Below are 115,343 nucleotides of genomic sequence, written 5' to 3'. Positions count from 1 at the left end.
TTGGAAAACAGATCAATCAGACGCACATAAGTTAGCCCAAATAGCACCTTTTTTAAATGATTCCGATAGTTTAAATAATACAAATGATGATATTTACTTTGAATTACGTGAGCGTGCTCGATTTCATCTAGAATTCGAAAATGAACAAAATCGATTGAAAGTTGAAATTATTGAGATACTTCATCAAACATTTCCTGGCTTAGAAAAACTATTTAAAAATCGTTATTCAATGATTGCCTTAAATATCGCTGAAATATTTACTCATCCTGATTTTGTTCAACAAAATGATATGGAAAGTATCATTTCTACAATTTTAAAATCTACAGATAAAGGATTATCTCAACGAAAAGCAGAAAGTTATGGAGAAACACTTTTTAAATTAGCGAATGATAGTTACCCTAACGTCAATTCATCTTCGTTCCTAGTTAAAAAAGCACAATTATTAATTCAAAAATTGAAAAAGTCCATTGGACAATTATCACAATTAGATAAAGAAATGATTCAATTAGCTCAAGAACTTGACTGCTTTGAAATTATTTATTCTATACCAGGAATTGGAGATCTAACTGCAGCCATGATAATCGGTGAGCTTGGAGATATATCTCGATTCAAATCAAATAAACAGTTAAATGCTTTTGTAGGAATTGATATCAAACGATATCAATCTGGTGGGACACATTATAGAGATACCATCAATAAACGCGGTAATAAAAAGGCGAGACGCTTATTATTTTTGGTAATAATGAATATTATTCGTGGACAACATCGTTATAATAATCATATTGTAGATTATTACTATAAATTAAGAAAGCAGCCTAATGAGAAATCTCATAAGACTGCTGTTGTCGCATGTATTAATCGACTATTAAAAACATTTCATTATTTAATAATGAAACATAAACTATACGATTACGAAATGTCCCCACATTAAATCGTATAATCACATATAGTCTAACACCTTATTCAAAAAAATAAAATTGGACGGTCTTATTAAGTGATGATTATTTTAAACTTAAGCACTTGACTAATCGTAGGAATGAGTTCGGGACATTAACTATTGTCCCGAACTCTTAATTATTATTTTTCTTGATTAATTTTATCTATGTTTTTAATCATTTTTTGTAAAAGTATGTTTAATTGTTCTGTTTCTTCATCAGTTAATTGAGATACGTCTTGTATTAAATGAGAAGCTTGGTATAACTTTTCTTTCATTTCTAGACTTTTATCTGTTAAGTGGACGAAAACTTCACGTTGATCTAAATCCGATCTTTTACGTTTAATTAAATGGAGGTTTTCCATTCTTTTTAATAAAGGAGATACTGTACCTGTATCAAGTGCTAGACCTGTTACAAGTTTTTTGACATTGACCGGTGCTGTTTCCCACAAAATTGTTAGTACTAAATACTGTGGGTATGTAATGTTATATTCTTTGAAAATTTTATTAGAATAATAACGATTGACTTGTCTTTGTGCATTATACAAATTAAAACACAATTGATTCTGGATATTTAAATTATCCGGCATAATCTTTCCCCCAAACTACAAATGAAATAGCTTTTTATTTCCGAACTTCTAATCTATTATATAATGAATAATTTTAGTTTGTAAATATTTTTAATAATGATTCCGATTATCTATAGAAATAATAATGTTGTTTACTTTAAAACGCTTAAGACTTTGTAGTTTATATTGGAATATCATATAATGACAGAAAGGTGGTAGAAACATGAGTAGTGGCAAAAATATAAAAGATAAAATGAATATTACAGTGCTGACGGGCTTTTTAGGAAGCGGAAAAACAACTTTACTACAAAGGTTAATAATAGAAGCGAAAGAAGCAGGTAAAAAAGTTGCAATTGTTATGAATGAATTTGGTTCTTTTGATGTTGATAGCCAGCTTTTAGGTGAAGGTATTTCAAGTAAAAGCTTATTAAACGGCTGTATATGCTGTTCTTTAAAAGATGATATGGAGGTTGTACTTCATAACTTATACCATAGTGAGAAACCAGATTTAGTTATTATAGAAGCTACTGGGATAGCGCACCCGGTAGAAATAGTTGATGCATGTCAAAATCCTACTATTGTAGATAAAGTACATATGCCTTTTATTATTGGTGTTATGGATGGTAAAAGATACATAGAAAGAGATCGCTATTCTAATCAAACTAAACATTTAATGGAAGAACAAATGGCAAATGCACATGTAATAGTAGTTAACAAATCTGATGAACTGTCTAATGAAGAAAAAGGAATGCTTGAGGATCATCTAAACGAAATAAAACATCAACCAGATGTCTATTTTACAAATTACTCTAAAATAGACCAAATAATTGAACGTGATGATGCAATAATTAATATAGAAGGTAAACATAGTCATCATCATGGTATTCAATCCATTAATTATACGTTTGATGGACCTATAAAGATGGAACTTTTAATTCGTTTCTTACAACAGTTACCTGATTCTATATTGAGAATAAAAGGATTTGTAAAATTCCAAGAAGAACCAGATCAGACTTATTTATTCCAGTATGCGTTCGGAGTGCCTCAGTATGAACCAGAAATGATGAACATGCCGTTAACAATTGTTATTATAGGGGAAACAATAGATAAAGCATATTTACGTAATAAATTAGACATGTTGAACTTTACTTAGGAGATGATGGGATGGAGCGTATTCGAATAAATAAACACGTCAGTTATTCTAGAATCATTCATGGATTTTGGAGATTAAATGAATGGGGTTATAGTAACCAACAATTAAATGATTATATGCACGATATAGTTGATCGCGGTATTACAACAATGGATCATGCAGATATATATGGCAATTACACATGTGAAAGTTTATTCGGTGATGCTTTAGCGCTTACGCCGAACTTAAGAGAAAAATTAGAAATTGTAACAAAATGCGGAATAATTCTACCTAATCAAAGTAACCCTGAATTTAATGGGCATCGCTATGACCAAAGTTATGAACATATCATTCAATCTGTTGATCGTTCGTTGACGAATTTAAGAACGGATTATATCGATACGTTGCTTATTCATAGACCATCTCCACTGATGGATCCTGATGAAGTGACTAAAGCTGTCATGCACCTTGTAGAACAAGGGAAAATAAAAGCTTTTGGCGTTTCGAATTTTAAATGTAACCAATATGAACTATTGAATGAAAGCCTCAAAAAAGAAATGTCACATATTTCGGTTAACCAAGTTGAAGTATCGCCATATGAATTAGAAAATATTGAAGATTGTACACTGAATAGAATGTTACAACATGACGTAAAAGTTATGGCTTGGAGTCCATTGGCTGGTGGAGCGATTTTTAATGAAGATGATCCAAAAGCAAAACGTATATTAGATACAATTCAGCCAATAGCTGCTAAATACAACGTTAGTATAAGCACGATTATATACAGTTGGTTATTACGTTTACCATCAAAAGTTATGCCTATTGTTGGTTCAAGTAAAATTGAAAGAGTAGACGAAGCGGTTAAAGCAACTAAAACATCGTTAACAGACCAAGAATGGTTTGATATATATGTAGCGTCGCGTGGAGAAGATATATTATAGAAAAAAGCACTAAATCGTTAATGAAATTCAACGGTTTAGTGCTTTTTTCTATGTCACATAGATGTCTTTATGATTCTAAATCAAGTCGATTTAGCACAATTTCTCCTAAGGATTTACTTGCAACAGCCATGCAATCTTCATTCACTTCGAATTTAGGATGATGATTCATATAAGGTGTATCTGTATTTTCTGGTTTACTACCAACAATATAGAAAGTACCAGGAATCTTTTGTAAATAATAAGCAAAGTCTTCTGACCCTGATGCTTGTGGTATTTCTATCAAGTGATTGAAATAATCGCCTTTACTTTTCTCAATAATATCTACCATTTTATCCGTTTGTTCTTCATGGTTATAGAGTACTGGATAGCCATAATGATAGTCTAAATTACATTCAACATCGAAACCTAAAGCGATACTATCTGATATTTTCTTAATCTCTTCGTACATTTTTTCTTCATAATCAGGATTTAAATATCTTGCTGTTCCTTTAATCGTGACACTATCTTGAATCACGTTATATCCACCTGGAGCTTCAAATGCACCAATTGTAATAACGCCCATTTCAAGAGGATCAATTCTTCTTGATACAACTGTTTGGATTGTATTTACAAAGTTTGTGCCAGCTACTAAAGCATCGTGTGTTTTGTGTGGGCTTGCAGCATGTCCACCAAGTCCATTAATAGTTAATTTAAATGTTGAGCTACCTGAAAAAGCTTTTCCTTTATGATAGCCAATAAAGTCAGGGCTAGCTACAGGAACGATATGAATACCATAAATCTCATCAATATCATCTAAGGCTCCAGATTCAACGATAGCTTTAGCGCCACCTGGAGGTTTTTCTTCAGCGTGCTGGTGAATGATTTTAATTGTTCCTGGTAATTCTTCTTTTAATTCTATTAGTGCATCAGCTAGCCCCATTAGATAAGCAGTATGCACATCATGACCACATGCATGCATTACACCTTCATTTGTAGACTTAAATGGTACATCTGCTTCTTCTGTAATTGGTAATGCATCAAAATCAGCTCTTAATCCGATTGTGCGACCTTCTTTTCCACCGTTAATTTCTACAATAATTCCATGTTCATCTTTAACAGGTTGTGATATTTTAGCATTTTTATCTTGATAAAACGATTTGATATACTCTGCTGTATTTTCTTCTTCAAATGATAATTCAGGATATTGATGTAGATGTCTTCTAATCTCTATCATTTCGTTTTCTCTTTCTTCAATCAATTTAAATAATTTTTCTTTTAAATCATTCATATTTTGCCTCCTTAAATATACTAAAAAAGTATAACAATAATCTTTTTTTGTATGAAATATTTGCACTTATAAATACCAAAAAAATTTATGATTGTTTTTGAATGTTTTTGGTTGAATGTGATTGACTTTTTAATGAAAACGTTTTATCATATCAATGAACAGGGGTGATGTGATGTTAACTGAAGAAAGGCATCAACTCATAATTGAGACGATTAAACAACGGGAAACAGTATCTTTACAAGATTTAATTCAATTAACGCAATCAAGTACTTCAACTATTAGAAGAGATTTATCGCTACTTGAACAAAATGGCTTTTTAAAAAGAGTACATGGTGGCGCGACGCAAATAACGAAACGACATGAAGAAAGAGATATGTCAGATAAAGAAACGCGTTATCAAAATGAAAAGAGAGAAATAGCGAAAGTTGCAGCTAGACAAATTTCAGAGGGCGATACGATTTATTTAGATGCAGGAACAACAACTTTAGAAATGATACCTTATATTAATCAGCAAGATATAGTTGTCGTAACTAACGGTTTAACGCATGTAAAACCATTATTAGAAAAAGGTATAAAAGTTTATATGACAGGCGGAGAAATTAAATCTACAACATTAGCGAATATAGGTGTAAATGCCGTTAAATCTTTACAGAAATATCGATTTGATAAAGCCTTTATGGGTATGAACAGCATAGATTTAAAATATGGCTTAACGACACCCGATCCTGATGAATCTAAAATGAAAGAAACAGCAATTCATCTTGCTTCACACATTTATGTGCTATTAGATCATTCTAAGTTTAATGAAGTATCATTTGCAGAAGTGGAAATTGATAAAGGTTTTGAAATATTAACTTCTGAAAAAGCAATTAATGAAATAGAGAATATTACGCTTTATAAAGAAAAGTATGAAATTAGTGGAGGTTTAAAATGATTTATACAGTAACATTTAATCCATCTATAGACTATGTTATGTTTACAAATCAATTTGAAGTAGGTGGATTAAATAGAGCACATGAAACAAATAAGTTTCCTGGAGGAAAAGGTATTAACGTTTCAAGAGTGTTGAATACTTTAAAAGTTGAAAATACAGCAACAGGTTTTGTTGGAGGATTTCCTGGAGAATTTATTAAAGATAAATTAGAACAGTCCAATATTTTAACTGATTTTATTGAAGTAGAAGAAGATACAAGAATTAACGTGAAGTTAAAAACTGGTTCTGAGACTGAAATTAATGGTCCAGGTCCAAATATCGAATCACAACATTACGAATCATTTTTAAATAAAATGAAACAAACAACTTCGTCTGATACAGTCATAATCGCTGGAAGTGTACCAAGTACATTAAAGAAACCGGTATATAAAGAAGTTGCAGAAATATTAAAAGAAACCGGTGCTACGCTAATTGTTGATGCAGAGAAAGATTTAATGAAATCTATACTTTCTTTTGAACCGAAATTTGTGAAGCCAAATAAAACAGAATTAGAAGAAATTTTTGATAAAGAAATTAATACAGATCAAGAAGTAATTGATTGTGCTAAACAGTTAATAGAAGAAGGCGCTCAATCGGTCATCGTTTCACTAGGTGGTGAAGGTGCAATCTATGTGGATTCGAACATTCAACTTAAGGCAATTGTGCCTAACGGAGAAGTAGTTAACACTGTAGGTTCGGGTGACAGTACAGTGGCAGGTATGGTTGCTGGATTAACAACTGGTAAGGATATTGAAGAAGCATTCAAATTAGCTGTAAGTTGTGGAACAGCTACAGCTTTCAATGCAGATTTAGCTGAACATGAAGATATAGAAAGAATTCTATCTAAAGTAACGATTAAGCATTTGTAAAATAGGGAGGTTAATATTATGAGGATTACAGAACTCTTAACTAAGGAAACAATAGCAATGGATTTATCAGCAACGACTAAAGATCAAGTAATAGATGAACTTGTATCTCAATTAGATAAAGCTGGTAAATTAAGTGATGAAAAAACATTTAAAGAAGCAATTCATACAAGAGAGTCACAAAGCACAACTGGAATTGGTGAAGGTATTGCTATACCACATGCTAAAACAGATGCTGTTCAATCAGCAGCAATTGCATTTGGTAAATCGATTGAAGGCGTTGATTATCAATCGTTAGATATGCAACCAGCGCATTTATTCTTTATGATTGCTGCACCAGCTGGCGGAGCTCAAACTCACTTGGATGCGTTAGCTAAACTTTCGGGTATTTTAATGGATGAAGCAGTACGAGAAGAACTGTTACAAGCTAATAGTGAAGAAGAAATTTTAAACATTATTAACAAACATGATGATGAAGCGACAGATGATGAGTCTAACGAGGAATCAGAAGCAACTCCGATTCAATCTGAAAACGTTGAAGAAGAAGGATTAATTTTAGCAGTTACAGCTTGTCCAACAGGTATCGCGCATACTTATATGGCAGCTGACTCATTGAAAAATCAGGCTAAAAAAATGGGTGTACCAATTAAAGTAGAAACAAATGGTTCAGGCGGAATTAAAAACCATCTAACTGATGAAGACATTGAAAAAGCAACAGGAATCATTGTCGCTGCAGACGTACATGTTGAAACTGACCGTTTCGATGGTAAAAATGTTGTGCAAGTACCTGTAGCAGATGGTATAAAAAGACCAGAAGAATTAATCAATATGGCTCAAGATACTAGTCGTAAACCATTTGTAGCTAAAGGTGGCAAACAAAGCTCATCAACTTCGAATGAAAAACAAAGTGTATCTAAAACAATTTATAAACATTTAATGAACGGTGTTTCAAATATGTTACCACTTGTTATATCTGGTGGTATCTTAATGGCAATCGTGTTCTTATTTGGAGAAAACTCATTTGATGCTAAAAGTTCACAATATAATGAATTTGCAGCAAACTTATGGCAGATTGGTAGTGAAAGTGCCTTTAAACTAATTGTACCAATCTTAGCTGGTTTCATTGCACGTAGTATTGCAGATAAACCAGGTTTCGCGTCTGGTCTTGTCGGTGGTATGTTAGCAGTGGCAGGTGGTTCAGGATTCCTAGGTGGTATTATAGCAGGTTTCTTAGCGGGTTATTTAACTGAAGGTATTAAATATGTTTCTAGAAACTTACCTCAAATGTTTGAAGGTTTGAAACCGACATTAATATATCCAATTCTCTCAGTTTCCATTACTGGTTTACTAATGGTTTATGTGATTAACCCACCTACAGCGTGGTTAAATAATTTATTATTAAATGGATTAAATGATTTATCAGGTTCGAATATTGTATTACTAGGTTTAGTAATCGGTGCTATGATGGCAATTGACATGGGTGGTCCATTCAATAAAGCTGCATATGTATTTGCTACAGCAGCATTAACAGAAGGTAACGCAGCAGCTATTACAGCAGCAATGGTCGGTGGTATGATACCTCCAATCGCAATTGCTACAGCAATGTTACTGTTCAAAAATAAATTTACAAAAACTCAAAAAGGTTCTATTTTACCAAACTATGTTATGGGACTTTCCTTTATAACAGAAGGTGCCATCCCGTTTGCAGCAGCGGATCCATTACGTGTCATTCCATCAATGATGGTAGGTTCAGGAATTGGTGGTGCGATAGCTTTAGGTTTAGGTTCTAGCATTCAAGCACCACATGGTGGTATATTTGTAATATTAGCTACAGACTTTGGTCATGTATTACAAACTTTATTAGCAGTAATAATAGGTGCTTTAGTAAGTGCTATTATATACGGATTGCTTAAACCTAAATTAACACAAGATCAAATTGATATAGCTGAAGAAATAGAATAAAAAATTAAAAATTTATATAAAAAAACCGACATTGTAAAATTACGTTGTCGGTTTTTTATTGAAATCATTGATAAAATTTTATATGATGAATAAAAATATTGTAAGATTTCATAATATGGAAATTAAGAGGAAAGATGTAAAACATGTTATATTATAAGACGATTATAAAATCTGAAGAAGCAGAATGGGTTACCTTGTTACACGGGGCTGGAGGTAGCTCTTCTATTTGGTTTAAACAAATGAGATATTATAGAAAGCACTTTAATGTTTTACTTGTTGATTTAAGAGGTCACGGCAAATCTGCAAATAAAGAATGGAAGAAAAATGATTCATTCGAACATTTAGCTAAAGAAGTCATAGACGTACTCGATCACTTAAAAATTAAAAAGACGCATATTATTGGGATGAGTTTAGGCACAATTGTTGGGCAAACAATGGCAGATTCGTATCCTGAAAGAATTACAACGTTAGTTTTAGGTGGCGCAATTATTAATGTTAATTTAAGAACTAAATTCTTATTAGCTATTGGTAGGACTATTATGAACTTTGTGCCTTATATGTTACTTTATAAATTATTTGCTTATATCATTATGCCTAGAAAAGAACATGAAGAATCTCGATTGAGGTTTATAAACGAAGCTAAAAAAGTTTCACAAAAACAATTTATAAAATGGGTTAAGCTAACCAAATTAGTGAATCCATACTTAGCTCATTTGCAAGTGGCTACAAAGAATATCCCGACTTTATTTATTATGGGAGATGAAGATTATTTGTTTATGCCACCTGTAGAACGGTTAGTAAAAGACTATGAGAACTTTTATTTAGAAGTTATCGAACAAGCAGGGCATGTATGCAATATAGATAAGCCAGAAGAATTTAATAAAATTAGTTCACAGTTTATAATGAAACACAACGAACTATCTTTTTAATGGAAAATGTATGCGTAAAATAATATATGCATACATTTCTTCTTATTCATTTTAATTAGTAGTAAAATGTGTTAGACTTAACTCAATATGCTATAGTCGGGAGAGGTGACGCAAAATGGGGAGGATTTAGTTTTACACTTAAATTCAAGCATGTTTTCTTTAAAAATAGAACTAAAAAGGTGGCCCAAGCGTCACCGCAAAATATTTGGAGGTGAATCCCTAGAAATAGGGAACTAATTGGAAATTTCGACCATAATAAACTTTATTGTATTCTTTATATTAATTGCATTTACAATGGTATTCGTAGGTTCTGAATTCGCGCTTGTTAAAATACGTATGACGAGAATAGAACAACTTATATCTGAAGGAAGTAAGTCTGCTAAAATTGTATATAAAATGGTAAAAGAATTGGATTACTATTTATCTGCTTGTCAGCTTGGTATTACTGTGACTTCACTAGGATTAGGTTGGATTGGTGAACCAACATTTGAAGTTCTTATACATCCTGCATTAGACTTCTTTAATTTACCAGATGCACTTACTACTACATTTTCTATCGTTATCAGTTTTCTAATTGTTACATTTATTCACGTAGTAGTTGGTGAACTTGCACCTAAGACTGTTGCTATTCAACAAGCGGAAAAACTATCATTATTTTTTGCTAGACCGCTTTATTATTTCGGTATCGTTATGAAACCATTAATTTGGTCTATGAACGGAACAGCTAGAATACTTGTACGTACTATTGGTATTCAACCTACAAATGAAGAACAAGCAATGTCTGAAGAAGAATTAAAGCTTATCATGACTCAAAGCTATCAAAGTGGTGAAATTAACCATACAGAATTAGCTTATATGCAAAATATTTTCTCATTCGACGAAAGATTAGCAAAAGATATCATGGTACCTAGAACACAAATGGTTACATTAACTGAACCATTTAATATTGAAGAACTGCTCGAAATTATTAATGAACATCATTATACACGTTATCCAATTTCTGAAGACGGCGATAAAGACCACATAAAAGGCTTTATCAATGTAAAAGAATTTTTAACAGAGTATGCTTCAGGCAACAAAATTAAAATTAATGCCTACATTCATAATTTACCACTGATTCATGAAGTTACAAGAATCAGTGATGCATTAGTGAAAATGCAAAAAGATCATGTTCATATGGCATTAGTTATAGATGAATATGGTGGTACTGCTGGTATTATTACAATGGAAGATATACTAGAAGAGATTGTCGGAGAAATTAGAGATGAATTCGATGACGATGAAATAAATGATATTATCAAAACTGGTGAAGATACTTACCAAATAAATGGGCGTGTCACACTTTCTGAATTAGAAGACAAGTTTGGAATTGATTTTGAAGATTCAGATGATATAGATACAATTGGTGGTTGGCTACAAGCTCACAATCCTGAAATAGAGAAAGATGACTATGTCGATACAGAATATGACAAATGGGTTGTCATAGATGTAGAAAATCATCAAATTAGAACTGTAGCACTCCATAAAGAATTTATAAAAGAAAGAAAAAATCTCTTTGACGAAGATGAAGAAGACGAGGATTAAGACGTGAATAAAACAACTTTAACATCACTTTTTAGATTTACAGGCTATTTAGAAGGCGGTTCGTTGTTATTATTAATATTAATAGCGATGCCAATTAAATATATGTTAGATATTCCAACTGTAGTCTCTGTTATAGGTATGTTACATGGCGTTTTATTTTCTTTATATCTCATTATGATTTTAATAATGACGACCATAGTGCGCATTCATATAAAATGGCCAATAGTAGCTTTAATTTCAGCATTTATTCCTTTTGGTACTTTTATATTTGATCGCTTCTTTATTAACAGTAAGACTTACGATAATATAATAAAATAATTTTTAAAAGAGTCTGGGACATAATTAACTGTTCCAGACTCTTTTTTGTATTCTATTTTCTTTAATCTTTTTCTTCGTGTAGAATAATAATATAAGATGGATTAAGAGAGGAACCATAGGTATGAGAATTAATAAATTTTTAAGTGAAGCTGGTGTCTGTTCACGTCGTGGAGCAGATAAATGGATAGATGATAAACGTGTAAAGATAAATGATGAGTTAGCAACTTTAGGCTCACAAGTGGAAGATTCTGATGTCGTAAAAGTTGATAATAAAGTTATAACGATTGATAAAGGTTATGTATATATTGCTTTGAATAAACCGAGAGGCATTACTTCAACTACAGAAAAGCATATTAAAGGCAATGTAGTAGATTATGTGAACCACCCAGAAAGAATATTTCATATCGGTAGATTAGATAAAGATTCAGAAGGCTTATTGTTACTTACCAGTGATGGCGATATTGTAAATGAAATATTGCGTAGTGAAAACCATCATGAAAAAGAATATGTCGTGACAGTTGATAAACCTATCACGAAAGAATTTATTAAAAATATGTCTAATGGTGTTGTTATATTAAATCAAAAGACATTGCCGGCGAAATTAGAACAACTCAATGATAAAACTTTTAAAATTATTTTAACGCAAGGTTTAAATCGTCAAATTAGAAGAATGTGTGAAACATTAGGCTATAATGTTAAGAAGTTAAAACGTATACGTATAATGAACATTAAGTTAGATGGTATCAAATATGGAGAGTGGCGAGATTTAACAGCTGAGGAATTTAATACACTTACTCAAACACTTTCATATGAGCCGAAAAGAGAGCGTATGAAATCTAAATAAAGGGGATTTTAAAATGGTCAAGTTAAATAACAATGTAGAGATTCCAGAATTAGGATTAGGCATTTACAAAATAGAAGATCAAGATGTTGAAAGGGTAGTTCAAACGGCAGTAGATGCAGGATACCGTGCAATAGATACAGCTTGGTTCTATAAGAATGAAAAAGCGTTAGGAAAAGCATTGAAAAATTTAAATGTACCACGTGAAGAATTATTTATTACAACAAAGCTGTGGAATGATTTTCAAGGATATGATAGAACAATAAAAGCATTTGAACAATCAATGGAAAGTTTAGATTTAACATATTTAGATATGTATTTAATTCATTGGCCATGTCCAGAAGATGAATTATTTATAGAAACTTATAAAGCATTAGAACAACTATATAAAGATGGCAAAATTAAAGCTATTGGTGTATGTAATTTTAAAGAACATCATTTAGATGCTTTATTAGCAGAAACAGAAATAGTGCCAGCTGTTAATCAAATTGAGTTTCACCCTTTATTCAATCAAGATGCATTGCAAGCTTATTGCGAAAGTAAAGGTATAAAAGTTATGGCTTGGAGTCCACTTATGAGAGGCGGAGAATGGTTAAACAATGAAACGCTGAAAAGTATTGCCCAACAGTACGATAAAACCGTTGCTCAAGTTATTATTAAATGGCATTTACAACAAGGTAGACTTGTTATACCAAAATCCCAAAATAATAATAGAATAAAAGAGAATTTTGATGTCTTTGATTTTGAATTAAATGCTCAAGACATTCAAAAAATAGACGATTTGAATATTAATGAAAGACAATTTAGAGATCCAGACGAAGTTAAAATAGGCGATATGTAATAAATTAACCTTCACAAATTTGTTTGAAATAAGATGTATTTTATATATCTCTTTTAGTAGAATGAGTATGTGGAGGTGTTTTTATGTTTAAATTTAAAAAACCTAATCAACACGGTGTGTGGTCAATGATTGTACTTCCAATTGCTTTTGGTATTGCTGTTGGAGGATTCTCGTTTTTACATTTACTACTATATTTAGGTGTTTTAGCAGTTTATTTTATGAGTGATCAAGTATTTTTCTATTTAAAAAAGAGGAAAAAGCAGAAAGGGTATTTGTATACAGCGGGCATTTTCTTTATTGTTGTACTTATTTCGTTTATTCCTATCGTGATTTTACGACCTGAAACTTTTTACATATTTTTACTTATGATACCATTGTCACTAGTTAATGCTTATTTTGCTAAAAAGAAAAACGAAAGAGCATTTACAAATGATTTAATAGCTGTAATAATATTTTGTCTATTTGGTATAATTAGTACGTTGTTAAATCAATCATTATTAGATGTAAACAAATGGTTTACTGTCTTTATTATTAGTTTTCTATATTTCTTTGGTACCATTTTATATGTTAAGACGATGATTAGAGAGAAAAAATCTCAAAAGTATAAATGGAGCTCATGGCTTTATCATGCGTTTATTGTATTAATTGGATTATTAATACATCCAATTATCATGGTTATGTATATACCAAGTTTAGTAAGAGCTATTGTTCTTTACGGACGCAAAATTAAAATTATGCAAGTGGGGATGATTGAAATAGCTAATTCAGTGTTTGTACTAATCATGGGATCTATATATTTACATTAAGATATATTGTGAGCATAACATAAAAAATCACTGTGCCATTAGACAAATCTAATAGCACAGTGGTTTTTTATTTTTTCTTTATTTCAGAATTTCAATTATTTTCTAACCGCTTTTAAGATAAATGATAATACTAAGATTAATAAGATAGAGCCAATAAGAGCTGGAATAATTGCTACGCCGCCCCATACTGGGCCTATTTCTCCTAAAATTTTACCACCGATAGCTGAACCAATTAGACCAGCTATGATGTTACCAATGATACCACCTGGGATATCTTTACCTAAAATTGCTCCGGCTAGCCAACCGATTAAACCGCCTACGATTAACATAACTATAAAACTCAACATAGTATGTGCCTCCTTATATGTTTCTTGCTTACTTTCTATATTTACCCATTAATTTTCAGCTGAAACATAGTTCGTTGTTTTGAATAGTTTTTGCCATAAAATAAAGAAAATATAAATAAGAAATACAGGAATGAGTAAAAACCAATGAGGCGTTAGAACTATCATACATATATATGAAACGATTGTAACGATTTCACCTACTAATCTTGGATGAATAAAGTATTTATATATACCTTTTTGGTAAGTCTTCGCAAGACGTCTTCCATTTAATTCAGTTGGTTCGGTGAATAACGAAAGATAAGCAATTATTTGACCGAAGATAAATAAACTCACGCCAAAGTAAGGTAGTGATTGATAAATTGATTCGTCACTGTCTAAAAATACAATATTTAAAGACATACTAAAAATAATAATTATTATATAAAGAACGAAAAATTGATTTTGAATATAATTTGGTACGTATCTAATCTGAATCCATGTATGTAAAAATGCCCATATAAGTAACATAGCTGTTACAGCAATCGTGATGAAATTGATTTCTTTAATGATTATAAAAGATACTAATCCATTCAAAGCAATTGTTATAGAAATAGCATAATGATCGATGTGCTGTTTCTTATTCATTACTACAAAGTTATATGACATTAAGACGATACAGAGAATGATATTAATCATAACTAGGATTGCCATGTCTGTCTCCTGCCTTAAAATAGTCTCATCTTCGAATTATATCAATTTCTATTCATTTAATCACGAAATATAGTATGACAATTAAAATTCAATTACGATTTGACAAAAATATGAAAATTATAATAAGATAAATTTACGCTACTTTGTAATACAAAATAGATATAAAAGATTAGAGGTTATAAACATGTCAATTCGAACACAAATGAGAAAAGGTCTATTAGACGCATGTATATTATCAATCATCCAATCACAACCTGTGTATGGTTATGAATTATCTAAGAAATTGAATGATTTTCAATTCGCAGAAGTCTCTGAAGGAACGATTTATCCCATTCTTTTAAGGTTATTAAATAAGGAATTTATTTATAGTGAAGTTAAACCGAGCGAGCAAGGACCAAAGAGAAAATATTATTTCATTACAGAAAAAGGTAAAGAAGAACTAGAAATTGTTACAGGAGAATGGAATAAAATTAAAGGGCCAATCGATGAACTATTAACGAGGAGTGTAGATTATGACGCAAACAACAAAACAACTGATTGATTTGAACAATAAAAAGCGTGAACAATTAAATGAAGAAGATTTAGAAGTGTATGAAGATTTTTTATTATATGTGCGAACAGATTTAAGAGTAAGTGAACATGAGACAGAAGTAATATTAAATGATGTATTAGATCACTTACTAGAAGCGACATCTAACGGTAGATCAGCTATTGAATTCTTTGGTCATGACGTGAAAGGTCATGCAGATGAAATTTTAGAGGAATTACCTAATGAATCTAACAAAGCGATTATGAATATGGTTGTGATGGGAATGGTTTATTTCTATAGTATATACTTCATAACCTCAGGAATAGCGGGTATTTTTGCAGATTATAAAACATCACTATTATCGCTAATATCAATGTTAATAATAGTACCTATTGCGGGATTCTTTATCGTAAAAGCTTTATTTCGTATTATTCAAAAATATATTTTTGATAAATCTAAGTATAAAATGTTAAAAGAAAGCTTATATGGTGGAATTATAGTAGGGATAATACCAGCTATTATAATTATAGGACCAAACATAGCATTTGGAGATATGACTAAAGTATACATACCTTGGTGGTTATATATTATAGTGGGTATCGCAATTTTTGGGATTTATAAACTGGTTGGATCTAATAAAAAAGAGGGAGTGGGACAGAAATCTCATTTTAATAAATAGATTTCGTAGTCCCACCCCGGCAAGGATGACTAGGGTTGGAGACTTCTGGCTATACGCCTTTTTTATTGCTCCATAGTAATGTATGCAATTGTGGCAATACATATATATCGTTTAGTGTATCGTTCATGACTTTATCTATAAGTTCTTCGTATTTACTTAGTAATTTCTCTGTGTGATTTGAAACACTATCATCTAAATAAGGGTTTCCAACTTGTAAATAAAACGGAATGTCTGGGTATCGAGCGTGAATATCTTTAGCAAATTTATAATCTTCATCATCGAATATGACAACTTTTAAAGATAAACTCTCTTTAGTACATTTTGAAATCACGTCATCTAAAATAGGTAGACTTGGTTTCATACCAGAGCTTGGTGGTTTAGGACTGATTGTTAAGTCGTCTATATCCACCATCCATTCTTGAAATTTAGAACCTTGTGTTTCTAGAGCAGTTTGAATATTTCTTTCTTTAAATGCTTCAACAAGAGGGCCGATATTTTTAATTAAAGCTGGATTACCACCAGAAATAGTGACATGTTGATATTGGTTAGGAGCAAGTTGATCTAGTTCTGAAAGGATTTGTTCAGGTTCTAGTAATCGAATATCATCTTTAGCAGAACCATCCCAAGTAAAGCTTGAATCACACCAACTACATCTATAATCACAACCACTTGTTCTAACAAACATGGTTTTTCTTCCAATAACCGAGCCTTCTCCTTGTATAGTCGGACCAAATATTTCAAGTACAGGAATTTTAGGCATTATTTTCACCCTGTTTCACAGGACGATAAACGACATAACTTGTTGGTGTCTCTCTAACAAAGACTTGTACACATTTAGGTTTATTATCACGATTATCTAATGATTCTTGTACAATATTATATATTGTTTGAGCAACTTGCTCTGTTGAAGGGCTGTTGTCTTTAAACTCTTCGAAATCATTTAATAAACGATGGTCATATCTCTTGTGTATAAGTGATTTTAATTCACTGAAATTCACTAAAAATCCCATTTTGTCCAATTCATCGCCAGCGATTGTTAAATTAATGAAATATGTATGCCCATGAACATTATGGCATTTTCCAGCTTCTTCATAAGGGATGTAATGAGCACTAGAAAAATTAAAATCTTTATTCAGTTCAAAAGCATATGGATGCTGAACGCTAGGGTATATTTGTTGTAACATTATAGACTTCCTTTCGATTCAAGATACTGTGATAAACCTTGATTTCTTAATATGCATGCAGGACATTCACCACATCCGTCAGCAATAACACCGTTATAACAAGTTAAAGTACGTTCACGAACATAATCAAGTGCGCCTAATTCATCACTCAATGCCCATGTTTCTTGCTTGTTAAGCCACATAAGAGGTGTATGTATAACAAAGTCTTTATCCATTGATAAATTAAGAGATAAGTTCATAGATTTAATAAAACTATCTCTACAATCTGGATAACCGCTAAAGTCTGTTTCACAAACGCCAGTGATGATATGTTTAGCACCGATTTGGTAAGCAAGTGCACCAGCAAATGATAAGAATAATAAATTTCTAGCTGGTACGAAAGTGTTTGGTATACCATCTTCATTATTTTCGATTTCCATATTGTGATCTGTTAAAGCGTTTGGAGATAATTGTGAAAGTAGTGACATGTCCAGAATATGATGTTTCAAACCTTGTTCTTTAGCAATATTTTCTGCTACTTCTATTTCTAAATCATGTCTTTGTCCGTATTGAAAAGTAACGAGTTCTACTTCTTTAAAATTTTCTTTCGCATAAAACATACATGTCGTACTGTCTTGGCCACCGCTAAAAACGACAAGTGCTTTATCATTTTTTAATGTTTCTGACATAATCTTTCTCCTTTAAAAAGGCATAAAAAAAGCCTGCCTTTTATAAAAAAGGTAGACGAAGTGTCTAGTTTTTTATAGAGGGTATGAGCTAGGAACCTCTTAGTTTATTGAATATACAAATGATAATACAATCAAATTGTAAAAGCAAGTTTATGATATGGTATGATAGGTCTGAAAATAATAAACAAAGTGAAGGTATTTTTATGATTATTATGATAGACAACCATGATTCTTTTACATACAACATTAACGAATATTTAAAAATTATTACTATTAATGAAGAAATTAGAATTTATAAAAATGAAGATATCAATATAGATATGCTTAATAGTTTAAACCCTAAAGCTGTTATTGTTTCACCAGGTCCGGGACACCCTAACGATTATCCAAAGCTGATGGAAAATTTGTATCAAATACATAAACAAATACCTATTTTAGGTGTTTGCTTAGGGTTTCAGTTATTAATAGCTACGTTTAATGGAAAAATAGTAAACGGTCAAAAGCCTATTCATGGTCATATTGCTGCTATTAAACATGATGGTAAAGGAATATACCAAAACTTACCGTCTTCATTTAATGTAACGAGGTATCATTCATTAATAGCAGATGATACTTGTATTCCAGATGAATTTATTATTTCAGCATGGACGGTTGAGGGGAATATTCCGATGGCAATAAGACACAAAAGCTTACCAATTGAAGCGGTTCAATATCATCCTGAATCTATTTTGAGCGAATTTGGCAAAGAGCAAATTGCAAATTTTCTTACGAAGGTAGGTGTTGAAGTTGAAAGCACATATACAATTTAAATATATCAATGATAAAGATAATATAGAAAAATTAAATTTAAAGTTTGAAAAAACTATTTATTATATGGTTGCTAATACTATCGAAGAGGTCGAAAAATTAATAAATAAAGCAGAGTATTATCAGAGTAGTGGTTATTATGTAGTCTTAAGTTTACCTTATGAAAGTGCGCCAGCTTTCGATAAAGCATTGCAAGTATATAATGATCAAGAAAACTACGGATCGTTACAAGTTTATAAAAGTCCTGTTAATCAATTTGAAAATGAGTCTGCTTATGAAACATCTTTAAAAAATATAAATTGGCACCTAGTTGATAGTGAAGAAACGATACAATCTAATATACATTTCATACATAATGAAATTATTAAAGGAAACACTTATCAAGTGAACTATACGACGCGTTTAATAGGAAACCGTATAAAAAAACCTTATCATTATTTTAAATTATTAACTTATGAATCAAATGGTGATTATCAAGCATATATCGAGAACGATAATGAAAGCATTATTTCGGTATCACCCGAGCTATTCTTCCAAACTGGTCCATATCGTAATAAAAATAATTGCATTGTTACGAAACCAATGAAAGGTACAATTGCTAGAGGACAAAATAACGAAGAAGATAAAATTAATTTCGATGTTCTTAATCAATCTAATAAAGATAAAGCTGAGAATGTTATGATTGTGGATTTATTAAGAAATGATTTAAGTAAAATTTCTAAAACAGGTACAGTAAAAACAACCGATTTATTTATGATTGAGAAATATAAGACCGTATATCAAATGACGAGTACGATTTATAGCGAAATTTCCTCTAATCAAAGTTTATATCATATATTACAAGCTTTATTCCCGTGTGGATCTATAACTGGCGCTCCTAAAGAATCAACTATGAAAATTATTCATGAAATTGAAACATTACCGAGAGGTGTTTATTGTGGAACAATCGGTTTAATGTTACCTGATGGCAGAAATATTTTTAATGTTCCAATTCGTACAATACAAAACAAGAAAGATAAATCCATCTACGGTGTTGGGGCGGGTATAACAATTGATTCAAATCCTCACGCAGAAATAAAAGAATTTAAAATGAAAACAAAAATACTAGATAATCCAAATGTTCATTTAATAGAAACTATACGTATTGAAAATGGAAAAGTAAGCAGGCGTAAAGAACATACTCGAAGAATTGAAAAAAGCGCTGCTGAATTGAATATCCCTTTTAACCGTAATCAATGGGATGATGTACTGGATACCGCTTTAGAAAATCACTCAAATGGTACATATAAGTTAAGGATTGAATTGGACCGCTTAGGAGATTTTCAAGTGGAAATAAATGAATTGAGTAATACTAATAAACCATTTACAGCACAATTAATGCTTGCTAAAGAAGTTCCGACGTTATATACAATCAATAAGACTACTGCGCGAAAACATTTTGAACACTCACATGAAACGAATGTTGTATTATATTATAACGAAGAGAATCAAATAACCGAGTTTGATATTGGAAATGTCGTTATTTTTGAAGATGGTGATTATTTCACACCACCATTTAGTAATCAAATTTTAAATGGATGTATGAGACAATCTTTACTAAGAGATGAGATAATAAAAGAACGAATTATAAATAAGGATATGTTATTAGATGGTATTAAAAATCGTAAAATTAAACTGTTTATGATTAATAGTTTGAGAGAATGGATAGAGATAGATTTAAAATTTTGATGGCAATCTATGATGACAAATAGTAAAATAGATACCATCTTATAAGGACGGGTGAAAATAAATGTTCTTAGCATTATTATATTTAATAATTATCATTTTAGTTGTTTTTTACATGAAGAATATTGTGTTAACACATTTGAGAAGAAACAATAATAAGAAGAGTTTTGCTTTTCTATATATAGGATTTGCGATATCAATATTATTTGTAGGTTTATTTGTTAATCAAATTACGTCTGTTTTTATAGACTTAACAGATGTGTTTTATCGCAAGTAATGGTACATGATATAGCGAAACAGAATGAGGTGTCTTTATATGCGCATATATCCTAAAGGTGATTCTGCTCTAACTGTTATGAGTGATAGAGAACCTTCTAGACAATTAACGCACGAAATAAATGAATTTAGAATGGACATACTAAACAAAAATATGCCATTTATCGATGAGGTTATACCAAGTGAAAATAGTTTAATGGTTGTTTATCACCCATATAATATGATGATGAATCATGATATTTCTCAACCTTTCAATTATATGCATGAATTAATAGAAGGTATAATTAAGAAAAAGAAAGAAGACTTAAAGGATAGAGAAGTTCGTAAGACTGCTGTTGAAATCGATGTGGTTGTAGGCGGGATATATGGGCCTGATTTTGACGGTCTAACTGATTTGTCAGATGAAGAACAAATACAAGTTTTAGAATCAAGAACATACTTTGTTTCTATGATTGGCCACACACCAGGCTGTCCATACTTATCGGGGTTAAGCCACAGATTGCATTCTAAAAATTCGGGTTATAAACAATTTATTCCTAAAGGATCTTTATGTATTGAAAGAGATAAGCTTTTTATTACGACTACAGATACAAATGGTAGTTGGCCAGTTATAGGTTGGACAGAAGTTGAAATGTTTGATAGAGAAGAAAGTAAATGTAAATTAAACTTTGGTGACGATGTTGTTTTAAATGTTGTAGATAGAGAAACAATTGAGAGTGGAGGGTATAAACCATGTCACTAATTATGAGAGAACCTGGTCTATACACTTCAATTCAAGATTTAGGTAGACAAAAATTCCAACATATTGGTATCGTGAAAAATGGTTCCATTGATCAACTTAATCATAGATTAGCAAATATGTTAGTAGGTAATGATGAAGATGAAGCATTGTTAGAAATGACTTTTAAAATGCCGAGTATACAATTCACAGAACCAACATTAATTGCAATTACCGGTGCACATTTTCCTGCATATCGTGATGACAAGAAAATATTACCGTATAAAATTCATTTAATGAATAAAGGAGAAGTACTCAGTTTTGAGGATGCTCATAAAGGTACTAGGGTATATCTTGCAATAGCAGGGGGAATAGTGGCTGATGAATGGTTAGGTTCAAAATCTACTAGTATTAGATTAGGAATGGGTGGACATAAAGGACGTTTATTGCAACAAGGCGATGAAATAGAGCTTTTTAGAAATTATTCACCATTACAAAAGAAACTATTCGCCAATTTAGAAGAAACTAAAACGGCAGATTGGGGTATAGACCAATATACACTTGCTTTAAATTATTTCACGGACATCTTCCATATTATTTCAGGAGAAGGTATGTCACATTTCAAACAAGATGAAATAAAAAATCTAGAAAATAGAGTGTATAAGGTATCCAATCGTTTTAATAGAACAGGGTTAACGTTAGAGGGAGAATCAATCGTTAATAGAGAAATTAACGATCAATCATTCTTAAGCGTTAAAAAAGGTACAGTTTTATTAAATGAAGAAAATCAACTCGTTATTATGTTGAATGATCATCAATCCTTATCAAGCTATCCTCAACTAGGGACTATTGCCTCATATCACATAGATAAACTTGCACAGAAAAAACAAGGTTCCAAAATAATCTTTAAGACATTAAGTATTGAAGAAGCTGAAAAAAATATGAAAAAACATGCACAATTTGTAAAACAAATAAAGACAGGCATAAAATATAAATTACAAGAAGAAATGCAAAAACAAATCGAAACATAAAATGTGACGGTTATATGTACTTTTACACATTTTTTGTGGTAGATATAGGTTTTTAGTTGAATTTTTTTGTAAAGTAGTATAAATTATAATACTGAACATCTATTAATATTACAAGAATATTACAACGGTCAATAATTTGTAATGAATTTATAAAGGAAATTGATGTGAGTTGAGATACGGAGGAAAGGTATGAAATCAAAAAATAGGAAGATAGGCGTCTTTACGTTCTTCTTGCTAACCGTTTTAGCGATTGCGTTGAAGACTTATTTTGCCTATTATGTGGACTTGTCACTTGGGGTAAAGGGACTAGTACAAAATTTAATACTATTAATGAACCCATATAGCTTAGTTGCATTAATATTAAGTGTGTTTTTATTCTTTAAAGGGCGTAAATCTTATTGGTTTATTTTCATAGGAGGATTTATACTAACATTCCTGTTATATGCGAATGTTGTGTACTTTAGATTCTTCTCTGACTTTTTAACATTTAGTACATTGAACCAAGTAAGTAACGTTGAATCTATGTCTGGTGCTGTATATAGCTCATTCTCATGGTATGACTTTATTTACTTCACTGATACGATTATATTCTTATTTGTTCTTGTATTTAAGAGCAAGTGGCTTAATACAAAAGCATTTCCTAAGAAGTTCGTTCCAGTAGTAATGGGCGTTGCGGTAGCATTAGCATTTTTAAATTTGGCTTTTGCTGAAGCTGATAGACCAGAATTACTTACTAGAACATTCGATCATAAATATTTAGTTAAATATTTAGGTCCATATAATTTCACAGTATATGATGGTGTTAAAACAGTTCAAAATAACTCTCAAAAAGCGTTAGCTAGTGAAGATGATCTCACTGAAGTTAAAAATTATGCTAAGCAAAAATATCAAAAACCTAGTAAAGAAACATTTGGTATAGCCAAAGATAAAAACGTCATTAAAATTCATTTAGAAAGTTTCCAATCATTCTTAATTGATTTTAAAGTTAATGGGGAAGAAGTTACACCATTCTTGAACTCACTTGCTAAAGGTGATAAAGGATATAAATATTATCCAAACTTTTTCCATCAAACTGGACAAGGTAAGACTGCCGATTCAGAGTTAACGATGGATAATAGTATTTACGGGCTTCCGCAAGGTTCAGCTTTCTCATTAAAAGGAGATAACACTTATCAATCTCTACCAGCGATTTTAAACCAGAAACAAGGTTATGAAACATCTGTGATGCACGGTGACTACAAAACATTCTGGAATAGAGATCAAGTGTATAAACATTTTGGTGTTGATAAGTTTTATGATGCAACGTATTACGACATGAAACAAGAGAATCAAGAAAACTTAGGTCTTAAAGATAAAGTGTTCTTCGACGAGTCGATTGCACATCTTAAAGAGCAGAAAGAACCATTCTACTCTCATTTAATTACGTTAACTAACCATTATCCATTTACATTAAGTAAAGAAGATGCAACGATTGAAAAACCAAACACAGGTAGTGCGACGCTTGATGGTTACGTTCAAACAGCGCGTTATTTAGATGAGTCGTTAGAAGAATTTGTGAATCAACTTAAAAAAGAAGGTCTTTATGATGACTCTGTTATCATGATTTACGGTGACCATTATGGTATCTCTGAGAACCATAACAAAGCCATGGCAAACCTATTAGGTGAAGATGAGATTACACCTGCTAAATTTATGGACTTAAATAGAACACCGTTCTTTATGAAAGTTCCTGGATTAGAAGGTGGAGTTGATGAAACTTATGGTGGTCAAGTAGACGTTATGCCTACATTACTAGATGTATTAGGCATTGACGCTAGTAACTACATTATGTTTGGTACAGACTTATTATCAAAAGGTCACGATGAAACAGTAGCATTTAGAAATGGTGACTTCATTACACCTGAGTATAAATCAATAGGTAGCGCAGTTTATGATAATAAGACTAACAAACCGATGAAGACTAAACCGCAAGACTTACAAGAAAATAAAAATAAAGTAGAAAAAGAACTTGAATTGTCAGATCAGTTATTACATGGTGACTTATTCAGATTCTATGACAATCCAGACTTCAAGAAAATAAAACCATCAAGCTATGAATATAAATCTGGCAATGGCTATCAAGAAGAATAAGAAAAATAGTTTGAGACATAAGTCTTAATTTAAAATAAATAAGCATATCACTTAACTAATATATTAGTTAAAAAGTGATATGCTTATTTTTATTGTTCAATTCGCTGTTTATCCTAATGCAACATCTAATATCATCATAATCGTAAATCCACCCATTAATCCTAATGTTGCTAAATCTGTATTATTTCCTGATTGTGATTCTGGTATTAATTCTTCAACGACAACAAATATCATCGCACCTGCTGCAAAAGCTAATGCATACGGTAATATAGGCGTGGCAAGAACTACTAATAATGCGCCTAACATTGCAAATACTGGTTCAACTAGCGCTGAAGCTTGTCCATAGTTAAATGCTTTCCACCTTGAAAGACCAGAGGCACGTATAGGCATAGATAATGCTGCGCCTTCAGGTATGTTTTGTATACCAATACCAATCGCTAAACCAAGTGCACCTAATAAAGTAGCGCCTTCATTACCTGTAGCAACACCTCCAAAAGCTACACCTATTGCCATACCTTCAGGAATATTGTGTAGAGTGATGGCTAAGAATAATAATGTATTCTTTCCAAGTTTAGTGTCTGGTCCTTCAACTCTTTGGCTTTTATCAGGTGCATTTTGGTGCGCATGTGGAATGACAAAGTCTAATAATCTAATGAAAAACCCACCTAGTAAGAAACCAATTGCAGCTGGTAACCAAGGCATGGCTGAATCTGAACTTTGATCTATAGAAGGTTGTAATAAAGACCAAAAACTAGCAGCTATCATCACACCTGCTGCAAACCCTTGCATTGTATTTATAACTTTTGTATCTATGTTCTTAAATAAATAAACAAATGACGATCCAAAAGCTGTAAGTAGCCAAGTGATAATACCTGCTAATAATGCTTGTAAATATGGTGGAAGCGTTATAAAAAACTCTTGCATTGTTTGTGCTCCTTCGTATCTTTTATTGTAAAAAGAGTGTATAATATATTAATTGAAAACTGAGAAAACTAAAGGATGTTAAAACATGGAAGCATATAAAATTGAACACCTTAATAAACAATATGGTGATAAAGTTATATTTAATGATTTGGATTTATCCATTTCTTATAAAGAACGAATAGGACTTGTTGGCATTAACGGAACTGGTAAGAGTACTTTGCTAAAGGTCATCGCGAATATAGATGATGATTATGATGCAAAGACATCTTACCCTAATCAATATCAAATTGCATATGCTAGCCAAAAACCTGAATTAAATGGAACTTTATCTGTAATAGATGAAGTACTAAATAATGAAACAGAGATGACGAAGGTTATAGCAAATTATGAAAATGCATTGAATAAATATCAACAAACTGGTGAATCTAAAGACCTTGATTTAATGATGGAATATCAATCTCATATGGATAGATTGAACGCCTGGGATTACAGTGCAGAGGTCAAAACAATTTTATCAAAATTAGGTATAAATGACTACCACAAAAAAATATCTGAATTAAGTGGTGGTCAGAAGAAACGTGTAGCATTAGCTAAAGAATTAATACGTAAACCTGATTTGCTTTTATTAGATGAACCAACAAACCATTTAGATATAGAAGGTATAGAATGGCTTGTAAATTATATTAAACAATACCCACATACCATTATGTTCGTTACGCATGATCGTCACTTCTTAAATCAAGTTGCTTCACGTATCGTTGAGTTGTCTAATGGAAAACTGACAAGTTATCCTGGTAATTATGAAGCATATATTCAAGCAAGAGCAGAAAAAGAAGAAATAGAAGCTCAACAACATACAAAGAAAAAAGCGCTATATAGACAAGAATTACATTGGATGAGACAAGGCGCTAAAGCAAGATCTACTAAACAACAAGCTAGAATACAAAGATTTAATACTCTAGAAGAAGATTTATCTAATAAGAAAACTCAAGGTGAAGCAAGTCTTAACTTAGCTCATTCTCGATTAGGGAAACAAGTATTTGAGCTAGAAGACATTACAAAATCTATAGGTGATAAAACACTATTTGAAAACTTCACTACAATCATACAAAAAGGAGACCGAATAGGTATTGTCGGTGAAAATGGAGTGGGTAAAACGACTTTGCTTAACATTATTAGTGGTTTAGATCAGTCATATCAAGGCAACTTAATTACTGGTCAAACTGTTAAAATTGCTTATTTCAAACAACAAGATGATAGTTTGAGTTCTGATGAAAGAATGATTGATTACTTAAGAGCAGAAAGTGAAGTGGCAAAAGAAAAAGATGGTACTGTAGTATCTGTTACGCAGTTACTAGAACGTTTCTTATTCCCTAGTCAAACACATGGTACTCAAATTAATAAACTTTCAGGTGGAGAGCAAAAACGTTTATATTTATTAAAATTATTAGTCCATGAACCAAATGTTCTTATACTAGATGAACCGACTAATGATTTAGATACAGAAACACTTACAATTTTAGAAGCGTATATTACAGAATTTGGCGGAACTGTAATTACAGTTAGTCACGATAGATACTTCTTAAATAAAGTGGCTAATAAATATTGGTATATACATGATAAACAAGTAGAACCATTGTTAGGCACTTTTGAAGATTATTTAGCTTATAAACGTGAATTAGATAAAAAAGCTAATCAACAACATAAAGCTGAAGTTAAACAAGAAGAGAAACCAAAAGCGAACGCAAGGTTATCATTCAAAGAGAAAAGAGAACTAGAAGAATTAGAAAATAATATAGAATATATCGAAACAAGATTAGAAGAAATAGAACAAGAAATGATAGATAACGCTACAAACTATGAGAAATTAAACGAATTGACTCAAGAAAAGACATCGATTGAAACGCAATATGAAGAGGATTATATGCGTTGGTCATCCTTATCAGACAGATTATAAGCATATAGAGGTGTAATATAGATGCAAAATATTTTAAAAGAATACTTTGGGTATCAACAATTTAGAGATGGACAGAAAGAAATTATTGATAAAGTGATTGATCATCGACCAACATTAGGTGTTATGCCGACTGGCGGAGGTAAATCAATTTGTTATCAAGTACCAGGACTTTATTTAGATGGCGTAACAATTGTTATCAGTCCTTTAATCTCCTTAATGAAAGACCAAGTTGACAGCTTAAGGTCTATGGGGATTAAAGCTGAATTTTTAAATAGTACATTAACAAATAAAGAGAAGAATAGAGTAGAAAGAGAACTTGTTTCAGGACAAGTTAAATTCCTATATATTGCACCAGAGCGCTTTAATCAACCACAATTTGTACAATTAATAAATAAATGTAATATTCAACTTATAGCATTTGATGAAGCCCATTGTATATCTAAATGGGGACATGATTTTAGGCCGAGTTATCAAGAAGTGATAACTCATGTTATGAGTTTACCACATCATTTTAGATTAGTTGCATTAACTGCTACGGCTACTCAAGAAGTACAAGAAGATATTTCACAGAAACTAGGAATAGCAGAACAAGATATTGTTGAAACTTCTATTAAACGTGAAAATTTAACATTTAAAGTAAATAGTACGTACCAAAGATTGAACTTCGTCAAAGATTATGTAAAAAGTCATATTAATCAATCAGGCATCATTTATTGTTCAACAAGAAAACAAGTAGAACAACTTAGTGAGACTTTTGACGATTTAGATATAAAAAATGTTATGTATCACGCTGGTTTGCCGAAAGAAGAAAGAGAACGTGCACAAAGAAAATTTATAGATGATGATATAAAATTAGCAGTCGCTACCAATGCTTTCGGAATGGGAATAGATAAATCTAATGTGAGATTTGTGATTCATTATAATATGCCTCAAGACATCGAGTCTTATTATCAAGAAGCAGGTAGAGCAGGACGAGATCAATTAGACAGTGAATGTATATTGCTATTCTCTGATAGAGATATTGATTTACAAAAATTCTTTATTTCTTCTAGCCAAGCGGATGATGAATATAAAGAAAAACAAGGCGAGAAGTTAAGACAAATGATTCAATACACGAAGACAACGAAATGCCTTGAAGCGATGATGATTCATTATTTCAACCCTGATGAAAAACTTGAAGAGTGCGGAAGATGTTCAAGTTGTTTAGAAGCTAAAAAATCATACGATATGACTACTGAAGCACAGAAAATTTTAAGTTGCATTGCGAGATTAAAACAACAAGAAAAACGGAATATGATTATACAAGTACTTAGAGGTGAGAAATCAACTCAGATAACATCTTTAGGATATGAAGAGCTAAGTACTTATGGGATACTAAAAGATTATACTACAAACGAATGTCACCATTTATTAGACGAGTTGAGGTTTAAAGGATATTTAAATGAATATAAAGAAGTATTGAGTGTTGACCAATCAGCGATGGAAGTTTTAAGAGGTAATGTACAAATTATGACAACACCATTTAAATCTAAACCTAAAGAGATTGTAGATATACAAACAATAACAGATGTAGACCGCTCATTATTTAATCGTCTAGTTGAAGTTAGAAAAGACTTAAGTAAAGAGTTAGAAGTATCCCCGTTATCTATCTTTTCTGACCAAATTTTAGAACAATTTGCGAAACGCCTACCTGAATCTAAAAAAGAAATGATTATGATAGATGGAATAGGTAGTTATAAATTAAAACACTATTGTCCAATATTTATTGATACAATTAAAAAATATAAACAACCAATTTAAAAAACAATGAATTTTATTGTTTATTGAGGGTAAATGATTATAAAGATAAATCTAATTTTGAACAATAAAAGGAAATGTGGGGTATATTGGGATGATTAAATTTAAAAATGTTTCAAAATTATATGGTACTAAAAAAGCGGTTGATAACGTTAGTTTCAACGTAGATAAAGGGGAATTTTTTGTATTAATCGGACCGTCGGGGTGTGGGAAAACAACGACGCTTAAAATGATTAATCGCTTGATTCATTTATCAGATGGATATATTTATTTTAATGATAAACCAATTAGTGATTATGATGTTTCTGAAATGAGATGGGATATAGGTTATGTATTACAACAAATTGCTTTATTCCCACATATGACGATTAAAGAAAATATTTCACAAGTACCTGAAATGAAAAAGTGGAAAAAACAAGATATTGCAAAACGCGTTGATGAATTATTGAATATGGTAGGGTTAGACCCAGATACATTTAGAGATCGATACCCTAGTGAATTATCAGGTGGACAACAACAAAGAATCGGTGTTATAAGAGCCTTGGCTTCAGATCCACCGGTAGTACTTATGGATGAACCATTCAGCGCTTTAGATCCAATTAGTCGTAAAAATTTACAAGATGATGTACTGAAGTTGCAATCTGAAATTAACAAGACAATTATATTTGTCACACATGATATAGAAGAAGCGATGAAAATGGGAGACCGTATTTGCCTCTTAAATGAGGGACATGTTGAACAAATTGGCACAACAGAAGATTTTATTCACCATCCTAAAAATGAATTTGTTAAATCATTTATTGGTAATATGGATGCTCATGTACTAAAACAAGTACAGTTAGGAGATATCGCGCAACCTATTTCAGAAGTTCACCCAACTTCTATAGATGTTTATCCTAAAGTAACACCAACACAAACCATTGATGATATATATGGATTGTTAGCTGAACATGAAGCAATTGTAATGGATAAAGGCGAAGAGGAACCAAGCCATATTGTAACTAGGCAGTATGTTTTTAGTTACTTAGCTGATAAGAATAGAGGTGTTTCATAATGAATGTATTATTCGAAACATTATCTAGTAGAAAAGGACAATTGCTAGAAACGTTACTGGAACATATTCAATTATCGTTTATTGCTTTACTTATTGCAGTTGTTATCGCTGTTCCATTAGGTATTTTACTTACAAAAACAGATAAAATTGCTGAAGTTGTAATTAACATTGCGGCAGTTCTCCAAACAATCCCTTCGCTAGCCTTGCTAGGGTTGATGATTCCATTGTTTGGTATTGGTCGTATTCCAGCTATAATTGCATTGGTTATTTACGCATTATTACCAATCTTAAGAAATACATATACAGGAATCAAAGAAGTAGATCCTTCCCTTATTGAAGCGGCTAGAGGTATAGGAATGAAAACAGGTAGAAGACTTTCTAAAGTCGAATTACCACTCGCTATGCCAGTAATGATGGCTGGTATTAGAACAGCTATGGTATTAATTATTGGTACTGCTACGTTAGCAGCTTTAATTGGTGCAGGAGGACTAGGGGATTTAATATTACTTGGTATTGATCGTAATAATTCATCACTCATATTATTAGGTGCGATACCAGCTGCAATTCTTGCTATATTCTTCGACGTATTCTTAAGAATGTTAGAGAAAATTTCATACAAGAAATCGATTATTATTCTAGGCGCAATTTTACTTGTTTTCTTAATAACAATTATCGCTCCTTTATTTGGACAAAAAGGTGAAAAAATTACATTAGCAGGTAAATTAGGCTCTGAACCAGAAGTTATCACAAATATGTATAAAATTTTAATTGAAGATGAAACAGATAATACGGTAAATGTGAAGGCTGGAATGGGTAAGACTTCATTCTTATTTAATGCTTTAAAATCTAATGAGGTGGACGGATATCTTGAATTCACTGGTACTGTATTAGGAGAATTAACTAAAGAAACACCTAAATCAACAACAGAAAAAGATGTATATAATCAAGCAAATGATAGTTTAGAAAAGAAATTTGATATGCAATTGTTAGAACCTATGAAATACAACAACACGTATGCTTTAGCAGTTAAAGAAGAATATGCTAAAAAACATAATTTAAAAACTATTTCTGATTTGAAAAAAGTTGAAGATGATATTAGACCAGGCTTTACGCTAGAATTTAACGACCGTGAAGATGGCTATAAAGGCATTCAAAATAAATACAACTTGAAATTCAATGATGTAAAAACAATGGAACCTAAATTACGTTATCAAGCGATTGAAAGTAATGATATTGACTTAATAGATGCATATTCAACAGATGCTGAATTAAAAGAATATGGCATGGTTGTATTAGAAGATGACAAAAAGTTATTCCCACCATATCAAGGCGCACCAATGATGAAAAAAGAAACTGTTGAAAAGCATCCTGATGTAGTGAAAGCAATGAACAAATTAAAAGGTAAAATTAGTGACGAAGAAATGCAAGAAATGAATTATCGTGTTACGGTAAAAGATGAAGATGCATATCAAGTTGCAGAAGAATATTTAAAGAAGAATAATCTAATTGACTAAAGCCATTGATTTATGAAAATGGTTAGGTCTATAATATTATTTAATTGAGGCTGAGACATAAACAAATGACTCAGCCTTAAATGTTATATTTGCAATGGATATCTGGTTTGAAAATGTCCTTGTATCAAGTCTTTCAATCTAGTTATCTTTAACGGAGTGACACATAGAAATTTTATGAGGACGATTAGATTTCTATGTCACACTTATTTTTAAATATGGAGGTCATAGGATATGAAGCAACAATTAAAAGAGTTACAGGCTTATCAGCCTGGTTTATCACCAAGGCAACTAAAAGAAAAGTACGGCATTGAAGGGGATATGGTAAAGCTTGCTTCAAATGAAAATTTGTACGGCCCTTCTCCGAAAGTTAAAGATGCAATACAAGAAAGTCTAGATGAGTTATTTTATTATCCAGAAGTGAAACAATTTGATGTAAAAGATACTTTGAGTCAGTTTTTAAACGTAAAGAAAGAACAAATATTTTTTGGATCTGGTTTAGATGAAGTTATCATGATTATTTCTAGAACAGTATTAGAAGCAGATGATGAAATATTAACGAGTGATATGACGTTTGGACAATATAAACATCATGCCGTCATTGAACGTGCACAAGTTAAGACGACGCCACTTAATAATGGTTATTTTGATTTAGATGCAATGTACGAAGAAATTACTGATAAGACGAAATTAATATGGATTTGTAATCCTAACAATCCATCTGGAACATATTTACCACACGAGGAACTAGAATCGTTTATTAAAAAAGTTCCAGATAATATTATCGTGTTAATCGATGAAGCATACATAGAGTTCGCTGTTGCTGAAGATATGCCTAGAAGTTTAGAATTATTAGATAAATATAAACAAGTTGTTGTATTAAGAACATTTTCTAAAGCATATGGCTTAGCATCACAACGAATTGGATATGCGATTGCCGATGAATCATTACTCAACCAACTTGATATTGTTCGTCTACCTTTCAATGTAACGTCACTATCCGCAGTTGCAGCTAACGCAGCGTTACAAGATCAAGAATATTTAAAAGATATTACTAACAAGAATAGAACTGAAATTGAAAAATTCTTAAATTCTTCGTTTAAAGAACATTTATATGACAGTCAAACAAACTTTGTATTCGTAAACACAGATAAACCTCAAGAACTATACGATCAATTATTAAAAGAAGGTTTTATCACAAGGCCGTTTCCTAATGGAGTTCGTATTACAGTTGGTTTTAGTGAGCATAATGATAAAATGATTAAAGTATTAGAAACCTTTTTCGAAAAAGTGAATTCATAAAAAAGGAAAGTGAATAAGTTCTTTGTTATAATAGTATACATGAGATATAAAAGGAGAAGGTATAATGGCGAAACAAACAATCGGTATTGATATGGATGAAGTGTTAGTTGATACAATTAAAAAATTATTAATGCGTTATAATCAAGAAACTTCTTCAAATGTTACTATGGAAGAACTAAAAGGTAGTAAAATTAGAAATATGATGCCTGAACACCAAGGTATTTTAACTGATATTCTTAGGGAAGATGGATTTTTCAGAGATTTAGAAGTATTTGATGATGCTGTAGATGTTGTAAGAAAATTAAACGAATATTATGATGTTTTTATCGTTACAGCTGCAATGGACGTACCTACATCATTTGCTGATAAATATGCTTGGTTAAGAGAACACTTACCATTTATTGATCCACAACATTTTGTATTTTGCGGTGATAAAGGAATTGTAAATACAGATTACTTAATCGATGACAATCCTAGACAATTAGAAAGCTTTAATAATCATTCAATTATGTATGCAGCAGCACATAATATTGATTATGATAAGTGGCCAAAAGTATACAATTGGAAAGAAGTAGAAGAATACTTCTTAGGTGAAAATGGAGAATATAATAAACAGAAAAACTTATCCGAATCTATAAAGTAATTGTGGTATTTCATTATTTAATATCACAAGAATTAAGCTAACAAACTCAATATAAATGATAAAAGAAGCCCAATCTATTGATTGGGCTTCTTTTAATGTATACCTTGCATAAGTTTTTTGATTTTTGGTGTCATAGCAAGCACAATTAATGCTACAACAATTGCGATTGCACCAATAAGACCGAAGTAATTTTGGTGTCCTAATGGTTTTATTAATTTTACAAGTTGTCCGTTGATTCCTTGTGCAGTTGCGTTAGTTAAGAACCATAAGCTTAGCATTTGTGCAGAGAATGCTCTTGGTGCAAGTTTCACAGAAACACTTGATCCTGTAGGAGATAAACATAGCTCTCCAATTACACATAAGAAGAAACTTAAAATTAGCCATATAGGATTCATTAACTCAGTTTGTTGCATAGACATTGCAATCATCATCGCAATGAATGACACACCTGCAAAAGTAAGACCAATTACAAATTTAAGAGGTGTAGAAGGGTTATATTTACCTAATTTTTGCCATAGCATTGAAATAATTGGTGCAAATATTACGATGAAAAATGGGTTGATTGATTGGAACCAACCAGCTGGAATTTCGAAGTTAATACCATACACAGATAAATCTAATTGTGTTTTCTCTTGAGCAAATACACCTAGAACGTTTGAACCTTGTTCTTGTATACTCCAGAAAAGTACTGAAGCTAAGAATAGTGGTACATAAGCTAACAATCGAGATTTCTCGGTACTATCAATATCTGGACTTCGGTACATAATAGACCAGTAAATAAATGGTACTACTATTCCGACTATTAAGACAATTAAACTTATAGAATTAAATGTAAGTTGATCAACTAAGTATAAAATACCTAATAATATAAGAATACCTATCGTACTATATGTAAATATTTTAGAGTATTTAATTTTTTCTTTATGATTTAAAGGGTTTGAAGGGAAGTTCTCAACTTCACCAAGACTTTTTCTTTGGAATAGTACGTAAGCTATTAAAGCTAAGAACATACCAAATGCTGCAATAGAGAAACCTTGGTGGAAACCAACATTCAAACGTACTTTGTCAATAATAAGAGGTGATAATAAAGCCCCCATATTAACTGACATATAGAAAATAACAAATCCCGCATCTAATCTATTATCATTTTTGTGATATAGGCCACCTACAACATTAGAAATGTTTGGCTTCATTAAGCCTGACCCGATAATAATAAGAATCATAGAGATTAAAAATGCGCCCAATCCAAATGGTAAAGATAATACAACGTGACCGAACATAATCAATATAGAGCCTAAGAGTAAGGATCTTCTCGAACCAAGTAATCTATCTGCAACCCAACCACCTAGAATACCTGTCATAAATATCAGTGAGCCGTACATTGCCATAATTTGCTGAGCAGTAATTTTATCTAATCCTAGTCCGCCTTGACTTACGGAGAAGTATAAATAGTACAGCAAAATAGCACGCATACCGTAATAACTGAAACGTTCCCAAAATTCAACAAAAAACAGTATGCCTAAGCCGCGTGGATGCCCAAAAAATCCATGTTGAGGAACAGTTTCAACCATTTCCTCGCGCGTCATTTTGACCATAAAAATCGCTTCCTTTCTAAACTCTCCCCCAATTTTTAGGTAAGTTTAAAGAATAGTTTAAACCTCTAAAATAAAAAATTCAATAAAATTTGTATAAGTTCTAATATTATGAATATTCTAAAAAATATAATATAAAAAGAAGACCGAAACATAAATTTGTCTCGGTCTCCTTTATATTATTTAACACCAGCCATAAGTGTTTTGATTTTAGGACTTGCAACCATTAATAATGCTGCAATTACGATTGCTACTATACCAGAGTATAGGAAGTAATCGTTCGTACTTATGCTTGTATATAATTTAACCATTTGCGCGTTAATACCTTGAGCCATCGCGTTTGATAAGAACCAAACACTCATCATTTGAGCAGTGAAAGCTTTAGGTGCCAATTTAGTTGTAGTTGACAGTGCAATAGGTGAAAGACAAAGCTCACCTATAGTAACTAATAAGAAACTACCGAATAACCAAATTGGGTGAATGATTGAAGAATCACTTGATAATGGGATGACCATAATAATATATGATAATCCTGCGAATAGGACACCAATTGCGAATTTATAAACAGTTGGTGGATTAAATTTACCAAGTTTTACCCATAATACTGAGAATACAGGTGCAAGTAAAATAATGAAAAATGGATTAAGTGATTGGAACCATGCTGCTGGAATATTGAAATCAATAGCACCACCAGTTAGTTTCGCCATGCTTAATTCAGTTTTTGTATCAGCAAATTGAGCTAACACTGTAGATCCTTGTTCTTGAATCATCCAGAATGCAACAGCTGCAATAAATAACGGTATATAAGCATACACTCTTGAACGCTCATAGTCTTCAGTTTTCTTACTTGTTGTAATTTTAATAAAGTAATAAATAGGTAATAATACACCTAATACTGAAATGAAGTTTGCAAAGTTAGGTAAAGTTAATTGGTCGAATAAACTTAAAATGAGACAAACAATTGCGGCAATAATCACAACTATCGCTACGATTTTAGTTATTCTAGCTTTCTCTTCTTTATTAAGTGGATCTGGTACTTCAATACCAGCTAAACCTAAATATTTTTTATTCGTAATAAAGTAAATAACTAAACCAACGAACATACCTACAGCTGCCACTGCAAAGCCTGCGTGGAATCCGACATTTACTTGTAACCATCCAATGATTAATGGTGAAATTAATGCACCTAAGTTAATAGACATATAGAAAATTGTGAACGCTGAATCCAATCTTGGGTCATTTTTCTCATACAACAGACCAACTGTTGATGAAATATTCGGTTTTAATAAACCTGTACCAATGATTAAGAATAAAAGCGCGACAAGTAATAAAGTAAAGTTATTTGGTAATGATAGTAAGATGTGACCTATCATGATTAGAATACCACCATAGAATAGGGCATGACGAGTACCTGTAATTCTATCAGCAATCCAACCACCGATAACACCACTCATGTATACTAGTGCTCCGTAAATTGAGACAATTTGTAGTGCTAAACCTTGGTCTATACCAAATCCGCCTTTAGCTACTGAATAGTATATGTAGTAAGCAAGGATGGCTTTCATTCCATAATAACTGAATCTTTCCCAGAACTCAGTAAGGAACAAAGTTGATAAACCTTTAGGATGACCGAAAAAACCAGTACGTGGCGTACTTTGAATGATTTCCTCTTTTGAATAATGTTTGTTATCCATTTTTTAATTCCCCTCATTATAAACTATATTAAATTGTGTTGTACTTAAAAATAGCACATATTAAATTGTAATCGTTTGCTAATAAAAATACAAGGTAAATATTGATAATATTCATACAATAATGACTATTTAAAATAATTAAACCCTTTCATTTCAGGCTTTATAAAGAAAGTGAAAAAGTTAAAATAATTGTAAGCGTTTTCTTTATAACGTCTAAAAATATGTTGAATTGCATAGAAAGGTGAAAAAAGTGCATATTCATACTTGAGAGGCTATAGAAACACTCGTATTAAGCAAGTGCTATAAATTAAAATATAACAAACGCCCAATCCGTATTTAACTAGCGGATTGGGCGTTTGTTTTTGAGAAATTGAGGCTAATGTCTCAATTTCTACTATATATATTGGAATTATGGTCTGTTATCTATTATCGATGTTTTCAGGATATAAGTCATGATTCATCATACGATATTCAGCCATTTCTTCATACTTTGTACCTGGGCGACCATAATTAGTATATGGGTCAATTGAAATACCGCCTCTTGGTGTGAATTTACCTAAAACTTCTATATAATGTGGATCCATTAATTCAATCAAGTCATTCATGATAACATTCATACAATCTTCATGGAAATCTCCATGATTTCTAAAACTAAATAAGTAGAGTTTTAAAGATTTAGATTCTACCATTTTTACATTTGGTATATATGATATATAAATTGCTGCAAAATCAGGTTGTCCTGTAATAGGGCACAATGATGTGAACTCGGGACAGTTAAATTTAACAAAATAATCTCTGCCTTGGTGTTTATTATCAAACACTTCTAGAACTTCTGGATTATATTGATCATAATATTGATTGTTTTGGTTTCCTAATAATGTTATATCTTTTAAATCTTCTTTTTTTCTGCCTTCTGACATTGTTTATGATTCTCCTTTTTCTATTGATTCTTCCGGTTTCGGATTTCTTTGAGCTTTTTTGAACATATAATACCCAGCAAGGAATATAATGATATAGCCAAGGTAACTTAATAAGTCAGGTGACTCTTTGAAAATTATAAAACCTAGTAATGCACTAAATACAACTGACGCGTATACAAAGATTGAAATATCTTTAGCAGCAGCGTAACTATAAGCTATCGTTATTCCGAACTGACCAACAGTAGCAAAAACACCAGATAACAATAATATGATTACTTGTGTTATGCTCATTGGTTCATACGTGAAAATAACAAAAGGTATAAGTACTACTGTAGAGAAAAATGAAAAATAGAATACAGTTGTATAAGCTTTTTCACGTTTACCTAGAGGTCTCAGACAAGTATAGGCACCTGCTGCAAATAATCCTGATAATAGACCAATAATCGCTGGTGTCATATCTGAATTAAATGAAGGCTTGATAATGAAAATTGCACCTGCTATTGCGACAATCATTGCAATAACTTGGTATTTTCTAGCGCGTTCATTTAGAAATAGTGCACATAGAATAATAGTCCAAAATGGATTTAATTTCATTAACATGTCTGCGTCACTTAGTACCATATGGTCTATGGCATAAATATTTAGCAAAACACCAATGAGTCCTAAAGAGGATCTTAAAATTAACAATGGTTGGTTTTCTAATTTGCCGAAAAATGATACTCGTGCTTTATAAGCAATATATATTGGAACAAGCATGGCTACTAGATTTCTGAATAATGATTTTTGGAAAACCGGTAAATCACCAGACAATCTGAAGAAAACAGCCATTAAGCTAAATCCAATAGAAGATATAAGTATAGCAAGAATACCTTTTATTGTAGAATTCATTTTATACACCTTCCATTTTTTATCAATGAACATATATTATCATAACTCACTTTACAAAGTATATGGAATTCTAATTTTTTAAATTTATGAAAGTAAAATAAAGAAATTTTCAAATGTTGATATAACAACACTTGTGTGACATATCGATAAAGTCAACCCTATTTTTTATAAAAATTTAAGGTATTATGAGTGTTATGGCTCGTCGTTAATGTTATAATAAATCACATAATATAGTATGTACTAACAAAAGTTAACACTATATCTTGTGTTTTACGCATTTAGAATAAAAAGTTATAAACTATGTAAAAATTTATATTTTTAATTTATAAAAATTCGTAAACACAAAGTATATACATATGGCAGGTGATAGTGTATGAAGATAATTTATTTTTCTTTAACAGGTAATGTTAGACGATTTATTCAAAGAGCAGGATTATCGAATACGATGGCTCTCACTGAAGCAAACAAGACAGAAGAAATAAATGAACCATTTATAATTGTCACAGGTACAATTGGGTTTGGCCAAGTACCTGACCCCGTCCAAGCATTTTTAGATGTAAATCATAAAAATCTTAAAGCGGTAGCTGGCAGTGGAAATAGAAACTGGGGCAATAATTTTGCAAAAGCGAGTGAGGAAATTGCGAATAATTATAATGTCCCTTTATTAATGAAGTTTGAACTTCATGGTAATCAGGAAATAGCAGATGAATTTAGAGAAAAGGTGGTTAATCTTTATGAAAATGATAAACAAACAGAATTATAATCATATCGAATTAAATAATAAAGTGACTAAGCGTAGAGAAGATGGTTTCTTTGATATTGAGAAAGACCAAGAAGCATTAGAAGTTTATTTAGAAGAAGTAAAAGAAAAAACAATTCAATTTGGTACTCCAATTGAACGTTTACATGCTTTGGTTGATCAAGATTTCTATTATGATTTATTCAAAGAGTATAGTGAAGCGGATTTAGAAGAAATAAATGAATTTGCAGATTCTATTCCTTTTCAGTTTGCAAGTTACATGTCAGCAAGTAAATTCTTTAAAGATTATGCCTTAAAGACTAATGATAAATCTCAGTATTTAGAAACATATAAAGAACACGTTATTATTGTTTCATTGTATTTAGCTAAAGGAAATGTAGCACAAGCGAAACAATTTATTGAAGGAATGATTGAACAACGAATTCAACCAGCAACACCTACTTTCTTAAACGCGGGTAGAGCAAGACGTGGTGAATTAGTGAGTTGTTTCCTATTAGAAGTAGATGATAGCTTAAACTCTATTAACTTTATTGATTCAACAGCGAAACAATTAAGTAAAATTGGCGGAGGAGTTGCAATCAACTTATCGAAACTTCGTGCACGTGGCGAAGCGATTAAAGGTATTAAAGGTGTAGCTAAAGGCGTACTACCAGTTGCTAAATCATTAGAAGGTGGATTTAGTTATGCAGATCAACTTGGTCAAAGACCTGGCGCAGGCGCAGTATATTTAAACATTTTCCACTATGATGTTCTTGAATTCTTAGATACTAAAAAAGTAAACGCAGACGAAGATATTAGACTTTCAACTATCTCAACTGGATTGATTGTTCCTTCTAAATTCTTCGATTTAGCAAAAGAAGGTAAAGACTTTTACATGTTTGCACCACACACGGTTGAACGTGAGTACGGTAAAACATTAGATGATATCAACTTAGACGAGTATTACGATGAGCTAGTAGCAAACCCTAACATCATCAAGAAAGCTAAAGATGCACGTGAAATGTTAAATACAATTGCACAAACACAATTACAATCAGGTTATCCTTATTTAATGTTTAAAGACAATGCAAACAAAGTTCATCCGAACTCTGATATTGGCCAAATTAAAATGAGTAACCTATGTACTGAAATCTTCCAACTGCAAGAAACTTCAGTTATTAATGACTATGGAACAGAAGATGAAATTAAACGTGATATTTCTTGTAACTTAGGTTCATTGAATATTGTAAATGTTATGGAATCTAAAAAATTCAGAGATTCTGTTCATACAGGTATGGATGCATTAACAGTTGTGTCAGATGACACTGAAATCAAAAATGCTCCGGGTGTTAGAAAAGCAAATAATGAATTACACTCAGTTGGTTTAGGTGTAATGAACTTACATGGATATTTAGCAAAAAATAAAATCGGCTATGAATCAGAACAAGCTAAAGACTTTGCAAATGTATTCTTTATGATGATGAACTATTATTCTATAGAGCGTTCAATGGAAATAGCGAAAGAAAGACAAGAAACTTACGTTGATTTTGATAAATCAGATTACGCTTCAGGAAAATATTTCGAGAAGTATACACAAGAAGATATTAAACCGCAATTTGATAATGTAGCAGATTTATTTGAAGGATTAGATATTCCAACTGCAGAAGATTGGAAAGCTTTAGCTGAAAAAGTTAAAGAAAACGGTCTTTACCATGCATACAGACTTGCTATAGCACCAACACAAAGTATTTCTTATGTTCAAAATGCTACAAGTTCTGTTATGCCAATCGTTGACCAAATTGAAAGAAGAACATATGGTAACTCAGAAACATTTTACCCTATGCCATTCTTATCACCAGAAACAATGTGGTATTACAAATCAGCATTTAACATAGATCAAATGAAATTAATTGATTTAATTGCGACGATTCAACAACACGTAGACCAAGGTATTTCAACAATCTTATATGTAAATTCTGAAATTTCAACACGTGAACTTTCAAGACTATATGTATATGCACATCATAAAGGATTAAAATCACTTTATTATACTCGTAACAAATTATTAAGCGTTGAAGAATGTACAAGTTGTTCAATTTAATCATTTTAATAAGATAGGAGATCTAACATGAAGGCAGTAAATTGGAATACACAAGAAGATATGACAAACATGTTTTGGCGTCAAAATATTTCCCAAATGTGGGTAGAAACAGAATTTAAAGTTTCTAAAGATATTGCAAGCTGGGAAACTTTAACAGAACCTGAAAAGAATGCATTTAAGAAAGCATTGGCTGGATTAACAGGCTTAGATACACATCAAGCTGACGACGGCATGCCGCTTATTATGATGCACACTAAAGATTTACGTAAAAAAGCAGTTTACTCATTTATGGGTATGATGGAGCAAATTCATGCGAAAAGTTATTCTCATATTTTCACAACATTACTACCATCCAGTGAAACGAATGAATTACTAGATAAGTGGGTAGTAGAAGAACCACATTTAAAATATAAATCAGATATCATTCTGAGCAATTATCATAAATTATGGTCTAAAGACGCGTCAGTATATGATCAATATATGGCTCGCGTAGCGAGTGTGTTCCTTGAGACTTTCTTATTCTACTCAGGATTCTATTATCCATTATATTTAGCAGGACAAGGTCGCATGACAACTTCTGGAGAAATTATTCGTAAAATATTACTTGATGAATCTATTCATGGTGTATTTACTGGTTTAGATGCACAAAGTTTAAGAAACGAATTAACTGAAGATGAGAAATTAAAGGCTGATACAGAAATGTACCGCATGCTAGAGCTATTGTTCAAAAATGAGTATGAATATACAAAAATGCTTTATGATGAAATTGGGTTAACAGAGGACGTTATGAATTACGTTGCATATAATGCGAATAAAGCGTTAGCTAACTTAGGTTTCGAACCGTATTATGAAGAAAAATCATTCAACCCTATTATCGAAAATGCTTTAGATACAAGCACTAAGAACCATGACTTTTTCAGCGTTAAAGGTGATGGATATGTATTAGCACTAAATGTTGAACCTTTAACAGATGAAGATTTTATTTTCGATGAAAACTAAAAACAATAATTAAATAAAAGTAATTATTACTTTCTTAAAACTGTCGCAAAGTGCAAAACTTTAGTGACAGTTTTTTGTATCCTATACTTTATAAGACCTTTTTATTTAAGGTGAAAACATATAAAATGAAAGTATATAAAAGTGTTATTTTAGCTTTTGAATAGAAAAGTTAACATATTTTTCAATATTTGAGCATTTTACATTTACTTAATTAGATATAATGAGAATAGAATTAAAAAAAAGGTGGGTTACATATGAAAAGAGTTTTACTGGGTCTTTTATCGTTAATCATTATTTCAGTGTTAGCTGCTTGTGGTAATGATAATAAAGAAAAAGAAGATCATTCAGAACATAAGCAGTCAGATCATGATTCATCTGATAAACCTCAAGCTTTAGAAGTTAAGCTAGATGTACCAGAAGAAGCGAAAAAAGGGGAAGAAGTAGACTTATCTGCTGAAGTTACATTAGGGAAAGAAAAAGTAAAAGATGCTGATGAAGTAATGTTTGAAATCATAAAAGATGGCGACAAAAAGAATTCTGAAATGAAAAAAGTGAAAGAAAATAAAGACGGGAAATATACTTTAAAGTATAAATTCGATGAAGAAGGTACTTATAATATCACAAGTCATGTCACAGCACGTGATCAACATACAATGCCGAATAAAGATATTAATATAAAATAATTATAAAAGAGTAATGAAATTTAATTTCATTACTCTTTTTTTAAATAGCATTGCATTTTAACTGAATATTCATTACAATAAAGATAATGATAATCGTTATCAACTAAGAGAAGTAGGGTGTATCATGGGAAAGTTTTTAATGCGTTTAGATGTATTGATTGTATTATTAGTTATCGCAACATTCTTCTCAATATTTATTGGCGTTTCAGAAGTGAGACCTTTACAAATATTAAGTCTCACAGATGAACAGAAAAATATACTAGTATCTAGTAGAATTCCTAGAACGGTTAGTATTATTATTTCAGGAAGTTGTTTAGCAATATGCGGTCTGATTATGCAACAGTTAACGAGAAATAAATTTGTTTCTCCAACAACAGCAGGCACGATGGATTGGGCAAAGTTAGGTGTTTTAATTTCACTGATACTATTTCCAGACACGAATATATTATTTAAACTTTTATTCGCAACATTACTAAGTTTATTTGGAACAATGTTATTCATGCAAATCCTACAAAGAATTCAATTCAAAGATGTTATTTTTATACCACTTGTAGGGATAATGCTTGGTAACATTGTTTCTAGTTTTTCAACCTTTGTTGCTTTAAGAACAAACGCTGTTCAAAGCATAGGAAACTTTATGCAAGGTAACTTTTCTATCATTACTAGTGGGCGATACGAAATTTTATACATAAGTATTCCTTTATTGATAATTGCGTATATTTTTGCCAACAAATTTACGATTGCAGGTATGGGAAAGGACTTCAGTGTCAACTTAGGATTAAATTACCATAGAATAGTTAATATTGGTTTAATCATTGCATCTATCATTACAGCACTAGTTGTTGTAACAGTAGGAATGATGCCTTTCTTAGGATTAATTATACCGAACTTAATTTCAATATTCAGAGGTGATCATCTTAAAAATGCTTTACCGCACACTGCAATCTTAGGCGCATTGTTTGTTATGATATGCGACATTTTAGGAAGACTGATTATATTCCCATATGAAATTACAATTGGTTTAACAATTGGTGTAATTGGTAGCTTTATTTTCATAGTTTTATTGATGAAAGGACGTTCGAAAAATGCTTAAGAAATTAACACCAGTACAGAAACTCATCCTTTTATCCATTATAACTATTTTAATAGCAGCGTTGTATTTGTTCTATAACATCAATCCAAACATTTTAGAATACCAATTAACAAGTCGTGTAAGAAAGACAATCGCGATGTTATTAGTTGGTGCAAGTATTGCAGTATCAACAGTTATTTTCCAAACAATTACAAACAATAGAATTTTGACACCTTCTATTATTGGTTTAGATGCTGTTTATATGTTTATAAAAACTTCATTAATATTTTTCTTTGGTTCTACTTCAACAATTGTTTTGAATAACCATTTAAATTTCTTAGTGACTTTAGTCGGTATGATTATATTCAGTTTATTCTTATTCCAAATATTATTTAGGTCTAAAGATCAAAATGTATTTTTTATTTTATTATTAGGTATTGTATTTGGGACATTCTTCTCAAGTTTATCCAGTTTTATAGAGATGATGATAGATCCAGAAGAGTTCTTATCTATTCAAAGTGCAATGTTCGCAAGTTTTAATGCAATTAATGAAGGCATACTTTTAATATCCGGCGTTGTATTAATCATAATGATTATCATTGCGTTCTTTATTAAACCATATTTAGATGTACTTTCATTAGGTAGAGACCAAGCAATCAACCTAGGGGTCAATTATACACAAGTTACAAGATGGTTGATGGTAATGGTAGCATTACTTGTTACAGTTTCTACAGCATTAGTTGGACCTATTACATTTTTAGGTTTACTTGTAGTGAACTTGGCCCATGAATTTATAAAAAGGTTTGAACATAAATATATACTACCAACAGCTATTTTAATTAGTTGGATTAGTTTATTTTTAGGCCAATGGGTAGTTGAACATTTATTTGAAGGCAACACTGAAATTAGCATTATGATCAACTTTATAGGCGGCATTTACTTTATATTCTTAATATTAAAGGAGCGTAATGTAACATGATAAAAGTAGAAGGATTAACGAAAGCTTATCAAAACAATAAAGTCGTAGACGAAGTGGACATCGAAATAGAAACAGGAAAAATCACATCATTTATAGGACCTAATGGTGCAGGTAAAAGTACTGTATTAGCAATGGTTAGTAGATTAATTGAAAAAGATAACGGAAGTATAAAAATAGATAACCATGATATATCTTCAATGAAAAGTAATGATTTGGCGAAAAAACTATCTATTTTAAAACAAACGAACCATACAGAGTTGAAAATCACAGTTAGACAATTAGTAAGTTTCGGGCGTTTCCCATATTCAAAAGGAAAATTGAAAAAAGAAGATCATCAAATGATTGATAAAGCTTTAGAGTATTTAGGTTTAACAGAAATACAAGGCAAATATTTAGGTGAATTATCAGGCGGGCAAAGACAACGTGCTTATATAGCAATGACAATCGCTCAAGATACTGATTACATTTTACTTGATGAACCATTAAATAACCTAGATATGAAACATTCCGTTCAAATTATGAAGATATTAAGAAGACTTGTAAAAGAAATGAATAAAACGATTGTACTCGTGATTCACGATATCAATTTCGCTTCTTGTTATTCAGATAGAATCATTGCCATAAAAGAAGGTAAAGTAGAAATAGCAGGATCTAAAGATGATGTAATAGAAGAACCTGTTCTAAGTGGTATATATGATTTAGATATTAAAATCGAAGAGATCAATGGACAACGCATTTGTGTTTACTTTGATAATGAATATATTGAAGCAGAAGAAATTCAAACTTTAGCAATATAGTCTTTTTACATTGAAAGGAGTGATGCTTGATATTTGCAAGTAAGTAATTATTTATTTGTGCACTGTTTTTACATCATTATATATAAGAAGGAGAGTTTAGTTCATGAAGAAAGTATTTAGTTTTATGTTAATAGCAGTATTATCAATCGTATTAGTAGCATGCGGTAATGATTCAAGTAGTAAAGAGGAAAAGTCATCAAAAGACGATACTAAGAGTGATTCTAAAACAGTAGAAATCGAATCTAAATATCAAGTTCGTGGTAAAGAGAAAGATGGCAGTGATGCTAAGACAGTAGAAGAGAAAGTGAAAGTTCCAGTTAATCCTAAGAAAGTTGTTGTATTAGATTATGGTACTTTAGATACAGTTGAAGCATTAGGTGCAAAAGATGCAGTTAAAGGTGTACCTAAAGGTGAAGGCGGCGCTTCATTACCTGAATTCTTAGACACATTCAAAGGTGACGAATTTGTAAACACTGGCTCAGTTAAAGAAGTAAACTACGATAAAATTGCAGAAATTGACCCAGACTTAATTCTATTCTCTGGTCGTACTGCAGGAACTGAAGTACAAGATGAATTGAAAAAAGCAGCTCCAGACGCAGCAAGATTATACGTAGGTGCAGATGATAAAAATTACTTGAACTCAGTTGAAGAAAATACGAATAATTTAGGTAAAATTTTCGATAAAGAAGATAAAGCAAAAGAATTAAACAAGAGCTTAGAGAAGAAAATTAAAGATGTTAAAGCAAAAGCTGATAAATCAGATAAAAAAGCAATGTACTTATTAGCTAACGAAGGTGAGTTATCTACATATGGTCCAGGTGCAAGATTTGGTAGCTTAATCTTTGACGTATTGGATGTAAAACCAGTCGATAAAGACTTAAAAGCAAGCACACATGGCCAACCAGTAAGCTTCGAATATATTTCTGAAAAGAATCCTGACATCATCTATGCCATGGACAGAGGTAAAGCGATTGGCGGAAAAGAAAGTGCTAACAAAGCATTATCAAACGACGTTATCAAAGATGTTACAGCAATTAAAGAAGACAAAGTTGTAAACGTTGATCCACAATTATGGTACTTAGCTTCAGGTGGCGTAAGAACTACTGAAAAACAAGTAGACGAAGTTGCTAAAGGTTTAGAATAAGAAATAAGGCTGAGATATTTTAATGCCCCAGCTTAAAAAGAATACTCCTAATCCTAAGTTTATTTAACTAATGGATTAGGAGTATTTATATATCTGAAAAAGCAGCCAACAAGACAATATTTTGTCTTGTTGGCTGCTTATACGTTTCACTGAAGTGTTTGTTTTAATTTGTTAATTGATCTGTTGGTTCTCCAATAATGCGTACTTCACGTTTCAGCTCTACGTCAAACTTTTCTTTAACGACTTTTTGAACATGTTCAATAATCATTTCGTAATCAGTAGCTGTTCCGTTATCTACATTTACTATAAAACCAGCATGTTTAGTTGATACTTCTACACCGCCTATTCTATGGCCTTGTAGGTCAGCATCTTGTATCAATTTACCTGCAAAGTGGTTAGGAGGTCTTTGGAAAACACTGCCACACGATGGATACTCTAAAGGCTGTTTATCTTGTCTTCTTTGCGTCAAATCATCCATTGTAGCTTGTATTGTCTTTATATCTCCCGGCTGTAATTTGAAAGTTGCTTCAAGTACAACTAAATGTTGACGTTGAACAATACTTGTTCTGTAACCAAGTTCAAGTTCATCGCTTTGTATTGTATATAGCTTGCCTGTATCATCTATAGCTTTAATGTAATCAATGCAATCTTTAACTTCGCCACCATAAGCTCCTGCGTTCATATAGACTGCACCACCGACAGAACCGGGGATGCCACATGCAAATTCCAATCCTGATAAATGATGGTCTCTTGCACGTCTTGATACATCTATAATCGCTGCGCCGCTTCCGCATGTTATACAACCGTCACGAACGTGAATTTGATTGAATTGTAATAAACTGATTACAATACCACGTATACCCCCGTCTCTAATGATGATATTAGAACCATTCCCTAAAAACGTTAAAGGAATTTGATTAAGGTATGCATATTCTACTATTTTTTGAACTTCTGTATATGAAGTAGGGGATAAGTAAAAGTCTGCTTTTCCACCTGTTTTTGTGAAAGTATATTTTTTTAAAGGTTCATTCACCTTAATTAATGATTTAGGGAGAAATTTTGATAAATCCTCCAAAATTGTAGGGTTATTCACCGTTCGACGTCCTTTCTTTACTGTGCTCTTAAAAATATTATATCAAGATTTTCCAGTTTAAGCGAATAGCTTATGAGCAATGTTTTTCAATAAGTTGTTGAAACCATTGTTGCTTATTGTTCTCATATTCTCTTACACTTTTATTGTTATTTATAGTGTTTGTTTTAAAACTTTGAAATGAGTCTATAACTGAGTTGTCGTGATTTAAAAGTTCATCTACAGTTAAATAATCATATAACATTTGACTGTTTTGTTCAACAATATGTATACGCACAATTTGTCTTAATGTAATCATATCTTTAAATTGAGCCATCATAATTTTCTTCTTATAAGAGTGGTGTAATCTATATATGTTGTGATAGTTTAATCTCTTCTCATCTAAGCTAGTAATATCATGTAATGAACGCACGGTAACAAGTACATCTAAGATAGGTTCAGTTGTATAACGGGTTTGTTTCGTGCCACCTATATGATAAACATCTTGTATAGGTGTATTTAAAAGGCTAAACAATAGTTGTTGAATTTTTATATATTTTGCTTTAAAATTTTTTGTTGATTGTAATTGAATGAACGGTTGAGGTCTTTTTAACATAATAACACTTCCATTAATCAATAATAAGAATATAATATATAACATTTTAATTATCCATGATATTATGTATAATACAAGTGAAACAGAGGTGCAATGATGAAAATAAAATTACTCTACTTAATGTTATTTGTACTTGTATTAATTATTGCAGCTTGTAGTAATGAGGTAAATTCAGATCTTAAAAAGTATAAAAGAGATATGAAACCTATTTATAAAAAAGAAGACACAATTCTTGATAATATTAATCAATTAAATTTAGATAAATTAGATCAACTAGTAGGCACTGAAGTAACAGCTGAAAAACATAAAGAATTGAATAAGCTTCATAAAGAACTTGATAAAGAAGTCTTACCTGAAGTTAAGAGTCTTAAAAAACAAGCTGAGAATATCGAGCCGAGTACACAAGAAGTAAAAGATGCACATAATATTTACGTTAGCAATGTTAAAAAGAGAGAAGACTCTATTTCAGAGCTAAATGAATATATATCGCTATTCGAAAAATCTATCAGATCTAATGAGAAAATATTAGAATATACAGAGGTATTTGAGAAAAATAAAGCAGTAGCTGAAAAAAATGCTAGTAAAGCTAAAGATAGCTCTGAAGATAAAGATGATTATGAAGCGTTAGTATCAGTAATAGATAAAAATAGTGACGATTTAAATAATAAAGCTAAGTATTTAAATGAAGCGCATAGTGTGAAAGAGAAATCACAATATATCCATGATAAAATCATTCCGAGTATATCTAAGTATGTAAAAGCTCTTAATCAAACAAATATTAAATCCAATAGAGTGAATCAAATGAGGCAATCTCAGATTGAAATGTATTACACTTTAAGTGATTATTATAAGGAACGAAAAAAAGGTATTATTATTGAAGAAAAACTTCAAAAAATAAAAGCCCCTGATGACTTTAACAGTAAAGTTACGTACTTAGGAAAAGATGAGAAGTATGATAAAGCTATTGATAGATTAGAAAAATAAAACACACCGTATATTAGAATAAAAGTTTATTCTGTATCGGTGTGTTTCTTTTATTCTTCTTTTTTAACGGTGGATTCTTTCTTCTTAGTTTGAGATAAGTATATATTTTTACCTACTAAAGAGATAACCCAAATCGAAAATGCGATAATTAAGATATATGATAATGCAGGTTGGTTTTTAAAATCGAATAAAAACAGAATAGAAATAATAAGTAAACATGCATTAATCGTATCAATCATTCCCCATCTCTTAATGAGGGTAGGTGTTACATTTTTGGTCAAATAAAGCACCTCCTTATTGTAATTATAGTATATCAAAATTAACTAGTGGTTAATATCAAAGAATGCGGGTAAACATAATTAAGATAAAAATAGAATTTGCCATATAAAACGAATGATGTTATAGTGTTCAATTGTATTGGTTAAATTATGATAGAGGTGAATTAAAATGGTCGTGAAATTAACTTCCATCGATCAATTTGAAAAAGTACTCAATGATAACCCAAACGTATTTGTAATGAAACACAGCAGTACTTGTCCTATTTCGGCAAGTGCGTATGATCAATTTAATAAATTCTTATATGAAAGAGACATGGACGGTTATTATTTAATTGTTCAAGAAGAAAGAGAATTATCTGATTATATAGCTGACAAAACTGGCGTCAAACATGAATCACCACAGGCTTTTTATTTTATAAACGGGAATGCCGAGTGGGATGCAAGTCATGATAATATCACAGTAGCAAGTTTATCGAAAGCAGAAGAGTAATAATGATATAAGACAAACAGTCATATTGACTGTTTGTTTTTTTGTTAAATAGAGAAAAAAACAGTATAATGAATTATGATAAAAAGCATGAGGTGAAAAATATGAGAGTATTAGTTGCGATGGATGAATTTGATGGTATTTTATCAAGTTATCATGCAAATAGATTTGTAGAAGAAGCGATAAAGTCTCAATTTAATGAAGCGGATATAGTGCAAGTACCTTTATTTAATGGTCAAAGAGAAGTTATTGATTCAATATTATTATGGCAATCAGGCACGAAATATTCGGTAGATCATCATGATGCATATATGAACCCTAAGACATCAGTTTATGCAGTTACTGGTAATAACATAACGGTTATAGAAGCGGGTGAAGTGTTAACTTCAAATGAAGAAACAATTAGACCAAGTGAAACCACTTCTTACGGTTTAGGTGAAATGCTTAATGAAGCGCTTAAAGAAAATACTAATGAAATGATTATATCAGTAGGTAACGTTGCAAGTTATGATGGTGGTCTAGGCATGATTCAAGCACTTGGCGCAAAGTTTTATGATGCTGAAGGTGCTTTAGTAGATTTAAGCAAGGGCGCTAAATGGATTAAATATATTAGAACAATAGACTTATATGATTTAGATAAACGTTTGAAAGATAAAAAAATTAAAGTCATTACAGATTTTGAATCTAAATATTATGGTAAAAGTAGTCGAGTTATGAAAGAACGTGAATTAAATCATATCTCGTTAGAAGAGGCTACAGATATAGATAATGCTTTATGGTATATAAGTGAACTGTTTAAGAGTCAGCATAAAACATTATTAGGTAAAGAAGAAAGAGGCGGATCTGGTAGCGGTATAGCTGCTATGTTAAATTGTCTATGGGATGGCGAACTTGTAACTGGTGGAGATGTTGTTAACGAACTGACATACTTAGACCAATTAATTGAGCAAGCTGATTTTGTTGTGTTTGGGGAAGGTTTAAAACCGAACCAACAATTACTCGAGACGACTTCAGTAAGAATTGCAGAATTATGTCATAAACACAATAAAGTTAATATCGCAGTTTGTGCAACAGATGAAAAATTCGATAAATATATTGAACAAGAAGTCACAGCAATGTTTAAAGTACTAAACAAAGATCAATATACGATGACTGAATTAGAAATGGGCATAGCCTTAAGACATTTAACGACACAAGCATTAAGATTATTGAAAAGCAATTTATAATTAAGAGTCCGGAACATAACAAATGTTTCGGATTTTTGTTATGTAAGCGTGAGTATTTCATTATTTTTAATGAATAATAAGAGAGTGGGGCCTCTAACGTGCAAGAAATTTGAGACAAGCTCGTTACATTTTCTAACGGGCTAGTGCGTGTAAACAAGCCCGTTAGCGCAATGTTTTCTACGATTTTGTAAAGTGCTGACGCCTGAGGGAATCGTATGAGTGAGAGACTACAGGCTCGAACCATACCCTAGGCAAGAATGCACGAACAAAATCGTAGATCTTATAAAAAATAAGCATATCACTTACAAACTGAAATAATCAGTTAAGTGATATGCTTATTTATTTTGAATTAAGATTGTTTTTCAAATTCAGATAGGATACCTACAATTGTTTGCACTGCTTTTTCCATAACATCAATAGACGCATATTCAAATGGTCCATGGAAATTAGCGCCACCAGTAAATAAATTTGGTGTAGGTAAGCCCATATAAGAAAGTTGAGAACCATCAGTACCACCACGAATCGGCTCTATTACAGGTGTAATACCTAAAGATTTAATCACTTTCTCAGGTATATCGATTAGCTCAGGATGAGGTTTGATTTTTTCACCCATATTATAATATTGGTCATCGATTTGAACTTTAATCAGTTCTTCATCATAATGGTGGTTTAAATTTTTGGCGATATCTAACAAATGATTTTTTCTACGCTCAAATTGTGCTTTGTCATGGTCACGAATAATATATTGTAATGTTGCTTTTTCAACGTTACCTTCCATTTGCATTAAATGGTAAAAGCCTTCATATCCTTCAGTATGTTCAGGTACTTCATCAGCTGGTAACTGTTCATTAAAAGTCATTGCTAACGTGTTAGCATTGACCATAACATCTTTAGCTGAACCAGGATGAACATTGACACCATTAACTTCTACAACAGCCATAGCTGCATTAAAGCTTTCGTATTGTAGTTCGCCTTCTAAACTGCCATCCATTGTATAAGCAAAGTCAGCATTGAAACGTTCTACATCAAAGTTGTGTGGCCCTTTACCAATTTCTTCGTCAGGCGTAAAGCTAAATCGAATGTCACCGTGTTTGATTTCTGGATGATCAATTAAGTAAATAATAGCTTCCATAATTTCTACGACACCAGCTTTATCGTCTGCACCTAGCAATGATGTGCCATCAGTTGTCATTAATGTATGCCCGATAACATCTTTTAATTGTGGGAAAGTATTTGGGCTAAGCACTTTTTCTGTCTGACCTAACTGAATATCTTCCCCGTTATAATTTTCTACAATTACTGGATTAACGTTTGTAGCATTATAATCAGGTGATGTATCAATATGTGCTAATAAACCAACAGTAGGAACCTTTTTATCGGTATTAGATGGTAATGTAGCCATTAAATACCCTTTGTCATCTACTGTTACTTCAAGGTTAAGTGCTTTAATTTCTTCTTCAAGAAGTTTAATTAAATCCCATTGCTTTTCAGTAGAAGGTGTTGTTGTACTATTTGGATCCGCTTGTGTGTCTATCTTTACATATCTTTCTAATCGATCAATTAGACGTTGTTTCACATTATTCTCTCCCTTTTACTTCTATTTACTTTACTTATTATACGCTTTTTTGTTTCTTAGAAGCAAAAAATTGCTTAGTACGAATGTAAATTTGGAAGACAATTTCTGAACTTAAAATACCAAACGCAATAGCTCCAGATATTAGTGTAGCTTGTAATGACGTATTGATAGCTACATCATAATTATTAATAACTAAGTTTTTAGTGGCATCATAAGCTAAACCACCGGGAACTAAAGGAATAATACCAGCTACTATAAAAATAATCATAGGACGTTTATAGTAGCGGCTCATGATATGACTCATGATAGCTAAAGTGAAACTCCCGTAGAACGAAGCTTGAACTTTATCAATACCGAAGTCTAAAGAAACAGTATAAATCATCCAAGCTATGGCGCCAACAACACCACAAGCAATTAGAAGTCTTCTAGGTGCATTAAAAATGACAGAGAAGAATAATGTTGCAGTAAAACTTAATAGTATTTGATAAATATAATCTAACATTCATAGCACCTTCCTTAACTTAGTAATAATACAATTGCTACGCCAGCACCGATTGCAAATGCTGTTAAAGCCGCTTCTACACCTTTAGAAATACCAGCTAATAATTGACCAGCCATCAAATCTCTTATTGCATTTGTAATAAGAACACCTGGTACAAGTGGCATAACAGAGGCAATGGTAATTAAACTTAAATTATCTCCGTAAAAGAAATTGACACTTATTGTAGCTATTGTAGCTATAATTAATGAACTAATAAATTCAGTAAAAAATTTAATGCGTATCGTATTATGTACAATTGCCATTGTTAAATACCCAGTACCACCAGCTATAAATGAAGGGATAACATCAGGTTGTTTACCACCAAACATAGGTAAGAAACATGCTGATGCAATAGCTGCTGCCAAAACTTTTAACCAAAAAGGAAATTGTAATGCAGCATGATGTAAATGTATCAATTCAGATTTAGCTTCATCTATCGATAATTCGTTATTTGCAATCTTTCTGGAAATTTGATTCGTCAGAGATATTTTCTCTAAATCTGTCGATCTTTCATCTATTCTTATCAATCTAGTGTTAGTTCTATCATTTAATGAGAAAATAATTGCTGTGGAAGTTACAAAGCTATGTGTATTTTCTAAGCCATAACTCGTTGCGATTCTAGCCATTGTGTCTTCAACTCTATATGTTTCAGCACCGCTTTCCAAAAGGATGCGTCCTGCTGTCATAACGACATCGATTATTTTATTCTCATCTATTATTGTGAAGTCCTTTAATTCTTCCATAATAACCTCCATGTTCGCAATGAATAAAATATAATCCTTATATAACAACAATTCAACAAAAAACATAGAATTGCAATAGGCAATTCTATGTTTAGTTTATAATTTAATAATTGGATTGAACATTACTTTGTTTTGACCTTGTAATTTCGCTTCATGTAACATATCATCCGCGTCTTTAAATACACGTCTTTTAGATTTATTATCCTCTTCTGTTAAATAGCCGACCCCTATGGAGACAGAAAGTTTTATTGTGTCTTTGTTAGGTAAATGGAACGTTGATTGTTGCACACTATCTCTAATACTTTCGGCTAACTTAATCGCACTATCTAATGATTCATCAATCAATATAATAGAAAATTCTTCTCCTCCGTTACGGAATGCTTTTACGTCTTTAGGCAAGTAATTAATGAGTAATTGGGACATCTGTTTGAGTACTGCATCACCAGCCGTATGAGAATATTCATCATTTACATCTTTAAATCCATCTATATCAATTAACAACAATGCCATAGATTGTTGTTGTTCAGTAACGAGTTCAGTTGTTCTATTTAAATATCTATCGAATTCTTTTACGTTTCCTAATCCAGTTAAATAATCGACCGATTCTTCATTTTCATAACGGGAAATAAGATTTTTAAGAATCCATATATCGCGATAAACACTCGCACTAATAATACTAAGGATAAAGGAAATTGGTACGAGAAACAACCATTCATTCAACCATGAATCAGGGTTTAAGAATATTAAAGTAATAACAATAATAAGGATACTGATTAAATATAATAATTGTATGCTAACAAAATCACTTTGTTTAAGAAATGGACCAATCATACCAACTACTACTGCTATTATGAGTAGATGTAAGTCATCTAAAAATGGTGTGTTGAATATAAACATATCTACTAGCAAAATGATGACTGCACTGAATGAGGTATAAAATAAATTTGTAAATCTACCTAAGAACAATAACGGGATAAAGCTTAACGTGATAACATAATCATGATATTGAATAGGGTTGGATATTAACAATATCGAAACACCAGTCATTAGAATGGTGATATAATTTTGTGAAAATTTTACGGTTCTAGTTTCACTATATTGGATGCGATGGTATAGATAAAAAGACGCAATAGTTACAGAAATATTAAATATAATTGCTTGTATCATATAGCACCATCCTTCATTTTATAAGCCATATGATATTGTAATCTATTAGATGACGTTTGTCACGATATAACAAGTATTTTCGGAAAAAAAGTTTCATTTTTCACAGCTTGTAGGAATTAAAAGCTGAATATTTACTACCGAAACAATTGGGAATATATGGGATGCAGTGGTTTTTATAGCATGTGAGCTGAAATTTTGATATTCTTAAAGAAATGTTTTATTAACATTATTCTTCAATTATAAGATGAAGGTGAATCCATGTTTACTTTGCAATTAATATTATTAACGATGATTGTGAGCTTAATACTTACACCTTTAGTAATTGTACTTTCTAAAAAAATAGGTGCTGTTGATATGCCTAATGTAAGAAAAGTACATACTAAACCAGTTTCAGTATTGGGCGGAACAGTTATTTTGCTATCTTTTCTTATCGGGTTATGGTGGGGCAAACCAGTTGAACATGAAATAATACCTATTATATTAGGCGCAATTGTTATTTATTTAATTGGTTTAGTCGATGATTTATACGATATGAAACCACTGGTGAAACTTGCAGGACAAATAGCAGTTTCACTTATAGTTGTATTAAATGGTGTTACATTAGACTTTATAACATTACCTTTTGGAATTGTTATAGAATTCGGCATATTTAGTATACCTATGACTATATTTTGGGTAGTCGCAGTTATGAATGCAATTAATTTAATAGATGGATTAGATGGTCTAGCTTCAGGTATTTCGTGTATTGCGCTTGTAACGATTGGATTTATTGCCATATTACAACAAAATATTTTCATAATGATGATATGTAGCGTGTTAATTGGTTCGTTATTAGGATTTTTAGTTTTCAATTCGCATCCAGCAAAAATATTCCTTGGAGATAGTGGTGCATTGTTGTTAGGTTATATTATTGGTGTTTTATCACTATTAGGTTTTAAAAACATTACATTAATATCACTATTTTTCCCGATGGTTATTTTAGCAGTACCATTTATAGACATGTTGTTTGCTATAATTCGAAGATTACATAATAAGCAATCCATAGTACAGGCAGATAAATCACATTTACATCATAAGTTATTGGATTTAGGCTATACACATAGACAGACAGTAGTATTAATCTATATGATTGCTATATTGTTTAGCATATCTAGTGTCATACTATACTTATCACCGCCATACGGTGTATTGATGATGTTTATTATGATTTTAATAACAATTGAATTAATCGTAGAATTTACAGGTTTAATACATCCTAATTACAGACCTATACTCAATTTATTAACACGGTCTAAATATAAAGAAGAACGCTAAATTTAGCGTTCTTCTTCTTTGTTATATGGAAACGGTAAGGCAATAGTTTCTTCTCTATTTAATTCGTATTTTCCTTGATTAATTTCATCTAAGAAATTCATAAAGTTTTCTTCTTCTGAGGCAATCACGTGTATCGTATATTTCACTTTATCAGTGTAGGCTGTATCAACAAGCATATATTCTGTTTGTTGTAATTCATATTCAAAACGGCCCGTTTGATCATAATCTAAAGTGACTTCGAACGGTATAGCTTCAAGTAAAATGATACGACCTATTTCATTAATCACTTGGCTTACTGCACTTCCGTAAGCTCTGATAAGTCCTCCGGCACCAAGTTTTATGCCACCAAAGTAACGGGTAACCACAACAACTACATTATGTAATTGTTGCTTTTTTAATACTTCGAGCATTGGTACACCAGCAGTTCCAGAAGGCTCTCCGTCATCATTGGCTTTTTGTGTGAGCATAGTTGGTCCGATGACGTAACTTGAGCAGTTATGAGTCGCTGAATGATGTTCTTTTTTCTTTTGCTGTATGAATGCTTTAGCTTCTTCTTCTGTTTCGGCCGGGTGAATACTCGCTATAAATCTAGATTTATTTATTATTATTTCAGTTTCATGTGGTGCTTTTATAGTAATTAGTCCTTCAGCCATGTTAAAACTTCTCCCTTTACATCGTTATCTGTTACGATATATTATATACTATTGAAATTAGACGGGAAAGGATTGTATCAATTGAAGAAGAATAAATTAATATTTTTATGCATAGCTTTGACTTTAATATTAGCGGCGTGTGGTTCTAAAGATGAACCTAAACAAGAAACGAAGGATAAAGACGATAGCCAAGGTGTATTATTAGATGATAAAGGCAATCCGAAAGAAACAATTGAGGTAGATAAAGATACAGAGAAGGCTGTTAAAGATGCGATTGAGAAAAATAGGAAATCTTTAAACGAAGGTAATGTAGATAAGTATATTGATACGATAGATCATGATTCAAAACAGTTAGATGTCAAAGAAGAAAAGTCAGTTCTACAAGATACGCTTAAAGATTATAAATTTGATAAAAAAATTTCTAATATTAAATTTTTAGAAAAAGATAAAGATAAAGTTGTTGTGTTTTATAATGTAGATACTACAGCTCACCCGAAAAGTGGTGGAGATGATGAAAAAAAATCATTTAATGAAGTCGTAACACTTGTTAAGAAAGATAACACTTATAAGTATTCTAAAATGGCACAAGCAGCAATTTAATAGATAAAGTACTTTTCAAATATCTGTTTATTAGATATGATGTTTATGGAAGAGAATCTAGGAGGAAAAATTTTATGAAAATTGCTGTAATAACGGATTCGACAGCATATTTAGATCAGGCTTATATTGATGAATATCAAATTAAAATAATCCCTTTAAATGTGATTTTTAAAGATGAAACATACAGAGAATTAATAGATTTAAATACGGAAGATTTTTATAAAAGAATGAGAAATGAAACACAACTACCAACTACTTCTCAACCTACAATTGGAGACTATGTAGCGTTATTAGAAGAATTGGAAAGAGAAGGATATACAGATGTGATTGCAATTCATCTATCCAGTGGTATTAGCGGTGCTTACCAAGGTGCTATTACTGCAAACTCTATGGTTGAAGGTATAAAAGTACATCCATTTGACTCAGAAATATCTTGTATGGTTCAAGGCTTTTACACGTTGAAAGCTAGTCAACTTATTCGAGAGAATGTGCCGCTTGAAAGCATTTTAAAGCAATTAGAAGAAATGAAGCAAGCAGCCAATGCATACTTTATAGTTGATGATTTAAACAACCTTAAAAAGGGCGGACGTCTTAATGGCGCTCAAGCTTTAGTAGGCACAATGTTACAGGTGAAACCTATACTTCATTTTGTTGATACTAAAATTGTCCCTTATGAGAAGGTTAGAACGAAAAAAAGAGCAATGAAACGAATCGAAGAACAAATTGCTAAAGAAATAGACCAGTCTTCGGAAGTTTCAATCTGTGTTATACATGCCAATGATGAAGAAGGCGCACTTGCTTGGAAGAAACAACTAGAAGAAAAGTTTCCAAAAGCAAATGTAATTATTAGTTACTTTGGTCCTGTCATCGGAACACATTTAGGAGAAGGCTCTTTAGGTGTAGGCTATACAACAACACCAATCGATTTAACAAAATAATATAATGTCAGCACAAAAAGCATATGCTTTTTGTGCTTTTTTATTGGAGGTAATATGAAATATTATGGCCGTATTTGTCATGATTTAAGTGACATTACTGATGAAAAAATTTTAAAAACTTTACCAGGGGTTACAATCGTTAATGATAAGTATAAATGTAATCAATGTACAAATACTGATCAAAGGATGTTCTATCATTATTATTGTTACCACTGTAATAAAGAAACTATTTATTGTAGAAGTTGTATTCAACTTGGTAAAGTTCAAAGTTGTAAAAATATATACGTGATAGAAAGTCACAGAGAAGAGACACCCGGATACTTTAAACTAGATTTTAAATTAAGTCCTCAACAAGAACTAGCTTCTCAAAAGGTTAGTGAAGCTATCTTGTCACATTCCCCATTGCTATTGCACGCAGTTACAGGTGCAGGAAAGACAGAAATGATTTTTGAAGGTATTTCTCAAGCAAGGCGTAAAGGTTATAACGTGGCTGTTGTCTCTCCAAGAGTAGATGTTGTTAAAGAAGTATATTTAAGGTTGAAACAGGCTTTTGTTGATGAACAAATAGATTTATTATATGAAGGACAAATTGCTAAATTTAACAGCACCTTTATTGTATCTACAGTTCATCAGTTGATGAGATATTATCAACATTTTGATGTGGTAATCGTTGACGAGGTTGATGCATTTCCTTTAGAAATGGACAATCAGTTAATGACAACGATAAGTAAAGCAACTCGTATACAATCTAGTCATATTTATTTAACTGCTACTCCTAACAAACAACTGCGTTCACTTTTCAAAGAACATCAAATAATAACTTTACCTGCACGCTATCACGGACACCCTCTACCTGTACCAGAATTTCATTATAATATTGTTAAGACAACAAAAATAAATCATAAATTACTAAAATTTTTAAAAAGACAAGTTAATGAAAATAGAAAAACATTTGTATTTTTCCACGATATTAATTATATGGAATCTGTATTCAAACTATATACGCAGTACTTTTCAAAGATTGAATGTGTATCGAGTCAAGATCCAGAAAGACATGAGAAAGTTAGTCGTTTAAGAAATAACGAAGTTGATATCATGTTTACAACGACTATTTTAGAGAGAGGTGTTACGTTACCAGCGTTAGATGTTGTAATTATTCGAACAGATATGTTTACTTCAAGTGCTATTATTCAAATTGCAGGAAGAGTCGGTAGAAAGACTTCTAATCCGACAGGAAACGTAATATGTTACAACAAAGGGATAACTAAAGAAATGGACTTAGCGAGAAAAGAAATTATGAGCATGAATAAACTTGCTAAAGAAAGAGGATGGTTAAAGTGAAAAAATGCTTAATCTGTCAAAATTCAATAAATGAATCGATAAATTTATTGAATTTATTTAATCAATCTCAAAATATATGCCAATCTTGCCAGTTAAATTTGACGTTCAATCATAATGTACGAAGATGTACAAAATGTTTGAAAATATTATCAGAAGATGAACATGAATGTTTAGATTGTATGTGGTTATCTCAAAGTTATAAGTTAATTAATCAACTACATACACTTTATGATTATCAAACTTTTATTAAAACATTGATGCATCAATATAAATTTTCTGGAGATTTAGCATTGTACGAAATATTTCAAATACCTAGAAAGATAATTAAAAATTACGATTTAATCGTGCCAGCACCTATTAATGATAATAAACTAAGAAATAGAACTTTCGATCATGTTGCGTACGTATTAGATAAACAAAACATACCTTATACACAACTATTTCAAACAGAAGAACGAAAAAAACAAGCTTGCTTGTCGAAAAAAGAAAGGTCAGAACAAAATAATCCATTTAAATTAATCGACGAAATAAACTTAGAAAATAAAAAAATATTACTAGTAGATGATATCTATACAACGGGTCTAACAATACATCAATTGGCCGAGCATTTACTTGTTAGAAAAATCAGAAAACTAGATGCCTTAACATTTGCAAGAGGATAAAATAATGGTAAAATAATAGTAGGAAGAAACACAAAGAGAATAGCGCATTAAAGGAGTCGGTGCTTTATGATCAGATTTGAAATTCATGGTGAAAACATCACAGTGACTGATCCGATAAGAAATTATATTGAGGACAAAGTAGGTAAATTAGAACGTTACTTTACAAATGTCCCGGAAGCGATAGCTCATGTTAAAATTAAAACTTATCAGGATTCAAGTAGTAAAGTTGAAGTAACAATTCCGTTGAAAGAAGTTACTTTAAGAGCTGAAGAAAAACATGATGATTTATATGCTGGAATCGACTTAATAACTAACAAATTAGAAAGACAAGTGCGTAAGTACAAAACAAAAGTAAACAGAAAGTATCGTGATAAAGGACGAGAAAAAGACATATTCGCTACTACTGAACCAGGTTATCCGGAGGAAAACGAAGAAAACGATAGTGAAATAGAAATTATTCGTTCTAAACAGTTCGCATTGAAACCTATGGATTCTGAAGAAGCTGTTTTACAAATGAATCTACTAGGTCATGATTTCTACATCTTCACAGATGCAGAAACAGATGGAACAAGTATAGTTTACAAACGTAAAGACGGTAAATATGGTTTAATTGAAACATCAATACAATAAATGAATAAACCGAAAACTGATGCAGAACTTCTGTGTCAGTTTTCTTTGTGTAATAATAGCTTTTCGTTAAAAGAGGTGGTAATCTTAAATAGTATAAAAATAAAAATAAAAGTGTTATGATATATTGTTGTAAGATTACTAGTTTCCTAGTTGAAGGAGAGAACAAAATGGGTTTTTTATCAAAATTAGCTGATGGTAATAAGCGAGTTGTAAAATCACTTGCAAAATTAGCAGATCAAGTCATCGGTTTTGAAGACGAAATTGCAAAACTAACAGATGACCAATTAAGAGAAAAGACAGTACAATACCAAAAAGAATTGGCAGAGATAGAAGATTATAAAAAACAAGAAAAGTATCTAGATAAAATACTTCCAGAAGCATATGCAATCGTAAGAGAAGCTTCTACACGTGTATTTAGCATGACACCATTTAAAGTACAAGTTATGGGTGGTATTGCAATTCATCGTGGTGATATATCAGAAATGAAAACTGGTGAAGGTAAAACGTTAACAGCAACAATGCCTGTATATTTAAATGCTCTGAGTGGCAGAGGGGTACATGTTGTTACAGTAAACGAATATTTATCTAGTTTCCAAAGTGAAGAAATGGCAAAACTATACAACTTCTTAGGTTTATCTGTAGGCTTGAATTTAAATTCTTTAAGTACAGAAGAAAAAAGAGCGGCATATGCTGCAGATATTACGTATAGTACGAATAATGAATTAGGCTTTGACTATTTAAGAGATAACATGGTCACATACAAAGATGACCGCGTAATGAGACCATTAAACTTTGCGATTATCGATGAAGTCGACTCTATTTTAATTGACGAAGCGAGAACACCGTTAATCATATCTGGTGAAGCAGAAAAATCTACGACACTTTATACTCAAGCAAATGTTTTCGTTAAAATGTTAAAAGATGAAGATGACTTTACGTATGATGAAAAGACAAAAGCGATTACGTTAACTGAACAAGGTATTGATAAAGCAGAACGCATGTTTAAAATAGATAACTTGTTCGATGTTAAAAATGTAAACTTAATGCATCATATCAACATTGCATTAAAAGCAAATCGTACGATGTTTAAAGACAAGGACTATGTTGTTGAAGACGGTGAAATAATGATTGTTGACCAATTTACTGGTCGTACAATGCCGGGCCGTCGTTTCTCAGATGGATTGCATCAAGCTATTGAAGCTAAGGAAGGATTAGAAATTCAAAATGAGTCTAAAACAATGGCTTCTATTACATTCCAAAACTTCTTTAGAATGTACAATAAATTATCTGGTATGACAGGTACTGCTAAGACGGAAGAAGAAGAATTTAGAAACATTTATAATATGACTGTAACTCAAATTCCTACTAATAGACCTATTCAACGTAAAGATGAAGCAGATATGATATTTGCGTCTCAAAAAGGTAAGTTTGATGCTGTAGTTAGAGATGTCATCGAATTATACAAAAAAGGTCAACCAGTACTATTAGGTACAGTAGCAGTTGAAACGAGTGAATATATCTCGAACTTACTGAAGAAAAAAGGCGTAAGACATGATGTTTTAAACGCGAAAAACCATGAACGTGAAGCGGAAATTATTCAAAGCGCTGGTGAAAAAGGTGCTGTTACAATCGCGACAAACATGGCTGGTCGTGGTACAGACATTAAACTAGGCGAAGGCGTTATAGAATTAGGTGGACTAGCAGTTATCGGTACAGAAAGACATGAATCTAGACGTATTGATGACCAATTAAGAGGTCGTTCTGGACGTCAAGGTGACGTTGGTAAAAGTAGATTCTATTTATCGTTACAAGATGAATTAATGGTGAGATTCGGCTCTGAACGCATGCAATCATTGATGGGCAGACTAGGTATGAATGATGATACACCTATTGAATCAAAAATGGTTTCAAGAGCGGTAGAGTCTGCTCAAAAACGTGTTGAAGGTAATAACTTTGATGCTCGTAAACGTCTATTAGAATATGATGATGTCTTAAGACAACAACGTGAAATTATATACGGTGAACGTAATGATATTATTGAAAATGATAATGTCGAAAATATCGTTAAAGGTATGATTAAATCTTCTCTTGAACGTGGTATAAACTATCATTTATCAGCTAATGAAGATGATATTGATTATGAAGCACTTGTTCAATATATCGAAGATTCTTATCTACAACCTGGTGTAATTAAAGCAGATGATATCCGTGGAAGAGACTATGAAGATATCCAAGAAATTGTACTTGAGAAAATTAAAGACCAATATAAACATCAACAAGAAGAATTCGGAGATCAAATGTCTGAATTTGAACGTATGATTGTATTAAGAACGATAGACCGTAAATGGACAGATCATATCGATACGATGGATCAATTACGTACAGGTATTCACTTGAGATCTTATGGTCAAATAAATCCATTGCGTGAATATCAAAATGAAGGTTTAGAATTATTTGAAACAATGTTAAGTGACATTGAAGACGAAGTAAGTAAGTATATTTTAAAAGCTACAATTGACCGCGGTGAACAAGTAGAACGTCAACAAGTTGAAATTGGTGAAGCTAAACACGTTGGAGCAAACGACGGTAAAGAAAAAGTAAAACCTAAACCGATTGTTAAAGATGAACAAGTAGGTCGAAATGACCCTTGTCCTTGTGGAAGCGGCAAAAAATATAAAAATTGTCACGGTAAAGCGTAAAGGAGTTAAATTATGGAATTAACGGAAATTAAACAGATTTTAAATAAGCATAATGAAAAATTATTAAACATCAGGGGGTCTCTTTGACTTAGAAAATAAAGAGACAAACATACAAGAATATGAAGAAATGATGGTTGATCCTTCTTTTTGGGATGATCAGAATAAAGCACAAGAAATTATTAATAAAAATAATGCACTCAAGTCAGTTGTAAATGATTTTTATAATTTAGAAAATCAAATTGAAGATTTGTATACAACGATTGAATTACTACAAGAAGAATATGACGAAGATATGCATAAAGCTTTAGAGTCTGACTTAAAAACAATTAATAAAGATATAGAACAATTTGAATTGAATCTATTATTAAATGGAGAGCATGACGAGAATAATGCGATATTAGAATTACATCCTGGTGCTGGCGGAACAGAATCTCAAGATTGGGGTTCTATGTTACTCAGAATGTATCAACGATTCGCTGAACATAAAGGCTTTAAAGTTGAGACATTAGATTACCAAAATGGTGATGAAGCAGGAATTAAAAGTGTAACTTTATTAATTAAAGGGCACAATGCTTATGGCTATTTAAGAGCTGAAAAAGGTGTTCATAGATTAGTACGTATTTCTCCATTTGATTCTTCGGGAAGAAGACATACATCATTTGTTTCTTGTGAAGTTACACCAGAATTTAATAATGAAAAAATTGAAATCGAAGTTAATTCTGAAGATATATCAGTAGACACTTATAGAGCATCCGGTGCAGGTGGACAGCACGTTAATACTACTGATTCAGCGGTGCGTATTACACACCAACCAACAGGCATCGTTGTTACTTGTCAAAATGAGCGTTCTCAAATTAAAAACAGAGAGCAAGCAATGAAAATGTTAAAAGCTAAACTTTATCAAAGAGAATTAGAAGAACAAGCTGCTGCTTTAAATGAAATAAGAGGCGAGCAGAAAGAAATTGGGTGGGGAAGTCAAATACGTTCTTACGTATTCCATCCATATGCGATGGTTAAAGATCATAGAACCAATGAAGAAACAGGAAATACAAGTGCAGTAATGGACGGAGAAATTGATCCGTTTATAGATGCATATTTACGTAGTCAATTAAACGAGCAATCATAAAATAAAGTAAACAAAAATCAGGTGAAATTCTTAAATAACAAGAAATTCACCTGATTTTTTTGATGAACATAATAGTTAAGGTTTTGTGAAAAAATACACAATATCGTTTTAAAATAAACACAATCATGGTAAAATATTAATGTGATTATATATTAATATGGGGTGTAAAACATGAGATTTAAAACGGGCATTATTTCAATCGTTGCGGCTTCTTCATTAGTGTTTGCTGGATGTGGAAATTCTTCATCGGACGAAAGTAAATCTGAAGAATATAGCTCTCAAGGGGAAAAGATTTTTAAAAATAATTCTTGTGTCGGCTGTCACGGTAAAGACTTAGAAGGTGCTTCTGGTCCATCATTGAAAAATGTAGGTTCTAAACTATCAGAACAAGATATAGAGAAAATTATCAATGAAGGTAAAGGTAGTATGCCGAGTAAAGTAGTTGATGAAAAAGAAGCTAAAGAAGTAGCAAAATGGTTAGCAGAACAAAAATAAAGTACAGAGTTATAAGTTACGAAAACTTATAACTCTGTATTTTTCTTTTTTTTATAATTGTTACATTGTATTTTAATGAAATAAGAATTGGTAAATGGTTTTTGGATAAATTCTCCATCGACAATGATTTTTTTTTGACGATATTATATTATGAATATTATTTAATACTAGCTATTAAGACTGTCATAATAATCTTTATAGATATTTTTAATTTAAATTATAGAAAGGTAACGTTTATATTACGAATATGTAACAAAGGAATTTGTGCGATGATTTTATGATATTATATTTCCAGTAATAGTTGAGGGAAACTCAAATTAATATAAATATAAATAAAAACATATAAATCTCAGGAGGATTTAACCATCATGAAGAAGACATTAGTTACGTTTGCATCTGTTACAGCTTTAACATCTTTAGTACAAACAACAGCTTTTGCTGCAGAGCATGAAGTTAAAGAAGGTGAAACATTAGCAACTATCGCACAGGAATATGGGACTTCTATTTCAAATCTTAAAGAATTAAATAAAATTTCTACTGAAGTTTCAGTAGGACAAAATATAAAAGTATTAAAAGATGACGTTTATGTTATACAAGAAGGCGATACACTCAATAAAATCTCTAAAAAATTTGACGTAACTGTATCAGAATTAAAAGAATGGAATAACTTGTCATCAGATATTATTTTAGTTGGTAAACCATTATTAGTATCAGCAGACGCTCAATTATCTGGCGATGAAGCTACTGCAGAACCAACTACTGTTTCAATTAACGCACCTGAAGCATCAGCTCAAGAAGAAAGCTTATTAAGATATGTTTTTGAGCAAACTTCAACTGGTAGTGAGTATAATACTGAAGACTACCAAGCATACGCTTTACCAACGTTTAATAATGAATCGCCAACTACTGCAGTATCGTATAGCAGACCATCAACAGGTGGCGGGGCTAATTTATATACTTCAGGTCAATGTACTTACTATGCATTTAGTAAACGCCCTGATATTGGAAGCACTTGGGGAAATGCTAACAACTGGGCTAATGCAGCTGCACAATCTGGTTATACAGTTAACAATACTCCTTCAGCAGGCGCTATATTACAATCTACAGCTGGTGGCTACGGTCATGTAGCATACGTTGAAAATGTTAACTCTGATGGTTCTCTACAAGTATCAGAGATGAACTATCAAGGTGTAGGAGTTGTTTCTTCACGAACAATTTCAGCTTCTGCAGCTAAAGCATACAACTATATACATTAGTCATTTTAGTTAAATATGTACAAGCAAGTAGTTAATTCAATTATGAATTTAAACTATTTGCTTTTTTTTATAACTTTAGTTGATATAATAAATGTAAATTAAGCTGAAGAGGTTTGAAGTAATGAAAAAATGGTTAAAAATCATACTAGTATTAATTTTAATGAGTATTATAGGAATAAGTATATATAAAGTGATAGACGTAAATAAGTTTCAAAATAAAGAACAATTTCAAGAACAACAGGGCGAACAAACTTTTCAAAATAGTCATCCTGCAACTGGTTTAAATGTTAATGATGAAAAAGTGAAAACTTTTGATAAACTTGAACCAACTGAATTAAAAAAAGTAACTTCTAAAAATGAAATTACAGTTATTAATTTATTTGCTTCATGGTGCGATCCTTGTAAGAGAGAAATGCCCGAGCTTGTTAAATACGCTAAGCATTCTAATAAAGATGTGGAACTGATAGGTTTAAATGTTAAAGATAAAAGAAAACCAGCACAACAACTTATTGATGACGTTCATGTAAATTATGATATATATGTAGCAGAAGAAGACTTTTTGAAAAAGTTTAAATCTTATAATATACCAACAACACTTTTCGTGAATAAAGAAGGGAAAGTAGAAAAAGTATATTTAGGAGAATTGTCCGAAAAAACACTAAATAACTTAGTCTTACAATTAAAGGAGGAACATTAATTTGGGGGTACACCAATATTTTAAAAGTTTAACAGATTTAGAGAAATTAGTAAGATGTCCTGGAAAATTCAAATTTCAAGACCATAATGTGGCAGCACATTCTTTTAAAGTAACTAAAATAGCACAATATTTAGCTACAGTTGAAGAAGCAAATGGCCAAGAAATTAATTGGAAGCTTGTATATGAGAAAGCATTAAACCACGATTATCCAGAAATATTCACTGGTGATATTAAAACACCTGTAAAATATGCTTCGTATGAATTGAAAAAATTATTTTCTCAAGTTGAAGAAGAAATGATAGAAAAGTTTATAACAGAAGAATTTCCTGAAGAATATCAAAGTATATATAGACATAGACTACAAGAGGGTAAAGATGATAGTATAGAAGGACAAATACTCAGTGTTGCTGATAAAATTGACTTGCTTTATGAATCTTTTGGAGAAATTCAAAAACGAAACCCTGAACCTTTGTTTTTTGAAATTTACGAAAGCTCATTAGAAACAATTATGCAATTCGATCATTTATCATCAGTACAAGATTTTATTCAAAATATTATACCGGAAATGTTACAAGAAAAATTTATTCCACGTTCTGAATTAAAAGAAACGACAATGACAATTCTTGAAAAACGTGAAACAAAAAGGAGTTAACGAATTGAATGATTTGGCCAATTCTAGCATTGTTCCTCCCTTGTTTACTGGTTATAGTTTTGACACAAATCACTCAAAATAAATGGATTGGATTACTGATTGCAACAGTTATTATCGGTGCATCAGTTTACAAAGGGTTCTTTCATGATGAGTTGATTATTGTGTTAGATGTTATCAGTCTAGTCGCTGGTTATTATATCGTGGACGCACTCAAAATAGATAAAATTGAATCAAGATAGATAAGAGGATAAATCAATGTGATTTTTCCTCTTATTTGTATTTTTATAAACTTAGAACGAACAAATGTTTGGTTATTTTTACAAAAATTTGTTAAAATATATTTATATATTTGAGAAAATTAGGAGGTTACTATGCAACATATTCCTTTTGAAATACATTCTGAATACTCTCCGCAAGGCGATCAACCTGAAGCAATTAAATCTCTTGTAAAGGGTATTAAAGACGGTAAAAGACACCAAACATTATTAGGTGCTACTGGTACTGGTAAGACATTTACGATGAGTAATGTAATTAAAGAAGTTGGTAAACCGACATTGATTATTGCTCATAATAAAACGTTAGCCGGGCAATTATATAGTGAATTTAAAGAGTTTTTCCCTGAAAATCGTGTTGAATACTTTGTAAGTTATTATGACTATTATCAACCTGAAGCGTATGTGCCTCAAACAGATACTTTCATAGAAAAAGATGCATCTATCAATGATGAAATAGATAAATTGCGCCATTCAGCTACAAGTTCATTGTTTGAACGTAATGACGTTATTGTTATTGCGAGTGTGAGTTGTATTTACGGTTTAGGAAATCCAGAAGAATATAAGGATTTAGTAGTGAGTGTACGTAAGGGCATGGAAATGGAAAGAAATGAATTATTAAGAAAATTAGTAGATAACCAATATGCTAGAAATGATATCGATTTTAGACGTGGTACATTTAGAGTTAGAGGGGATGTTGTTGAAATATTCCCAGCATCTCGTGATGAGCTATGTGTAAGAGTCGAATTTTTTGGTGATGAAATAGATAGAATTAGAGAAGTGAATTATCTAACTGGAGAAGTTATAGCAGAAAGAGAACATTTCCTATTTTATCCAGCTTCCCACTTCGTAACACGTGAAGAAAAAATGAAAGTTGCAATTGAACGAATTGAACAAGAATTAAAAGAACGTTTAGAAGAATTGCGTAAAGAAAATAAATTATTAGAAGCACAGCGTTTAGAACAAAGAACAAACTATGATTTAGAAATGATGAGAGAAATGGGATTTTGTTCAGGGATTGAGAACTACTCAGTTCACTTAACGTTACGTCCTAAAGGCTCTACTCCATATACATTATTAGATTATTTTGGTGATGATTGGTTAGTTATGGTTGATGAATCTCATGTTACATTACCACAAATTAGAGGTATGTATAATGGTGACCAAGCTAGAAAGAATGTTCTTGTTGAACATGGCTTTAGACTGCCAAGTGCTTTAGATAATAGACCTCTTAAATTTGAAGAATTTGAAGAGAAAACGAAACAACTTGTGTACGTTTCAGCTACGCCTGGTCCATTTGAAATTGAGCATACAGATGAAATGGTTGAACAAATTATACGACCAACTGGTTTGTTAGATCCAATCATAGAAGTAAGACCTAGTAAAAATCAAATCGATGATTTAATGTCAGAAATAAACGAACGTGTTGAACAAAATGAGCGTGTTCTTATCACAACGCTTACGAAAAAAATGAGTGAAGATTTAACAACTTATTTAAAAGAAGCAGGAGTCAAAGTAAACTACTTACATTCTGAAATTAAAACACTCGAAAGAATTGAAATTATTAGAGACTTAAGAATGGGTGTTTATGATGTGTTAGTGGGTATTAACTTACTAAGAGAAGGTTTAGATATCCCTGAAGTGTCGCTTGTTACAATTTTAGATGCTGATAAAGAAGGTTTCTTAAGATCAGAACGGTCACTCATCCAAACAGCAGGTCGTGCTGCACGTAACGATAAAGGTAAAGTCATTATGTATGCTGACAAAATTACTGATTCTATGAGAACAGCTATTGATGAAACAAATAGACGTAGAGAAACACAAGAAGCATATAACGAAAAATATAATATTACGCCACAAACAATTAATAAGAAAATACGCGATGTCATATCTGCTACAGTTGAAACAGATGAAGTTAACGAACAAGACAAGAAAAAAGCACCTAAGAAACTCACGAAGAAAGAAAGAGAGAAAACAATTGAGCGCGTAGAGAACGAAATGAAAGATGCTGCGAAAGATTTAGACTTCGAACGTGCATCTGAATTAAGAGACATATTGTTTGAATTAAAAGCAGAAAGGTGACTGAGATGAAAAATAAATCCATCATCGTAAAGGGTGCGAGAGCACATAACTTAAAAAATGTAGATATTGAAATACCTAAAGATCAATTAATAGTGATGACAGGTTTATCTGGGTCAGGTAAATCTTCATTAGCTTTTGATACTATTTATGCTGAAGGACAAAGAAGATATGTAGAATCTTTAAGTGCTTACGCAAGACAATTTTTAGGACAAATGGATAAACCGGACGTTGATTTAATTGAAGGGCTGTCACCAGCTATTTCGATTGACCAAAAAACAACGAGTAAAAATCCGCGTTCTACTGTTGCAACGGTAACTGAAATTTATGATTATTTAAGATTACTATATGCAAGGGTAGGAAGACCGATATGTCCAAACCATGGTATAGAAATAAAATCTCAAACCGTGCAGCAAATGGTCGATCAAGTAATGGAGTTAGAAGAAAGAACTAAAATTCAAATTCTATCTCCAATAATTTCTGGAAGAAAAGGTTCACATAAGAAATTAATCGACGATATTGCTAAAAAGGGTTATGCAAGATTGAAAGTTGACGGCCAAATTTTAGACGTAGACGATGTACCAGAATTAAATAAAAATCAAAACCATACAATTCATGTCGTAATAGACCGCTTAGTCGTTAAAGATGGCATAGAAGCACGTCTAGCTGATTCATTAGAGACTGCTTTAGAATTAGCTGATGGTACTGCAATTGCTGACGTTATTGATGGTGATGAAATTAAGTTTTCAGAGCACCATGCATGTCCAATTTGCGGATTCTCTGTTGATCATTTAGAACCTAGAATGTTCTCATTTAACAGTCCATTTGGTGCTTGTCCATCGTGTGATGGTTTAGGCAGTAAATTAACAGTTGATATAGATTTAGTTGTGCCAGACAAAACTTTAAGCCTTAAAGATGGCGCTATATTACCATGGCAACCTATTAGTTCTAATTATTATCCAACATTATTAGAACAAACATGTGAGCATTTTAAAATAGATATGGATAAGCCATTTAAAGATTTAACTAAAAAAGAAAAAAATATCATTTTACGTGGTCATGATGATGAAATTAAATTTGAATTTAATCAAGATTATGGTACAAAAGCAAAACGTACAAGAACGATGGCTTTTGAAGGTGTGTTGAATAACATCGAAAGAAGATACCATGATTCGCCATCTGAATATGTAAGAGAAGTTATGCAAAAATACATGGTCGAAAAAACATGTGAAACATGTAATGGTTATCGATTAAATGAAAAAGCTTTATGTGTTAAAGTAGACGGTCAACATATAGGTGAAGTTGTAAGATATTCTATAAGTGATTCATTAAAACACTTCGATAATTTAACGCTTGATGAAACTGAACGTCAAATTGCTAAGCTAATTTTGAAAGAAATACACGAAAGACTAACATTCTTAAATGATGTTGGTTTAGAATATTTAACATTAAACAGATCATCAGGTACTTTATCTGGTGGTGAAGCGCAACGTATAAGATTAGCAACGCAAATTGGTTCAAGGTTATCAGGTGTACTTTATGTTCTCGATGAGCCTTCTATAGGACTACACCAACGTGATAATGACCGATTAATTAATACTTTGAAATCTATGAGAGATATGGGCAACACTTTAATTGTTGTGGAACATGACGAAGATACGATGAAAGCAGCAGATTACCTAGTAGATATAGGGCCTAAAGCTGGTGTTCATGGCGGTGAAATAGTTGCGAGTGGTACACCAGAAGAAGTCATGGCTAATGAAGATTCTTTAACTGGTCAATATTTAAGTGGTAAAGAAAAAGTTGTCGTGCCGGCTAAGAGAAGAAAAATAACGAAACGCAAAATTTCTGTAAAAGGTGCAACGAGTAACAACTTGAAGAATGTAGATGTAGATTTTCCATTATCAGTATTGACTTGTGTAACGGGTGTTTCTGGTTCCGGCAAAAGTTCATTAGTTAACGAAGTATTATACAAAGGACTTCAAAAACAACTTTATAATACAAAAACAAGACCTGGTGCGCACAAATCTATTAAAGGTGTTAATGAAATAGAAAAAATTATTGATATAGATCAATCACCAATAGGTAGAACACCAAGATCTAACCCGGCGACATATACAGGTGTATTCGATGATATTCGCGATGTATTTAGTCAAACGAATGAAGCTAAAGTAAGAGGTTATCAAAAAGGTAGATTTAGTTTTAACGTTAAAGGTGGCCGTTGTGAAGCATGTAAAGGCGATGGAATCATCAAAATTGAAATGCATTTCTTACCTGATGTATACGTACCATGTGAAGTTTGTGATGGAAAAAGGTATAATAGAGAAACGTTAGAAGTAACATATAAAGGAAAAAATATTTCTGACGTATTAGAAATGACTGTAGAAGATGCGTATCATTTCTTTGAAAGCTTGCCAAAGATAAATAGAAAGCTTAAAACACTTGTTGATGTTGGCCTAGGTTATATTAAACTCGGTCAACCTGCTACTACTTTATCCGGTGGTGAAGCTCAACGTGTGAAGCTGGCATCTGAACTGCACAGACGTTCTAACGGTAAGTCGTTATATATTCTTGACGAACCAACAACTGGTTTACACGTTGATGATATAAAACGCTTGCTAAGTGTATTAAACAGACTTGTAGAAAATGGTGACTCTGTCATTATTATAGAACATAATTTAGATGTCATTAAAACAGCAGACTATATCGTTGATTTAGGTCCAGAAGGTGGAGATGGCGGTGGAGAAATCATCGCAACAGGAACACCAGAAGATATAGTAGAAGTAGATGCATCATATACTGGTAAATATTTAAAGCCGATCTTAGAAAGAGATCGAGCATAAAACGGGAGGCGAAAGTATGAACGAAGTACAGTTAAAGATTTTAGAATTAATCGAGAAAGACCATATTAATGTAGATGAAGCGGTGAAACTATTAGAAGCTACTTCAAATAATGGTCAAAAATCAACAGCATTCACAAGTAAATCTAGAGAAAATGTAGAAACATTATTTGAAGATTTATTTGAAAAAGTAAAATCAACAGCTAAAAACGGTAAAACTGAATTTGATAAACAATTTCAAAATAGAGAAAACAGCGATGTGGATCCAGTACAACAATTAGACGAATCATTAAGAACAATTATCCGCTCATTTAACAAAGGGAACAACGAGAATAACGATAATAATAACAACGATCAAAATAATAATTTATAAGTAGCTTAGAAAGTTACGTTTGGGAGCGGGAGAGAAATCTCATTTTAATAAAAAGATTTCGTAGTCCCACCTAGTCAGCTACTGCCTTTATAATGAGAGACTGAGACATGTATTTATGTCCAGTCTCTTTTTTATTAGAAATAATATAAATTCTGGTCATATAGAAATTTACGAGTCTCTAAAGTTGCTAGAGAAGTGTCACGTGCAACATTTCTATATTTAAAGTCAAATAATTTAAAATAACGAACTTTAATCTTCTAGTTTTTGCTTTATTGTCACTTTTCGTATATTTATAATGATTGCAGTTATCACTAAAGTTCATTAGAATTAACATATATTAACCTAGAGGTGAACCTATGATTACGAGTAGTAAATTAATAGAACAATTTAACATGGAAGTCATTGCTGGGAAGGCTGGACTCCATCGCAAAGTAACTGAAACTGATTTATCAAGACCTGGGCTCGAGATGGCAGGGTATTTTTCACATTATTCTTCAGACAGAATTCAAGTATTAGGTACGACAGAATTATCATTTTATAATTTGTTGCCGGATGAAGAAAAAGAAGGACGCATGGCTAAATTATGTAGACCGGAAACACCTGCTATTATTATAACGCGTGGACTAGAAGCGCCTGAAGAATTAAAAGAAAGTTGTAATAGAGAGAATACGCCACTACTTATCAGCGAATCATCAACTACAAAATTGATGGGACAAGTGACAAGCTATTTAGAAAGAGAATTAGCGCCTGAAACTTCGTTGCACGGTGTACTTGTTGACGTTTATGGTGTTGGTGTTCTTATTACTGGCGATAGTGGTGTTGGTAAGAGTGAAACAGCATTAGAACTTGTAAAAAGAGGTCATCGTCTTGTAGCGGATGATAACGTAGAGATAAAAGAAATTAATAAGAATGAATTAATCGGTAAAGCACCGAAAATCATTGAACATTTATTAGAAATAAGAGGTTTAGGTATCATTAACGTAATGACATTGTTTGGAGCCGGTTCGATTTTGATGGAAAAACGTATTAAATTAAATATCAATTTAGAGACATGGCACAAAGAAAAAATTTATGATCGTGTAGGATTAAATGAAGAAACATTAAAAATACTCGATTCTAAAATTACTAAGAAAACAATACCTGTTCGACCTGGTAGAAACTTAGCTGTCATTATTGAAGTAGCAGCGATGAACTATCGTCTAAACAATATGGGTATTAATACGGCAGAAGAATTTAATAATCGTCTAAATGCTGAAATATTAAAAAACGCTAGTAAGGAGAAAGAATGATGGAAGTGCTAGGGATAGATCCAGTCGCAATTCAATTAGGACCACTTTCAATTAGGTGGTATGGAATCATAATCGCATCTGGTATATTAATTGGTTATCTTATGGCACAAAGCACGGCTAAAAAGGTAGGAATTAAAGAAGAAACGTTAATTGATTTAATCATTTGGTGTGTGGTTATGGCCATCATTTGTGCGAGAATATATTATGTTGCATTTGAATGGGAATATTATAGTCAACACTTAGCAGAGATACCTTTAATTATGAACGGTGGAATTGCTATACACGGTGGATTAATTGGTGCATTTTTAACTGGGGCAATATTATGTCGAGTGAAAAACTTATCCTTCTTCCAAATGGTCGATATTGTGGCGCCAGGTATTATTTTAGCGCAAGCCATTGGGAGATGGGGTAATTTTATCAATCAAGAAGCACACGGTGGACCTGTTTCAAGAAGCTTCTTGGAAAACATACATATACCTGAATTTATCATTAACCAAATGCAAATTGACGGTGTATTTTATCAACCGACATTCCTATATGAATCGATATGGAATATCATTGGATTTATTATTTTATTATTAATAAGACCACATTTAAAAATTGGTGAAACATTCTTTGCATATTTAATTTATTACTCTATTGGTCGATACTTTATAGAAGGATTAAGAACAGATAGTTTAATGCTTACTGAATATTTAAGAATTGCTCAAGTAATATCTATTGTCATTATTATTGCATCAATCATCTTTATATTATATAGAAGGATACGTTATGATTTACCTAAATTCAGAGAAGTTAAAGGTTATTACCATAACTCGAATTGAAAGAAGTGTTAATTTTGAGAGCATTAAAAATAAAGAAAGTTTCTGGTGCGAATCCATTATGGAAAATGTATCAAACAATACGTTTTATAAAAGTATGTAAAAATGTTATTATCATTGAAATTAGTAGATATTTACCAAGTCTTAAATGGAAACATTGGTTATATCGAAAAGCTTTAAAAATGAAAGTAGGAAGGGAAACTGCTTTTGCATTTAAAGCAACGCCAGATATTTTATACCCGGAACTTATTACACTAGGTAGTAACTGTGTAATAGGATATAATGCGACAATATTATGCCACGAGTATTTAGTAGAAGAATATAGGGTTGGTCGCGTTAACATTGGAGATAATGTGTTAATCGGAGCAAATGCGACGATTTTAGCTGGCGTTAACATTGGAAATAATGCTATTGTAGCTAGCGGAACTATCGTTTCGAAAGATGTTCCTGAGGATATGATGGCATTTGGCAATCCAATGCAACTTAAGAAGAGGCGGTGAATAAATCATTGGGAGACAATTCGAATATTATACATGTTAGGTTTGATAAAGACTTCTATTACCATAAGGCTATGGAAAAAATGAGAGAACAAGATTATATATATGCTGAGTCTTTATTTAAAAAAGCACTTGAACTATCACCTGATGATTTTGTTATTATTCCGCCATACGCTGAATGTCTTGTAGAGCTTAATCAAAATACAAAAGCTGAAGAACTAATGTATGATCAAATAGCTAAGGGCAATTTTGTAACAGATTATTATTTTTATTTAAGTCAGATGTTCATAAAATCAAATGAACCGAACAAGGCATTTTTATTCGGTTTAAGGTATGTAACAGAGGAAGATGACCAAGATTATTTTGATGAAATGATACAAATGTTCGAAGTGAAATATGATGATCAAACAGTAGTTGAAGAAGAAGCAGAAAGATTTGTCATTCAGCATATCTTTCAATATTTATTTGGTAATGGTCGTTTAGATGAAGCATATCACTACCTTGAACGACAGCGTTTAACTATGCAAGAAGATGTGCATATCATGAATTTAAAAGCGATGGCGTTGCTGTATAACAGTAAATATGAAGAAGCAGAAGCATTATTACAAACAATCTTAGATGAGGACCCCTCAGATATTTATGCACTTTGCCATATGACATTACTCTTATATAACACTGAACAAATGGATAGATTTAACCATTATTTAAAACAATTAAGTAAGCTACATCCTATTAATGACGAAGAGTCATTTAAATTGGGTGTAGTGTTAAGTTATTTAGGTAAGCATAAATCTTCAAACCAATTGTTAGTGCCACTTTTAAAGAAACCTCAGGCGAGTACACCACAATTACATCATGCCTTAAGTTATAATTTTTATCATTTAGGTTATTTGGAAGAGGCTAAACGTCATTGGCTAAAGTTTGAAGATAGTGTACAATACCATAGTCAATTACCTCCATGGAAAATTGACGACCTTAAAGATATGCTAGATAAGCAAGTGTTACCTTTATTAAAAGATGAAGATTATAGATATCGTTTATATGGAATATTCTTATTGGGGCATATGAAGAATAAAGAATTAGTCATGTCCCATGAAACTTGGGAAGTTTTAGAGAATTTACCTGATTATGAACGACTATATATTACGTATATCTTTCAAGATTTACATCTTAATAAACTAGGTTTTATTGATGAAGGTATGAGATTAATAGAACAATCTGAATATCAACATTATGGTAAAGAATTATTCGTGTCATGGATAGAACATGCTGAAATGTTGATTGCAGAACATGAAAATATTGAAGAAGCAACACACTATGTTGCCGCGTCGATTTATATTTATTTAAAGACATTAAATAAAAAAATAACTAAAAAAGAGATACAAAATTCATTTAACATAACAGCTTATCGCTTAAATAAAGCGATAAAAGCATTAGTGAGCATATAAGTTTGCTTATGTGAATGATTGTTGTACAATTCTACTGAATTAATAAGAGGAGGCAGTTTATAAATGACTACACAAGTAGATTATGATGTAATTATTGTTGGGGCAGGTCCAGCTGGTATGACAGCAGCAGTATATGCTTCAAGAGCTAATTTATCAACTGTGATGATAGAACGTGGTATGCCAGGTGGACAAATGGCAAATACAGAAGATGTAGAGAACTTCCCTGGTTTTGATTTAATAACTGGACCAGATTTATCAACTAAAATGTTTACACACGCGCAAAAATTTGGTGCTAAATATGAATATGGTGATATAAAAGATATAGAAGATAAAGGTCATTATAAAGTTGTTAACATGGGAGATAAAACACTAACTGCACATGCAATTATCATTGCGACAGGTGCAGAATATAAGAAAATTGGTGTGCCTGGTGAACAAGAATTAGGTGGCCGTGGTGTAAGTTACTGTGCAGTTTGTGATGGTGCATTCTTTAAAGGTAAAAATATTTACGTTATTGGCGGAGGAGATTCTGCTGTAGAAGAAGGCATGTTCTTAACTAAATTTGCAGACAAAGTAACAGTTGTACACAGAAGAGATGAATTAAGAGCTCAAAAAATCATTCAAAATCGTGCATTTAAAAATGAAAAAATGGACTTCATTTGGAATTCAACATTGAAATCTATTAATGAAAAAGATGGAAAAGTTGGTTCAGTAACATTAGTATCAACTGAAGACGGTTCTGAAGTAGAACATGAAGCTGATGGTGTATTTATTTACATCGGTATGAAACCATTAACTAAACCATTTGAATCATTAGGTATTTTAAATGAAAATGGCTATATTGAAACAAATGATGAAATGGAAACGAACGTACCTGGTGTATACGCTGCAGGAGATGTACGTGAAAAAACATTACGTCAAATCGTTACAGCAACAGGTGATGGTAGTATAGCAGCTCAAAATGCTCAAGCATATATTGAAACACTAGAAGACGAAGAACAATTAATTTAATGAAATTTATAAACAGTCCGGGACATATATAAATGTCTCGGACTGTTTCATTACATAGGGAGTAGCTGACTGGACTGAAAATGAGCTTAGAACAATTTTTTATCATAGTAATCCTAGTTGGGACGGGACTACAAAATTTTTAAAAAAATATAATTTCTGTTCCGCTCTTTTAATAAATATCGATAGCTTCATATATTTAATGTATTTTATGATGTTATCATGTAATATAAAGGTATATTTGATAGTCAAAGGAGAATAGTTATGCAACTTGTCGACAAGAGCAATGTGAAGAATGAATTAATAGTCGTTACAGGTATGTCTGGTGCAGGTAAATCAGTAGCATTACAGGCGTTAGAAGATTTAGGATATTTTTGCGTAGATAACTTACCACCAATCCTATTACAAAAATTCGTAGATTTGATGGATCAAGGTAATCCTTCCTTATCAAAAGTAGCAATCGGAATTGATTTAAGAGGAAGAGATTTTTTTAATAACTTAAGAGAAGAATTAGATTATATACAAAGTGAAAAAAAGGTTATTGTGGATATACTATTTTTAGAAGCTAACGATAAAAGGTTAATTTCAAGATATAAAGAAACGAGAAGAACACATCCACTTAGTGAAAAAGGAAGCTTGTTAGCAGCTATTGAGCAAGAAAGAGTGTTGCTAAGTGACATTAAAGGTATTAGTAATTTTGTGATTGATACTACAGAAATGAAACCAAAATCATTAAAACAAGAATTAATTGAAACTTTCGAAAAAGATCCTTCTTCAACATTCGAAGTAAGGGTGTTGAGCTTTGGTTTTAAACATGGTATGCCTATAGATGCAGATATTGTATTTGATGTAAGATTTTTACCTAATCCATATTATGTAGACGAATTAAGGCCATTAACTGGGTTAGACGATGAAGTATACCAATATGTAATGAAATGGAAAGAGACTTCGACTTTTTATAAGAAGTTTAGTGATTTAATGATGTTTATGTTACCAGGATATAAAAAAGAAGGTAAATCACAATTAACAATTGCAATTGGTTGTACAGGTGGTCAACACCGCTCTGTAGCACTTGCTAAAAGACTAGGTGAAGATATTAAAGATAATTTTGATTATGTTGTGTATACGTCACATCGCGATGCACATATCGAAAGTAGAATAAAAAATGAAAAAAATTAAAGTTGTCCTAATTGGAGGCGGAACAGGTCTTTCTGTATTAGCAAGAGGACTGAAAGATTATCCAATTGATATAACTGCCATTGTTACAGTTGCTGATGATGGTGGTAGTACAGGTAAAATCCGTGATGTGATGGATATACCTGCACCTGGTGATATTAGAAATGTGTTAGCAGCATTAAGTGATACAGAACCAATGCTTGAAAAATTATTCCAATATCGTTTTGAAGAGGAAAAATTGGGTGGTCATTCAATAGGAAATCTATTATTAGCAGCAATGACTAACATAACGGATGATTTCGGACATGCCGTAAAAGAATTAAGTAAAATTTTAAATATTAAAGGACAAGTTATACCATCTACAACTAAAAGTATTGTGCTTAATGCGGTTATGTCTGATGGAGAAGTTGTTGTCGGTGAATCGAATATACCTAAAAAATCTAAAAAGATAGAAGAAGTATATTTAACACCTGAAGACATTGAGCCAATGCCTGAAGCAATACAAGCGATAGAAGAAGCAGACTTAATTGTTATGGGACCTGGTTCGTTGTATACTAGCATTTTACCAAATTTAATATTAAACAAGATGAGAGACGCGATTATTAATACGGAAGCTGAAAGATTATATGTATGTAATCTTATGACACAAAAAGGTGAAACGACTGGATATAGCGTGAGTGATCATGTTAAAGCAATTCACGATCACGTAGGAGCGTCGTTTATAGATTTTGTAATTTGTCAGAATGAACGTTTTAATAAAGAAATTTTATTGAGATATGAAGAAGAAGATGCAAAACAAGTAGATTTTGATCATGACAAATTAAAAGAAATGGGCGTTCAATGTATTCATGATAAAAACCTTGTGAGTATTACACCACATCAATATATTAGGCATAATAATAAAGTGCTTGCACGTATTATATATGAAGTTGTTCTTCAAGAAATTAGTACAATTCAATACAAAAAAGATAAATAAATTAGAGAAGCATAGTAATAATATTTATAATGTTATTACTATGCTTCTTTTAAAAATTGAAGTAGAATAAAAGTGTATTTGTAAGGGGTTACAAAATGGGGTGGTAGTTATGAAACGAGTACAAATTTTGATGGTACTTATTGGATGTATTTTATTGTTAACAGGGTTAGTTGTTCATCAATCTTTAGGGGTTATCTTTTTAATTATAGGCGTGACTATGATTTTGTTTGGTATTATCAAAGAAACAGCAAAAAAATAAAACTTAAGATGAATAACTTGATACGCCCGGCTGTTCCATGTAATATATAGTAGAAATGAAACGTATGATATGTCTTTCGGCATATCATTATTTTTATGTGTATAAATAAGAAAGGGTGATCTGCTGTGAGCTTTGCTTCAGAAATGAAAAATGAATTAACGCGAATAGAAGTTGACGATGATTGTGCAAAAGCAGAACTTTCAGCTTTGATTAGAATGAATGGAAACTTAAGCATTTCTAATCAACAATTTGTTATAAATGTTCAAACAGAAAACGCAGCCATAGCACGACGTATATTTTCACTAATAAAAAAATGCTTCGGTGTAGAAGTTGAATTATTAGTAAGAAAGAAAATGAAACTCAAGAAAAACAATATATATATTAGTAGAATTAAAGTTAAAGCAAAAGAAATACTAGATGAACTTGGTATACTGCAAGATGGTATGTTTAAACAAGAAATTGATAAAAGTATTTTGAAAAATGATATTTGTAAAAGAAGCTATTTGCGAGGTGCATTTTTAGCGGGCGGGTCAGTGAACAACCCGGAAACTTCATCATATCATTTAGAAATATTTTCATTATATGAGGAGCATTCAGCAGATTTAACAGCTTTAATGAATCAGTATGAATTAAATTCTAAACAGTTAGAGCGTAAAAAAGGTTACATTAGTTATTTAAAAGAAGCAGAAAAAATCTCAGATTTCTTAAGTTTAATAGGCGGGTATCAAGCGTTGCTTAAATTTGAAGATGTTCGAATTATTAGAGATATGCGTAATTCAGTGAATAGACTTGTAAATTGTGAAACAGCAAATTTAAATAAAACCGTAAGTGCAGCGATGAAACAAGTAGAGAGTATTCAATTAATCGATAAAGAGATTGGAATAGACAATTTACCGGATCGTTTAAGAGAAGTGGCAAGATTAAGGATTGATAACCAAGATGTTTCTATTAAAGAACTTGGAGAAATGGTAAGTACAGGTAAAATTTCTAAATCAGGTATTAATCATAGGTTACGTAAATTAAATGAAATGGCAGATAAAATAAGAAGCGGCGAAACAATTAATTAAGTATATAAATAAAAACGCCTTTCCAAAATAAATTGGAAAGGCGTTTTTTATTAAAAAATTATTTTATATCTTCAGGATGCATAACATCGTCGATTAAACCATAATCTTTAGCTTCATCAGCTGTTAAGAAGTTATCACGGTCAGTATCTCTTTCAATTTTATCAATTGGTTGACCTGTTCTTTCAGATAAGATGTTGTTTAATTTTTCACGTGTGCGTAAGATATGACGAGCAGCGATTTCAATTTCAGTTGCTTGTCCTTGTGCACCACCAAGTGGTTGGTGAATCATTACTTCACTGTTAGGTAGAGCAAAACGTTTACCTTTTGCACCAGCTGCTAATAGGAATGATCCCATTGAAGCTGCCATACCTATACAAATAGTTTGTACGTCTGGTTTGATGTGTTGGATTGTATCATAGATAGCAAAGCCAGCTGTTACACTACCACCAGGTGAGTTAATGTAAAGATATATGTCTTTTTCAGAGTCTTGAGCTTGTAAGAATAATAATTGTGATACGATTGAGTTCGCTACGTTATCGTCGATAGCAGAACCTAACATAATAATGCGGTCTTTCAATAAACGTGAGTAAATATCATAAGCGCGTTCACCGCGGTTTGTTGTTTCTATAACTGTTGGTATTAAATTCATCAGTTAATCCTCCTTTGAATATGTTAATGACCATATCATACAACACAAAGTCAAACATGGTCAAAATATATGACCTACTGATGAATATTATAACTTAAATAGCTGATTTATACACAGGAAATTTGCGACAATTATTGTCAATGGTTGCATAAATGATATAATAGTTTCCGTAATCAATAAGCTGAGTGCAATGTATAAGCGTGACATCCATATTAAAATATTCGCATCTTTTTTTAATAATGTTTTCTGCTTGGCTGTAAGTCATTATAATCACTCCCTATAATTGATAACTTTATTATATAATGAAGATGTTAAGGCATTATAAATAAACAATTAAGATTTAACTCTCCGTAGTGTAATGGATAACACGCAAGATTCCGGTTCTTGAAATGGGCGTTCAATTCGTCCCGGGGAGGCTATTTTAACTAAAGGATGAGAACATGAACATTAAATTTTACATCGGACGAAATTGTGGTTTGTGTGAAGATGCGAAATATCAACTAGAATTTTTCAAAGAAACTTTTGAAAAGCCTGTTAATATTGAAACAATACATATAGAAGATAATGATTATTTATTGAATGAATACATGCTTAGAATTCCAATTGTCATGTATCAAGATAAAATACTTCAAGAAGGAAATATTGATTTCGTAACATTATTAGAAGAAGTAGAAAAATTAAGCTAAATCAAATTGCTTTTACTTGCAATCAGTTTGCAGTGGGTGTATTATAATAACTGTAAACAGATATTATTTTTTTGACCCACATGGGACAAAAAATGTCTAACCCAGGTTAGAAATTGCCCATCTGTTAATTTGTGAGGAGGGACATGTTTATGGAAGATTTGTTAAAGATACAACATAGACTTGTGCCTGACCTAATTGACAAGATGTATCGACGTTTTAATATTTTATCAACGATTGAGAAGAAGCAACCTATTGGCAGAAGAACATTAAGTGATGTTATGAATATTACTGAACGGGTATTGAGAACAGAGATAGAAATTTTAAAACAGCAAGATTTAATCCGCGTTCAATCTACAGGTATGAAACTAACTGAGACTGGCGAGCACACGTTAGCATCGTTATCTCATTACCTCACATTATATTCAAGTTTTAATCACTTAGAAGATGAGATTTTCAATCAATATGGCGTGAAAGTTCATATCGTAAGAGGAAACTCTGATAAAGATGAAACAGTTAAGGCGGAGATGGGAAATGTAACGGGAGAATTACTTGAACAGTCTTTATATGATAAAGCATCTGTTTCAGTAACTGGTGGATCGACGATGGCTAAAGTTAGTGAGTCATTACATCCATTAGATAAAGACATTTTGTTCACACCAGCTCGTGGCGGCTTGGGAGAAAATGTAGTATTTCAAGCTAATACGATTTGTGCAAGCATGGCAAATAGAACTGGTGGGTCGTATAAGGTCTTGTATGTTCCAGACCAAGTAAGCGAAAGTTCATATGAGACTTTGCTGAAAGAACCAGCTGTTATAGAGGTTCTGGATGCAATTCGTCGCTCGGATTTTATTATTCACGGGATTGGTGATGCGCTGAAAATGGCTGAAAGAAGAAAGTCTTCAGATGAAGTCTTAAGTCAATTGAAACATCATCATGCAGTCGGAGAAGCTTTTGGTTATTATTTTAATGCCAAAGGCGAGGTCGTACATCGTGTCAAAACGATTGGCTTGCAACTAGAAGATTTAGCGACAAAAACAAATATTTTTGCAGTAGCGGGCGGTGCATCGAAAGCAGATGCGATTAAAGCATATCTTGAAATTGCACCGAAGAATACCATTTTGGTAACTGATGAAAGTGCTGCAAAAGCAATAATCAATGCGGAATAAAAGGTTAATAGCCTTTTTCAAATAACAAATTTAAAGGAGGCCATCATAATGGCAACTAAAGTAGCAATTAATGGATTTGGTAGAATAGGTCGTTTAGCATTTAGAAGATTACAAGAAGTAGAAAATATCGAAGTAGTAGCAATCAACGATTTAACAGATGACGCTATGTTAGCTCATTTATTAAAATACGATTCTACACAAGGTCGTTTCAAAGATGAAGTAGAAGTAATTGAAGGCGGATTCCGTGTAAACGGTAAAGAAATCAAAACTTTCGAAAATCCTAACCCTAAAGAATTACCTTGGGGAGACCTAGACATCGATGTAGTATTAGAATGTACTGGTTTCTTCGCTGATAAAGAAAAAGCTCATGCTCACATCGACGCAGGTGCTAAAAAAGTATTAATTTCAGCTCCAGCTTCAGGCGACTTGAAAACAATCGTATACAATGTTAACCATGATGAATTAGACGGTTCAGAAGAAATCGTATCTGGTGCATCTTGTACTACTAACTGTTTAGCTCCAATGGCTAAAGTATTAAATGATGAATTCGGTATCGTTGAAGGATTAATGATGACAATTCATGCTTATACTGGTGACCAAAATACACTAGATGCTCCACATGCTAAAGGTGACTTCCGTCGTGCTCGTGCAGCAGCTGAAAACATCGTACCTAACTCAACTGGTGCAGCTAAAGCAATTGGCTTAGTTATCCCAGAATTAAAAGGTAAATTAGATGGATCAGCTCAACGTGTTCCAGTAGCAACTGGTTCAGTAACTGAATTAACAGCAGTATTAGATAAAGAAGTATCTGTAGAAGAAATCAACGAAGCAATGAAAAATGCTACAAATGATTCATTCGGATACACTGAAGACGAAATCGTTTCTTCTGATGTTATTGGCATCACTTACGGTTCATTATTCGACGCAACTCAAACTCGTGTAATGACAGTTGGAGACCGTCAATTAGTTAAAACTGTTGCTTGGTATGACAACGAAATGTCTTACACTTCACAATTAGTTCGTACTTTAGAATATTTAGCTGCAGAAGCTAACAAATAATTTAATTAAATGAACTAAATAGGTTATGCTTATGAGTAAGCGGGGAGCACAACGCTTCTCCGCTTATTTTTAATCGTTAAGCATTTTCTATTATTCAGAGGAGGAAGACTAGTCATGGCAAAAAAGAATGTTAAAGATATTGACTTAAAAGGTAAAAAGGTACTTGTAAGAGCAGATTTTAATGTACCAATGAAAGACGGAGCAATTACAAATGACAACAGAATCGTTCAAGCGCTTCCTACTATAAAATATATTGCCGAACAAGGCGGTAAAGTTATTTTATTCTCACATTTAGGTAAAGTGAAAACAGAAGAAGATAAAAAAGAATTATCACTTAAACCAGTAGCAGAACGCTTAAGCGAATTATTAAATGAAAAAGTAACATTTGTTCCTGAAACTCGTGGCGAAAAACTAGAAAATGCTATCAATGATTTATCTGAAGGCGGCGTGTTATTATTTGAAAACACACGTTTCGAAGATGTAGATGGCAAGAAAGAATCTAAAAATGATCCTGAATTAGGTAAGTACTGGGCTTCTTTAGGCGATGTATTTATTAATGATGCATTTGGTACAGCACACCGTGAACATGCATCTAACGTTGGCATCGCATCTAATGTTGAAACAGCATCAGGATTCTTAATGGATAAAGAAATTAAATTTATCGGTGGCGTTGTAAATAACCCAGAACGTCCTTTAGTAGCTATTTTAGGTGGTGCTAAAGTTTCAGATAAGATTGGCGTAATTGAAAACTTATTAAATATCGCTGATAAAGTTATTATCGGTGGTGGAATGGCATATACATTCTTTAAAGCACAAGGTAAAGAAATAGGATTATCATTATTAGAAGAAGATAAAATTGATTTTGCAAAAGAATTACTAAATCGTGCAGGAGATAAAATTATCCTTCCAGTAGATTGTAAAGTAGCAAAAGAATTTTCAAATGATGCAAAAATCACTGAAGTTTCTATAGATGAAATTCCATCTGATCAAGAAGCAATGGATATTGGTCCTAAGACAGTAGAATTATTCACTGAAGCTCTAGAAGGGGCTAACACTGTTGTTTGGAACGGTCCAATGGGCGTATTTGAATTCAATAACTTTGCTAAAGGTACAATCGGTGTATGTGAAGCTATCGCAAACTTAAAAGATGCAACTACTATTATCGGTGGCGGAGATTCTGCTGCAGCGGCAATGGACTTAGGATTTGCTGATGACTTTTCACACATTTCAACTGGTGGCGGTGCTTCACTAGAATATCTAGAAGGCAAAGAATTACCAGGTATCGAAGCTATTTCAGAAAAATAATTATAAAAGGAGTTAATATATCATGAGAAAACCAATTATCGCAGGTAACTGGAAAATGAACAAAACAGTTCAAGAAGCAAAAGACTTTGTTAATGAACTTCCAGCTTTACCTGATACAAACGAAGTTGATTCAGTAATTTGTGCACCAACTTTACAATTAGATGCACTTGTTAATTTAACAAAAGAAGGCGTAGCAGAAGGATTACAAATCGGTGCTCAAAATGCTCACTTTGAAGACAGTGGTGCGTTCACTGGTGAAACTTCTCCAGCAGCATTAGAAGATTTAGGCGTAAAATATGTTGTCCTTGGACACTCTGAACGTCGTGAATACTTTGGTGAAACAGATGAAGATGTTAACAAAAAAGCATTAGCTGTATTTTCTCATAATATGACACCAATTATTTGTGTAGGTGAAACTTTAGATGAAAGAGAAGCAGATAAAGCTGAATCAGTAGTAGGCGACCAAGTTGAAGCTGCTCTTAAAGGATTCACTGAAGAACAAGTTAAATCAACAGTTATAGCTTATGAACCTATCTGGGCTATTGGTACTGGTAAATCTTCAACTTCAGAAGATGCTAACCAAATGTGTGCACATGTTCGTAAAGTTGTAGCAAATGCATACTCACAAGAAGCAGCAGATGCACTTCGTGTTCAATATGGTGGTAGTGTTAAACCTGAAAACATTAAAGAATATATGGCTCAATCAGATATCGATGGCGCATTAGTTGGCGGCGCTTCATTAAAAGTTGATTCATTTGTAGCACTATTAGAAGGTGCAAAGTAATGGCTAAACAACCAACAGCACTTATCATACTTGATGGATTTGCAAACCGTGAAGAAGAACATGGTAATGCGGTTAAACAAGCCAACAAACCAAACTTTGATAGATATTACAATAAATATCCACATAACGAATTATCAGCTTGTGGTCTAGATGTTGGACTACCAGAAGGTCAAATGGGTAACTCTGAAGTAGGTCACTTAAATATTGGTGCCGGCAGAGTTGTTTATCAAAGTTTAACTCGTATTAATAAGTCTATAGAAGACGGCGATTTCTTTGAAATTGAAGCATTAAAAGAAGCAATGCAACATGTCGTAAAAAATGATTCAACATTACATTTAATGGGATTATTATCAGACGGTGGTGTTCACAGTCACTACAAACATCTATTTGCTTTACTAGAATTAGCTAAAAAGCAAGGTGTTAAAAAAGTTTATGTTCATGGATTCTTAGATGGTCGTGATGTTGATCAAAAATCAGCTATCAGATATATCGAAGAAACTGAAAATAAATTCGAAGAAATAGGCATTGGACAATTTGCTTCTATTTCTGGTCGTTACTATGCAATGGACAGAGATAATCGTTGGGATCGTGAAGAAAAAGCATATAATGCAATGTCTAATGGTGAAGGTCCTGTTTACCCAACAGCTGTTGAAGGTGTTGAAGCAAACTATAAAGATGGACTTACAGACGAATTTGTTGTGCCATTTATCGTGAAAGATGAAGAAAAAGGCGTTGAAAATAATGGCGTTAACAGTCATGACGCAATGATATTCTTCAACTTCCGTCCCGATAGAGCAGCACAATTAAGCCAAGTTTACACAAACGAGAAATTCGAAGGTTTCGAAATCAAACGTAAACTAGAAGATTTATATTTCGTAACGTTCACAAATTATAGTGATGATGTGTTTGCTGAAGTAGCTTTCAAACCAGTTGATATTAAAAATACAATCGGTGAAGTTGCTGAGAAGAACAATTTAAATCAATTACGAATTGCTGAAACTGAAAAATTCCCACATGTAACTTACTTTATGAGTGGTGGTTCACATGCTGAATTTAACGGTGAACGTCGTGTGCTAATTGACTCACCAAAAGTAGCAACATATGATTTAAAACCTGAAATGAGTGCTTACGAAGTTAAAGATGCTTTAATCGGTGAATTAGATAAAGGTGATTTAGATTTAATCATTTTAAACTTTGCTAACCCGGATATGGTTGGTCATAGTGGAATGCTTGAGCCAACTATTAAAGCTATCGAAGCAGTAGATGAATGTCTAGGTGAAGTAGTAGATAAAATATTATCTATGAATGGTACGGCAATTATAACAGCTGACCATGGTAACTCTGATGAAGTATTAACAGATACTGAATCACCAATGACTACACATACAACAAACCCTGTTCCTGTTATTGTAACTAAAGAAGGGGTAGAAGTAAGAAGTGGTGGCAGACTAGCAGATTTAGCACCAACACTTATTGACTTACTAGGAGTAGAACAACCAGAAGATATGACTGGTGAATCATTAATTAAAAAATAATTAACTATTATGAAAAAGGAGTTTTAAATATGCCAATTATTACAGATATTTATGCACGCGAAGTATTAGATTCACGTGGTAACCCAACAGTAGAGGTAGAAGTATTAACAGAAAGTGGTGCTTTTGGTAGAGCATTAGTACCTTCAGGCGCTTCAACTGGTGAATATGAAGCAGTTGAATTACGTGACGGAGACAAAGATCGTTACTTAGGTAAAGGTGTACTTAAAGCAGTAGAAAATGTTAACGAAATTATTGCACCAGAAATTATCGAAGGTGAAATTTCAGTTTTAGAACAAGTATCAATCGATAAATTAATGATCGCTTTAGATGGTACGCCAAACAAAGGTAAATTAGGCGCAAATGCTATCCTTGGTGTTTCAATCGCAGTAGCTCATGCAGCTGCAGATTTCTTAGGACAACCTTTATACAAATATCTTGGTGGATTCAACGGTGTTCAATTACCAGTTCCAATGATGAACATTGTAAACGGTGGTTCACACTCTGACGCACCAATTGCTTTCCAAGAGTTCATGATTTTACCAGTAGGTGCAGAATCATTCAAAGAAGCATTACGTTGGGGAGCTGAAATCTTCCATAATTTAGCTAAAATCTTGAAATCTCGTGGTTTAAACACAGCAGTAGGCGACGAAGGTGGATTCGCTCCTGAATTCGAAGGTACTGAAGATGGCGTTGAAACTATCTTAGAAGCTATTAAAGCTGTTGGCTTAGAGCCAGGTAAAGATGTAGTTTTAGGATTTGACTGTGCAGCTTCAGAATTCTTCGAAAACGGCGTATATGACTATGCTAAATTCGAAGGTGAACACGGTGTTAAACGTTCAAGCGAAGAACAAGTTGATTTCTTAGAAGAGTTAGTTAACAAATATCCTATCATCACTATTGAAGACGGTATGGACGAAAACGACTGGGACGGATGGAAAATCCTTACTGACCGTATCGGAGACCGCGTTCAATTAGTAGGTGACGACTTATTCGTTACAAATACTGAAAAATTATCAGAAGGTATCGAAAAAGGTATCGGTAACTCAATCTTAATCAAAGTTAACCAAATCGGTACATTAACTGAAACATTCGAAGCTATCGAAATGGCTCAAAAAGCTGGTTACACTGCAGTTATTTCTCACCGTTCAGGAGAAACTGAAGATACTACAATTTCAGATATCGCAGTTGCTACTAATGCTGGTCAAATTAAAACTGGTTCATTATCTAGAACTGATCGTATTGCTAAATACAATCAATTATTACGTATCGAAGATGAATTATATGAAACTGGTAAATTTGAAGGTATAAAAGCTTTCTATAACTTATCTAAATAATTGTGCATTTAATATAAAATGATTCACAAAATATGAGACTAGTATGAATATATCTATTCTCAAAATTAAACCACTGATTTGTTGGATTTCACATTATCTAACAGATTGGTGGTTTTTTATATTAAAACAAACTATTTTTACAGTAACGCTTTAACGCTTTAAATTAAATGTGTCATTATCATTCCATTACGTGTTAAAATGGGCTATAATATAGAGAATTATGTTTATAGGAGGATTTCACAGATGACGATTAATTTAAAAAGTGCAAAATCACCTTGGTCTAGTTTAGATGGTGTAGAAAAATTAAGTTTGCATCCAACAGATCAAGTATTTAATAAAGAAATTATTATACCAGGGAGTAAAAGTGTAACGAATCGTGCTTTTATTTTAGCAGGGTTTAGTAAAGGTACTTCAAAGTTATCTGGTTATCTTAAAAGTGATGATACTTATTGGTGCATGGAAACATTAAAGAAATTAGGAGCAACTTTCGAGTTTGAAGGAGATTCAATCAATATTACTGGTGTAGATATGGAAAGTCTTCCAGAAGAACAAACAGTATTCATTGGTTCAGCAGGCACGACCGCTCGATTTTTACCTGGCATTTTAGGGACACAAGATAAAAGTGAAATTACTATCACTTCTACGGAACAATTAGCCGGTAGACCACATAAAACTTTACATGATGCACTTATCCAATTAGGAGTAGAAGTCTCTTATATTGAAGAAGAAGGCCAACTTCCAGTCAAAATTAAAGGGACACCTGAAACTGGTGGTAAAGTCATGATAGCAGGCGATAAATCTAGTCAGTTTATTAGTGGATTATTACTTGCTGCACCATTGTTTAATCAACCAACAGAAATTGAATTAACAACAGAGATAGTACAAAGTGCTTACGTAGATATCACGATAGAATTAATGGAACAATTTGGGATAAGCGTAGAAGTCTCAGATGACTATAAACATATGAAGGTTGAAAAAGGTTCTTATCAAGCGACTAATTTACCTTTAGAAGCCGATTTATCAACTGCTTGTTATTTTATGGCTCTAGCAGCTCTGAACAAATCGACAATTAAGATTAATCATTTGAACCTAAAAACCCATCAACCTGATTTAGAAGTTGTAGACATTTTAGAAAAAATGGGTGCTACTGTTAAAAAAGGTGAAGATTATGTCGTTATCACTGGTCCAGAACAGCTCAAAGGTAATTTAACAATCGATATGAATGCATGTTCAGACCAAGCACTTACAATCGGTACATTAGCAGCGTTTGCGGATGGTCCAATTACAATTACTGGTGTTGAACATATACGTAATCATGAGTGTAATAGAGTTGAAGCTTTAACTGAAAGCTTAACTAAGCTAGGGATTAACATACAAGAACATCAAGATGGATGGACGATTCAGCCAGGTGAGATTCAAAGTGCTACATTGGATACATTTGATGACCACCGAGTAGCTATGTCTCTTAGTTTAGTAGGCACAAAAGTAGATGGTATAACACTGCTTGACCCAGCATGTGTATCAAAGACTTGTCCAACGTACTTTGAAATGTTAAAATCTTTAGGCATGTCAATAGATTATGACTAATGAAAACTTGAGTGCATTTTGTAAATGTGCTATAATGCTACTGTTATAATAGACAGGAGGACCGAGTCCATGCATACATTTTTAATCGTCTTATTAATCATAGATTGTATTGCATTGATTACCGTTGTATTACTTCAAGAAGGTAAAAGTACCGGTTTATCAGGTGCAATTAGTGGTGGAGCAGAACAATTATTTGGTAAACAAAAGCAACGTGGAATAGATTTAGTTTTACACAGAACAACAATCATTCTAGCGATTTTATTTTTCTTAATTATGTTAGCAATAACTTACTTTAAAATGTAGTGGTCCGACGGGTAATGTCGGACTTTTTTATTTGTTTGCAAGTGAAAAAAAGATACAATAGAGTTAAATAGAGTAAAAGGATGGTCGATCATGAGAATTCAATTACCTAAACCTTTCTTCTTTGAAGAAGGTAAACGCGCAGTATTACTTTTGCATGGATTTACAGGTAATTCATCAGACGTTAGACAATTAGGACGTTTCTTACAGAAAAAAGGATATACATCATATGCTCCGCATTATGAAGGTCATGGAAGACCACCAGAAGAAATATTAGAATCAAGCCCATATGTATGGTTTAAAGATTGCTTAGATGCATATGATTTTCTTGTGGAAAAAGGGTATACTGAAATAGCAGTAGCTGGACTATCATTGGGTGGCGTTTTTAGCTTAAAATTAAGTTTAAATCGTGATGTGAAAGGTATAGTAACTATGTGTTCTCCTATGTACATTAAGACAGAAGGTACTATGTTTGAAGGTGTACTAGATTATGCAAGAGAATTTAAAAAATATGAAGGTAAATCAAGTGAACAAATTGAAGAAGAAATGAAACATTTTCATCCGACAGACACTTTAACTGAATTGCAAAATACTATTCAAGCAGTTAGAGATCAAGTTGATGAAGTATTTGATCCTTTATTTGTAGTACAAGGCAAGCTTGATCAAATGATAAATCCTGATTCTGCTAATATTATTTATAATTCATCTTCATCTGATGATAAATATATTAAGTGGTATGAAGAATCTGGTCATGTTATAACAATCGGACAAGAAAAAGAGAAAGTATTTGAAGACGTATATCAATTCTTAGAATCATTAGATTGGTCCGAATAAGACACAATATAAAAACAAGAAAGGAGGCCCGCTATGAATCTAAGAGAAGAAGTTGAACAAATCATAAATGAGAAAGACTACACGCCCATGACGGTAAGTGAATTTCAAGACGTAATGGGATTAAGTAACGCTGATTCATTTAAAGAATTAATAAAAGTTCTAGTTGATTTAGAACAAACGGGTCAACTAGAAAGAACAAAGACGGATAGATATAAAAAGAAAAGAGATAAATCAGATTTAGTTAAAGGGAAGCTTAGCCAACATAAAAAAGGTTTTGCATTCTTAAGACCTGAAGATGATACAATCGAAGATATTTTTATACCACCAAATCAAATTAATAAAGCGATGGACGGCGATGAAGTATTAGTAGAAGTCGTTCCATCACGTGGAGACCACAAAGGTAAAATTGAAGGAAGAGTTAAGGCTATTACGACACGTAATATTACGCAAGTAGTTGGTACTTATACTGAAGCTAAACACTTTGGTTTCGTATTGCCAGATGATAAACGTATTACACAAGACATTTTTATACCAAAAGGTAAAAACTTAGGCGCTGTTGAAGGGCATAAAGTACTTGTAGAAATTACGGAATATGCAGATGGTACTCATAATCCTGAAGGTCACGTTAAAGCAATTTTAGGGCATAAAAATGACCCTGGTGTTGATATTCTATCTATTATTTACCAACATGGAATCAATATAGAGTTTCCGGATAGTGTAATAGAAGAAACTAAAAAAGTACCAGACAAAATTAAGCCAGAAGAAACTAAAAATAGACGTGATTTAAGAGATGAATTAACAATCACTATTGATGGTGCGGATGCTAAAGACTTAGATGACGCTGTATCTGTAAAAGCATTAGATAATGGATTAACAGAGTTAACAGTAAGTATCGCGGATGTAAGTTATTATGTAACTGAAAATAGTGAGTTAGATAAAGAAGCTTATGATCGAGGCACTAGTGTGTATCTTGTAGATAGAGTTATTCCAATGATACCTCACAGACTAAGTAATGGTATTTGTTCATTAAATCCAAATGAAGACCGTCTTACTTTAAGCTGTAGAATGGAAATTGATCAACAAGGCGAAGTTGTTCGCCATGATATTTTTGAAAGTGTCATTCATTCAGATTATAGAATGACTTACACTGATGTAAATAGCATCATTGAGAACAAAGACCCTGAAATTAGAGAGAAATTTGCTGAAATCACACCTATGCTTGATTTAGCTAACCAATTATCACAACAATTAATTGCTAAACGTAAAAAACGTGGTGAAATTGATTTTGATATTAAAGAAGCTCAAGTATTAGTTGATGAAGACGGTATTCCAACAGATATTCAAGTTAGAGAAAGAAATGACGCTGAAAGATTAATCGAAAGCTTTATGTTATCTGCTAACGAAACAATCGCAGAACATTTCAGTAAATTAGAATTACCATTCATTTATCGTGTACACGAAAATCCAAAAGAAGAACGTTTAAATCAATTCTTTGAATTTATTACGAACTTTGGTATTACAGTTAAAGGTACAAGCGAAGATATTCATCCATCTACACTACAAAAAATTGTTCAAGAAGTAGCTGGTGAAAAAGAAGAAATGGTAATTGCTACTTTAATGTTAAGAAGTATGCAACAAGCAAGATATAGTGAAGAAAACTTAGGTCACTTCGGTTTATCAGCTGATTATTATACACATTTCACTTCACCAATTAGAAGATACCCAGATTTAATTGTGCATAGACTCATTCGTAAATATTTAATCGATAAATCAATGAATGATAAACAAATTAGACATTGGGAAGAAGTATTACCTGAAATTGCAGATCATACATCTACACGTGAAAGAAGAGCGATAGATGCAGAACGTGATACAGATGATCTGAAGAAATCAGAATATATGATTCAACATGTTGGAGAAGTTTATACTGGTATAATCAGTTCAGTAGCTAACTTCGGTATGTTTGTAGAATTAGAGAACACTATCGAAGGTATGGTACACATTTCTAACTTAACAGATGATTATTATAATTTTGATGAACGCAGTATGGCTATTATTGGTGAAAGACAAGCTAAAGTCTTTAGAATCGGTGATAAAGTAGAAGTCAAAGTTATAAATGTTAATGTTGATGAAAGAATGATTGATTTCCAAATCGTAGGTATGCCAATAGCTGAAAAGAATCGTGAAAAACTCGCAAGAGAAAAGACAATAAAAGCTAAAAAACGTGGACCATCAAAGGAAAACGATAAAAATAATAAGCATAAAAAAGGCAGAGCAAAAGGTAAACAAGGCGATAAAAATAATAAACCTTTTTATAAAGCAAAAGCCGTTAAAAAGAATGCAAGACGTAAGAAAAAATAGAAAGTAGGTGATGGATGTGCCAAAAGTACACAACAAACCTTTAGCACAAAATCGTAAAGCAAGCCATGATTATACAATAGAAGATACGGTTGAAGCGGGAATTGTATTACAAGGTACAGAAATCAAATCCATTCGCCGAGGTAGTGCAAACTTAAAAGATTCATATGCACGTGTATACAACGGAGAAATGTACGTTTACAATATGCATATTGCACCGTATGAAGAGGGTAACCGTTATAATCATGATCCATTAAGAAATCGAAAACTGCTCTTAAAAAGAAAAGAAATCGATAAATTATATGGTATCTCAAAAGAAAAAGGGTATTCATTAATACCGCTTAAACTATATATTAAACACGGTTACTGTAAAGTTCTTTTAGGGATAGCAAGAGGTAAACGAGATTATGATAAACGTCATGCGCTGAAAGAAAAAGAAGCAAAACGTGATGTAGAAAGAGCAATGAAGCATCGATATTAAGCAATTATATTGATTAATCAATAAAAAATTGTTATTATTAAATATACTTCTGCTAAAAGGAAGTATATTTCTTATTCAGGGGACGTTACGGATTCGACAGGGGTCCCCGAGCTTATGAAGCGTGTCGGAGGGTTGTCTCCGTCATCAACACAACAGTTATAATAACTGGCAAACAACAAAACTTAGCAGTAGCTGCATAATAGCACTCTGCATCACCTAACAGCATCGCCTATGTGCTGTTAACGTGATTCAACTTAAGTAGGATACGCTCGTCACTGCCGTTTGAAGTCTGACGAGAAGAGATTAATCAAACTAGCGTTGTAATAGGGTGTCAGTCCCCTGATACAACGCGAAACAATAAAGACTAGACTACGCACGTAGAAACATTTGTATCAGGATCTCTGGACGCGGGTTCAACTCCCGCCGTCTCCACTATGTAGCCTTTAACCCTCATGGTTAAGGGCTTTTTATTTTGGTTGCCCCAGTATTGCCCCAGTTTTACCCCAGCACATAAAAAATACACCCTATATCGTTATGATTAAGAGTGTATCAGTTATAAATATTTTACTATTTCTTTTTGTGTACTAGGGTACAAATGCCCATATCTATTCATTACTTCAGTTGTATCAGCATGCCCTAATCGTTGGGCTATTATCATTATGTTAGCACCATGATTGATTAAATGTGATGCGTGGCTATGCCTTAATTCATGAATAACAATACGTGGGAATGTTTGCCCTTTAGGCAAATTATCATCTAGGACTTTTAAAGCAGTAGTAAACCACCTATCAATTGTGGACTCACTAAACGACTTAAAGAAAGTACCAAATAATACATAATCATCTTTATAAACATTATTTTCTTTATACCATGCCTGGTATTCAGTTAGATCATTCATCACATGTTGTGGTAAATATATGTCACGTATCGCTGCTTTAGTTTTAGGTGTTGTTACAGTACCATGATAATCTGTTTTATCTATATGGATATAATCTTCATTAAAGTTAATATCACGCCACGTAATAGCCCTTATTTCTCCTTTTCTTGCCCCAGTATAGAATAGTAATTTAAAGAATAGTTGCTGTTGCAAAGTTGGTAATACTTCGACAAATTCCTTAAATTGTTCAACAGTCCAATAGTTCAAACGCTTATTTGATGCTATCTCAAAATTACCTACTAATGATGCCACATTTTGTTTTAAATCATGATACTTCATAGCGTGATTAAGTATAGAAACTAGAAAAACATGCATCTTCTTTAAATACTCTCCAGAATGACCTTCTTTTAATTTCTTATTCTGAAACTTCATTATCGCTTTTGTATCAAGTTTATATACGTCTGTTTTCTTGAAGTAGGGTAACAGATGATTCTTAACATGTGTGGTTAATGCTTTAAAGCTAGATTGTTTACGTCTCGCTGCGTACCAGTCCATGTATTCTTGAACTAATTCATCAAATGGCAAATTATCTATATTGCCTATGCCCTCTAATTCATCTAATACCTCATTACATTTCTTAACTGCCTCTTTACGCTGTGAAAAGCCACTACGCCTTATTTCTTGACGTGTATTTGTTTCATCATAGTATTTGATACGAAAGTAGTATGTACCACGTTTAGCATCTTTATATATGTTATGTGAAAGTTTTAAGTCATGGTTCAATAAGTGTCATCTCCAATTTTATTTATTTTCTAAATTGCTTTGTATTAATTTATGAAACTCATTATTATTTTTTGAAAGTTCTTTTATAATATTTGATAAGTTATTTTTTATATATTCGATTTTATTTTTATTATTCTCATTATCAATTTCAAAAGAATATTTAGAAAAGATTTTTGCTGTAGAATTTGATATTGCAACGACATCTATATATCTTTTTGATTTTTGGTCGGGGTATTTATCCTTTAATTTTTTCAAATCTTTTAATGTTTGTTCTATTAAATTATCAAGTTCATTTAAAAGATTAGGGTCTATCCCAGAATCTCTTTCATTAAATATTAAAGTTATATCATCTAAGATTCCATTTAATTGATATTCGAAATCATAAAAATTATATTCTGCTACATATCCATATAAGTTTGCTAATTCACTTTGGAGATAAGTAATTATATTACGATTTGTTTTTTTATTTTTTACATAAAAATCAAGGAAATCATCAGTTATGTAATAGTAAAGTTTTTCAGTTAATATTGATTTAGGAGTATCTATTTTATTCTTTAACATAGGAACTGACAAAGTCCGATTAATACCAGAACGTAATAATTCTTTCTTTTCATTGTCATTAGGGAATCTTAAAGATTTACCTACATGTGTGTCTTTAGGATAGTTTTTTAGCATATCCTCAAAAATATATTCTTCAAGTTCTTCAATATTATCTTTTTCATTGTATAGTAATTCGTTAACTGAAATACCAGCATATTTGCTTATCATTTTTAGCCTCTCATTGTTAGGCAAAGAGAGTCCTTTTTCCCATGTAGCTACATTTCCTTTACTTGCAGAAAACATTTCCCCGAATTTTTCTTGTGTTTTACCATTTTTAACTCGAATTTCTTTTATTCGTTTACCTATCTGCTTTTTATCATACATTTTGATATCTCCTTTTGATAATTTTTTGCCGTATAATGTTATGGTAAATGAAAAGTTCTAAAAAGTACAATCTTTTTATTGACTAAAACAATATTAACATGATAATATAAATTTGTAAGTTCTAAAAAGTTCAAAATTAGTTCTTGCTATTATTTTTATTTTCAAGTTCTAAAAAGTTCAAAGGAGGAAGTTTTATGACTAAGAATTGGAGTTTGTATATTGCTAGAAAAGAGGAGGGACAATCACAAGCATTTGTGGCGAAAAAATTAGGTATATCTCCACAGAGATTTCAATTGAAGGAATCAGGCAAAGCTGGATTTACGATTGAAGAAGGTAAGATTTTATCTGAGTTATATGGTATGACGTTAGACGAATTATTCAGTAATGAAATTAAAATTGGATCATAAATAGGAGGATTTAAAGATGAAGAATAATTTATTAAATATTGAAAACTTAAAAAGTGATATGGATGTATTACAAGATAAGTTAGAAGACTTAATTCAAAGTTCATACTGGCTACTTGAAGATCATTTCGAAGATGAAAGATTGGAGAGCAAAGATGATGCGATGAACCATGCTTTTGCTTATGTAGAGCAAAGAATTAGATTGAATCAATCAGTAACGTTATTACAAACTTATAAAAAAGAAATGGACGAAATAATTTCAGAACTTGATTCAGAAGTAAGTATGCTAAAAAAAGAAGGTGAATCAAAATGAGGTATTTCTCATTAATAACTTTCAATGTAGCAATTGGAATAATATTGATGACGTCTGGACTCAACACAATTCAATCAATATATTTTGCTGGTTTGTTAACTAGTTTCACTTGCTGGGGGCTATTATTGTTATCAGAAACAAAAAAAGCCAATACTGACGGCAATCAGTAAAGGCAATCAAACGATTAGGAATATTTATAACTTTATTTTATCACAAAAAGAGGCGGTGGCATATGGCAATTACAAAAAAAGAGAAAATTTTAAAAGTGAATAAAGAAAATGTACCAAATGAAATGGCTCCCCTCGAACAGTGGGTGTTATGGAAAGCTGAAAAATTAAAAGATAAAGATGAATATGCAAAAGTACCATATCAAACAATTGGTATACGTGCAGATTCAACAAAACCACATTCATGGTCAGATTTTGAAAAAACAATTGAATATATAGATGGATATGAAGGTATAGGGTTTGTACTAACGAAAGATGATGACTATATTTGCTTAGATTTAGATGATATCCACATTGATAGTGAAACATACGAACCTATAACTGATATAGCAAAAGAAGTAATGGAAAAAACATGGTGGGAAGTATCACCGTCTGGAACAGGTGTACATGCTTATTTCAAAGGTACTTTACCAGAAGAAGTTAAAAGAAAAAACAAAAGTGAACATTTAGAATTGTATTCTCATTCAAGATTTATGACTTTTACAGGTGTGAATGATGGTGTTAAAAGAGAAATATCAAGCAATCAACCATATATCGATTCATTAGTAGAAAGATATTTTAAACGTGAAGTGATTAGTAATGACTTCATCGATAGAGAGATAACGCCATCTAATTTAGATGATGTAGAAGTAATGCAATTAATGGCAAGAAGTAAAGATGCTGACAAGATAAGTAAATTAATGAGTGGTGGCTGGCAAGAATTATTTGAGTCGCAATCAGAAGCAGACTTATCACTACTTAATGCTTTAGCTTTCTATACTCAAAAAAATGCAAAGCAAATGGATAGGATATTCAGAAATTCAGACCTAATACGTAATAAATGGGACAAATTAAGAGGTAATGAAACATACGGTCAAAAAAGTATTAATAAAGCGATTAATGATTGCATAAATGTTTATGATCCAAATTATAAAACCTCGAATGATGGTTTCAATATCATAATAAATGAAAAAGTTTCAGTTAAAGATTTACTGATTAAAACAGGAAAAGAAGAACGTGAAAGATTAATTAAATTATGGGAGGACGAAGGCAAAAATGGTCGTAAGCCAACGTCAATAGGGACAAATAGATGTGCTTATATATTGGACGATTTACTTACATTTAGGCTTTTTGATTTAGAAGAAAACACTAAATTAGCTATGTATCAAGAAGAAGAAGGTATTTATACACGTAACAGAACGATAATAAAACGTGTTATTTCGTGGTTAGAGCCTAGACTGAATGAGAGAAAAGCTGAAGAAGTTATTTATCATTTAACAAACACTGCAAAAGTTACACGACAAACAGAACAACCACACTTGATACCAGTTAATAATGGTGTGTTTAACAGAGAAACAGGAATACTTGAACCTTTTACACCTAACTATGTATTCACTTCAAAAATATCAACAAACTATGTTCACAATGCTAAACAGCCAAATATTAAAGGCTGGGACTTTGATAAATGGTTAAGTGAAATAGCATGTGGTGATTCTGAAATTATCACTTTGTTATGGCAGGTTATCAATGATGCAATGAATGGAAATTACACGAGAAAGAAAGCAATATTTTTCATTGGTGATGGTAATAACGGTAAAGGCTCATTCCAACAATTGTTATCTAACTTAATAGGGTTTAATAACATTGCAAGTTTGAAAGCCAATGAGTTTGAACAAGAGTTTAAATTAAGTGTTTTAGAAGGTAAAACTGCCGTTATTGGTGATGATGTACCAGTTGGCATTATTATTGAAGATTCATCTAATTTTAAAAGTGTAGTCACAGGTGATTCTGTACTTGTGAATGTTAAGAACAAGCAACCGTATCGAGCAGAGTTTAGATGTACAGTTATTCAATCATCTAATGGTATGCCTAAATTTAAAGACAAAACAGGTGGGAATAACAGACGGCTTCTCATTGTACCCTTTAAAGCAGATTTTAACGGTTTAATCGAAAATGTGGATATTAAAGAGAAATATCTCAAAGATACGCAGGTACTAGAATATGTACTATATAAGGCTATCAATTTAGACTTTGATAAGTTCATAACACCAAAGGCATCACTAGACATGATGGAGTTATATAAACAAGATAATGATCCAGTGTATGACTTTAAATTAAGTGTATTTGATGAATGGCATATAAGGAAGATACCAAAATATATTGTATATGGTTTTTACAAAGATTTCTGTAATGATAATGGATATTATCCACTGTCGGAGCGTAAATTCCACAGGCAATTTAAAGGTTATCTTGATGAAAGCTGGAATATAGATGCACAGGGGAAATATGATTGGGAAGTTTTATGTGAACAAATTGGTGATTTAAATAATATGAGAACATATTTAGATTTCCCAGAAAAAAATAAAAACTATAAATCATACGAAAATGAAAAGATGAAGATTATCTAGGGTAACCGAAGTAACTGAAGGTAACCGAAAATATTTATTTCGGTTACCACGTTGAAGTATTGCTATATAAGGGTTTTGACTACAAAAGTAACCGAGTAACTGAATTTTTATAAAATACTTATAAAAAAAGTAGAAGCCTAGAAATAGGTGTAAGCAAAAGTTTAAGAAGTATTTCAAAATTTCGGTTACCAGTTACCAAAGTCGCTTAAACCTATGTGGCTGTAGGTCTCAATAGGGTAACCGAAAATATTTATTTCGGTTACCATTAGGCTTATTTCAGTTACCTTACCAATTTAGGAGGACTAAGCACATGAAAATACCAGAAAAACCATTCAAGTTAATTGAACGACCGTTAACAAGAGAAGAAGCTAATTTATTAGAACGCAAGAATAAACCAATGGTACAGATTATAAAAACATATGGTAAGTATAAAACTTTAGATATTGATTTCATTACATGTGATTGGTGCTTGTCGTCAGAAGGTCAAGAAACGTTGCAGGCAAGACTGAACACAGAAGTTACTTTCATGTGGCTACGTGGTTACAATCTAGGACTTAATAAAAACAATGTAGGGAATATGGTCATAGTCTTACGTGGTGATAATCTAGCAATAACATATCTAATTAATGAATTAGATAGTTTAACAATCAACCCAGATAGATTTTTTATGAAATATAGAGATGGTGAGAAAATGTTAAATATTGATAGAAGTAATAGAAAGGTAAACCCAGTTTACCACCCAAAACAGAATACCAACAAAATCAATTAAACAATTGATATGACTAGCTTTATATACCCCTCTATGGTATAATTAATAAAACTTAAATCGAACGTGTGTACGTAAATGGAACTAATGTTCTAAATAAAAATAAAGGGTGAGAAAATGCCTAAATGGATAGATAAAATACTCGGAATTGAAAAAGTACAAGAGCAACAGATGAAGAACTTTGAAATGTTGAATGGTGGTTATAAATCATTTTCTCAATTTACTGGTGACGCTTATCAAAATGATATATATAGATCTGCTGTAGATTCAATCGCTAGGCATATAGCGAAATTATCGGGTAAGCATATTATCAATAATTCAAAACAGACAGATAGTAATTCAAGAATAAATCGTTTGTTACAGGATAGACCTAATCCGTTCATGAGTGGATATGATTTCTTGTATAAAATAGCAACGCAATATTTCTTATACAACAATGCTTTTATATTGGTACAAAAGGATAGCAAGGGCAACTTATCGGGATTATATCCTTTGTCACCTACAAATGTTGAGTATGTGGTAGATGGTAATAATGAAGTATATCTTAAATTCTTATTCAGTAACGGGGATAAAGTGATATTGCATATGGACGAGGTAGCAGTATTACGCCGACACTTTAACAGTAATGAATTACTAGGTGATGACAATTCGGCTATTATGTCAGCATTACAGTTAGCACATACGCAAAGTGAAGGTATGAATGAAGCTATTAAGAACTCGGCTCAAATAAGAGGGATAGTGAAGTATCAACAGGCTTTGAGTCCAAGTAAGCTGAAAGAAGCGAAAGAAGAATTTATGAATAACTATTTCTCAATGGCTAACAATGGTGGCGTTGTACCAGTCAATACATCAATGGAATACACACCTTTAAAAGTATCTGATGTACAAATTGATACATCTCAAATAAAAGTTGTTAAAGAAAAAATATACGACTATCTTGGCATCAGCGAAAAAATAGTAAATGGTACTTATGATGAAGAAGGTTGGCAAGCGTTCTTTGAATCGATTATTGAGCCATTCTCAATACAAATAGCATTAGAGCTTACCGATAAGGTATTCAGTGAACGAGAGAAGGCTTTTAGTAATCGCATCATATTTGAATCATCTAAATTACAATATGCAAGCACGAAATCTAAAACAAACATGATAGGCGAATTGTTGCCATTAGGTGTATTAACAGTAAACCAAGCGTTAGATTTATTAAACTTGCCACATGTGGAAGATGGAGATAAGCGAATTCAATCACTAAATTATGTTGATAAAGAAATTGTTAATCAATATCAGATGCAAAATAAGGGGGACGTCAGCAATGAAGGAAATTAGATCAGCTGAAATACAAACAGATTCCAAAAGTGAAGAAATGGTGTTGGAAGGTACAGCGATTGTTTTTAATAAACCGACTGAAATTAAAACACCAACAGGCTCATATATAGAAGTGATAAAACGTAATGCACTAGATGGCTTAAAATTGAATGATACAAGGCTTTTAGTGTCACATGATGTAAATCGTATACCATTAGCGAAATCACCTAAAACAATGGATATATGGACTGATGAGGTAGGTATGCACTTTAGGGCTACGCTACCAGATACCGAAGAAGCACGCTCTGTTTATACGGCAGTAAAACGGGGCGATTTGACAGGCATGTCATTTGGATTCACATGTAATAAAGACGGTAGTCTATATGATGTGAATACACGTACAAGAACTATTAATAAGATTGAAAAAGTGCTTGAGTTTTCAGTAGTAAACTTTCCTGCATACGCTGAAACGAGTGTGGAAGCTAGAAATCAAATGCAAGATGCTGAATTAAGACATGAACAGTATAAACAAGCACAGATTAACCTAAATAAACTATTAACAAAGGAGATTAAATAATATGAATTTTAATACAGTAGAAGAAGTATTCAATCATTATCGCAATGCTTCATTAGAAGATATTGAAACAAGAGCAGGACAAATCAAAGGGACAATCGAGAATGATCCTGATGCAGATATTACAAAGTTAAATATTGAAATCGAAGGACTTAATCAAGCTAAAGAAAACATAAAAGATAAGGAGCAAGAATCCATGACAAAAGAAAATCAAGAGCAACGTTCATACAATCCAATTACAGGTACACAAATCAAAGGACAACATGAAGTATCATCTGAAAATATTTTCAGTTCTCCAGAATACCGTTCAGCGTTCTTTAAACAAATGTTAGGACAAAACTTAACGGAAGTTGAAACAAGAGCGTTCAATACAGCAATGGCTCAACAAGATGCTGAACATCGTGCAGATAGTTTCTCATCATCAAGTAACTCATCAGCAGTTTTACCAGAGCAAACATTAAACGAAGTAATTTCTAAGGCACGTACACAGGGGGGATTGATTGGGCATGTTAGATCATTCAACATTCCAACTAAAATTAGTATCCCAATCGGTACACCGTCAGCAAAAGCAGAATGGCATACAGAAGGTAAGAAGGTTGATTCAGAAAATCCTACAACTGCATCTGTACAATTCGATGGTAACGAAATTATTAAAGTATTCTCAATCAGTGTGAAAGCTAAAACGATGAGTATTTCAGCGTTTGAATCATATCTAATTTAAGAATTAACAAGTGCAGTCGTTGAAGCAATTGATTACGCATTAGTAAATGGAACTGGTAATAATCAAGGGCAAGGTGTATTAACTGGTGTTACATGGAATGCATCTAATAGTGTGGACTTAAATGGTGAATATACAGATTTCACTAAAGCATTAGCTATCTTAAAGCGTGGCTATTCAGCAGGTGCAAAATTTGCTATGAGTAACGCAACATTATACAACACAGTATATAGTTTAGTAGATGCTAATAAACGACCTCTATTTATTGCAGATGCACAGAATGAATCTATCGGACACATTCTAGGTAAAGAAGTTGTAGTCGATGACAATATCGAAGATGGCACAATCTTATTAGGTAACTTCAATTATCTAGGTTACAACTTGCCAGAAGGCTTAATGCTTGAACAATCAAGAGAATCATCATTCCGTAGTGGATTAGTTGATTACAGAGCGATGGCTATTGCAGATACACGTGTGTTAGTAGATGAAGCGTTTGTGAAACTATCAGCAAAAGTAGAAGGATAATATAAAACAGTTAGGGCATCAGTTATAGCTGGTGTCCTTTATTTTAAAAAGCCACATGTTTATTTTAGGAGGCATCTATTTTTATAAGGGGTAGCTATTTATTTTAGCCCCTATATAAAATTATGGGGCATTGTTTTTTATAGGGGGACATCATTTTTTAAAGGGGGTACAGTTTTTTTATATGGGGGCTATTTATTTTATACCCTATGTAAATATAAGGGGTACTGCTTTTTATATCACAGTAGTTTATATGCAAAGAGAAGGAAGTGAACATATGATATTAACAATAGAAGAAGGACGTAACGCATTAAGAGTTGATGGTGATTTCAATGACGACATCATACAACCATTGATAGATGCCATACCTGAATACTTATACTTAACAACTGGTAGAGATTGGGACGATGGCAAGGACAGTCACGCACTTGCTAAGACGACAGCTACATTCATACTGCAGTTATGGTTTGACCCACAGACTTATGACAGCGTCAGGTTGAAGCGTACGATAGATGGATTGCTTATATCACTAACAGCATTAGGACGTTCATACGATGGCTAGAAGTGTATCAGAATCATTCTATCGCTCTACTAAGTGGATAAAGTGTCGTAATGGTTACATGTCATCGCAACATTACATCTGTGAACGTTGTGGGGAGTTAGCTACTATATGCCATCATAAGGTTTGGTTAAATGAATCTAATGTGACTGATCCAATGATTACTTATAACTGGGACTTGTTAGAGGCTTTATGTTTGCAATGTCATAACAAAGAACATTTTGGAAGCAGTGTTACAGCTGATGGTTTAGTGTTTGATGATAATGGAAATTTAATAAAAAAATAATTTAATATTTTAAAAATAAATATTAGAAATAAATAAAAATATAAAATAAAAATTAAATTCAAAAAATATTTTATCCCCCCAACTTAAAATTGAAAATGAAAGATGAAAAATAACGACACGGTACTTAACTTATCCTCCAAACGATATTTCAAAAGTTTAGGGGTGCCTAAAAATATATAAGGAGTGAATTAAATGAAAAAGGTATATAATTCTATTAATTTAGAAAAACTTAAAGATATAATTGATGAACAAGATATACAAAATAAACCAGTAGCCTATGACTTGTTGGAAGAACTTATGTTTATGAAAGAAACGATGGACGAACTCAAATCTACCGTACAGCTTCATGGTGCAACATATATTTTTAAACAAGGTGAACAGGAATATTTAAAAGAAAATCCAGCTATGAAATCATATAACGCTACTGTGCCTAAGTATAACGCAACAATGAAACAATTACTTTCTCTTATGCCAATTGTAACAAATGAAAAAGATGCATTTTTGGAATTTGTAACAAATGACTAATTATATTGTTGAATATTGGCAAGAAATAGAGAAAGGTAATATCGTTGTTTCCAAAAGGATATATAAGCAATATCAAAAGCTAATTCAAGATATAGATCATCACGATAAGTATGTGTATGATGATGCTAAAGCATTAAGACCTATTAAGTTTATTGAATCATTTTGTAGACATTCAAAAGGTGAGTTAGCAGGCAAACCATTAATATTAGACTTATTCCAAAAAGCCTATATCTCGGCTCTATTTGGTTTTTTAGATAAAGTAACAGGTCACAGACGATACACAGAATCATTTTTCTTCGTTGGACGTAAGAACGGTAAAACAACGATGTTAAGTGCAATTGCGTTATATATGTTAATGGCAGACGGTGAAAGTGGTGCTGAGGTGTATTCTGTAGCGTCTAAACGTGACCAAGCTAACATACTATTTGACCAAGCACATGAAATGATTAAGCAAAGTCCAGACTTGAATAAAAATATCCGTAAGCGTAAAAGTGATTTATATTTTCCACATAATTTCAGTAAGATGCAATCACTAGGTAAGAACTCTAACTCACTTGATGGATTGAACGCACATTTGGTAGTTATAGATGAATTACATTCAATTCAAGACCGTAACTTGTATGAGGTCATGAAACAGTCACAGTCTGCACGTACACAGCCTTTACTGATTATGATAACAACTGCTGGTACACACAGAGGTACTATATTTGATGACTTATATGAATATGCTTGTAACGTGGTTGACGGTAACTTTGAAGATGATAACTTCTTACCTATTATGTATGAATTAGATAATAAAGGTGAGTTTAAAATGCCAGATAGATGGCAGAAGTCCAATCCAGCGTTAGGTGTTTCTAAACGAGTTGAAGATTTAGAACGTAAAGTTGCTAGGGCGAAGAATAATCCAAGTGACTTAACGGGTATTTTGACTAAGGACTTTAATATAAGAGAAATAACTAATAGTGCATGGCTCACATTTGAGGATATTAATAATGAAGATACATTCGACATTAAAGACTTTGCAGGCACATATGCTATTGGTGGTGCTGACTTATCCATAACTACAGATTTAAGTTGTGCCACATTATTATTTGTAGATCCAGAAACTGAACAAAGATATGTTCATCAAATGTATTGGCTACCACAGGACAGCTTAAAAAAGCGAGTACAAGAAGATAAAATACCATATGATAAATGGCATGAACAGGGCTATCTAAGATTATGTAACGGAAACACGATAGATTATTCAGATATTACAGATTGGTTTTTAGAAATGTTAAATGAGTATGATATCACACCATTGTGGATATACTACGATAATTATTCTGCTAGATACTGGGTAGATGAAATGGAAGCATACGGCTTTAAGATGGTAAGAACACAACAGGGTGCTAGAACATTAAGTTTACCTATGCAAAATATGGGTGCTGATTTACAGAAAAAGAAAATTAATTATAATAATCACCCCATATTAAAATGGTGTTTAACGAATACAGGTATAGAAACAGATAGAAATGGGAATATTGTACCAATTAAAAATCAATCACCAAAACGTAGAATAGATGGAACAGCTTCATTATTAGATGCTTATGTAGGATTGTTTGATAACTTCGAACAGTTTTTAAGGGTTATGTAATACCTGCGTTGTCGTTTTGGATACGCAGGTCAAAAAAAATGCCACTCCAATTATAGAGTGACAAGGTTTGATTAGAATTGAATAGCTTTTATTGATGAAGATTTGAATGCTTTATGGTCATATTCATTATTTTGAATAAAGAACATATCAATAGAAGTATAAAATCCCATCACACCTATATGAATATCATATGTGGTAAGTGATTTAGGAGAATTATAATCACCATTCCAATTATCTTCATAGACTACTCTTGAATAAAATGTTTCTTTGACATCATCATTAACGATACCAGTTATGACAGTATTATCATAAATATCAATTTTTGAACCGTCTAAAAATTCTAAAGTATAAATTTTTTTCAATATATTCACCACCTTATAGAAATATTATACACGATATCAAAAAAAGATTTAGTACAATTTTTATTGGTTTAATAGTGAATACACTAATTATTCTAAATAAATATAAAGCTCATTGCGATTCTAACAACAGTTAATACTTTTATGTGGGTAGTTATATGCTAACTTGCCTAGAAATCGCTTTGAGTAAATACGATGTTAATCAAAAATGATTATGTAGTCTGGTCAGACAAAAAAGTCTTACCAAAGTGAAATAGTACATGCTCAAAAATGAGTAATAGGTACACGGACAAAAAAGTCTGTTTGCAAAATGTGAGGTGAAAATAATGGCATATCATTTTAATACTAGAATAAAGATATTGAAACGAGAAAATGCAGGTCCATATCCAGAAGATTATGAAGAAGTGGAAATTGCTCAACCATGGGCAGATATTAAGACAATGAAAGGTTCTGAATATGTAGTAGCAAGCGTTACAGCAAATGAAGAACCAATACGCTTTATTATCAGATATAGAAAAGGTATTGATCCATCTATGTTCGTGGAATATAACGATAAAAAATATAATATAAAATCTGTTGCTAATGATGATGGCAAGAATGAAACAATTACCATTTTTGCTACAACTCATGATAGATAATAAAAGTGTTAAATTGCGTAAAATGTTATACAATAGAATTAATATATAAAAAGGGGTGAGAAAATGTCTAAAAGTGAAGTTATAGAACTGTTATTACAGAAAGAAAAAACATATAAGGTTGAATTAACTTTAGTTACTAACGAAAAAATTGATGTTGATAAAATCTCATATGATTTTGTTAGTGAAGGATTATTGTTTGTAGAATCACCAGAACTTATTGCAATAAATGAAAATTCAATCGTTAGTATAAAACCAATGTACGAAATCGATGTTGATTCATTAAACAATGTTTCATTTTAATTTATAACCTCATCTAAATGATGGGGTTTTTTTATATAGAAAAACTACCACCTCAGTTTTGGTGGTAGCTAAAAGGCGCAATTGATGTAATTGAAAAATACAAAGGAGCGTCCTAAGTCACCCCGAATAAGACTATTATCTTATAGTTATATTATAACATAAAGTTATAATTAATCCAAATTAACATAAGTTTTAGTTATGTATATGTGAGTTAAAATAATTGAACAAATTTACAGGGTACGTTGCCCCAAATTGTAATAATTTTATCAATTTATACATTTCAAGCACAATCAGTAATACAACCAAAACATTGTTATATCAATACTTAAAGCATGTTTTAAATATATTAATTAACGGTATAATGAACTCCCGCCGTCTCCACTACATAGCTCTCAACCATTGTGGTTGAGGGTTTTTTAATTTAAGAGCAAAAAAATACATAAGTATATAAAAAATACCCTTTATTTTAGGGTGTTAGAATTATTTTCTATTAATACTTTATGCTGTTTTAAGATATAATCTATAAGTTTTTCTTCTTTAGTTTTCCTCCTTTGTATATCCTCGAGAATGAGAGTACCACAATATAATTATAATATTAAAAAAATATTGAAAATTTCTGATAATTAATATATCATATATTTACAAAAATAAAACGGGCGAAATTTATGGCTGAATACAAGACACCAAAAATGGTAGGCGTTCAGAAAGTGGCTGCAATGGGAAGACACTAATCTCATTACATGAGGCGTAGATGTTAATCTATGCCTTATTATTTTGAAAAGTGGGAGAAATAAATGTTATGTAGGCAAGATTGTTTGGCATACGATATTTATTAATACTATCAATGATTTGAAGTACAATGTAAATTCCAAACTATTAAAACAGACGTTTTCTAAGAAAACAGTACCGCCTACATATTTAAAGGAGTTGTATAGTTAATATGAAAAAATTATATATAGTTTCACTTTTGAGGGGTATTACTATAGGTTTTTATGCTCCTATTTGGATTATCTATTTATATAATTCTGGATATAATCTTTTTTTATTAGGAGTAATAGGAACCGTTTTTGAAATAATGAAATTTATATTTGAGATTCCTTCTGGGGCTATTTCTGATAAATTTGGAATTAAATATAATCTGATAACTTCTTTTATATGCCTTTCAATTACTTGGTTTTTATTTCCATTTGCTTCTAATGGAATGATACTAATTATATTGTTACTAACTTGGACTTTGTCAGAGACATTATTTTCAGGAACATTTGAATCATGGATCAATCAAGAAGTAAGGCAAAGTGAATTTTCAAGAACACTTTTCAATAATACAAAGATATTTATATTATTCATCATTATAATTTCTCCTTTGTCAGGATTTTTATATAAAGTGAATGAATTCTTGCCATTCGTATTAGCTGCAATGAGTTCATTAATACTAACATTATATTTAAGCGTTTTTGTAAAGATTAGAAAAAACAAACCACATGTAATCGAAGTAAATGATAGCTCCATAGTTGATATTATCAAAAATGCAAGCGTTACAATGCTGAAAAATAAACGAACATTGAACATTATAATAGCCAGTTTTTTCTTTGCTTTTGTCATAGATACTATTGATAGATATTGGCAACCCTATTTTAAACATATATACATAGATGAAGTAACATTTGGTTTTGTCACTACATTAGGAGGTATTGCTTTATTATTCCTTTTACATATATTTTCGGTATTTGATAAACAACTAAATCAAATACCGGAAAAATATAATGTTTTAATTACGCTTATAGCTATATTATTGATTTTATTATTATCAATAGGAAAAAAGATTGTTGCGTTTTTCAGTGTTTCTTTAGTAACAATAACAGATGATTTAATGAATACTTTAATTAATAATGCTTTAAATCAAGAAATGTCAGATAAATCAACAAGTATGGCAACTATATTCTCTTTAAATGGTGCTTCCGGAGCACTAGGTGAAATTCTATCAGGAATAATCTTTGGTTTTATAATCTTAAAACTAGGTTATAATTTAACTTTTGTTTTTTGTTCTGTTCTATTAGTAATACCATTGCTACTTTATATTTACAATGTTAAATTACAAAATAAAAATATTAATTCAAAAAATGTTTAAAGGTTTTGGTGATAGAAAATTAGGAGATGTTTTCGTAAAATCTTGAATCAAATATAATAAGATTAATAAAGATGTCTAAATGACAAAATACAGTGAAGCTGAGTTCCTATAATAGAAGCATTGTTTAGAAGGTTAGGTATAAGTGAAAGGGTTGGGAGCGGTAGGATAATTATATAAAAAATATTATTGAGCAAAACCTTAAGAATCCAGAAATAAAAGAGATAATGTAGGAGCTAGTTTTAATAGGTGGAAAAATGAAACTAATGCAGAAAATGCTAGCATACAGTAGTAGAAAATATAGGAAAATATGAGCATAAAACATTGCTAATTGTTGAAAAATGTTGAAACGTAAATTTATATAGAGGGGTATATATTTAGAATATATTGATTGTGTTTAACTAAGTACAATCTGTGTTAGAAGCTAATTCGTATGAAGAATTTGTGAATGCCGAAAGGGAAGTGGCAATTGATCCAAGTAAACTAACAGCAGATGAAATGATTAAATTAGGACTTAATCCTGCTGATTACATAGATAACTACAAACCACAAGAATTTAGTGGTTTTAGAGCAAAGAAAGTAAATGCTCCACAATATGGCAAAACATACGGGAAAAAGAATTGGTCTAAGAAAATACCTAAAAGTAAAATACAAGCCGCAGGAACTACAGCAGGTGGTATCATTGCAATTGTAGGTGCTTTTGTACCTCAAGCTAAGGTAGTTAGTTTAACAGGTGGGATTGTAGGTACAGTATCAGGTATAATTGGACTAAAGAATGTTAAGGGTGTTAAATTTAGTGGTACCGCTGTTAAGAAACTGGTAAGAAAAAATCCTTATCAAAAACCAAGTTTAGGCTGGGTTTATACAGTAAAAAAGTTCAAAGATATTAATAAAGAAAGTTGGATATAAATTATGAAAAAGGATTGGAAATTACATGAGATCATTTTAACTATCATTGCGATATTATTACTATTAACAGTCATTTTCTCATTTTTAGGTGTTATAAGTATAGCTGATTCTATTGTAGGATTATTATTGTTTATTTTTTATTTAATAATTGCTTTTCTGTTATTAAAACAAAGTAAACTAATTTCAGGCTTTTTTATAATTGTTGCAATAATTAGTGCTCTATCCTATATATTATGATTTTATATCCTTTCTAGAAGTAAAAATACTCCTCTTAATAAACTAATACACCTCACAAATGGTACTGCACCCCAAAAGTTAGAGTGAAAACTAACAATTGGGGTGTTTTTTACTTTGAATTATTTATTATTAACTATATACACATTTTGGATAATTGGTATATAATGTAAAAAAAGGAGGCGTGTAATTTGAAAGTTATCAATGTAATAAATATATTAAACTATATTTTATTTATTGTACTTTTGTTTTATGGCAATATTTTTTTCTCTAATTTTTATGGTGGAGATGCACTTGTGATATTTACTGATGTTTCAATGACTTTATTATTGTTATCAGTTTCGTTATTTTTATACAACTATTTTAAAAAGAAAAATTTCATAAAATATTTATTGATAAGTATTATATTAAATTTATTTAACCTAGTGATACTATACCCAATTATATTTTTTGGTTTGTTTTTCGGATTTTAAATTAAAGGAAAAATTAATATGAAAAT

At 31.9% G+C, this 115,343-nt stretch carries 113 protein-coding genes, 1 other RNA gene and 1 pseudogene (2 of these 115 running past the window's edge); 91 read left to right on the top strand and 24 right to left on the bottom strand.

What is annotated here, in order from left to right:
• Positions 1–931 carry the 3' portion of an IS110 family RNA-guided transposase gene (locus ACNMOQ_RS11435; RefSeq protein WP_282461170.1) on the top strand. It extends 272 nt beyond the left edge of the window, so only the last 931 of its 1,203 coding nucleotides appear in the window; its start codon lies beyond the left edge, outside the window; its stop codon occupies positions 929–931.
• Between the two features lie 146 nt (positions 932–1,077).
• On the opposite strand, the gene ACNMOQ_RS11430 is transcribed toward ACNMOQ_RS11435, so the two are convergent.
• Positions 1,078–1,524: a MarR family winged helix-turn-helix transcriptional regulator gene (locus ACNMOQ_RS11430; protein ID WP_017000978.1), complete on the bottom strand. Its 447-nt coding sequence runs from the start codon at positions 1,522–1,524 to the stop codon at positions 1,078–1,080.
• Positions 1,525–1,726: 202 nt separating this feature from the next.
• Between ACNMOQ_RS11430 and ACNMOQ_RS11425 the strand changes: the two genes are divergently transcribed.
• The gene (locus ACNMOQ_RS11425) at positions 1,727–2,656 is read left to right on the top strand and encodes a CobW family GTP-binding protein (RefSeq protein ID WP_064210851.1); all 930 of its coding nucleotides are present in this window, start codon (positions 1,727–1,729) and stop codon (positions 2,654–2,656) included.
• A gap of 11 nt (positions 2,657–2,667) precedes the next feature.
• A complete protein-coding gene (locus ACNMOQ_RS11420; protein ID WP_017000976.1) occupies positions 2,668–3,576 on the top strand; it encodes an aldo/keto reductase in 909 nt (302 codons plus the stop codon).
• A 67-nt stretch (positions 3,577–3,643) separates the two neighbouring features.
• On the opposite strand, the gene ACNMOQ_RS11415 is transcribed toward ACNMOQ_RS11420, so the two are convergent.
• The gene (locus ACNMOQ_RS11415) at positions 3,644–4,843 is read right to left on the bottom strand and encodes a M20 metallopeptidase family protein (protein ID WP_416349850.1); all 1,200 of its coding nucleotides are present in this window, start codon (positions 4,841–4,843) and stop codon (positions 3,644–3,646) included.
• Between the two features lie 172 nt (positions 4,844–5,015).
• Here ACNMOQ_RS11415 and ACNMOQ_RS11410 point away from each other — a divergent pair, with 172 nt between their 5' ends.
• The 9 genes from ACNMOQ_RS11410 (at position 5,016) to ACNMOQ_RS11370 (ending at position 13,963) form a co-directional block, all read left to right on the top strand.
• A complete protein-coding gene (locus ACNMOQ_RS11410) occupies positions 5,016–5,777 on the top strand; it encodes a DeoR/GlpR family DNA-binding transcription regulator (RefSeq protein WP_064204681.1) in 762 nt (253 codons plus the stop codon).
• Positions 5,774–6,685 (top strand): 1-phosphofructokinase, encoded by a 912-nt coding sequence (gene pfkB, locus ACNMOQ_RS11405; RefSeq protein ID WP_064210852.1) that lies wholly within the window; start codon positions 5,774–5,776, stop codon positions 6,683–6,685. Before ACNMOQ_RS11410 ends, pfkB begins: the two co-directional genes overlap by 4 nt.
• An 18-nt stretch (positions 6,686–6,703) precedes the next feature.
• Positions 6,704–8,644: a PTS fructose transporter subunit IIABC gene (locus ACNMOQ_RS11400; protein WP_017000972.1), complete on the top strand. Its 1,941-nt coding sequence runs from the start codon at positions 6,704–6,706 to the stop codon at positions 8,642–8,644.
• Positions 8,645–8,787: 143 nt separating this feature from the next.
• Positions 8,788–9,573 carry an alpha/beta fold hydrolase gene (locus ACNMOQ_RS11395; protein ID WP_017000971.1) on the top strand — a complete coding sequence of 262 codons (786 nt, stop codon included), beginning with the start codon at positions 8,788–8,790 and terminating at the stop codon, positions 9,571–9,573.
• 237 nt (positions 9,574–9,810) lie between these two features.
• Entirely contained in the window at positions 9,811–11,157 is a 1,347-nt protein-coding gene (locus ACNMOQ_RS11390) for a hemolysin family protein (protein WP_017000969.1), read from the top strand.
• A gap of 3 nt (positions 11,158–11,160) precedes the next feature.
• The gene (locus ACNMOQ_RS11385; RefSeq protein ID WP_017000968.1) at positions 11,161–11,475 is read left to right on the top strand and encodes a DUF3817 domain-containing protein; all 315 of its coding nucleotides are present in this window, start codon (positions 11,161–11,163) and stop codon (positions 11,473–11,475) included.
• A 121-nt stretch (positions 11,476–11,596) separates the two neighbouring features.
• Positions 11,597–12,319 (top strand): pseudouridine synthase, encoded by a 723-nt coding sequence (locus ACNMOQ_RS11380; RefSeq protein ID WP_064204683.1) that lies wholly within the window; start codon positions 11,597–11,599, stop codon positions 12,317–12,319.
• 13 nt (positions 12,320–12,332) lie between these two features.
• Positions 12,333–13,157: an aldo/keto reductase gene (locus ACNMOQ_RS11375; protein ID WP_103268639.1), complete on the top strand. Its 825-nt coding sequence runs from the start codon at positions 12,333–12,335 to the stop codon at positions 13,155–13,157.
• A gap of 83 nt (positions 13,158–13,240) precedes the next feature.
• Positions 13,241–13,963, top strand: a complete 723-nt coding sequence (locus ACNMOQ_RS11370) for a YwiC-like family protein (protein WP_064210855.1) — start codon at positions 13,241–13,243, stop codon at positions 13,961–13,963.
• Between the two features lie 95 nt (positions 13,964–14,058).
• On the opposite strand, the gene ACNMOQ_RS11365 is transcribed toward ACNMOQ_RS11370, so the two are convergent.
• Together ACNMOQ_RS11365 and ACNMOQ_RS11360 are read right to left on the bottom strand one after the other, a co-directional pair.
• On the bottom strand, positions 14,059–14,307 hold the full coding sequence (locus tag ACNMOQ_RS11365; RefSeq protein ID WP_026023751.1) for a GlsB/YeaQ/YmgE family stress response membrane protein: 249 nt from the start codon (positions 14,305–14,307) through the stop codon (positions 14,059–14,061).
• Between the two features lie 51 nt (positions 14,308–14,358).
• On the bottom strand, positions 14,359–15,000 hold the full coding sequence (locus ACNMOQ_RS11360; protein ID WP_064204686.1) for a hypothetical protein: 642 nt from the start codon (positions 14,998–15,000) through the stop codon (positions 14,359–14,361).
• A gap of 184 nt (positions 15,001–15,184) precedes the next feature.
• Here ACNMOQ_RS11360 and ACNMOQ_RS11355 point away from each other — a divergent pair, with 184 nt between their 5' ends.
• Both ACNMOQ_RS11355 and ACNMOQ_RS11350 read left to right on the top strand, forming a co-directional pair.
• The gene (locus tag ACNMOQ_RS11355; protein WP_064204687.1) at positions 15,185–15,541 is read left to right on the top strand and encodes a PadR family transcriptional regulator; all 357 of its coding nucleotides are present in this window, start codon (positions 15,185–15,187) and stop codon (positions 15,539–15,541) included.
• Positions 15,513–16,208: a DUF1129 family protein gene (locus tag ACNMOQ_RS11350; protein ID WP_416349849.1), complete on the top strand. Its 696-nt coding sequence runs from the start codon at positions 15,513–15,515 to the stop codon at positions 16,206–16,208. Before ACNMOQ_RS11355 ends, ACNMOQ_RS11350 begins: the two co-directional genes overlap by 29 nt.
• Before the next feature lie 49 nt (positions 16,209–16,257).
• Here the strand turns inward: ACNMOQ_RS11350 and queE are convergent, their stop codons facing one another.
• From queE to queC, 3 genes are read right to left on the bottom strand one after another with little or no spacing between them, the layout of a single operon-like run.
• Positions 16,258–16,968: a 7-carboxy-7-deazaguanine synthase QueE gene (gene queE, locus ACNMOQ_RS11345; protein ID WP_278824593.1), complete on the bottom strand. Its 711-nt coding sequence runs from the start codon at positions 16,966–16,968 to the stop codon at positions 16,258–16,260.
• Positions 16,961–17,392 (bottom strand): 6-carboxytetrahydropterin synthase QueD, encoded by a 432-nt coding sequence (gene queD, locus ACNMOQ_RS11340; RefSeq protein ID WP_017000384.1) that lies wholly within the window; start codon positions 17,390–17,392, stop codon positions 16,961–16,963. The genes queE and queD overlap by 8 nt, the downstream gene beginning before the upstream one ends.
• Positions 17,392–18,060 (bottom strand): 7-cyano-7-deazaguanine synthase QueC, encoded by a 669-nt coding sequence (queC, locus tag ACNMOQ_RS11335; RefSeq protein WP_064204690.1) that lies wholly within the window; start codon positions 18,058–18,060, stop codon positions 17,392–17,394. The genes queD and queC overlap by 1 nt, the downstream gene beginning before the upstream one ends.
• Positions 18,061–18,263: 203 nt before the next feature.
• Between queC and ACNMOQ_RS11330 the strand changes: the two genes are divergently transcribed.
• From ACNMOQ_RS11330 to ltaS, 6 genes are all read left to right on the top strand, one after another.
• A complete protein-coding gene (locus tag ACNMOQ_RS11330) occupies positions 18,264–18,869 on the top strand; it encodes an anthranilate synthase component II (RefSeq protein ID WP_070045684.1) in 606 nt (201 codons plus the stop codon).
• On the top strand, positions 18,847–20,595 hold the full coding sequence (locus ACNMOQ_RS11325; protein WP_416349848.1) for a bifunctional chorismate-binding protein/class IV aminotransferase: 1,749 nt from the start codon (positions 18,847–18,849) through the stop codon (positions 20,593–20,595). Before ACNMOQ_RS11330 ends, ACNMOQ_RS11325 begins: the two co-directional genes overlap by 23 nt.
• A gap of 112 nt (positions 20,596–20,707) precedes the next feature.
• Positions 20,708–20,869, top strand: a complete 162-nt coding sequence (locus tag ACNMOQ_RS11320; protein WP_416349847.1) for a hypothetical protein — start codon at positions 20,708–20,710, stop codon at positions 20,867–20,869.
• A gap of 39 nt (positions 20,870–20,908) precedes the next feature.
• Positions 20,909–21,610: a carboxyltransferase domain-containing protein gene (locus ACNMOQ_RS11315; RefSeq protein WP_017000379.1), complete on the top strand. Its 702-nt coding sequence runs from the start codon at positions 20,909–20,911 to the stop codon at positions 21,608–21,610.
• Positions 21,601–22,617 carry a 5-oxoprolinase subunit C family protein gene (locus ACNMOQ_RS11310; RefSeq protein ID WP_064210861.1) on the top strand — a complete coding sequence of 339 codons (1,017 nt, stop codon included), beginning with the start codon at positions 21,601–21,603 and terminating at the stop codon, positions 22,615–22,617. Before ACNMOQ_RS11315 ends, ACNMOQ_RS11310 begins: the two co-directional genes overlap by 10 nt.
• A gap of 189 nt (positions 22,618–22,806) precedes the next feature.
• The gene (gene ltaS / locus ACNMOQ_RS11305; RefSeq protein WP_017000377.1) at positions 22,807–24,747 is read left to right on the top strand and encodes a polyglycerol-phosphate lipoteichoic acid synthase LtaS; all 1,941 of its coding nucleotides are present in this window, start codon (positions 22,807–22,809) and stop codon (positions 24,745–24,747) included.
• Between the two features lie 108 nt (positions 24,748–24,855).
• On the opposite strand, the gene ACNMOQ_RS11300 is transcribed toward ltaS, so the two are convergent.
• Entirely contained in the window at positions 24,856–25,671 is an 816-nt protein-coding gene (locus ACNMOQ_RS11300; RefSeq protein ID WP_194201033.1) for a ZIP family metal transporter, read from the bottom strand.
• An 85-nt stretch (positions 25,672–25,756) separates the two neighbouring features.
• On the opposite strand from ACNMOQ_RS11300, the gene ACNMOQ_RS11295 reads away from it, so the two are divergent.
• The 6 genes from ACNMOQ_RS11295 (at position 25,757) to ACNMOQ_RS11270 (ending at position 33,935) form a co-directional block, all read left to right on the top strand.
• Positions 25,757–27,628, top strand: a complete 1,872-nt coding sequence (locus tag ACNMOQ_RS11295) for an ABC-F family ATP-binding cassette domain-containing protein (RefSeq protein ID WP_103268629.1) — start codon at positions 25,757–25,759, stop codon at positions 27,626–27,628.
• Positions 27,629–27,649: 21 nt separating this feature from the next.
• Positions 27,650–29,428, top strand: a complete 1,779-nt coding sequence (recQ, locus tag ACNMOQ_RS11290; RefSeq protein WP_017000374.1) for a DNA helicase RecQ — start codon at positions 27,650–27,652, stop codon at positions 29,426–29,428.
• Positions 29,429–29,519: 91 nt separating this feature from the next.
• Positions 29,520–30,479, top strand: a complete 960-nt coding sequence (locus ACNMOQ_RS11285) for an ABC transporter ATP-binding protein (protein ID WP_017000373.1) — start codon at positions 29,520–29,522, stop codon at positions 30,477–30,479.
• A complete protein-coding gene (locus ACNMOQ_RS11280) occupies positions 30,479–31,993 on the top strand; it encodes an ABC transporter permease/substrate-binding protein (protein WP_064204696.1) in 1,515 nt (504 codons plus the stop codon). Before ACNMOQ_RS11285 ends, ACNMOQ_RS11280 begins: the two co-directional genes overlap by 1 nt.
• A gap of 231 nt (positions 31,994–32,224) precedes the next feature.
• Positions 32,225–33,292, top strand: a complete 1,068-nt coding sequence (hisC, locus tag ACNMOQ_RS11275) for a histidinol-phosphate transaminase (RefSeq protein WP_416349846.1) — start codon at positions 32,225–32,227, stop codon at positions 33,290–33,292.
• Positions 33,293–33,356: 64 nt separating this feature from the next.
• Positions 33,357–33,935 carry a 5' nucleotidase, NT5C type gene (locus ACNMOQ_RS11270; RefSeq protein WP_017000371.1) on the top strand — a complete coding sequence of 193 codons (579 nt, stop codon included), beginning with the start codon at positions 33,357–33,359 and terminating at the stop codon, positions 33,933–33,935.
• Between the two features lie 92 nt (positions 33,936–34,027).
• Here ACNMOQ_RS11270 and ACNMOQ_RS11265 read toward each other — a convergent pair whose 3' ends face one another.
• From ACNMOQ_RS11265 to ACNMOQ_RS11250, 4 genes are all read right to left on the bottom strand, one after another.
• On the bottom strand, positions 34,028–35,530 hold the full coding sequence (locus tag ACNMOQ_RS11265; protein ID WP_135031305.1) for a peptide MFS transporter: 1,503 nt from the start codon (positions 35,528–35,530) through the stop codon (positions 34,028–34,030).
• Between the two features lie 176 nt (positions 35,531–35,706).
• Positions 35,707–37,221: a peptide MFS transporter gene (locus ACNMOQ_RS11260; RefSeq protein WP_017000369.1), complete on the bottom strand. Its 1,515-nt coding sequence runs from the start codon at positions 37,219–37,221 to the stop codon at positions 35,707–35,709.
• A 419-nt stretch (positions 37,222–37,640) separates the two neighbouring features.
• Positions 37,641–38,141, bottom strand: a complete 501-nt coding sequence (gene queF / locus ACNMOQ_RS11255; RefSeq protein WP_017000368.1) for a preQ(1) synthase — start codon at positions 38,139–38,141, stop codon at positions 37,641–37,643.
• 3 nt (positions 38,142–38,144) lie between these two features.
• Positions 38,145–39,029, bottom strand: a complete 885-nt coding sequence (locus ACNMOQ_RS11250) for a DMT family transporter (RefSeq protein WP_017000367.1) — start codon at positions 39,027–39,029, stop codon at positions 38,145–38,147.
• Between the two features lie 373 nt (positions 39,030–39,402).
• On the opposite strand from ACNMOQ_RS11250, the gene nrdI reads away from it, so the two are divergent.
• The 8 genes from nrdI to ACNMOQ_RS11210 all read left to right on the top strand — a co-directional run bounded on the left by nrdI (position 39,403) and on the right by ACNMOQ_RS11210 (position 47,543).
• Positions 39,403–39,792 carry a class Ib ribonucleoside-diphosphate reductase assembly flavoprotein NrdI gene (nrdI, locus tag ACNMOQ_RS11245; protein ID WP_017000366.1) on the top strand — a complete coding sequence of 130 codons (390 nt, stop codon included), beginning with the start codon at positions 39,403–39,405 and terminating at the stop codon, positions 39,790–39,792.
• Positions 39,764–41,869, top strand: coding sequence for a class 1b ribonucleoside-diphosphate reductase subunit alpha (gene nrdE / locus ACNMOQ_RS11240; RefSeq protein ID WP_017000365.1), 2,106 nt, complete (start codon positions 39,764–39,766; stop codon positions 41,867–41,869). Before nrdI ends, nrdE begins: the two co-directional genes overlap by 29 nt.
• 27 nt (positions 41,870–41,896) lie before the next feature.
• On the top strand, positions 41,897–42,868 hold the full coding sequence (nrdF, locus tag ACNMOQ_RS11235; RefSeq protein ID WP_064204699.1) for a class 1b ribonucleoside-diphosphate reductase subunit beta: 972 nt from the start codon (positions 41,897–41,899) through the stop codon (positions 42,866–42,868).
• Between the two features lie 254 nt (positions 42,869–43,122).
• Positions 43,123–43,551 carry a FixH family protein gene (locus ACNMOQ_RS11230; protein ID WP_416349845.1) on the top strand — a complete coding sequence of 143 codons (429 nt, stop codon included), beginning with the start codon at positions 43,123–43,125 and terminating at the stop codon, positions 43,549–43,551.
• A 124-nt stretch (positions 43,552–43,675) separates the two neighbouring features.
• Positions 43,676–44,644, top strand: coding sequence for an ABC transporter permease (locus tag ACNMOQ_RS11225; RefSeq protein WP_017000362.1), 969 nt, complete (start codon positions 43,676–43,678; stop codon positions 44,642–44,644).
• Positions 44,637–45,602, top strand: coding sequence for an iron chelate uptake ABC transporter family permease subunit (locus tag ACNMOQ_RS11220; RefSeq protein WP_064204700.1), 966 nt, complete (start codon positions 44,637–44,639; stop codon positions 45,600–45,602). Before ACNMOQ_RS11225 ends, ACNMOQ_RS11220 begins: the two co-directional genes overlap by 8 nt.
• Positions 45,599–46,399, top strand: coding sequence for an iron ABC transporter ATP-binding protein (locus ACNMOQ_RS11215; RefSeq protein WP_064204701.1), 801 nt, complete (start codon positions 45,599–45,601; stop codon positions 46,397–46,399). The genes ACNMOQ_RS11220 and ACNMOQ_RS11215 overlap by 4 nt, the downstream gene beginning before the upstream one ends.
• Positions 46,400–46,502: 103 nt before the next feature.
• Positions 46,503–47,543, top strand: coding sequence for a ferrated catecholamine ABC transporter substrate-binding lipoprotein SstD (locus ACNMOQ_RS11210; RefSeq protein WP_064204702.1), 1,041 nt, complete (start codon positions 46,503–46,505; stop codon positions 47,541–47,543).
• A gap of 163 nt (positions 47,544–47,706) precedes the next feature.
• Here ACNMOQ_RS11210 and murB read toward each other — a convergent pair whose 3' ends face one another.
• Both murB and ACNMOQ_RS11200 read right to left on the bottom strand, forming a co-directional pair.
• Positions 47,707–48,636 carry a UDP-N-acetylmuramate dehydrogenase gene (gene murB, locus ACNMOQ_RS11205; protein ID WP_218688220.1) on the bottom strand — a complete coding sequence of 310 codons (930 nt, stop codon included), beginning with the start codon at positions 48,634–48,636 and terminating at the stop codon, positions 47,707–47,709.
• A 70-nt stretch (positions 48,637–48,706) separates the two neighbouring features.
• Complete coding sequence (locus ACNMOQ_RS11200) at positions 48,707–49,228, bottom strand: GrpB family protein (RefSeq protein ID WP_167751580.1); 522 nt, start codon at positions 49,226–49,228, stop codon at positions 48,707–48,709.
• A 96-nt stretch (positions 49,229–49,324) separates the two neighbouring features.
• Between ACNMOQ_RS11200 and ACNMOQ_RS11195 the strand changes: the two genes are divergently transcribed.
• Positions 49,325–50,212 carry an EMYY motif lipoprotein gene (locus ACNMOQ_RS11195; protein ID WP_064210870.1) on the top strand — a complete coding sequence of 296 codons (888 nt, stop codon included), beginning with the start codon at positions 49,325–49,327 and terminating at the stop codon, positions 50,210–50,212.
• A gap of 50 nt (positions 50,213–50,262) precedes the next feature.
• Here the strand turns inward: ACNMOQ_RS11195 and ACNMOQ_RS11190 are convergent, their stop codons facing one another.
• Entirely contained in the window at positions 50,263–50,502 is a 240-nt protein-coding gene (locus ACNMOQ_RS11190; protein WP_369964813.1) for a hypothetical protein, read from the bottom strand.
• Between the two features lie 157 nt (positions 50,503–50,659).
• On the opposite strand from ACNMOQ_RS11190, the gene ytxJ reads away from it, so the two are divergent.
• Positions 50,660–50,980, top strand: a complete 321-nt coding sequence (ytxJ, locus tag ACNMOQ_RS11185) for a bacillithiol system redox-active protein YtxJ (protein WP_017000356.1) — start codon at positions 50,660–50,662, stop codon at positions 50,978–50,980.
• A gap of 101 nt (positions 50,981–51,081) precedes the next feature.
• Entirely contained in the window at positions 51,082–52,203 is a 1,122-nt protein-coding gene (locus ACNMOQ_RS11180; protein WP_064210871.1) for a glycerate kinase, read from the top strand.
• A gap of 349 nt (positions 52,204–52,552) precedes the next feature.
• Here ACNMOQ_RS11180 and pepT read toward each other — a convergent pair whose 3' ends face one another.
• The 4 genes from pepT to gdpS form a co-directional block, all read right to left on the bottom strand.
• Positions 52,553–53,779, bottom strand: coding sequence for a peptidase T (pepT, locus tag ACNMOQ_RS11175; RefSeq protein WP_070045683.1), 1,227 nt, complete (start codon positions 53,777–53,779; stop codon positions 52,553–52,555).
• Positions 53,780–53,816: 37 nt separating this feature from the next.
• The gene (locus tag ACNMOQ_RS11170; RefSeq protein WP_016998600.1) at positions 53,817–54,281 is read right to left on the bottom strand and encodes a threonine/serine exporter family protein; all 465 of its coding nucleotides are present in this window, start codon (positions 54,279–54,281) and stop codon (positions 53,817–53,819) included.
• Positions 54,282–54,295: 14 nt separating this feature from the next.
• Entirely contained in the window at positions 54,296–55,063 is a 768-nt protein-coding gene (locus ACNMOQ_RS11165) for a threonine/serine exporter family protein (protein ID WP_016998599.1), read from the bottom strand.
• 96 nt (positions 55,064–55,159) lie between these two features.
• The gene (gdpS, locus tag ACNMOQ_RS11160) at positions 55,160–56,230 is read right to left on the bottom strand and encodes a GGDEF domain-containing protein GdpS (RefSeq protein WP_016998598.1); all 1,071 of its coding nucleotides are present in this window, start codon (positions 56,228–56,230) and stop codon (positions 55,160–55,162) included.
• A gap of 258 nt (positions 56,231–56,488) precedes the next feature.
• On the opposite strand from gdpS, the gene ACNMOQ_RS11155 reads away from it, so the two are divergent.
• Positions 56,489–57,544, top strand: a complete 1,056-nt coding sequence (locus tag ACNMOQ_RS11155) for a glycosyltransferase family 4 protein (protein ID WP_016998597.1) — start codon at positions 56,489–56,491, stop codon at positions 57,542–57,544.
• A 2-nt stretch (positions 57,545–57,546) separates the two neighbouring features.
• Here the strand turns inward: ACNMOQ_RS11155 and ACNMOQ_RS11150 are convergent, their stop codons facing one another.
• Positions 57,547–58,197, bottom strand: a complete 651-nt coding sequence (locus tag ACNMOQ_RS11150; protein ID WP_064210873.1) for a YigZ family protein — start codon at positions 58,195–58,197, stop codon at positions 57,547–57,549.
• Positions 58,198–58,278: 81 nt separating this feature from the next.
• On the opposite strand from ACNMOQ_RS11150, the gene ACNMOQ_RS11145 reads away from it, so the two are divergent.
• The 24 genes from ACNMOQ_RS11145 (at position 58,279) to whiA (ending at position 83,398) form a co-directional block, all read left to right on the top strand.
• Complete coding sequence (locus tag ACNMOQ_RS11145; RefSeq protein WP_016998595.1) at positions 58,279–58,797, top strand: hypothetical protein; 519 nt, start codon at positions 58,279–58,281, stop codon at positions 58,795–58,797.
• Between the two features lie 74 nt (positions 58,798–58,871).
• A complete protein-coding gene (gene fakB1, locus ACNMOQ_RS11140; protein WP_016998594.1) occupies positions 58,872–59,735 on the top strand; it encodes a fatty acid kinase binding subunit FakB1 in 864 nt (287 codons plus the stop codon).
• 54 nt (positions 59,736–59,789) lie between these two features.
• Positions 59,790–61,076: a DEAD/DEAH box helicase family protein gene (locus ACNMOQ_RS11135; protein ID WP_416349844.1), complete on the top strand. Its 1,287-nt coding sequence runs from the start codon at positions 59,790–59,792 to the stop codon at positions 61,074–61,076.
• Positions 61,077–61,213: 137 nt separating this feature from the next.
• Positions 61,214–61,738, top strand: a complete 525-nt coding sequence (locus tag ACNMOQ_RS11130) for a ComF family protein (protein WP_416349843.1) — start codon at positions 61,214–61,216, stop codon at positions 61,736–61,738.
• Between the two features lie 66 nt (positions 61,739–61,804).
• The gene (gene hpf / locus ACNMOQ_RS11125; protein WP_416349842.1) at positions 61,805–62,368 is read left to right on the top strand and encodes a ribosome hibernation-promoting factor, HPF/YfiA family; all 564 of its coding nucleotides are present in this window, start codon (positions 61,805–61,807) and stop codon (positions 62,366–62,368) included.
• 167 nt (positions 62,369–62,535) lie between these two features.
• Positions 62,536–65,067, top strand: coding sequence for a preprotein translocase subunit SecA (gene secA, locus ACNMOQ_RS11120; RefSeq protein WP_017000800.1), 2,532 nt, complete (start codon positions 62,536–62,538; stop codon positions 65,065–65,067).
• Between the two features lie 12 nt (positions 65,068–65,079).
• Positions 65,080–66,193, top strand: a protein-coding gene (prfB, locus tag ACNMOQ_RS11115; RefSeq protein ID WP_100216303.1) for a peptide chain release factor 2 whose coding sequence is annotated in 2 segments (ribosomal slippage) — positions 65,080–65,151 and positions 65,153–66,193 — 1,113 coding nt in all. Because the reading frame shifts where the segments join, the coding sequence is not laid out codon by codon here.
• Between the two features lie 171 nt (positions 66,194–66,364).
• The gene (gene cccB, locus ACNMOQ_RS11110) at positions 66,365–66,688 is read left to right on the top strand and encodes a cytochrome c551 (RefSeq protein WP_017000798.1); all 324 of its coding nucleotides are present in this window, start codon (positions 66,365–66,367) and stop codon (positions 66,686–66,688) included.
• Positions 66,689–67,056: 368 nt separating this feature from the next.
• Positions 67,057–67,944 carry a LysM peptidoglycan-binding domain-containing protein gene (locus tag ACNMOQ_RS11105; RefSeq protein ID WP_135021450.1) on the top strand — a complete coding sequence of 296 codons (888 nt, stop codon included), beginning with the start codon at positions 67,057–67,059 and terminating at the stop codon, positions 67,942–67,944.
• 121 nt (positions 67,945–68,065) lie between these two features.
• Entirely contained in the window at positions 68,066–68,641 is a 576-nt protein-coding gene (locus ACNMOQ_RS11100; protein ID WP_017000796.1) for a TlpA family protein disulfide reductase, read from the top strand.
• A gap of 1 nt (position 68,642) precedes the next feature.
• Entirely contained in the window at positions 68,643–69,293 is a 651-nt protein-coding gene (locus ACNMOQ_RS11095; RefSeq protein WP_017000795.1) for a YfbR-like 5'-deoxynucleotidase, read from the top strand.
• Positions 69,294–69,301: 8 nt separating this feature from the next.
• On the top strand, positions 69,302–69,532 hold the full coding sequence (locus ACNMOQ_RS11090; RefSeq protein WP_017000794.1) for a CsbA family protein: 231 nt from the start codon (positions 69,302–69,304) through the stop codon (positions 69,530–69,532).
• Between the two features lie 132 nt (positions 69,533–69,664).
• Positions 69,665–71,647, top strand: a complete 1,983-nt coding sequence (uvrB, locus tag ACNMOQ_RS11085; RefSeq protein ID WP_017000793.1) for an excinuclease ABC subunit UvrB — start codon at positions 69,665–69,667, stop codon at positions 71,645–71,647.
• A gap of 5 nt (positions 71,648–71,652) precedes the next feature.
• Positions 71,653–74,487, top strand: a complete 2,835-nt coding sequence (gene uvrA, locus ACNMOQ_RS11080; protein ID WP_017000792.1) for an excinuclease ABC subunit UvrA — start codon at positions 71,653–71,655, stop codon at positions 74,485–74,487.
• Between the two features lie 16 nt (positions 74,488–74,503).
• The gene (locus ACNMOQ_RS11075) at positions 74,504–74,857 is read left to right on the top strand and encodes a hypothetical protein (protein ID WP_064204491.1); all 354 of its coding nucleotides are present in this window, start codon (positions 74,504–74,506) and stop codon (positions 74,855–74,857) included.
• Positions 74,858–75,213: 356 nt separating this feature from the next.
• Positions 75,214–76,146 (top strand): HPr(Ser) kinase/phosphatase, encoded by a 933-nt coding sequence (hprK, locus tag ACNMOQ_RS11070; RefSeq protein ID WP_017000790.1) that lies wholly within the window; start codon positions 75,214–75,216, stop codon positions 76,144–76,146.
• The gene (gene lgt / locus ACNMOQ_RS11065) at positions 76,143–76,970 is read left to right on the top strand and encodes a prolipoprotein diacylglyceryl transferase (protein ID WP_026023720.1); all 828 of its coding nucleotides are present in this window, start codon (positions 76,143–76,145) and stop codon (positions 76,968–76,970) included. Before hprK ends, lgt begins: the two co-directional genes overlap by 4 nt.
• A 14-nt stretch (positions 76,971–76,984) precedes the next feature.
• Positions 76,985–77,467, top strand: coding sequence for an acyltransferase (locus ACNMOQ_RS11060; RefSeq protein WP_017000788.1), 483 nt, complete (start codon positions 76,985–76,987; stop codon positions 77,465–77,467).
• Positions 77,464–78,912: a tetratricopeptide repeat protein gene (locus tag ACNMOQ_RS11055; protein WP_237714377.1), complete on the top strand. Its 1,449-nt coding sequence runs from the start codon at positions 77,464–77,466 to the stop codon at positions 78,910–78,912. The genes ACNMOQ_RS11060 and ACNMOQ_RS11055 overlap by 4 nt, the downstream gene beginning before the upstream one ends.
• 63 nt (positions 78,913–78,975) lie before the next feature.
• Positions 78,976–79,923 carry a thioredoxin-disulfide reductase gene (trxB, locus tag ACNMOQ_RS11050; RefSeq protein WP_017000786.1) on the top strand — a complete coding sequence of 316 codons (948 nt, stop codon included), beginning with the start codon at positions 78,976–78,978 and terminating at the stop codon, positions 79,921–79,923.
• Between the two features lie 261 nt (positions 79,924–80,184).
• Complete coding sequence (gene rapZ, locus ACNMOQ_RS11045) at positions 80,185–81,099, top strand: RNase adapter RapZ (RefSeq protein WP_017000785.1); 915 nt, start codon at positions 80,185–80,187, stop codon at positions 81,097–81,099.
• Positions 81,086–82,072: a gluconeogenesis factor YvcK family protein gene (locus ACNMOQ_RS11040; protein ID WP_064204485.1), complete on the top strand. Its 987-nt coding sequence runs from the start codon at positions 81,086–81,088 to the stop codon at positions 82,070–82,072. The genes rapZ and ACNMOQ_RS11040 overlap by 14 nt, the downstream gene beginning before the upstream one ends.
• Positions 82,073–82,181: 109 nt before the next feature.
• The gene (locus tag ACNMOQ_RS11035; RefSeq protein WP_017000783.1) at positions 82,182–82,331 is read left to right on the top strand and encodes a hypothetical protein; all 150 of its coding nucleotides are present in this window, start codon (positions 82,182–82,184) and stop codon (positions 82,329–82,331) included.
• 125 nt (positions 82,332–82,456) lie between these two features.
• Positions 82,457–83,398 (top strand): DNA-binding protein WhiA, encoded by a 942-nt coding sequence (gene whiA, locus ACNMOQ_RS11030; protein ID WP_017000782.1) that lies wholly within the window; start codon positions 82,457–82,459, stop codon positions 83,396–83,398.
• A gap of 58 nt (positions 83,399–83,456) precedes the next feature.
• On the opposite strand, the gene clpP is transcribed toward whiA, so the two are convergent.
• Complete coding sequence (gene clpP, locus ACNMOQ_RS11025) at positions 83,457–84,047, bottom strand: ATP-dependent Clp endopeptidase proteolytic subunit ClpP (protein WP_017000781.1); 591 nt, start codon at positions 84,045–84,047, stop codon at positions 83,457–83,459.
• A gap of 440 nt (positions 84,048–84,487) precedes the next feature.
• Between clpP and ACNMOQ_RS11020 the strand changes: the two genes are divergently transcribed.
• From ACNMOQ_RS11020 to ssrA, 13 genes are all read left to right on the top strand, one after another.
• Positions 84,488–84,733, top strand: coding sequence for a glutaredoxin family protein (locus ACNMOQ_RS11020; protein ID WP_017000780.1), 246 nt, complete (start codon positions 84,488–84,490; stop codon positions 84,731–84,733).
• 149 nt (positions 84,734–84,882) lie between these two features.
• Entirely contained in the window at positions 84,883–85,899 is a 1,017-nt protein-coding gene (locus ACNMOQ_RS11015) for a sugar-binding transcriptional regulator (protein ID WP_017000779.1), read from the top strand.
• 48 nt (positions 85,900–85,947) lie between these two features.
• On the top strand, positions 85,948–86,958 hold the full coding sequence (gene gap, locus ACNMOQ_RS11010; RefSeq protein WP_017000778.1) for a type I glyceraldehyde-3-phosphate dehydrogenase: 1,011 nt from the start codon (positions 85,948–85,950) through the stop codon (positions 86,956–86,958).
• Positions 86,959–87,072: 114 nt separating this feature from the next.
• Complete coding sequence (locus ACNMOQ_RS11005) at positions 87,073–88,263, top strand: phosphoglycerate kinase (protein WP_064204482.1); 1,191 nt, start codon at positions 87,073–87,075, stop codon at positions 88,261–88,263.
• A gap of 22 nt (positions 88,264–88,285) precedes the next feature.
• On the top strand, positions 88,286–89,047 hold the full coding sequence (gene tpiA, locus ACNMOQ_RS11000) for a triose-phosphate isomerase (RefSeq protein WP_017000776.1): 762 nt from the start codon (positions 88,286–88,288) through the stop codon (positions 89,045–89,047).
• Entirely contained in the window at positions 89,047–90,582 is a 1,536-nt protein-coding gene (gpmI, locus tag ACNMOQ_RS10995; RefSeq protein WP_017000775.1) for a 2,3-bisphosphoglycerate-independent phosphoglycerate mutase, read from the top strand. Before tpiA ends, gpmI begins: the two co-directional genes overlap by 1 nt.
• Positions 90,583–90,611: 29 nt before the next feature.
• Positions 90,612–91,916 (top strand): phosphopyruvate hydratase, encoded by a 1,305-nt coding sequence (eno, locus tag ACNMOQ_RS10990; protein WP_017000774.1) that lies wholly within the window; start codon positions 90,612–90,614, stop codon positions 91,914–91,916.
• Between the two features lie 243 nt (positions 91,917–92,159).
• Positions 92,160–93,503, top strand: coding sequence for a 3-phosphoshikimate 1-carboxyvinyltransferase (gene aroA, locus ACNMOQ_RS10985; RefSeq protein ID WP_182093801.1), 1,344 nt, complete (start codon positions 92,160–92,162; stop codon positions 93,501–93,503).
• A 69-nt stretch (positions 93,504–93,572) separates the two neighbouring features.
• Positions 93,573–93,806 (top strand): preprotein translocase subunit SecG, encoded by a 234-nt coding sequence (gene secG, locus ACNMOQ_RS10980; protein WP_017000772.1) that lies wholly within the window; start codon positions 93,573–93,575, stop codon positions 93,804–93,806.
• A 90-nt stretch (positions 93,807–93,896) separates the two neighbouring features.
• Positions 93,897–94,637: an alpha/beta hydrolase gene (locus ACNMOQ_RS10975; protein ID WP_017000771.1), complete on the top strand. Its 741-nt coding sequence runs from the start codon at positions 93,897–93,899 to the stop codon at positions 94,635–94,637.
• A gap of 33 nt (positions 94,638–94,670) precedes the next feature.
• Positions 94,671–96,998 (top strand): ribonuclease R, encoded by a 2,328-nt coding sequence (gene rnr, locus ACNMOQ_RS10970; RefSeq protein ID WP_135021436.1) that lies wholly within the window; start codon positions 94,671–94,673, stop codon positions 96,996–96,998.
• Between the two features lie 16 nt (positions 96,999–97,014).
• Positions 97,015–97,476 carry an SsrA-binding protein SmpB gene (gene smpB, locus ACNMOQ_RS10965; RefSeq protein ID WP_017000769.1) on the top strand — a complete coding sequence of 154 codons (462 nt, stop codon included), beginning with the start codon at positions 97,015–97,017 and terminating at the stop codon, positions 97,474–97,476.
• A gap of 78 nt (positions 97,477–97,554) precedes the next feature.
• Positions 97,555–97,911, top strand: a transfer-messenger RNA (tmRNA) gene (gene ssrA, locus ACNMOQ_RS10960).
• 118 nt (positions 97,912–98,029) lie between these two features.
• On the opposite strand, the gene ACNMOQ_RS10955 is transcribed toward ssrA, so the two are convergent.
• Positions 98,030–99,136, bottom strand: a complete 1,107-nt coding sequence (locus ACNMOQ_RS10955; RefSeq protein ID WP_416349841.1) for a tyrosine-type recombinase/integrase — start codon at positions 99,134–99,136, stop codon at positions 98,030–98,032.
• A gap of 18 nt (positions 99,137–99,154) precedes the next feature.
• Entirely contained in the window at positions 99,155–100,060 is a 906-nt protein-coding gene (locus ACNMOQ_RS10950; RefSeq protein ID WP_416349840.1) for a helix-turn-helix domain-containing protein, read from the bottom strand.
• Between the two features lie 194 nt (positions 100,061–100,254).
• Between ACNMOQ_RS10950 and ACNMOQ_RS10945 the strand changes: the two genes are divergently transcribed.
• The 11 genes and pseudogenes from ACNMOQ_RS10945 (at position 100,255) to ACNMOQ_RS10895 (ending at position 110,279) form a co-directional block, all read left to right on the top strand.
• A complete protein-coding gene (locus tag ACNMOQ_RS10945) occupies positions 100,255–100,467 on the top strand; it encodes a helix-turn-helix transcriptional regulator (protein WP_416349839.1) in 213 nt (70 codons plus the stop codon).
• Positions 100,468–100,483: 16 nt separating this feature from the next.
• The gene (locus ACNMOQ_RS10940) at positions 100,484–100,777 is read left to right on the top strand and encodes a type II toxin-antitoxin system toxin TscT (RefSeq protein WP_416349838.1); all 294 of its coding nucleotides are present in this window, start codon (positions 100,484–100,486) and stop codon (positions 100,775–100,777) included.
• A gap of 232 nt (positions 100,778–101,009) precedes the next feature.
• Positions 101,010–103,391, top strand: a complete 2,382-nt coding sequence (locus tag ACNMOQ_RS10935; protein WP_416349837.1) for a phage/plasmid primase, P4 family — start codon at positions 101,010–101,012, stop codon at positions 103,389–103,391.
• A 310-nt stretch (positions 103,392–103,701) separates the two neighbouring features.
• A complete protein-coding gene (locus ACNMOQ_RS10930) occupies positions 103,702–104,160 on the top strand; it encodes a hypothetical protein (protein WP_416349836.1) in 459 nt (152 codons plus the stop codon).
• A 114-nt stretch (positions 104,161–104,274) separates the two neighbouring features.
• Positions 104,275–105,480, top strand: coding sequence for a phage portal protein (locus ACNMOQ_RS10925; protein WP_416349835.1), 1,206 nt, complete (start codon positions 104,275–104,277; stop codon positions 105,478–105,480).
• Positions 105,467–106,036, top strand: coding sequence for an HK97 family phage prohead protease (locus ACNMOQ_RS10920; RefSeq protein WP_416349834.1), 570 nt, complete (start codon positions 105,467–105,469; stop codon positions 106,034–106,036). The genes ACNMOQ_RS10925 and ACNMOQ_RS10920 overlap by 14 nt, the downstream gene beginning before the upstream one ends.
• Before the next feature lies 1 nt (position 106,037).
• Positions 106,038–107,276 (top strand): annotated as a pseudogene (locus ACNMOQ_RS10915) (phage major capsid protein).
• A 274-nt stretch (positions 107,277–107,550) separates the two neighbouring features.
• Entirely contained in the window at positions 107,551–107,835 is a 285-nt protein-coding gene (locus ACNMOQ_RS10910) for a head-tail connector protein (RefSeq protein WP_239724910.1), read from the top strand.
• Positions 107,828–108,118, top strand: a complete 291-nt coding sequence (locus tag ACNMOQ_RS10905) for an HNH endonuclease (RefSeq protein WP_416349833.1) — start codon at positions 107,828–107,830, stop codon at positions 108,116–108,118. Before ACNMOQ_RS10910 ends, ACNMOQ_RS10905 begins: the two co-directional genes overlap by 8 nt.
• A gap of 192 nt (positions 108,119–108,310) precedes the next feature.
• Positions 108,311–108,643, top strand: coding sequence for a hypothetical protein (locus tag ACNMOQ_RS10900; protein ID WP_416349832.1), 333 nt, complete (start codon positions 108,311–108,313; stop codon positions 108,641–108,643).
• Positions 108,636–110,279, top strand: a complete 1,644-nt coding sequence (locus ACNMOQ_RS10895) for a terminase large subunit (protein WP_416349831.1) — start codon at positions 108,636–108,638, stop codon at positions 110,277–110,279. The genes ACNMOQ_RS10900 and ACNMOQ_RS10895 overlap by 8 nt, the downstream gene beginning before the upstream one ends.
• 71 nt (positions 110,280–110,350) lie before the next feature.
• Here the strand turns inward: ACNMOQ_RS10895 and ACNMOQ_RS10890 are convergent, their stop codons facing one another.
• A complete protein-coding gene (locus tag ACNMOQ_RS10890; RefSeq protein WP_416349830.1) occupies positions 110,351–110,641 on the bottom strand; it encodes a hypothetical protein in 291 nt (96 codons plus the stop codon).
• A gap of 323 nt (positions 110,642–110,964) precedes the next feature.
• On the opposite strand from ACNMOQ_RS10890, the gene ACNMOQ_RS10885 reads away from it, so the two are divergent.
• The 5 genes from ACNMOQ_RS10885 to ACNMOQ_RS10865 form a co-directional block, all read left to right on the top strand.
• Positions 110,965–111,276 (top strand): phage head closure protein, encoded by a 312-nt coding sequence (locus tag ACNMOQ_RS10885; RefSeq protein WP_416349829.1) that lies wholly within the window; start codon positions 110,965–110,967, stop codon positions 111,274–111,276.
• Between the two features lie 63 nt (positions 111,277–111,339).
• Positions 111,340–111,576: a hypothetical protein gene (locus ACNMOQ_RS10880; RefSeq protein WP_416349828.1), complete on the top strand. Its 237-nt coding sequence runs from the start codon at positions 111,340–111,342 to the stop codon at positions 111,574–111,576.
• 940 nt (positions 111,577–112,516) lie between these two features.
• The gene (locus ACNMOQ_RS10875) at positions 112,517–113,704 is read left to right on the top strand and encodes an MFS transporter (protein ID WP_416349827.1); all 1,188 of its coding nucleotides are present in this window, start codon (positions 112,517–112,519) and stop codon (positions 113,702–113,704) included.
• Between the two features lie 459 nt (positions 113,705–114,163).
• On the top strand, positions 114,164–114,610 hold the full coding sequence (locus tag ACNMOQ_RS10870) for a hypothetical protein (RefSeq protein WP_416349826.1): 447 nt from the start codon (positions 114,164–114,166) through the stop codon (positions 114,608–114,610).
• Positions 114,611–115,335: 725 nt separating this feature from the next.
• Positions 115,336–115,343, top strand: partial view of a hypothetical protein gene (locus ACNMOQ_RS10865; RefSeq protein WP_416349825.1) — the 5' end (the start) only. Its footprint extends 217 nt past the window's final position; 8 of the gene's 225 nt are visible here — the first part of the coding sequence; it begins with the start codon at positions 115,336–115,338; the stop codon falls past the right edge of the window.

Origin of the sequence: Mammaliicoccus lentus, assembly GCF_947036595.1 — a bacterium.
GTDB lineage: Bacteria > Bacillota > Bacilli > Staphylococcales > Staphylococcaceae > Mammaliicoccus > Mammaliicoccus lentus.
The sequence above is the reverse complement of the archived record's forward strand: the minus strand, read 5'-3'. Positions and strand labels throughout refer to the sequence as shown.

Coding starts and splice junctions, on each gene's coding strand:
- ACNMOQ_RS11210 (WP_064204702.1), top strand. CDS start 46,503: ATGAAGAAAGTATTTAGTTTTATGTTAATAGCAGTATTATCAATCGTA.
- ACNMOQ_RS10905 (WP_416349833.1), top strand. CDS start 107,828: ATGGCTAGAAGTGTATCAGAATCATTCTATCGCTCTACTAAGTGGATA.
- ACNMOQ_RS11170 (WP_016998600.1), bottom strand. CDS start 54,281: ATGTTAGATTATATTTATCAAATACTATTAAGTTTTACTGCAACATTA.
- ACNMOQ_RS11430 (WP_017000978.1), bottom strand. CDS start 1,524: ATGCCGGATAATTTAAATATCCAGAATCAATTGTGTTTTAATTTGTAT.
- queD (WP_017000384.1), bottom strand. CDS start 17,392: ATGTTACAACAAATATACCCTAGCGTTCAGCATCCATATGCTTTTGAA.
- ACNMOQ_RS11285 (WP_017000373.1), top strand. CDS start 29,520: ATGATTAAATTTAAAAATGTTTCAAAATTATATGGTACTAAAAAAGCG.
- ACNMOQ_RS11415 (WP_416349850.1), bottom strand. CDS start 4,843: ATGAATGATTTAAAAGAAAAATTATTTAAATTGATTGAAGAAAGAGAA.
- recQ (WP_017000374.1), top strand. CDS start 27,650: ATGCAAAATATTTTAAAAGAATACTTTGGGTATCAACAATTTAGAGAT.
- hpf (WP_416349842.1), top strand. CDS start 61,805: ATGATCAGATTTGAAATTCATGGTGAAAACATCACAGTGACTGATCCG.
- uvrA (WP_017000792.1), top strand. CDS start 71,653: ATGAAAAATAAATCCATCATCGTAAAGGGTGCGAGAGCACATAACTTA.
- ytxJ (WP_017000356.1), top strand. CDS start 50,660: ATGGTCGTGAAATTAACTTCCATCGATCAATTTGAAAAAGTACTCAAT.
- ACNMOQ_RS11155 (WP_016998597.1), top strand. CDS start 56,489: ATGTTTACTTTGCAATTAATATTATTAACGATGATTGTGAGCTTAATA.
- ACNMOQ_RS11180 (WP_064210871.1), top strand. CDS start 51,082: ATGAGAGTATTAGTTGCGATGGATGAATTTGATGGTATTTTATCAAGT.
- ACNMOQ_RS11355 (WP_064204687.1), top strand. CDS start 15,185: ATGTCAATTCGAACACAAATGAGAAAAGGTCTATTAGACGCATGTATA.
- rnr (WP_135021436.1), top strand. CDS start 94,671: ATGAATCTAAGAGAAGAAGTTGAACAAATCATAAATGAGAAAGACTAC.
- ACNMOQ_RS10940 (WP_416349838.1), top strand. CDS start 100,484: ATGAAGAATAATTTATTAAATATTGAAAACTTAAAAAGTGATATGGAT.
- ACNMOQ_RS11165 (WP_016998599.1), bottom strand. CDS start 55,063: ATGGAAGAATTAAAGGACTTCACAATAATAGATGAGAATAAAATAATC.
- ACNMOQ_RS11250 (WP_017000367.1), bottom strand. CDS start 39,029: ATGAATTCTACAATAAAAGGTATTCTTGCTATACTTATATCTTCTATT.
- eno (WP_017000774.1), top strand. CDS start 90,612: ATGCCAATTATTACAGATATTTATGCACGCGAAGTATTAGATTCACGT.
- ACNMOQ_RS11420 (WP_017000976.1), top strand. CDS start 2,668: ATGGAGCGTATTCGAATAAATAAACACGTCAGTTATTCTAGAATCATT.
- ACNMOQ_RS10975 (WP_017000771.1), top strand. CDS start 93,897: ATGAGAATTCAATTACCTAAACCTTTCTTCTTTGAAGAAGGTAAACGC.
- ACNMOQ_RS10935 (WP_416349837.1), top strand. CDS start 101,010: ATGGCAATTACAAAAAAAGAGAAAATTTTAAAAGTGAATAAAGAAAAT.
- gpmI (WP_017000775.1), top strand. CDS start 89,047: ATGGCTAAACAACCAACAGCACTTATCATACTTGATGGATTTGCAAAC.
- secA (WP_017000800.1), top strand. CDS start 62,536: ATGGGTTTTTTATCAAAATTAGCTGATGGTAATAAGCGAGTTGTAAAA.
- ACNMOQ_RS11035 (WP_017000783.1), top strand. CDS start 82,182: ATGAAACGAGTACAAATTTTGATGGTACTTATTGGATGTATTTTATTG.
- ACNMOQ_RS10945 (WP_416349839.1), top strand. CDS start 100,255: ATGACTAAGAATTGGAGTTTGTATATTGCTAGAAAAGAGGAGGGACAA.
- ACNMOQ_RS11270 (WP_017000371.1), top strand. CDS start 33,357: ATGGCGAAACAAACAATCGGTATTGATATGGATGAAGTGTTAGTTGAT.
- ACNMOQ_RS11375 (WP_103268639.1), top strand. CDS start 12,333: ATGGTCAAGTTAAATAACAATGTAGAGATTCCAGAATTAGGATTAGGC.
- ACNMOQ_RS11195 (WP_064210870.1), top strand. CDS start 49,325: ATGAAAATAAAATTACTCTACTTAATGTTATTTGTACTTGTATTAATT.
- ACNMOQ_RS11105 (WP_135021450.1), top strand. CDS start 67,057: ATGAAGAAGACATTAGTTACGTTTGCATCTGTTACAGCTTTAACATCT.
- ACNMOQ_RS11015 (WP_017000779.1), top strand. CDS start 84,883: ATGGAAGATTTGTTAAAGATACAACATAGACTTGTGCCTGACCTAATT.
- ACNMOQ_RS11100 (WP_017000796.1), top strand. CDS start 68,066: ATGAAAAAATGGTTAAAAATCATACTAGTATTAATTTTAATGAGTATT.
- aroA (WP_182093801.1), top strand. CDS start 92,160: ATGACGATTAATTTAAAAAGTGCAAAATCACCTTGGTCTAGTTTAGAT.
- ACNMOQ_RS11200 (WP_167751580.1), bottom strand. CDS start 49,228: ATGTTAAAAAGACCTCAACCGTTCATTCAATTACAATCAACAAAAAAT.
- ACNMOQ_RS11215 (WP_064204701.1), top strand. CDS start 45,599: ATGATAAAAGTAGAAGGATTAACGAAAGCTTATCAAAACAATAAAGTC.
- nrdI (WP_017000366.1), top strand. CDS start 39,403: ATGAAGATAATTTATTTTTCTTTAACAGGTAATGTTAGACGATTTATT.
- ACNMOQ_RS11400 (WP_017000972.1), top strand. CDS start 6,704: ATGAGGATTACAGAACTCTTAACTAAGGAAACAATAGCAATGGATTTA.
- ACNMOQ_RS11320 (WP_416349847.1), top strand. CDS start 20,708: ATGAAGAATATTGTGTTAACACATTTGAGAAGAAACAATAATAAGAAG.
- ACNMOQ_RS11300 (WP_194201033.1), bottom strand. CDS start 25,671: ATGCAAGAGTTTTTTATAACGCTTCCACCATATTTACAAGCATTATTA.
- ACNMOQ_RS11295 (WP_103268629.1), top strand. CDS start 25,757: ATGGAAGCATATAAAATTGAACACCTTAATAAACAATATGGTGATAAA.
- lgt (WP_026023720.1), top strand. CDS start 76,143: ATGATGGAAGTGCTAGGGATAGATCCAGTCGCAATTCAATTAGGACCA.
- ACNMOQ_RS11150 (WP_064210873.1), bottom strand. CDS start 58,197: ATGGCTGAAGGACTAATTACTATAAAAGCACCACATGAAACTGAAATA.
- queF (WP_017000368.1), bottom strand. CDS start 38,141: ATGTCAGAAGGCAGAAAAAAAGAAGATTTAAAAGATATAACATTATTA.
- ACNMOQ_RS11315 (WP_017000379.1), top strand. CDS start 20,909: ATGCGCATATATCCTAAAGGTGATTCTGCTCTAACTGTTATGAGTGAT.
- hisC (WP_416349846.1), top strand. CDS start 32,225: ATGAAGCAACAATTAAAAGAGTTACAGGCTTATCAGCCTGGTTTATCA.
- trxB (WP_017000786.1), top strand. CDS start 78,976: ATGACTACACAAGTAGATTATGATGTAATTATTGTTGGGGCAGGTCCA.
- ACNMOQ_RS10885 (WP_416349829.1), top strand. CDS start 110,965: ATGGCATATCATTTTAATACTAGAATAAAGATATTGAAACGAGAAAAT.
- ACNMOQ_RS11360 (WP_064204686.1), bottom strand. CDS start 15,000: ATGGCAATCCTAGTTATGATTAATATCATTCTCTGTATCGTCTTAATG.
- uvrB (WP_017000793.1), top strand. CDS start 69,665: ATGCAACATATTCCTTTTGAAATACATTCTGAATACTCTCCGCAAGGC.
- queE (WP_278824593.1), bottom strand. CDS start 16,968: ATGCCTAAAATTCCTGTACTTGAAATATTTGGTCCGACTATACAAGGA.
- ACNMOQ_RS11350 (WP_416349849.1), top strand. CDS start 15,513: ATGACGCAAACAACAAAACAACTGATTGATTTGAACAATAAAAAGCGT.
- ACNMOQ_RS10930 (WP_416349836.1), top strand. CDS start 103,702: ATGAAAATACCAGAAAAACCATTCAAGTTAATTGAACGACCGTTAACA.
- ACNMOQ_RS11135 (WP_416349844.1), top strand. CDS start 59,790: ATGAAATATTATGGCCGTATTTGTCATGATTTAAGTGACATTACTGAT.
- gap (WP_017000778.1), top strand. CDS start 85,948: ATGGCAACTAAAGTAGCAATTAATGGATTTGGTAGAATAGGTCGTTTA.
- ACNMOQ_RS11380 (WP_064204683.1), top strand. CDS start 11,597: ATGAGAATTAATAAATTTTTAAGTGAAGCTGGTGTCTGTTCACGTCGT.
- ACNMOQ_RS11020 (WP_017000780.1), top strand. CDS start 84,488: ATGAACATTAAATTTTACATCGGACGAAATTGTGGTTTGTGTGAAGAT.
- ACNMOQ_RS11395 (WP_017000971.1), top strand. CDS start 8,788: ATGTTATATTATAAGACGATTATAAAATCTGAAGAAGCAGAATGGGTT.
- ACNMOQ_RS10880 (WP_416349828.1), top strand. CDS start 111,340: ATGTCTAAAAGTGAAGTTATAGAACTGTTATTACAGAAAGAAAAAACA.
- ACNMOQ_RS10910 (WP_239724910.1), top strand. CDS start 107,551: ATGATATTAACAATAGAAGAAGGACGTAACGCATTAAGAGTTGATGGT.
- ACNMOQ_RS10895 (WP_416349831.1), top strand. CDS start 108,636: ATGACTAATTATATTGTTGAATATTGGCAAGAAATAGAGAAAGGTAAT.
- ACNMOQ_RS11225 (WP_017000362.1), top strand. CDS start 43,676: ATGGGAAAGTTTTTAATGCGTTTAGATGTATTGATTGTATTATTAGTT.
- ACNMOQ_RS11370 (WP_064210855.1), top strand. CDS start 13,241: ATGTTTAAATTTAAAAAACCTAATCAACACGGTGTGTGGTCAATGATT.
- ACNMOQ_RS11075 (WP_064204491.1), top strand. CDS start 74,504: ATGAACGAAGTACAGTTAAAGATTTTAGAATTAATCGAGAAAGACCAT.
- ACNMOQ_RS11425 (WP_064210851.1), top strand. CDS start 1,727: ATGAGTAGTGGCAAAAATATAAAAGATAAAATGAATATTACAGTGCTG.
- ACNMOQ_RS10925 (WP_416349835.1), top strand. CDS start 104,275: ATGCCTAAATGGATAGATAAAATACTCGGAATTGAAAAAGTACAAGAG.
- clpP (WP_017000781.1), bottom strand. CDS start 84,047: ATGAATTTAATACCAACAGTTATAGAAACAACAAACCGCGGTGAACGC.
- tpiA (WP_017000776.1), top strand. CDS start 88,286: ATGAGAAAACCAATTATCGCAGGTAACTGGAAAATGAACAAAACAGTT.
- ACNMOQ_RS11230 (WP_416349845.1), top strand. CDS start 43,123: ATGAAAAGAGTTTTACTGGGTCTTTTATCGTTAATCATTATTTCAGTG.
- queC (WP_064204690.1), bottom strand. CDS start 18,060: ATGTCAGAAACATTAAAAAATGATAAAGCACTTGTCGTTTTTAGCGGT.
- secG (WP_017000772.1), top strand. CDS start 93,573: ATGCATACATTTTTAATCGTCTTATTAATCATAGATTGTATTGCATTG.
- ACNMOQ_RS11090 (WP_017000794.1), top strand. CDS start 69,302: ATGATTTGGCCAATTCTAGCATTGTTCCTCCCTTGTTTACTGGTTATA.
- ACNMOQ_RS10875 (WP_416349827.1), top strand. CDS start 112,517: ATGAAAAAATTATATATAGTTTCACTTTTGAGGGGTATTACTATAGGT.
- fakB1 (WP_016998594.1), top strand. CDS start 58,872: ATGAAAATTGCTGTAATAACGGATTCGACAGCATATTTAGATCAGGCT.
- ACNMOQ_RS11220 (WP_064204700.1), top strand. CDS start 44,637: ATGCTTAAGAAATTAACACCAGTACAGAAACTCATCCTTTTATCCATT.
- ACNMOQ_RS11410 (WP_064204681.1), top strand. CDS start 5,016: ATGTTAACTGAAGAAAGGCATCAACTCATAATTGAGACGATTAAACAA.
- hprK (WP_017000790.1), top strand. CDS start 75,214: ATGATTACGAGTAGTAAATTAATAGAACAATTTAACATGGAAGTCATT.
- ACNMOQ_RS11310 (WP_064210861.1), top strand. CDS start 21,601: ATGTCACTAATTATGAGAGAACCTGGTCTATACACTTCAATTCAAGAT.
- ACNMOQ_RS11040 (WP_064204485.1), top strand. CDS start 81,086: ATGAAAAAAATTAAAGTTGTCCTAATTGGAGGCGGAACAGGTCTTTCT.
- gdpS (WP_016998598.1), bottom strand. CDS start 56,230: ATGATACAAGCAATTATATTTAATATTTCTGTAACTATTGCGTCTTTT.
- ACNMOQ_RS10950 (WP_416349840.1), bottom strand. CDS start 100,060: ATGTATGATAAAAAGCAGATAGGTAAACGAATAAAAGAAATTCGAGTT.
- cccB (WP_017000798.1), top strand. CDS start 66,365: ATGAGATTTAAAACGGGCATTATTTCAATCGTTGCGGCTTCTTCATTA.
- ACNMOQ_RS11330 (WP_070045684.1), top strand. CDS start 18,264: ATGATTATTATGATAGACAACCATGATTCTTTTACATACAACATTAAC.
- ACNMOQ_RS11260 (WP_017000369.1), bottom strand. CDS start 37,221: ATGGATAACAAACATTATTCAAAAGAGGAAATCATTCAAAGTACGCCA.
- nrdF (WP_064204699.1), top strand. CDS start 41,897: ATGAAGGCAGTAAATTGGAATACACAAGAAGATATGACAAACATGTTT.
- nrdE (WP_017000365.1), top strand. CDS start 39,764: ATGAAAATGATAAACAAACAGAATTATAATCATATCGAATTAAATAAT.
- ACNMOQ_RS11280 (WP_064204696.1), top strand. CDS start 30,479: ATGAATGTATTATTCGAAACATTATCTAGTAGAAAAGGACAATTGCTA.
- ACNMOQ_RS10900 (WP_416349832.1), top strand. CDS start 108,311: ATGAAAAAGGTATATAATTCTATTAATTTAGAAAAACTTAAAGATATA.
- pfkB (WP_064210852.1), top strand. CDS start 5,774: ATGATTTATACAGTAACATTTAATCCATCTATAGACTATGTTATGTTT.
- rapZ (WP_017000785.1), top strand. CDS start 80,185: ATGCAACTTGTCGACAAGAGCAATGTGAAGAATGAATTAATAGTCGTT.
- ACNMOQ_RS11265 (WP_135031305.1), bottom strand. CDS start 35,530: ATGGTCAAAATGACGCGCGAGGAAATGGTTGAAACTGTTCCTCAACAT.
- ACNMOQ_RS11005 (WP_064204482.1), top strand. CDS start 87,073: ATGGCAAAAAAGAATGTTAAAGATATTGACTTAAAAGGTAAAAAGGTA.
- ltaS (WP_017000377.1), top strand. CDS start 22,807: ATGAAATCAAAAAATAGGAAGATAGGCGTCTTTACGTTCTTCTTGCTA.
- ACNMOQ_RS10920 (WP_416349834.1), top strand. CDS start 105,467: ATGAAGGAAATTAGATCAGCTGAAATACAAACAGATTCCAAAAGTGAA.